This is a genomic window from Gemmatimonadaceae bacterium (genome assembly GCA_035633115.1).
Classification (GTDB): Bacteria; Gemmatimonadota; Gemmatimonadetes; order Gemmatimonadales; family Gemmatimonadaceae; genus UBA4720.
In genome coordinates this window covers 1-100558 of the sequence record DASQFN010000031.1, presented here as the reverse complement: position 1 = coordinate 100558, position 100558 = coordinate 1, and the positions used below count along the sequence as shown (strand labels likewise).

General features: G+C 61.8%; 96 protein-coding genes and 1 pseudogene. 64 read left to right on the top strand and 33 right to left on the bottom strand.

The genetic code is table 11. The features are described from left to right. A partial coding sequence (locus VES88_03425; GenBank protein ID HYN80527.1) for a hypothetical protein occupies positions 1 to 570 on the top strand: 570 nt, incomplete at its 5' end. Positions 571 to 668: 98 nt separating this feature from the next. Here the strand turns inward: VES88_03425 and VES88_03420 are convergent. After that, positions 669 to 2513 (bottom strand): DUF885 domain-containing protein, encoded by a 1845-nt coding sequence (locus VES88_03420; protein HYN80526.1) that lies wholly within the window; start codon positions 2511 to 2513, stop codon positions 669 to 671. A 144-nt stretch (positions 2514 to 2657) separates the two neighbouring features. On the opposite strand from VES88_03420, the gene VES88_03415 reads away from it, so the two are divergent. The 3 genes from VES88_03415 to VES88_03405 all read left to right on the top strand — a co-directional run bounded on the left by VES88_03415 (position 2658) and on the right by VES88_03405 (position 6316). Continuing rightward, entirely contained in the window at positions 2658 to 3950 is a 1293-nt protein-coding gene (locus VES88_03415; protein ID HYN80525.1) for a hypothetical protein, read from the top strand. A gap of 73 nt (positions 3951 to 4023) precedes the next feature. Continuing rightward, entirely contained in the window at positions 4024 to 5424 is a 1401-nt protein-coding gene (locus VES88_03410; protein HYN80524.1) for an FAD/NAD(P)-binding protein, read from the top strand. Positions 5425 to 5431: 7 nt separating this feature from the next. After that, positions 5432 to 6316, top strand: a complete 885-nt coding sequence (locus tag VES88_03405; protein HYN80523.1) for a metallophosphoesterase — start codon at positions 5432 to 5434, stop codon at positions 6314 to 6316. A gap of 11 nt (positions 6317 to 6327) precedes the next feature. Here the strand turns inward: VES88_03405 and VES88_03400 are convergent, their stop codons facing one another. Then, positions 6328 to 7125, bottom strand: coding sequence for a cyclase family protein (locus tag VES88_03400; protein ID HYN80522.1), 798 nt, complete (start codon positions 7123 to 7125; stop codon positions 6328 to 6330). 92 nt (positions 7126 to 7217) lie between these two features. Between VES88_03400 and VES88_03395 the strand changes: the two genes are divergently transcribed. The 3 genes from VES88_03395 (at position 7218) to VES88_03385 (ending at position 13095) form a co-directional block, all read left to right on the top strand. Then, positions 7218 to 8690, top strand: coding sequence for an amidohydrolase family protein (locus VES88_03395; GenBank protein ID HYN80521.1), 1473 nt, complete (start codon positions 7218 to 7220; stop codon positions 8688 to 8690). Between the two features lie 81 nt (positions 8691 to 8771). Then, the gene (locus VES88_03390; GenBank protein HYN80520.1) at positions 8772 to 9371 is read left to right on the top strand and encodes a hypothetical protein; all 600 of its coding nucleotides are present in this window, start codon (positions 8772 to 8774) and stop codon (positions 9369 to 9371) included. Between the two features lie 319 nt (positions 9372 to 9690). Then, complete coding sequence (locus VES88_03385; GenBank protein HYN80519.1) at positions 9691 to 13095, top strand: error-prone DNA polymerase; 3405 nt, start codon at positions 9691 to 9693, stop codon at positions 13093 to 13095. A gap of 158 nt (positions 13096 to 13253) precedes the next feature. Here the strand turns inward: VES88_03385 and VES88_03380 are convergent, their stop codons facing one another. Beyond that, the gene (locus VES88_03380) at positions 13254 to 13973 is read right to left on the bottom strand and encodes a lytic transglycosylase domain-containing protein (GenBank protein ID HYN80518.1); all 720 of its coding nucleotides are present in this window, start codon (positions 13971 to 13973) and stop codon (positions 13254 to 13256) included. Positions 13974 to 14375: 402 nt separating this feature from the next. Further along, complete coding sequence (locus VES88_03375) at positions 14376 to 14603, bottom strand: hypothetical protein (GenBank protein HYN80517.1); 228 nt, start codon at positions 14601 to 14603, stop codon at positions 14376 to 14378. A 101-nt stretch (positions 14604 to 14704) separates the two neighbouring features. Here VES88_03375 and VES88_03370 point away from each other — a divergent pair, with 101 nt between their 5' ends. The 5 genes from VES88_03370 (at position 14705) to VES88_03350 (ending at position 19121) form a co-directional block, all read left to right on the top strand. Next, a complete protein-coding gene (locus VES88_03370; GenBank protein HYN80516.1) occupies positions 14705 to 15493 on the top strand; it encodes a DUF2182 domain-containing protein in 789 nt (262 codons plus the stop codon). Between the two features lie 76 nt (positions 15494 to 15569). After that, the gene (locus VES88_03365; GenBank protein ID HYN80515.1) at positions 15570 to 16631 is read left to right on the top strand and encodes a hypothetical protein; all 1062 of its coding nucleotides are present in this window, start codon (positions 15570 to 15572) and stop codon (positions 16629 to 16631) included. Positions 16632 to 16633: 2 nt separating this feature from the next. Next, positions 16634 to 17569, top strand: a complete 936-nt coding sequence (locus tag VES88_03360; protein HYN80514.1) for a HAMP domain-containing sensor histidine kinase — start codon at positions 16634 to 16636, stop codon at positions 17567 to 17569. A gap of 61 nt (positions 17570 to 17630) precedes the next feature. Continuing rightward, positions 17631 to 18521, top strand: coding sequence for a hypothetical protein (locus tag VES88_03355; protein HYN80513.1), 891 nt, complete (start codon positions 17631 to 17633; stop codon positions 18519 to 18521). A 114-nt stretch (positions 18522 to 18635) separates the two neighbouring features. Beyond that, positions 18636 to 19121, top strand: a complete 486-nt coding sequence (locus VES88_03350) for a hypothetical protein (GenBank protein HYN80512.1) — start codon at positions 18636 to 18638, stop codon at positions 19119 to 19121. A gap of 21 nt (positions 19122 to 19142) precedes the next feature. On the opposite strand, the gene VES88_03345 is transcribed toward VES88_03350, so the two are convergent. Both VES88_03345 and sixA read right to left on the bottom strand, forming a co-directional pair. Further along, positions 19143 to 20405 (bottom strand): family 10 glycosylhydrolase, encoded by a 1263-nt coding sequence (locus VES88_03345; protein ID HYN80511.1) that lies wholly within the window; start codon positions 20403 to 20405, stop codon positions 19143 to 19145. A 35-nt stretch (positions 20406 to 20440) separates the two neighbouring features. Further along, positions 20441 to 20947, bottom strand: coding sequence for a phosphohistidine phosphatase SixA (gene sixA / locus VES88_03340; GenBank protein HYN80510.1), 507 nt, complete (start codon positions 20945 to 20947; stop codon positions 20441 to 20443). 78 nt (positions 20948 to 21025) lie between these two features. Between sixA and VES88_03335 the strand changes: the two genes are divergently transcribed. The 8 genes from VES88_03335 to VES88_03300 all read left to right on the top strand — a co-directional run bounded on the left by VES88_03335 (position 21026) and on the right by VES88_03300 (position 28487). Continuing rightward, on the top strand, positions 21026 to 21349 hold the full coding sequence (locus tag VES88_03335; protein HYN80509.1) for a hypothetical protein: 324 nt from the start codon (positions 21026 to 21028) through the stop codon (positions 21347 to 21349). A gap of 10 nt (positions 21350 to 21359) precedes the next feature. Next, positions 21360 to 21896 carry a type 1 glutamine amidotransferase domain-containing protein gene (locus tag VES88_03330; protein ID HYN80508.1) on the top strand — a complete coding sequence of 179 codons (537 nt, stop codon included), beginning with the start codon at positions 21360 to 21362 and terminating at the stop codon, positions 21894 to 21896. 78 nt (positions 21897 to 21974) lie between these two features. After that, a complete protein-coding gene (locus tag VES88_03325) occupies positions 21975 to 22472 on the top strand; it encodes a DinB family protein (GenBank protein ID HYN80507.1) in 498 nt (165 codons plus the stop codon). 3 nt (positions 22473 to 22475) lie between these two features. Then, positions 22476 to 23315 carry a tetratricopeptide repeat protein gene (locus VES88_03320; protein ID HYN80506.1) on the top strand — a complete coding sequence of 280 codons (840 nt, stop codon included), beginning with the start codon at positions 22476 to 22478 and terminating at the stop codon, positions 23313 to 23315. Then, the gene (locus tag VES88_03315) at positions 23312 to 23806 is read left to right on the top strand and encodes a DinB family protein (GenBank protein ID HYN80505.1); all 495 of its coding nucleotides are present in this window, start codon (positions 23312 to 23314) and stop codon (positions 23804 to 23806) included. Before VES88_03320 ends, VES88_03315 begins: the two co-directional genes overlap by 4 nt. A 186-nt stretch (positions 23807 to 23992) precedes the next feature. Further along, entirely contained in the window at positions 23993 to 26626 is a 2634-nt protein-coding gene (locus VES88_03310; GenBank protein HYN80504.1) for a BamA/TamA family outer membrane protein, read from the top strand. After that, positions 26626 to 27735: a metallophosphoesterase gene (locus VES88_03305; protein HYN80503.1), complete on the top strand. Its 1110-nt coding sequence runs from the start codon at positions 26626 to 26628 to the stop codon at positions 27733 to 27735. Before VES88_03310 ends, VES88_03305 begins: the two co-directional genes overlap by 1 nt. Continuing rightward, entirely contained in the window at positions 27732 to 28487 is a 756-nt protein-coding gene (locus tag VES88_03300) for a hypothetical protein (GenBank protein HYN80502.1), read from the top strand. The genes VES88_03305 and VES88_03300 overlap by 4 nt, the downstream gene beginning before the upstream one ends. Positions 28488 to 28600: 113 nt before the next feature. Here the strand turns inward: VES88_03300 and VES88_03295 are convergent, their stop codons facing one another. Beyond that, positions 28601 to 29638 (bottom strand): NAD(P)-dependent oxidoreductase, encoded by a 1038-nt coding sequence (locus VES88_03295; GenBank protein ID HYN80501.1) that lies wholly within the window; start codon positions 29636 to 29638, stop codon positions 28601 to 28603. Positions 29639 to 29720: 82 nt separating this feature from the next. On the opposite strand from VES88_03295, the gene VES88_03290 reads away from it, so the two are divergent. Beyond that, positions 29721 to 30278: a rhomboid family intramembrane serine protease gene (locus VES88_03290; protein HYN80500.1), complete on the top strand. Its 558-nt coding sequence runs from the start codon at positions 29721 to 29723 to the stop codon at positions 30276 to 30278. A 224-nt stretch (positions 30279 to 30502) separates the two neighbouring features. Here VES88_03290 and VES88_03285 read toward each other — a convergent pair whose 3' ends face one another. The 5 genes from VES88_03285 to VES88_03265 all read right to left on the bottom strand — a co-directional run bounded on the left by VES88_03285 (position 30503) and on the right by VES88_03265 (position 34099). After that, positions 30503 to 30826, bottom strand: a complete 324-nt coding sequence (locus VES88_03285) for a hypothetical protein (GenBank protein HYN80499.1) — start codon at positions 30824 to 30826, stop codon at positions 30503 to 30505. A gap of 67 nt (positions 30827 to 30893) precedes the next feature. Continuing rightward, entirely contained in the window at positions 30894 to 31253 is a 360-nt protein-coding gene (locus tag VES88_03280; protein ID HYN80498.1) for a type II toxin-antitoxin system VapC family toxin, read from the bottom strand. Further along, positions 31246 to 31464 (bottom strand): type II toxin-antitoxin system prevent-host-death family antitoxin, encoded by a 219-nt coding sequence (locus VES88_03275; protein ID HYN80497.1) that lies wholly within the window; start codon positions 31462 to 31464, stop codon positions 31246 to 31248. Before VES88_03275 ends, VES88_03280 begins: the two co-directional genes overlap by 8 nt. A 101-nt stretch (positions 31465 to 31565) precedes the next feature. Beyond that, positions 31566 to 33455, bottom strand: coding sequence for a hypothetical protein (locus tag VES88_03270; protein HYN80496.1), 1890 nt, complete (start codon positions 33453 to 33455; stop codon positions 31566 to 31568). Then, positions 33452 to 34099: a DUF305 domain-containing protein gene (locus tag VES88_03265; protein ID HYN80495.1), complete on the bottom strand. Its 648-nt coding sequence runs from the start codon at positions 34097 to 34099 to the stop codon at positions 33452 to 33454. The genes VES88_03270 and VES88_03265 overlap by 4 nt, the downstream gene beginning before the upstream one ends. Positions 34100 to 34308: 209 nt before the next feature. On the opposite strand from VES88_03265, the gene VES88_03260 reads away from it, so the two are divergent. Then, entirely contained in the window at positions 34309 to 34830 is a 522-nt protein-coding gene (locus VES88_03260; GenBank protein HYN80494.1) for a hypothetical protein, read from the top strand. Positions 34831 to 34847: 17 nt separating this feature from the next. On the opposite strand, the gene VES88_03255 is transcribed toward VES88_03260, so the two are convergent. Together VES88_03255 and VES88_03250 are read right to left on the bottom strand one after the other, a co-directional pair. Further along, positions 34848 to 35912 (bottom strand): beta-N-acetylglucosaminidase domain-containing protein, encoded by a 1065-nt coding sequence (locus tag VES88_03255; GenBank protein ID HYN80493.1) that lies wholly within the window; start codon positions 35910 to 35912, stop codon positions 34848 to 34850. Continuing rightward, positions 35909 to 36433 (bottom strand): endonuclease/exonuclease/phosphatase family protein, encoded by a 525-nt coding sequence (locus VES88_03250; protein HYN80492.1) that lies wholly within the window; start codon positions 36431 to 36433, stop codon positions 35909 to 35911. Before VES88_03250 ends, VES88_03255 begins: the two co-directional genes overlap by 4 nt. 107 nt (positions 36434 to 36540) lie before the next feature. Between VES88_03250 and VES88_03245 the strand changes: the two genes are divergently transcribed. The 7 genes from VES88_03245 to VES88_03215 all read left to right on the top strand — a co-directional run bounded on the left by VES88_03245 (position 36541) and on the right by VES88_03215 (position 40126). Continuing rightward, a complete protein-coding gene (locus VES88_03245) occupies positions 36541 to 36822 on the top strand; it encodes a hypothetical protein (GenBank protein HYN80491.1) in 282 nt (93 codons plus the stop codon). Between the two features lie 5 nt (positions 36823 to 36827). Beyond that, positions 36828 to 37526, top strand: coding sequence for a DNA alkylation repair protein (locus VES88_03240; protein HYN80490.1), 699 nt, complete (start codon positions 36828 to 36830; stop codon positions 37524 to 37526). Between the two features lie 4 nt (positions 37527 to 37530). Further along, the gene (locus VES88_03235) at positions 37531 to 37713 is read left to right on the top strand and encodes a hypothetical protein (GenBank protein ID HYN80489.1); all 183 of its coding nucleotides are present in this window, start codon (positions 37531 to 37533) and stop codon (positions 37711 to 37713) included. Further along, positions 37710 to 37919: a hypothetical protein gene (locus VES88_03230; protein HYN80488.1), complete on the top strand. Its 210-nt coding sequence runs from the start codon at positions 37710 to 37712 to the stop codon at positions 37917 to 37919. The genes VES88_03235 and VES88_03230 overlap by 4 nt, the downstream gene beginning before the upstream one ends. Positions 37920 to 38006: 87 nt before the next feature. Then, positions 38007 to 38195 carry a hypothetical protein gene (locus VES88_03225; protein HYN80487.1) on the top strand — a complete coding sequence of 63 codons (189 nt, stop codon included), beginning with the start codon at positions 38007 to 38009 and terminating at the stop codon, positions 38193 to 38195. Continuing rightward, the gene (locus VES88_03220) at positions 38192 to 39553 is read left to right on the top strand and encodes an MFS transporter (protein ID HYN80486.1); all 1362 of its coding nucleotides are present in this window, start codon (positions 38192 to 38194) and stop codon (positions 39551 to 39553) included. The genes VES88_03225 and VES88_03220 overlap by 4 nt, the downstream gene beginning before the upstream one ends. A gap of 30 nt (positions 39554 to 39583) precedes the next feature. Further along, a complete protein-coding gene (locus VES88_03215) occupies positions 39584 to 40126 on the top strand; it encodes a DinB family protein (protein HYN80485.1) in 543 nt (180 codons plus the stop codon). A gap of 203 nt (positions 40127 to 40329) precedes the next feature. On the opposite strand, the gene VES88_03210 is transcribed toward VES88_03215, so the two are convergent. Both VES88_03210 and VES88_03205 read right to left on the bottom strand, forming a co-directional pair. Further along, a complete protein-coding gene (locus VES88_03210) occupies positions 40330 to 43008 on the bottom strand; it encodes a protein kinase (GenBank protein HYN80484.1) in 2679 nt (892 codons plus the stop codon). Beyond that, complete coding sequence (locus tag VES88_03205; GenBank protein HYN80483.1) at positions 43005 to 44219, bottom strand: hypothetical protein; 1215 nt, start codon at positions 44217 to 44219, stop codon at positions 43005 to 43007. The genes VES88_03210 and VES88_03205 overlap by 4 nt, the downstream gene beginning before the upstream one ends. A 150-nt stretch (positions 44220 to 44369) precedes the next feature. Between VES88_03205 and VES88_03200 the strand changes: the two genes are divergently transcribed. From VES88_03200 to VES88_03175, 6 genes are all read left to right on the top strand, one after another. After that, the gene (locus VES88_03200) at positions 44370 to 45344 is read left to right on the top strand and encodes an acetamidase/formamidase family protein (protein HYN80482.1); all 975 of its coding nucleotides are present in this window, start codon (positions 44370 to 44372) and stop codon (positions 45342 to 45344) included. A 14-nt stretch (positions 45345 to 45358) separates the two neighbouring features. Further along, a complete protein-coding gene (locus VES88_03195; protein ID HYN80481.1) occupies positions 45359 to 46282 on the top strand; it encodes a metal-dependent hydrolase in 924 nt (307 codons plus the stop codon). A gap of 328 nt (positions 46283 to 46610) precedes the next feature. Beyond that, complete coding sequence (locus VES88_03190; GenBank protein ID HYN80480.1) at positions 46611 to 49907, top strand: amidohydrolase family protein; 3297 nt, start codon at positions 46611 to 46613, stop codon at positions 49905 to 49907. Between the two features lie 14 nt (positions 49908 to 49921). Next, positions 49922 to 50509 (top strand): GNAT family protein, encoded by a 588-nt coding sequence (locus VES88_03185; protein ID HYN80479.1) that lies wholly within the window; start codon positions 49922 to 49924, stop codon positions 50507 to 50509. Next, the gene (locus tag VES88_03180) at positions 50509 to 50724 is read left to right on the top strand and encodes a hypothetical protein (protein ID HYN80478.1); all 216 of its coding nucleotides are present in this window, start codon (positions 50509 to 50511) and stop codon (positions 50722 to 50724) included. The genes VES88_03185 and VES88_03180 overlap by 1 nt, the downstream gene beginning before the upstream one ends. Continuing rightward, positions 50724 to 52835 carry a S9 family peptidase gene (locus VES88_03175; protein HYN80477.1) on the top strand — a complete coding sequence of 704 codons (2112 nt, stop codon included), beginning with the start codon at positions 50724 to 50726 and terminating at the stop codon, positions 52833 to 52835. The genes VES88_03180 and VES88_03175 overlap by 1 nt, the downstream gene beginning before the upstream one ends. Before the next feature lie 60 nt (positions 52836 to 52895). Here VES88_03175 and VES88_03170 read toward each other — a convergent pair whose 3' ends face one another. After that, positions 52896 to 53516 carry a flavodoxin family protein gene (locus VES88_03170; protein HYN80476.1) on the bottom strand — a complete coding sequence of 207 codons (621 nt, stop codon included), beginning with the start codon at positions 53514 to 53516 and terminating at the stop codon, positions 52896 to 52898. A 114-nt stretch (positions 53517 to 53630) separates the two neighbouring features. On the opposite strand from VES88_03170, the gene VES88_03165 reads away from it, so the two are divergent. From VES88_03165 to VES88_03155, 3 genes are all read left to right on the top strand, one after another. Continuing rightward, complete coding sequence (locus tag VES88_03165; GenBank protein ID HYN80475.1) at positions 53631 to 54311, top strand: YdeI/OmpD-associated family protein; 681 nt, start codon at positions 53631 to 53633, stop codon at positions 54309 to 54311. A gap of 70 nt (positions 54312 to 54381) precedes the next feature. Then, on the top strand, positions 54382 to 54564 hold the full coding sequence (locus VES88_03160) for a hypothetical protein (protein HYN80474.1): 183 nt from the start codon (positions 54382 to 54384) through the stop codon (positions 54562 to 54564). A gap of 67 nt (positions 54565 to 54631) precedes the next feature. Continuing rightward, a complete protein-coding gene (locus VES88_03155) occupies positions 54632 to 57547 on the top strand; it encodes an AAA family ATPase (GenBank protein HYN80473.1) in 2916 nt (971 codons plus the stop codon). A gap of 194 nt (positions 57548 to 57741) precedes the next feature. On the opposite strand, the gene VES88_03150 is transcribed toward VES88_03155, so the two are convergent. Further along, entirely contained in the window at positions 57742 to 59235 is a 1494-nt protein-coding gene (locus VES88_03150) for a S8 family serine peptidase (GenBank protein ID HYN80472.1), read from the bottom strand. Positions 59236 to 59827: 592 nt separating this feature from the next. Here VES88_03150 and VES88_03145 point away from each other — a divergent pair. Then, positions 59828 to 60130: a BrnA antitoxin family protein gene (locus VES88_03145; protein ID HYN80471.1), complete on the top strand. Its 303-nt coding sequence runs from the start codon at positions 59828 to 59830 to the stop codon at positions 60128 to 60130. Positions 60131 to 60197: 67 nt separating this feature from the next. Here VES88_03145 and VES88_03140 read toward each other — a convergent pair whose 3' ends face one another. Further along, positions 60198 to 61151: an N-acetylmuramoyl-L-alanine amidase-like domain-containing protein gene (locus tag VES88_03140; GenBank protein ID HYN80470.1), complete on the bottom strand. Its 954-nt coding sequence runs from the start codon at positions 61149 to 61151 to the stop codon at positions 60198 to 60200. Positions 61152 to 61276: 125 nt separating this feature from the next. On the opposite strand from VES88_03140, the gene VES88_03135 reads away from it, so the two are divergent. The 7 genes from VES88_03135 (at position 61277) to VES88_03105 (ending at position 66543) form a co-directional block, all read left to right on the top strand. Continuing rightward, complete coding sequence (locus tag VES88_03135) at positions 61277 to 61918, top strand: hemolysin III family protein (GenBank protein HYN80469.1); 642 nt, start codon at positions 61277 to 61279, stop codon at positions 61916 to 61918. A 72-nt stretch (positions 61919 to 61990) separates the two neighbouring features. After that, positions 61991 to 62212 (top strand): ribbon-helix-helix protein, CopG family, encoded by a 222-nt coding sequence (locus VES88_03130; protein ID HYN80468.1) that lies wholly within the window; start codon positions 61991 to 61993, stop codon positions 62210 to 62212. Between the two features lie 2 nt (positions 62213 to 62214). Beyond that, positions 62215 to 62610, top strand: coding sequence for a putative toxin-antitoxin system toxin component, PIN family (locus VES88_03125; GenBank protein HYN80467.1), 396 nt, complete (start codon positions 62215 to 62217; stop codon positions 62608 to 62610). Further along, positions 62586 to 64274, top strand: coding sequence for a D-aminoacylase (locus VES88_03120; protein HYN80466.1), 1689 nt, complete (start codon positions 62586 to 62588; stop codon positions 64272 to 64274). Before VES88_03125 ends, VES88_03120 begins: the two co-directional genes overlap by 25 nt. After that, on the top strand, positions 64271 to 65608 hold the full coding sequence (locus VES88_03115; protein ID HYN80465.1) for a radical SAM protein: 1338 nt from the start codon (positions 64271 to 64273) through the stop codon (positions 65606 to 65608). Before VES88_03120 ends, VES88_03115 begins: the two co-directional genes overlap by 4 nt. Next, the gene (locus VES88_03110; GenBank protein HYN80464.1) at positions 65605 to 66018 is read left to right on the top strand and encodes a hypothetical protein; all 414 of its coding nucleotides are present in this window, start codon (positions 65605 to 65607) and stop codon (positions 66016 to 66018) included. The genes VES88_03115 and VES88_03110 overlap by 4 nt, the downstream gene beginning before the upstream one ends. Positions 66019 to 66024: 6 nt before the next feature. After that, the gene (locus tag VES88_03105) at positions 66025 to 66543 is read left to right on the top strand and encodes a hypothetical protein (GenBank protein ID HYN80463.1); all 519 of its coding nucleotides are present in this window, start codon (positions 66025 to 66027) and stop codon (positions 66541 to 66543) included. A 3-nt stretch (positions 66544 to 66546) separates the two neighbouring features. On the opposite strand, the gene VES88_03100 is transcribed toward VES88_03105, so the two are convergent. Beyond that, positions 66547 to 69939 carry a CPBP family intramembrane glutamic endopeptidase gene (locus VES88_03100; protein HYN80462.1) on the bottom strand — a complete coding sequence of 1131 codons (3393 nt, stop codon included), beginning with the start codon at positions 69937 to 69939 and terminating at the stop codon, positions 66547 to 66549. 89 nt (positions 69940 to 70028) lie between these two features. Here VES88_03100 and VES88_03095 point away from each other — a divergent pair, with 89 nt between their 5' ends. The 3 genes from VES88_03095 (at position 70029) to VES88_03085 (ending at position 73139) form a co-directional block, all read left to right on the top strand. After that, the gene (locus VES88_03095; protein HYN80461.1) at positions 70029 to 72278 is read left to right on the top strand and encodes a protein kinase; all 2250 of its coding nucleotides are present in this window, start codon (positions 70029 to 70031) and stop codon (positions 72276 to 72278) included. A 137-nt stretch (positions 72279 to 72415) separates the two neighbouring features. Beyond that, positions 72416 to 72799, top strand: a complete 384-nt coding sequence (locus VES88_03090) for a heme-binding domain-containing protein (protein ID HYN80460.1) — start codon at positions 72416 to 72418, stop codon at positions 72797 to 72799. A gap of 118 nt (positions 72800 to 72917) precedes the next feature. Further along, the gene (locus VES88_03085) at positions 72918 to 73139 is read left to right on the top strand and encodes a dodecin family protein (GenBank protein ID HYN80459.1); all 222 of its coding nucleotides are present in this window, start codon (positions 72918 to 72920) and stop codon (positions 73137 to 73139) included. A gap of 111 nt (positions 73140 to 73250) precedes the next feature. On the opposite strand, the pseudogene VES88_03080 reads toward VES88_03085, so the two are convergent. Next, positions 73251 to 73526 (bottom strand): annotated as a pseudogene (locus VES88_03080) (GxxExxY protein). A 349-nt stretch (positions 73527 to 73875) separates the two neighbouring features. Between VES88_03080 and VES88_03075 the strand changes: the two are divergent. Continuing rightward, positions 73876 to 74889 (top strand): ATP-binding protein, encoded by a 1014-nt coding sequence (locus VES88_03075; GenBank protein HYN80458.1) that lies wholly within the window; start codon positions 73876 to 73878, stop codon positions 74887 to 74889. 41 nt (positions 74890 to 74930) lie between these two features. Here the strand turns inward: VES88_03075 and VES88_03070 are convergent, their stop codons facing one another. Further along, positions 74931 to 77570 carry a protein kinase gene (locus VES88_03070; protein ID HYN80457.1) on the bottom strand — a complete coding sequence of 880 codons (2640 nt, stop codon included), beginning with the start codon at positions 77568 to 77570 and terminating at the stop codon, positions 74931 to 74933. Between the two features lie 268 nt (positions 77571 to 77838). Here VES88_03070 and VES88_03065 point away from each other — a divergent pair, with 268 nt between their 5' ends. Continuing rightward, positions 77839 to 79158, top strand: a complete 1320-nt coding sequence (locus VES88_03065; GenBank protein ID HYN80456.1) for a vanadium-dependent haloperoxidase — start codon at positions 77839 to 77841, stop codon at positions 79156 to 79158. 360 nt (positions 79159 to 79518) lie between these two features. On the opposite strand, the gene VES88_03060 is transcribed toward VES88_03065, so the two are convergent. Continuing rightward, positions 79519 to 79773 (bottom strand): type II toxin-antitoxin system Phd/YefM family antitoxin, encoded by a 255-nt coding sequence (locus VES88_03060; GenBank protein ID HYN80455.1) that lies wholly within the window; start codon positions 79771 to 79773, stop codon positions 79519 to 79521. Between the two features lie 101 nt (positions 79774 to 79874). Between VES88_03060 and VES88_03055 the strand changes: the two genes are divergently transcribed. Beyond that, on the top strand, positions 79875 to 80372 hold the full coding sequence (locus VES88_03055) for an immunoglobulin-like domain-containing protein (GenBank protein HYN80454.1): 498 nt from the start codon (positions 79875 to 79877) through the stop codon (positions 80370 to 80372). Between the two features lie 197 nt (positions 80373 to 80569). Here the strand turns inward: VES88_03055 and VES88_03050 are convergent, their stop codons facing one another. Further along, positions 80570 to 81913, bottom strand: a complete 1344-nt coding sequence (locus VES88_03050; protein ID HYN80453.1) for a S8 family serine peptidase — start codon at positions 81911 to 81913, stop codon at positions 80570 to 80572. 494 nt (positions 81914 to 82407) lie between these two features. Between VES88_03050 and VES88_03045 the strand changes: the two genes are divergently transcribed. The 3 genes from VES88_03045 (at position 82408) to VES88_03035 (ending at position 84808) form a co-directional block, all read left to right on the top strand. Then, positions 82408 to 83652, top strand: coding sequence for a hypothetical protein (locus VES88_03045; protein ID HYN80452.1), 1245 nt, complete (start codon positions 82408 to 82410; stop codon positions 83650 to 83652). A gap of 339 nt (positions 83653 to 83991) precedes the next feature. Further along, a complete protein-coding gene (locus tag VES88_03040) occupies positions 83992 to 84315 on the top strand; it encodes a helix-turn-helix transcriptional regulator (GenBank protein ID HYN80451.1) in 324 nt (107 codons plus the stop codon). Positions 84316 to 84421: 106 nt separating this feature from the next. Next, entirely contained in the window at positions 84422 to 84808 is a 387-nt protein-coding gene (locus VES88_03035; GenBank protein ID HYN80450.1) for a hypothetical protein, read from the top strand. An 89-nt stretch (positions 84809 to 84897) separates the two neighbouring features. Here VES88_03035 and VES88_03030 read toward each other — a convergent pair whose 3' ends face one another. From VES88_03030 to VES88_03020, 3 genes are all read right to left on the bottom strand, one after another. After that, the gene (locus VES88_03030) at positions 84898 to 85536 is read right to left on the bottom strand and encodes a hypothetical protein (protein ID HYN80449.1); all 639 of its coding nucleotides are present in this window, start codon (positions 85534 to 85536) and stop codon (positions 84898 to 84900) included. A gap of 262 nt (positions 85537 to 85798) precedes the next feature. Further along, a complete protein-coding gene (gene mazF / locus VES88_03025) occupies positions 85799 to 86152 on the bottom strand; it encodes an endoribonuclease MazF (protein HYN80448.1) in 354 nt (117 codons plus the stop codon). After that, complete coding sequence (locus VES88_03020) at positions 86149 to 86388, bottom strand: AbrB/MazE/SpoVT family DNA-binding domain-containing protein (protein ID HYN80447.1); 240 nt, start codon at positions 86386 to 86388, stop codon at positions 86149 to 86151. The genes mazF and VES88_03020 overlap by 4 nt, the downstream gene beginning before the upstream one ends. 173 nt (positions 86389 to 86561) lie before the next feature. On the opposite strand from VES88_03020, the gene VES88_03015 reads away from it, so the two are divergent. Continuing rightward, positions 86562 to 86738 carry a hypothetical protein gene (locus VES88_03015; protein HYN80446.1) on the top strand — a complete coding sequence of 59 codons (177 nt, stop codon included), beginning with the start codon at positions 86562 to 86564 and terminating at the stop codon, positions 86736 to 86738. After that, positions 86738 to 89110, top strand: coding sequence for a protein kinase (locus tag VES88_03010; GenBank protein ID HYN80445.1), 2373 nt, complete (start codon positions 86738 to 86740; stop codon positions 89108 to 89110). The genes VES88_03015 and VES88_03010 overlap by 1 nt, the downstream gene beginning before the upstream one ends. A 134-nt stretch (positions 89111 to 89244) precedes the next feature. On the opposite strand, the gene VES88_03005 is transcribed toward VES88_03010, so the two are convergent. Further along, positions 89245 to 91656 carry a protein kinase gene (locus tag VES88_03005; GenBank protein ID HYN80444.1) on the bottom strand — a complete coding sequence of 804 codons (2412 nt, stop codon included), beginning with the start codon at positions 91654 to 91656 and terminating at the stop codon, positions 89245 to 89247. Positions 91657 to 91834: 178 nt separating this feature from the next. On the opposite strand from VES88_03005, the gene VES88_03000 reads away from it, so the two are divergent. The 3 genes from VES88_03000 to VES88_02990 are packed head-to-tail and all read left to right on the top strand — an operon-like array spanning position 91835 to position 93600. After that, positions 91835 to 92182, top strand: coding sequence for a type II toxin-antitoxin system RelE/ParE family toxin (locus tag VES88_03000; GenBank protein ID HYN80443.1), 348 nt, complete (start codon positions 91835 to 91837; stop codon positions 92180 to 92182). A gap of 42 nt (positions 92183 to 92224) precedes the next feature. Continuing rightward, entirely contained in the window at positions 92225 to 92599 is a 375-nt protein-coding gene (locus tag VES88_02995; protein HYN80442.1) for a helix-turn-helix domain-containing protein, read from the top strand. Positions 92600 to 92616: 17 nt separating this feature from the next. Beyond that, a complete protein-coding gene (locus VES88_02990; GenBank protein HYN80441.1) occupies positions 92617 to 93600 on the top strand; it encodes a threonine/serine dehydratase in 984 nt (327 codons plus the stop codon). Positions 93601 to 93607: 7 nt separating this feature from the next. Here the strand turns inward: VES88_02990 and VES88_02985 are convergent, their stop codons facing one another. Continuing rightward, positions 93608 to 93829, bottom strand: a complete 222-nt coding sequence (locus VES88_02985; GenBank protein HYN80440.1) for a hypothetical protein — start codon at positions 93827 to 93829, stop codon at positions 93608 to 93610. 84 nt (positions 93830 to 93913) lie between these two features. On the opposite strand from VES88_02985, the gene VES88_02980 reads away from it, so the two are divergent. Next, on the top strand, positions 93914 to 94231 hold the full coding sequence (locus VES88_02980) for a type II toxin-antitoxin system PemK/MazF family toxin (protein ID HYN80439.1): 318 nt from the start codon (positions 93914 to 93916) through the stop codon (positions 94229 to 94231). 292 nt (positions 94232 to 94523) lie between these two features. Beyond that, entirely contained in the window at positions 94524 to 95621 is a 1098-nt protein-coding gene (locus VES88_02975) for a YCF48-related protein (protein ID HYN80438.1), read from the top strand. Positions 95622 to 95694: 73 nt separating this feature from the next. On the opposite strand, the gene VES88_02970 is transcribed toward VES88_02975, so the two are convergent. The 3 genes from VES88_02970 to VES88_02960 form a co-directional block, all read right to left on the bottom strand. Beyond that, a complete protein-coding gene (locus VES88_02970) occupies positions 95695 to 95916 on the bottom strand; it encodes a type II toxin-antitoxin system HicB family antitoxin (GenBank protein HYN80437.1) in 222 nt (73 codons plus the stop codon). A gap of 184 nt (positions 95917 to 96100) precedes the next feature. Beyond that, a complete protein-coding gene (locus tag VES88_02965) occupies positions 96101 to 96448 on the bottom strand; it encodes a type II toxin-antitoxin system PemK/MazF family toxin (GenBank protein ID HYN80436.1) in 348 nt (115 codons plus the stop codon). Continuing rightward, entirely contained in the window at positions 96442 to 96678 is a 237-nt protein-coding gene (locus VES88_02960) for a hypothetical protein (GenBank protein HYN80435.1), read from the bottom strand. The genes VES88_02965 and VES88_02960 overlap by 7 nt, the downstream gene beginning before the upstream one ends. A gap of 116 nt (positions 96679 to 96794) precedes the next feature. On the opposite strand from VES88_02960, the gene VES88_02955 reads away from it, so the two are divergent. Further along, positions 96795 to 97025, top strand: coding sequence for an AbrB/MazE/SpoVT family DNA-binding domain-containing protein (locus VES88_02955; GenBank protein HYN80434.1), 231 nt, complete (start codon positions 96795 to 96797; stop codon positions 97023 to 97025). 20 nt (positions 97026 to 97045) lie between these two features. After that, positions 97046 to 97411, top strand: coding sequence for a type II toxin-antitoxin system death-on-curing family toxin (locus VES88_02950; GenBank protein HYN80433.1), 366 nt, complete (start codon positions 97046 to 97048; stop codon positions 97409 to 97411). 44 nt (positions 97412 to 97455) lie between these two features. Here the strand turns inward: VES88_02950 and VES88_02945 are convergent, their stop codons facing one another. After that, positions 97456 to 100497, bottom strand: a complete 3042-nt coding sequence (locus tag VES88_02945) for a TM0106 family RecB-like putative nuclease (GenBank protein HYN80432.1) — start codon at positions 100495 to 100497, stop codon at positions 97456 to 97458. Positions 100498 to 100558 lie beyond the last annotated feature (61 nt).

The window sequence follows — 100558 nt, the reverse complement described above, 5'->3', positions numbered from 1 at the left end:
CCTGGCGGCGGACTGCCACGAGGCCGCCTCTCGGTGTGGCTTCCTCGAGGAGGAGCGACCGCGGTTCTGCGCGCGGCATGCCACACGACTGTCGCCAATGGCGAGCGCGCGGCGTGGATCGACGCACTCGGCACCATTTCCGGCGCGTTCTGGGCGGAAGGGCCGGTGCTCGTTCGTCCCGCGAGTCGCATCAATTCGCTTCGGTGTGCGGAGGAATTGGTGCACTGTGGAGGCTTCTCTCTGTTAGTGCTCGCCGGCGCTGAGCCCGTGGGGACGGAGATGGTGCGTCTGTCGCGGTCGGCACGTGAGGGGGGAAGTGCGTTCGTCGCGCTGACGTCTCACACTTCGATGGCGAGCCTCCGTCTCACGTCGCAGATCCTTCCACAGAGCTACCGCTGGCGCAAAACTCCTTTCGGAGATCCGGCTGAAGCACGCTCGGCGATGATTCGCGTGCGGGCGTACTCGCTGGGATGGAACCGTCAGACGGAGTTTCCGATTCCTATAGAGCCGCACGATCAGCGGGTGTCGCTCGAGGCGGGCCTCGTCGATCGGCGCGGGGTAAAGGGATAAACAGGTCCTTCACTTCCCCGCGGGAGCTGTTCCCCCTAAAGCAGCTCTTGTGCCCTTCGTGTTCTTCGTGGTCGCTTCCTCTTCAGTGACGCATCCGCCTAAGGGCCGCAGCGGGATGGCGGTGCCTTAGCCGTTGGCGCGACGCGCGCCATGTAGAGCTTCCTCACGGTTGGGACCGGGACCGGCCCGTAGAGCAGCACCCGATCATGGTACCGGCACTGATTAAACCGCGAGCCCTCCGTTCGTTCGACGTCGCGTCGGAGGTTCGTCCATTCCTGCACTCCGGCCATGTAGGTCATCAGCTGCACGTAGTCGAGCTGCGCGCGCTGCAGCTTCGCCTCGGCCTCGGGACGCTCCTGGAATCCGTCGCGCATCATCATCGCAACGGCTGAATCACCTGGCATCTGCATCGTGTGCAGCCTGACGTCGATGATAGTGTTCGTATAGATGCGAAGCATCCCCTTCAGAGCATTGAGACGCATCTTCACCGGGTCACCCGCGTTCGCTCCCGCGGCTTCCATCATGTGCTCGGCGTACACAGCCCAGCCTTCGATGTACGGAGTATTCCCGTAGATCACGCGCAGCAGCCGACGCCACTCGGGAGTGACGCGGTTCGCGTACTCTCCCTGCACCGCGTGCCCGGGAACCGCCTCGTGAATACTTAGCTGCAGGAACTTGTAGTTGTTGTACTCCCGCATCTTTGACTCCGAGCGCTCGGCTGTCCAATCGCTGGGAATCGGCGTCACCCAGTAGAAGGTCGACAAGGCCGGCTCGAGAGCTGGCGCGAAAACGGCACCCGCTACTCCATAGATGCCGCGCATGAAGAGCGGCGTGGGAATCACGCGGAGATTCGAGAAATCGGTGAGCGACAGAATGCGCTTATCGCGAACGAATCGCTGAAGCATCGCCACATCCTTCTCACCCTGCTGCACAAGCGAGTCGCGGTGCGCGTGTTCCGCGCCGATGCGAGCCATGACTTCGCCGACGACAGCATTGAGGTAGGCGTCACCCGACACATCTGTGTGCGAGTGCGACGGGAACCACTGCTTATGGAGAGGCTCGGCCAGTCTCAGCATCTCCTGCCGCGTGGTGCGCATGCTGTCCTCGGCGACGCGCCGCAGATCGTTCGGCGTGCCGCTCACCTGGAGGTAGTAGCGGAACTTGGAGTCGAATTTCTCCTTGCCCAGACGCCAGTCGCGTTGCGTCCGACGCGGGAGCTCCTGGCTTACGAACCGTGAGTACGCGTCGAGCGCAGCGAGTGCGGCCGGTTGTGCCTTCATGTACCTCGATGCGGACGGCGTGCCGCGCACGAAATCGGCTCCCATATTCTTTACGAGATCGCGTACTCCCTCGACCGACTCGATCGCGACGCGCCGAAAGATCTCATTGGACGCGTTGAGATTCCGCGTCGCCTGACTGAGAAAGGCGGGGACCTTTTCGAGACGAGCAGCGAGATCGCGTGCGCGCACGTTTTTCGGGGCGTACTCGAGTGAGATGTTGCTGAAGAGCGCTGAGCCGAGGTTCTCCGGATAGAGCTGGGGCTTCCAGCGGTAGAATTGCTCCTCGTCGAGACTATAGAAAGCGAATGCGATGGCGTTCTGCAGGAGCTCGTAGTCCGCTTCCGTCTGCGGATCGAGCCGCGCAACCGGGAGTCTTTGCAGTCGTTGCCGGAATCCCTGATAAAACGTGCGCTGCCTCGCGAGCTCGGCCGGTGAGAAATCGTCGAGCATCTGATCGAGAAGCAGCACTCGACCCGTGCGCGGATGGGTGTATCGGTGCAGGCCGTACTGAGTGGCGCCCGCGGGCGAAAACGTCAGCGTTGTGAAAACGAATTCCCGCGCGAGGGCGGGAATACCACTCGCCGGCCGGGCTTGTCCGCCAGCGGCCGACGATCCCATCGCCAGGGCAAGGGCGACGGTCATGAGAGAACGCAGTGAAGTCATTGTCGGATAATTAACAGCCGGCAACAGCTAAAGCCGAGGAAGCTTTGAGCCCTTCTTGCTTTCGGTATTTGTTCGGGCTATAATGGGCTACCCCTTCTTATGACTTTCGCCTGCCTGTGGAGCTCGAGCTTTACTCCTGAATCGATGACCGGCCTGATCCCGGCCCTGCTCAAGGTCGTTCCGCGACTTTCAGTGGATGTCGAGCGGCAGCTGATCTGGGCCGATGCTCGCAGTCTTCCCACCGAAGAGATACCGCGTCAAATAACAACAGTATCAGCACAGTATCAAATCAGTAACGCGCAACTAGGCCTGTCACGCATCCCAATCGTAGCCGAAGTCGCGGCGCGGATTACCCAGTTGCCTTCAGCTACCACTCTCATACCTCCGGGAAAAGAGCGGGAATTTCTCGACCCCCAGCCCGTCACAGTGCTCGGCCCTTCGCCACAGATCCAGTCCCTATTCGATGGAGTCGGCATCGAGAAATGCGCCGACCTCGCCCGCCTCGACAGCGAATCCGTAGAAGTGCGATTTGGGGCCGAGGGCGTCGAGCTGTGGCGGCTGTCGCGGGCGGATGATCGGCGGATGATCTTCAAGTCGTCGCCCAGGTCACTTCCGGAGGCGACTCTCGACTGGGTCGACTACACCCTCACCGATCCCGAGCGTCTGATCTTCGTGATCAACGCACTCGTGGACAATGTCTGCAACGCGCTCACCGCACGCGGCCAGTGCGCTCGCGAGATGACGCTCGTTTTTTCACTCGCCAACAGAACGAGCTATGAGCATCTCGTGCGCCCCGCTCGCTCGACAGCGAGCCGGAAGGCATGGATGCGTCTCATCCGCACCCATCTCGACACGATCGTGCTGGCCGATGCCGTCACCGGCATCACTCTTCGCGTCGAGGCGGTGACCGGTGAAGTCGAGCGACAGGGTGACATCTTCGACCGCGGATTCGCCACGGCGCGCGCGACTGAGGAAACGGTCGCCCAGCTGCTGGACGATCAGGGAGCGGTGATAGTCGTTCCGTCCAACACGCGTCATCCACTGCTCGAGAGACGCACGACGTGGCTGACCCAGGAGCCGGCACATGCCGCGCGGACGCATCTCATCCGGGAATCTCCCGCCGAGCCCAGGTTTACGCTCCAGCTTCTGCAGCAGCCACGGCCGATCTCTGTGAAGACCGCGAGGCGTCGCGACTATGATCTGCCCATCAAGTACCGCGACACCGACGGCTGGGTATTGATCGAATCGGTGGCGGGTCCCGATCGCGTCTCGGGAAGTCCCTGGGACGAGCCTTATGCGCGCGAATATTTCCGCTGCGTGACAGAGGATGGAACGCTCGTCTGGATTTTCCGGACAGAGGTCGGCGCGAACGGAGTCGTCGTCCGCGGCGGCAGCGGCGGCGGCGGCGAGTGGTTCATGCAGGGATGGTGGGACTGACAACGCATTAGCTTGAGCGCTGGCGCCGCGAAAAACAGGGAGCGCACATTCAAAGGCATCCGTCCACCAGGAGATGATGTCGGAGAAAACACAAATCGCCGTCATTGGGGCGGGGTTCAGCGGAGTCGTAACCGCGGTGCACCTGCTGCGCGCGGGCCGCTCGGTGATCCTCATCAATCGCTCCGGCCGAATGGCGCGAGGAGTCGCTTACGGAACGAACGCTGCGGCGCACGTTCTCAACGTCCCGGCCGGCCGGATGAGTGCCTTTCCGGATGACGAGGAAAGCTTTCTCCGGTTCGCGCGTGAGCGGGATGCGACCGTCGATGGCGGGTCATTCGTATCGCGGTCCGCATATGGTGAATACCTCGATCACACCCTCATGGAGGCCGAGCAAACTGCGCCTGGCGGAGCGAGGCTCGAGCGAATCGTCGGCCATGTCGCCGACATAGGGCTGCCAGCCGGTGGATCGCGTGCGTTTGTCACACTCGCCGATGGGCCCCGCATCGATGTGGACCGCGTAGTCCTGGCCCTTGGGAATTTCGCCCCGGCAGATCCAGCCGTTGACGACCGCCGGTTCTACTCGAGCGCGCGCTACATCCGCGACCCGTGGGCTCCGGGCGCGCTCGACTCGGTCGTCCCCGACGATTCCGTTTTTCTCATCGGGACAGGTCTGACGATGTACGACATGATCCTCGAGCTGGATGAGCGCGGCGTCCATCAACCGATGTACGCGATCTCGCGCCGGGGACTGACAGCTCAGCCCCACCGGCTGCAGGGCCAGCCCCCAACGTACGAGGATTTTCCGGGTGACCTTGACGGCGCCGCGGCGAGTGTGCTCACGTACCTGCAAGCCGTTCGCTCCAAGATTGCCGCTCATTCGGCGGCGGGCGGCGATTGGAGAGACGTGATCGCGTCGCTGCGTCCAGCGACACCCGCTCTCTGGAACGCGCTCAGCGAAGCGGAGCGCGCGCGGTTCGTGAGGCACGTCCTGCCATTCTGGGACGTGCATCGGCATCGTGCTGCGCCCTCTGCCGCGTCGGCTGCGGCTCAGCTCATGCGAGACGGGAGGCTTGTCGTTGCCGCGGGGCGAATTCTCGGATTCGAGGAAACTCCATCAGGCGTAAGCGTCAGCTGGAGGCCGCGAGGTAAGGAACGAACCACACGTCGCGAGTTTACGCGTGTGATAAACTGCACCGGCCCCGCGACCAACCTCGCCGCGGCGGGAGAGCCGCTCGTCGACAAGCTCATTGAGCGCGGAGTGCTCACAACCGATGCGCTCCGCCTCGGTGTCCGCGTGACACCGGACGGTGCGCTCATCGGCGCCGACGGGAATGCGTCGAACGCGATTTTCTACGTCGGGCCGCTGCTGAAGGCACAGTATTGGGAAGCCACCGCGGTTCCTGAGCTCCGCGTGCACGCGGCTCGGCTTGCGGCGCATTTGCGCGACTCTTTGGAGTCGACTGGAAATCACTGATCCCTGCATGGCGTTTGCATTTATTAAATCGGGCTTCCGAGTATCTCTCGTTGTGGTGTTTGCGGGCGTTGCCTGCACTAACGGCGGGCCAACGCCCCCGATCAGTACCACGCAGACGCTCACTGCGGTGGGAGACGTTGCCAGCTGCACCTCTCAGGGAGATGAAGCGACTGCCGCACTCGTCGACGGCATTCCCGGAACGATCATTCTCGCCGGCGACATCGCCTACGAGTCGGGGACGGCAAAGGAATTCGGCGACTGCTACGACCCCTCATGGGGACGCCACCGCGCTCGCACGCGTCCAGCACCGGGAAACCGCGAGTACGAAACACCCGGTGCCATTCCCTACTATGCGTACTTCGGCGCGAACGCCGGTCCTCCCGGGAGGGGATACTACTCGTTCGATCTCGGTGACTGGCACATCGTTTCGCTCAACAGCAACGTCAGCGCGGCTGCCGGGTCGGCTCAGGAGCAGTGGCTCCGTGCTGACCTCGCGGCGAGCGACGCGCATTGCACGCTCGCGTACTGGCACCATCCGATGTTCAGCTCGGGCCTGCACGGCAGCCAGGCTGTCATGCGGGACATTTTCCGCGTGCTATACGAGTTCAATGCCGACGTCGTCATTGCCGCCCACGATCACCATTACGAGCGGTTTGCTCCGCAGACGGTGGATGGCGCTGCCGACCCGGCCCGCGGAATTCGCGAGTTCGTCGTTGGAACGGGGGGACACTCGCTTTATCCGGCAATATTTGCGCGCGCCAACAGCGAACGACGGTACTCCAGCGGTTACGGTGTTTTGCGGCTCGAGCTCGAGTCAGAGGGTTACCGCTGGGAGTTCGTTCCTGTTACGGCGGGCGTCACAGTCGACTCCGGCACTGGCGTCTGTCACTGATCAGCTCCCTGTTACGGGTTCGGTAGCAACGCGATAATCCTCAGCGGACCGCCGGAGCCTCCGCCGATTTTCATCGGCAATGCCACTACCCACGCGCCGCGCACCGGCAGAGAATCCAGGTTCGCGACGTTTTCCAGACCCGGAACGCCCGCCGCAGCCGAGATCTGGTGCACAATGAAATCGCGCGACTGCCCGTAGTCGATGCTCGGCGTGTCGACACCCAACGCGCCTACGCGCCGCTCGTTCACGAGAACACGCACGGCATCCGCGCCGTACGAGGGGAAGTGCAGCTTGTCCGTCGCACCCGGAGTGTCGTCGCCGAAGTACGCCTTCCGGTCGCCGTAACGTTTCCCCCAGCCGGTGCGAAGCATCACGATCGTGCCCTGCTGAATTCGGCCGTTCGTCCCTTCCCATGCCCGCAGATCCTCGACCGACAGACGATAGTCGGGATCCGCGCTTGCGCGCCCCGTAACATCTATCACCACGGCCGGCGCAACGAGCTGACGCACGGGAATCTTGTCGACCGTCAGCCCGCGCTCGAAGAAGTGGATCGGCGCGTCGAGATGCGTACCTCCGTGCTCGGGCGCGCTGAGCAGGTTCGCCGAATAAAAATAGCCGCCTGGCGTCGGGCCCCGAGACAGCTCCTTCAGCTCGAATCCACTCGGCGAGCTGGGCCAATAGAGAGTTTTCGAGTCGAAGTCGTAGGTCAGATCGACAACCGTCGCAGTTGCGAGGTCGAGCGGTTTTTGCGTCGCCGTTTCGCACGCCGTCGCAAACAGTAGAAGAAAGACGAACCTGTTCGGGCGCATGGCTCTCACCTCTTTTTCAGTCAGGATTTGACAGGGTCGCAACCCGCTGTTAAATCGGCGACTGCTGACAGTTTTTCACAAGGTGAGGCTCAGTGAAGACACGTTTGCATTTGGAGTCGATAACCGGAATTGCGGGACTGTTCTTTGCGTCCGCGGCATGCGCACAGGGAAACAGCACTCCGTCGGCAGCAACGTCGGAGCGCGCAGCGGCGGCGGCATCTCAACCGCCGGCAACAGGGACTTTTGCCTTCACGGATGTGTCGGTGATTCCGATGGATCGCGAGCACGTCCTGAGTCGTCAAACCGTGGTCGTCCGTGACGGGAAGATCCTGAGCGTTGGGCCTGCGTCGAGCGCTTTGGTTCCGCCCGACGCGACCCGGATAGACGGAATCGGCAAGTATCTGATGCCTGGACTTGCCGAGATGCACGCTCACGTTGCCGGTGGACAGGCACCCGGAAGCGAGCAGACCAACAAAGACATTTTCTTTCTCTACATCGCGAACGGAATCACCACGATACGCGCGATGCTCGGCGCACCGAATCAGCTGGTCCTGCGGGAGCAGTTGAGGACCGGCGAGCTGCTGGGTCCGACGATGTATGTCGGAGCACCATCGATCAACGGTCAGTCGGCGCCCGATCCCGCCACGGGTGAGCGCGTCGTGCGCCAACACAAAGCTGCGGGCTACGATTTCCTCAAGATTCATCCGGGACCTTCGCGCGCCACGTACGATGCGGTTGTGCGCACCGCGCGAGAGGTTGGTATCACGTGGGCTGGGCATGTCCCGGATGCGGTGGGAGTCCGGCACGCGCTCGCGTCTCGCCAGTCGACGATAGACCACCTCGACGGATACCTCGCGGCTGCGGTTCCGGACAGTCTCCAGCCGCGCGTTCTGCGAAGTGAAGTGCCGATCGCGCAGCTCATCAGCGCCGTCGACGAATCCCGATTCCGCGCGCTTGCTGAGCAGACCAAGGCCGCTGGTGTCTGGAACACGACGACGATGTTCCTGTGGGAGAGCTTCTTCACGCCAATTGCCGCCGAGGAGATGGAACGCCGGCCGGAGATGCGATACGCGACGCGGGCGTGGCTAACGCAGTGGGGGAATCAGAAGCGGCAGCGACTCGCCGGCGACCAGAGGGATGGCGTCACGCCAGAGATCGCAAATCGCCACATCTCTCTCCGGCGGCGAATGCTCAAGGCGCTGTCTGATGCCGGGGCGAAGCTTCTAATGGGGACAGACTCGCCGCAGATGTTCAACGTCCCCGGTTTTTCGTTGCAGCGTGAGATGGAGGTAATGGTTGCATCGGGCCTCACGACATATCAGGTGCTGGAAAGCGGAACGCGGAACGTCGCCCGGTACGCGGCGGACGATCTGAAGCTCGACGGTGCGTTCGGAACAGTTGCTCCCGGCAATCGCGCGGATCTCGTGCTGCTTGATGCGAATCCGCTTACCGATCTACGCAATTTGACGCGCCGCAGCGGAGTGATGGTGCGTGGTCGCTGGGTTTCGAGGAACGCGATCGAGATAGGCCTCGCTGAGCTGGCGCGGAGAAACGCAGGGAGCTGACCGGTCGTTCGGAGATTTTCTTGCAGTACGCAATTTGCGCATTCCGTTGGAGTTTTTGACGTGTTCGCGAGGGGGGCTCCGATGATCGCGTTTCGGCCGCGGCAGCGCCTGCGATGGCTTGCCGCTCTGAGTTGGATTATCGGGGCGACTGCCTGCAGCCCCAGTGAATCGACGCCTGCCACCGACACGGCGGCGATGGCTGCGCAGAGTGGCTCTGTGCCGCCAACCGAGGCCGCCACTCCCGGTGGCGTACTCTCTGTCACTGCCGCCGATCTCGACGGTTTCGAGAAGGGTCTCGCTCGCGAGCTGGAGCTCGTCCGTGCGGCCAACGCACGGAACATGAACGCCACGACGCCGGAAGAAGGAGCTGCAGCTCGTGAGGCGATGATGCCGGAGAAGACAATCGCCGAAGCGGCATCGGTCACCGGCCTGTCGCCGGAGCGTTATCGCGAAGTCCGCGAGAAGCTTCACGGGATTCTCCGGACGCTTGATTTCCAGGGGAAGATCGACGGTCCCATGTCGATGGACACGACACGTGCGAGTCCGGAAATGCGGCAGATGCTGGCGAGTGACGCGTACGCAGCTTTGGATCCTGCAGGCGCTGCGGCTCTGAAGGCGCGAATCGACCGGATTGTTCCCGTGTGGGCCGAGTACGTCAACCTCACGGCTGTCGCGGGCTGATCAGTAGTCGATGCTCGGCGTGTCGGGAGGAATGGCGCCGACATGCCCCTCGCCGCTCCCGATTGAATTTTTGCGTGGACGAAGACACGAGATGTGGGGCACCTTGGTGGATCGTGCATGGCGCGGTCGAGAGAACCCTGACGCTGAGCCAACAGCGGAGGATGTCAGTGCGACTCTGGAGTTCGTGCGGTACGCGCTCGCTCGCGCGTGACCGCATCCAGTTTTCCTGGAAGCACTCTTCGATGAGGATACTTTGGCCCATTCGCTCGTCCACTCGGCGGTCCTTGCTTCGGTGTTTGTTCGGTCATACAATAAGGATATGCCCGTCGAGCTCCGAGCCCACACTGCGTTCTCTTTCGGCGACGGCGCCGTCACTCCCGAAGCGATGGTCAAACACGCCGCGGAGCTCGGATATGGCAGCATCGGCATAACCGACACAACCGACCTGGGCGGCATCGTTCGGTTCGCTCTGGAAGCAAAAAGACAGGGAGTCCGCCCGATTGCCGGCGCAGAGCTCAACGTCGAAGGATTTCCCGTTGGTTTGATTGCGCGCACAGCGGAAGGATTTCGCAATATCGCTTCGCTGGTCACCCGTGCCCGCGTGCACTCTGATCTGCGTCAGTGGACGAAGGGGCAGAACGCAAAGCTGCGCGGACGGCCACGTGTGAGCTGGAAGGATGTGGCGGAAAGAAGTGCCGGAGTGCATGTGCTGACCGGTCCGGCTGCCGGCCCGATCGCCGCGTGCATCCAGTCGTGCGACTACTCAGCTGCCGCTCGAACTCTGGACGAGTGGCGTGAAGTCTTCGGTGAGCGACTCGCGGTGGAAGTGAGTCTGCACCACGCCGGCGGATGCGAAGCGGCGCTGGCAGCAGCGTTGATCGAGCTCGCCGGCCGTCATCATGTGCCGTGGGTTGTCGCTCACGATCCGCGCTACATCGACACGAGCAGCCGTCTCGTTCACGACATCCTCACCGCACTTCGCTACGACACTACCATAGAGAGCGCGATGTCGCGCGGGCTCCTCCATCCGAACGGTGAGTGGCGCCTTCTCTCGCCCGAAGAATTGGCTGAGCGATGGAAGGGGAGGGAGGAGGGTCTCGTGGAGAGCGATCGCATCGCAAGCGAGTGCGATTTCAATCTTGCGTGGCTGCGGCCCCCCTTGCCGAAGTTCGCCGTTCCCGAGGGTCACAGCGACATCACTTTCCTCCGCGAGAAAGTGTATGAGGGCGCACACGAGCGATGGGGTGACCTCTCCGACGCACAGACAAAACAAATCGAGCACGAGCTCGGCATCATCGGCCGCCTGGGATTCTCCGGATTCTTTCTCGTGATGTGGGACGCGATCCACTTCGCGCGCAGCAGGAACATTCTCTGCCAGGGGCGCGGCAGCGCCGCCAACTCCGCGGTGGCGTACTGCCTCGCGGTCACCGCGGTCGATCCCGTCGCCAACGGACTTCTCTTCGAGAGATTTCTCTCCGAGATGCGCGTCGACGGGCTCACCGAAGCGCCGGACATCGACGTCGACATCGAGCACGACCGTCGCGAGGAAGTGCTCGACTACATGTACGACCACTACGCTCGCGCACACTCGGCAATTGCGTGCATCGTGCAGACATACCGTGCGCCGAATGCGCTGCGCGATTCGATGCGTGCATTCGGGTATCCCATCGAGCAGGCCAACGACATTTCCAAACGGTTGCACTACGACGATCCGATTGCAGGCGCGGAGAGTGTGCGGCAGACATTAGGTCCGCAATTCGGGCTGAACGTCGAAGATCCCCGCTGCCGGACGATGCTCGCGGCAATGGCTGCGTTCGAGGAATTGCCGCGGCTTCGCGCCACACATGTCGGTGGATTCGTCCTCTCGTCCGAGCCGCTTGGCGACTACATGCCCATCGAGCACACGACTATGGGACGGACGATCATCCAATTCGACAAGGATGATCTCGATGCGGTGGGAGTTCCCAAGTTCGATTTTCTCGGACTTGGCGCGTTGTCGCTCGTTCGTCGCGCGTTCGACATGATCGAGGTGCGCACGGGAAATCGACCGCAGATGTACAAGCTGCCCGTGAACGATCCGAAAACGTACGAACTGATCGCGAGCGGTGAGACGATCGGCACGTTCCAGATCGAGAGCCGCGCGCAGATTGCGTCGATACTGCACACGATGCCGGACAGGATGTACGACCTCGTGGTCCAGGTGGCGCTGATCAGACCCGGTCCTATCCAGGCGAAGTTCGTTCATCCGTACACGAAGCGTCGTCGCGGACTGGAGCCGGTGACGTACGCGCATCCTCTACTCGAGCCGATTCTGAAAAGGACGCAGGGGATTCCGATCTTCCAGGAGCAGGCGATGGCGATCGCGATGGTTCTCGGCGGATACACCGCGGCGGAAGCGGACGAGCTGCGCCGAACGATGGGCCATGTCAGGAAGATCTCGCGACTGCTCGATGTGCTTGGCCGACTGCGCGACCGGATGATCGTGCGCGGAGTCGAGGAGTCAGTTGCGACCGGAATCGTGGAGGATCTCAAGAGCTTCGCGAATTACGGCTTCCCGGAGTCGCATGCGTGGAGCTTTGCGTTGATTGCTTACGCGACCGGGTGGCTCAAGGCGCATTACCGCGAAGAATTCTTTGCGGCGTTATTGAATTCCTGGCCGATGGGGTTCTATCCACCGTCGACGTTGATCCACGATGCGCGCCGACACGGCGTCGTTGTGCGTCCCCCGTGTCTCAGCATTGGCGAATGGGAGTGCACAGTAGAACCCATTGATGAGGAAGCGACCACGAAGGACACGAAGAACACGGAGGTTTTTTTGGGTGTACCGCAACCCAAGCTTCGAGATGAGTTCCCCAGAGAAAACTTCGTGTCCTCTGTGGTTCCCTTCGTGCCCTCCGTGTCCCCTTCCAGAATGGCCCTGCGTATCGGCTGGAGACACGTACGAGGTCTAGGCGAAAAGACCCTCGACGCACTCCGACTCGCGCGCGGCGGCAAAGCAGCTATCGGAGTAGGGTCGAGCATCGGAAAGAGCAGAAGCAGGCGGGCGAGGAAAGCGGAAACCCTCGAGACTCTCACTGCGCTCTCAATTGACGGGAGTGCGAGTATCCCCGATCGTCCATTCACTTCGATAGAGGACGTCGTGCTCCGGGCGAAGCTCAGGCGCAACGACGTGTTGTACCTCGCGCGCGCGGGAGCGTTCGCGGCGTGGGAGCCCGACCGCCGCCGAGCCGGATGGGAAGCGTTACGCGCAGTGGGTGACTCGCTTCCCCTGGCGCCGACCCGGCATGACATGCACGAGCCGAGGAAGCTGAGCGAGACTGAGCTGATCTACGAGGATTATTTCGCGACGGGCATGAGCATCAGCGGACACCCGATGCAGCACATGCGCGAGCGACTGAGAAGATCAGGAGTGGTGGACAGCGAAGGACTGAAGAAGCTACGGGGCGGCGAGAAGATCCTCGTTGCGGGACTGGTAACGATCCGTCAGCGTCCGGCAAGCGCGAACGGCACGATCTTTCTATTGCTCGAGGATGAATGGGGATTCATCAACATCGTGGTGCCGAGCTTCCTGGTGGAGAAGAACAGTGAAGTCGTAAAGTTCGCGACCTTTATAGTCGTGAAGGGTCGATTCGAGAAAGACGGAAACGTGTTGAACGTGATCGGTGAGAAGTTCAAGGAGCTGAACGTCAGGCCGTTGGAGCATACTGCACGGAGCTTCAGATAAGCTCCGCTCGGCGTCCGGTCATCCGACTGGCAGAAAATCAAATGCGTCAAACGACAGGAGTTCGTTGTTGAGCGCGAGGCCGCAGTTCCGGAGACAGCGGATTCGAAATAAAAAAGGACGCCCGAAATGGACGTCCTCTTTTCATCGAGCTGGAGAGTTTACTCGCTCACCCCGACGCTGGTACCGCCGAAACCGTACTTCTGAGGATCCTTCGAGATGCGAGCGGCCGCGATCATCATCGGCACGTAGTCCCGCGTCTCCCTCGGCAGACGGCTCGAGATCAGATAGTAGTCCTGATCCGTTCCTCTTTCCTTCCCGGTTACCTCGCGCATAATGCGCCCAACGCGGTTCTCACCAGTGTTGTACGCCGCCGCGGCGAGATACCACGATCCAAAGCGATCGTGCAGATCCGACAGATACGCCAACGCCGCATCGGTCGCCTTGTCGGGATGATTCCGCTCGTCCACCCGCTTGTTGACCGTCAGCCCATAGCGCTGGCCCGTCTCGCTGATGAACTGCCACAGACCACCAGCTGCCTTCGGAGACTTTGCCTTCGGATTGAATCCCGACTCGATCATCGCGAGGTAGATCAAATCCTGCGGCATGGCGCGCTCTTCGAGCTTGGCCGAGATCATCGGCTGATAGGTCGTTTTCCGCTCGAGCCACACAGCGAAGCGGGGTTTCAGCTTCGGATGAGTGGTGAACAGCTCGACCCACGAGTCGACCCGGGCATTGTCGATATTGGGCAGATCCCACCCGGCGGATGCGGCATCCGACTGGGCGCCGGCCGAGACAACAGCCGGTAGAAGCGCCGCCTGAATCGACTTCGTGTCCGAGCCCACCTGCGGAATGATGTAAACGGCCGCGAGCAGGGTCATGCTAGCGAGACCGATTTTCCGCCTCAGGCTGGAATTGAGAATCCTTTTCAACCGGTTCACAAATCCTCCGTTTGCTGGAATCGGCACTTGGGCGGAATGCACTCGGACTGTCTCCAAGGGAGGCTGAAATCCCGGCATGCCAACAGCTTGGTCCGACAAATGTTTAACAAGCTCTAAATCTAGTCGATTTGGCCCCAAAATGGAAGCCCCACAAGCCGCCAAGCTATCTTGGTAAGTCATTGATTTTTAATGACTTATGGTGACATGTTGCCGACGGCTGGCGCAGGGTCAGTGGCAGCCGTCAAAGTCCGTCTCCAGCCCCTAAAAAAAGGGCTTGGAAACCACCCGAAAACCTCGCAAAAAGGCGGCTTGGAAAGGTCAGCCGAAACCCCTCGAAATGGGCTAGGAGATCACGCGAAAGCCTTCCTTGTCCGCCGCTCCTCCCTGGTTCTTGTCGAGCGTGACGAACTCCAGCGACCCGGGCTGAAATTCCGCGGCCACGATCGCAGCGGCGAGCTGAACGGCGTCCGCCGCCCGAAGCTGATGGACCCGCAGTAATCTGATCACCTGCTCGCGCACGTCATCCGAAGGCCCGACCTCGGTCCAGGATCCGACCGCGTGGCGTGTCACCAATTGCGCTCCCCAAGGTGGCCCGCCGGCCCCGAAGGCGCGTAAACTTCCGGCATCGCTGACTCGACCTGGTGCGATGTGAGCCCCCGCAGAGGAGGGCAGTGCGTAGCGAGTCCATAGTCCCGAGGCCCATCCGCCGCGACCGCGTCGTCATCACCGGCTGCATAGTCCTCATCACAGCACTGGCCTGGGCGTATCTCGTCCATCTCGACAATCAGATGTCGTCTTCCGCGGTCCCGGCGACGATGATGGCGAAGATGAGAATGGCGATAGAAAAACCCTGGGGCGCCTCGGATGTCTTCTTCACCTTCCTGATGTGGGCGGTGATGATGATCGGGATGATGAGCGCAACGGCGGCGCCAGTGCTGCTCCTCTTTTCCAGGATGCACACACGGCAGGGCCAACGAGGGATCCCACTCGCCGTTCCGTTGTTCGGGATGGGCTACCTCACCGTGTGGCTGGTCTTCAGCGCTTCCGCCGCGCTCGCGCAGTGGGCGTTGCATCAGGGCGCGCTATTGTCGCCAGGTATGGCAGCACTGAGTCCGCGTCTCGCCGGTGCAATTCTGATTGCTGCCGGCGTTTATCAGCTCACGCCGACGAAGGGTGCCTGTCTCCGGCAATGCCAGAGCCCTCTGGGTTTTTTGTTGAGCAACTGGCGTGACGGAGCGCGAGGTGCTTTTGAAATGGGGCTCCGGCACGGCGTGTACTGCCTCGGCTGCTGCTGGGCTCTCATGTGCGTCCTGTTCGCCGTCGGGGTGATGAACCTTGCCTGGGTCGCCGCCTTGACTGCCTTCATTCTGGTGGAAAAGTTTGGGCGAACAGGAGTTCAGGTTTCCCGGGTGGGAGGAGTAGCGATGATCGCTTTCGGCGCTCTCATTGTTGCGACCTGAACCGCAGGTCATGCCGGTATTTATATTGGCAGACCGGCAATGAGAAAGGCGACTCACTCCAAAGTGAATGGGAGCGATGATAATCCCGACGGAACCGATCGGCAGCATCCCGCGACCGCCAGAGCTCATCGAGGCAGTCGCAGCTGGAGAAATCGTAGACCCGAACGTCGATCCTCTCTACGAATCGGCCGTTCGCGATACCATCGAGCGATTCGAGGCAACCGGGTCTCCGGTGATTACCGACGGAGAGCAGCGGAAATACGATAATTTCTGGACGTATTCCGTCCATGGATTGGCCAACACGGCTCCGGACGGCTTCAAGATCCCGTTCGCAGCCGGCCATACACGCCGCATGCCGCGGCTGATGCATGGGCCCTTCCGCTACAAGAGGTATGCGGACAGCTACCTGGATGTTGCGGTGCGCTACGCGAATTGCAAGCTCAAGCAGGCGGTCATCTCTCCGTCGGCACTGAGTCTCATGTACCCCGCCGAAGAAATACCAGGCTATACGCGGGAAGAATTCATCGACGATCTGCTGGGCGAGCACGAAACCGAAATCCGTCGCTGTCTGCAAAAGGGCGCGTTCAAGGTCCAGATCGACTTCACCGAAGCACGCCTGGCGATGAAGATCGATCCATCAGGCCAGCTGCTGAACAGCTTTATCGATTTGAACAATCTCGCGCTGTCACGATTCTCCACCGAGGAGCGCAAAGCGATCGGCGTGCACACCTGCCCCGGTGGTGATCGCGATTCAACACACAGCGCGGATGTGGACTATGCCGAATTTCTCCCGAGGCTGTTCGAGCTCAACGTCGGCTATTTCTGCATCGCGCTGGCAGGCGAGCCCGACCGTGAGCGAGTGCTGAAGATCATCCACAACTCCCTCAAGCCGCACCAGCAGGTTTTCGTCGGCGTTGTCTCCACGATAGATCCGCACATCGATACCGCCGAGGAGGTGCGCGACCGCGTGCTCGAGGCTGCCGAATACATTTCAATCGAGCAGCTGGGGACTACTGACGACTGTGGCTTCGCGCCGTTTGCGGACGACACATCGACCAGCCGCGACACCGCTTTTGCCAAGATCGAGGCGCGTGTCCGCGGCACTGCTCTCGCTGCGGAAATCATCAGCGGCAGGTAAATGTGGACGAAGACGAAGAAAGACTGCTCCAATCCGTAGCGCTTCAGAACGCGAACAGCATTTTTCTCGCGCGCCAGAGGGCGGAGCACGAGCTCGTTCGCATCAAGGAGGCGCTGGAGGCAAAAAGTGAAGCGCTCGCTCAATCACTCGCGGCTACGGAAGCGTCGCTAAAGGAGCGTGACCGTGCCCGAGCCGAGGCGGAAGCGGCGCGGCGTGTTGCTCAGGAAGCCAATGAGGCAAAGGGTCGCTTCCTGAGCATGATCAGTCATGAGCTTCGGACTCCGCTCGGCGCCATCGGTGGCTACGCCGCCCTCCTCGTGGAAGAGATCCATGGCCCGCTCGGCGCCGAGCAGCGGAAGTACATCGCGCGCATACAGCACAACCAGCAGCACCTTCTACGATTGGTCAACGAGCTACTCGACCTCGCCAAGATCGAGGCGGGGCACTCGCCGCTGGACCTTGTTTCTGTGCCGGTGCAGGCGGTGCTCGATAGTGTCCATACGATGATCGAGCCGCAGGCCCGGGCGAGCCAGCTCCGACTCGAGGTCCAGAAACAAGATCCGGCGCTTCACTTTTGCGGGGACGCAAAGCGAGTCGAGCAGATCGTGCTGAATCTTCTGTCGAACGCGGTGAAATTCACGCCTGCCGGCGGCACCGTTACCGTCACGGCGACATCGATGCCGGCTGAGGTGCACCTGAACGTGCAGGACACGGGGGTCGGAATTCCTGCCGCGAAGCTGGAGCAGGTCTTCGAGCCGTTTTTTCAGGTGGAATTGCAGCCCATGCGCACCACTCGCGGAACCGGTCTGGGTCTGGCCATCAGTCGCGAGCTCGCGCGCGCCATGCGCGGCGATCTCACCGTCGAGAGCACCCCGGGCCAGGGAAGCACCTTCACGCTCTGTTTGCCGCGAGCCGCAGCCGTGACGCCTGACGCTTAGCAACCGTTCGCTGCGCGACCCGCCGCATTTTGGCACGTTGTAGCGTTGCCGGAGAATGCACATGATTAGACAGATGCATCCAGCTGCCCGATCGGTACGCTACGACTGTCTTGCGGTGATCGCCGCGTGCACGTCGGCCCCCGGTCCGGACCCGTCTACTGTCGCTACGCGGGCACCGGCTGACGCCGTCGTCACGCAGATCGATCACGTGATGATCGCAACCAACGAGCGTGACCGGCTCGAGGCCCTTCTCTCGGATACTCTTGGCCTCCCGCTGGCTTTTCCAGCTCCGGGGACCTCTCGCAACGCCAACACATTCGTCGGCCTCGCGCTGGGCGACGTGATTCTGGAGCTCGTCCCGCGGAGTCGAATGACCCGCACCGAGCTAAACGATTTCGCTTTCCAACCGATCGACCTTGAAACAGCACCAGCTCGTCTCAGCGAGAGGGCCCTGGTTCCGCGGGACTCGTATGTACAGAAAAATGACGCTGGAGAAAAGCGCTGGACGATAATCGGGTTCCGACATCCATTCGAGGGAATCGCGTTCTTCATCATCCAGTATCACGCGCTCGATATGGACGAGCGGCGAGCGCGCCTTGACCGGCTACTTCGAGCGAGCGGAGGCGGGCCTCTAGGGCTTCGACGGGTTCGGGAGTTTCGTCTCTCATATCCCGTCGAACAACTTTCGGCGGCGCGTCATAGTTGGCATCGCCTGCTCAGCTCGCCGGGGTCGAAACCTTCGAACTTTTATCGAGCGTCCGCGGGTCCGGGCATTCGGCTGGTGGAGGGAAGCGGCCCCGAGTCGAGCGCGCTGATTGTAGAGGTCGTTTCGTTATCGAAAGCCGCGGCCGCAGCGCGATCGCTGGGACTGCTCTTATCCGCGTCGCGCGAGAGCGTGGCCCTGGACCCGCAGCGATTCGGCGGACTTCGACTCGTGCTCGTCGCGCGATGAGCGGTTTTCGCTTAGCGGCGCCCTGAGTAATTGGCGGTGCGACCGCCGGAAATTCGGTTACGGACCAGGTAGGCGAATAGTCAGTCAGGCACCTACGAAACGAGGAGGCCTTTCATGGCTAAGATCAACGCGGTTCACGTCGTTGGCAGCGGCATCCTTGCAGGGATGGTCATCAATATCTTCGGCGCCTTCGCCTGGGGAGCCATCCTCGGCGGAGAGTACATGAGTCAGCTCGGAAGGCAATTGCCCGGCAAGACAATTCCTCTCTCGATGGGCTGGGGCCTCCTGATGGGAATTGTTGCAGTCTGGCTGTACGTCTCGCTTCGCGCGCAATACGGTGCCGGCCCCAGAACTGCCGCGCTCGCCGGTGGCGCGACCTGGATACTTGGCTATGCTCTCCCGAGCTATTCGATCTGGGCCTTCGGGTTACTCAGCGGATCGCTCGTCGTCGGAGCGTCGGGCCTCGCTGTGGTGCAGTTACTCCTTGCGACGCTGGCGGGATCGGCGTTCTACGATTTCGCGGGGGATACGGTGGCGGCCGGGCAGAGTGGCGAGAACAGCGGACTTGTCAGTCGTGAGGCGCCCCCTACCAGTTTGTAATGGCTGGTGTGCCGCCGGCGGTTATTGCATTCTGCCGATCAACGCGTCCTGGAATACCGCCTTCATCACGCGCTGCAGATAATCTGCATCGGGATTGAGCTCGCTCTTCCGCACGGCCGAGTTGTAGGAGAACAGCACGACACCTCGAGCTCCGACCTCTCGAGCGGCGCGAATTTTCTCGATCGCTGAATCGGCCGGCTGGCGATAAGCTCCGATGCCCGCCCATATGCGGTCGCGCCCGCCGGCTGCGACACCAACGGTAATCTGATCCCGAAAGATCTGCGTGTTCGGTGAGTATGCCATCAGCGCGGCAACGTCCAGGAAGCCGCGCTGCAGCCAGCTCCTCCAGTCCTGAAAACGATTCTCGTATGCGTCCTTCGCGTTCGCGAACACGTCCGCTGACACGATCACGTTCGGATTCCGCTTCTTGACGCCGTAGTAGATGCGCTCGACGAGCTCGGTGACCTGCGCTCGGCGAAAGTCACCGTACTTCGCGGGAAAGGAATCCACATAAATGAGCGGATCGGCCTCGAGCGCCGCGAAGCGGGTGCGCACGCTGTCATTGAGCTGCGGCAAGAGCCAGAGACGAAAGCGATCGAGGGAAATGCGCGAGTAATCGTAATCGGGCGCGGGATAGCGGACGTAGTCGAAGTTCAGACCATCAACGTCGTAGTGGTCGAGAACGTCCATCCATATCGAGTAGACGTGCTCTTTCGTTTCCGGCGCCGCTGCGGACATGTAGATACCTTCGACGTGATCGCGCGCGCCCTTGGTGTACTCGAGTATCTTCTCCCGGAACAGCGAATCGCCCGGGTCCATCGAGTACAGCTCGCGCGCCAGCTTGTAGGGCACCGCGATCAGATCGGGCCGAAGGTTGTAGATGTGCCGCGCGTCGGTCGGCGGAGTGTCCATGTTGGCGAGAAGATGGGTGTTCAACCACGCGTGGACTGCGATGCCACGGCGATGGGCTTCCCTGATCGTCAACGCGAGCGGATCGAACTTCCGGTCTGGTATTATCGAGGGCGCGCGTGGCTCCCACCGCGCGTTGTAGAACGCATCGCCGCGGCCGCGAACCTGTACGATGAGCGTGTTGAAGCCGTTCGCATGCGCGCGGGCAACCATCGCCTTCACGCTGTCGGGATGGTCGAGCGTATTCCGCACGACCCACAAAGCGCGAACTTCCGCCGGCGTCGCGAGCCGGGGAGTCGGTCCTCCCGGCGCGGGTGGCGCACAGGCGCCGAGAAACAGTGCGCAAACGACGGAGAAGCTTGACGCGGTCTTCATTGAAGTCTCGTTGTCGAGATGAAAGACCCTTTTCGCTATTTCGACATTCGGCGGAGCTGCCGAGGAGTCAGCAGCCAGTTCAAAGTCCCTTTCTCACGCTGTGGCACGGATTCGAACGTCAGCAGACAGGCTCCGCCTTTCTTGAGCCGAATGCGCGGATCACTTCGCCCGGTCAGCAGCCAGGTAACCAGCGAGCTCAGATGCGGGTCGTGCCCGACGATCGCGATCACCTTCTTTTCTCCCAGGCCCGAGCACCACTTTTCGAATTCGTCGAACGAAGTGCCTGGCATCAGTGATCTTTCAACCTCGGGAAGCTCGATCCCATAGGCCTCCGCGATGATGTCGGCGGTCTCCCGGGCGCGCACGAGCGGGCTCGTAGCCAGCAAGTCGAGCTCTTCGACGGCGGCGCGCAATCCCTTCGAGATCGACTTCATCTCGTCTTTGCCTTCGTCAGTCAGAGGCCGGAGGTCGTCCGATTCTCCCGTGCGGGCGAACTCGTCTTTGTCCATCGCAGCGCCGTGACGTACTACGAGCAGCTTCATGTGTTAGTCTCCTCCTGCATATTATATCGATTCCGCACACGCCCTGACTTCGAGCGGGTTGTCGTTAACTGAGGTTACATGCAGATCCTCGTTCAGGTGTTGTGCTCCAAAGGCCAGAGTCTTCGTGAGGCGATCGCGAACGACGCACGGCTTGGCTCATACAACCTTCAGGTCATTCGAGAGAAGCAGCCCGGCCGTGCGCCCGGATGGATGAAGCTGCACAGCTCCGACTCGGCTCGCGGCGCGCTCAACGTTGAGTGGGACGTTCAGTCAGCGGTGCTGAGAGCGCGGGTCATCACGCGCGGGTCGCGCAAGCCGAGTCCGATTGTCGGCGACTTCATCAACTATCTGCTGGCCCGGCATGGCAGCAGAGTGCAGTCGATCACCACTGCTTATCGCTGAGCAAGACTCGATGCGCCTCGCCGGGAAGAAGATCGCGATACTGGTTGCGGAAGGTGTGGAGGACCTGGAGTTCTACGTGCCGCTCATGCGCCTTCAGGAAGAAGGTGCGGAGGTCATCTCCGCAGCTGTCGATGTGAAGCCTGTTCGCGGCAAACACGGCCTCGAGATAGTTCCCGACAGACGCATTGATTCACTTGCAGGCAATGACCTGTTCGGTCTGATCATCCCGGGCGGATGGGCGCCTGACAAGCTGCGCCGCGACGCTGCAGTTACGAGCCTCGTGCGCGAGATGGACGCGGCCGGCAAGACGATAGGGATCATCTGTCATGGCGGCCTGGTCGCCATCTCGGCCGGAATCGTGCGCGGTCGCAGGGCCACGGGCTCGCTGGGAATCAAGGACGATCTCGTCAACGCCGGAGCTACGTGGGTTGATGAGGCGGCGTTTCGGGATGGGAACCAGGTGTGGGGGCGAATCGTCGCCGACATCCCCGACTTTTGTCGGGAATTGATTGGATCACTGATCGATGCTGAAGAGGCAACACCGTGATTCCGTGCAGCGTTGACCCGCGGCAGCGTGCGCGCTATGTTCGCGCCCCCGAATGTGGTAATTGATCAGGGAGAACGAATGACGATTGCTGAGACACTGCTCCCGGAGTTCGATGAGGAGATGGCGTCAACCCGCAGACTCCTGGACCGCGTGCCGACTGAAAAGGGTCAATGGAAGCCGCACCCGAAGTCGTTCTCGCTTGGGCATCTCACCCAGCTGGTATGCTGGATGCCCGGGTGGATCACGAACACCCTGACGGAGACAGAGCTCAACCTCACCGGGGCGTCGCCTTACAGCTACGAAAAAACGGAAGATCTGCTCGCGATGTTCGACCGGAACGTGCGGGAGGCGCGGGCTGCAATCGCGGCAAGCAAGGACACGGACTACGACATCGACTGGTCGCTCAAAGTCGGCGACCGCGTTGTGCTCACTCAGCCGCGGCGCGCAATCGTTCGCAATCACATCAATCATCTGATCCACCACCGTGGCCAGCTCACCGTATATCTGCGACTGATCGACATCCCGTTGCCGTCGATATACGGACCGACTGCCGACGAGCGCCCGGTCGGGTTCTAGACGATGGAACGCTGCACCATCACGCCGAGGCTGATTGCCCTGGTGATCACGGCAACGTCTCTCGCCGGGCCGACGGCAGCGCAGTCGGTGCAGTACCGGTCTCCTGCCGGCGTCGAATACCGCTCGCAGCCCGATACAGGCGCGATTGCTCGCGCGGAGAGCGCACTCGTCGCTCAGCCCCGCAACATCGATCGCATCGTTCAGCTCGGCGTCGCGCAATCGGGTGCGCGACAATTCCGGGAAGCGATCGCCACATTTACGCGCGGTCTCGCAATCACGCCGGACAATCCGCTGCTGCTCCGCTGGCGCGGTCACCGCTATCTCTCGGTACGCGAATTCGATCGGGCGATGAACGATCTCACACGCGGCGCCCGGCTCGACAGCACGATTTACGGCATCTGGTATCACCTGGGGATTGTCCGGTTTGCGTCTGGCGACTTTGCAGGTGCGGCCGATGCATTTACACGAGCTCAGCCTCGAGCCCCCGACGCAAGCGAGCTGGCCGGCGCAACCGATTGGCTGTGGATGACGCTGATGCGGAGCGGGCGCACAGCCGAGGCTCAGGCGATGCTTGCGCGTCGTCCGGACTCCCTTGTCGCGACGAATGCGTACGTCCGGCGGCTCAAGTTGTACCGCGGTGAGATTGGCCCCGAGGAAGTCATGACGGCAGCCGATACGGCTGACGTTCAGGTTGCAACTCTGAGCTACGGCGTCGGGAACTGGTACCTGCTGAGGGGCGACACGATATCGGCGCGGACGTGGTTCGAGCGTGCCGTGCGCTCGGGAGGCTGGCCGGCGTTCGGATTTATTCTGTCCGAGCTCGAGCTGGGGCGACTGAAATGACAACCGAGCTGATCGTCGGCCAATGCAGGCATCTCCTGTCCGTCGCAGACGGGATGGTCGATGACCTGCGCGACGAGCACTCGTATCTCGAGCCCGTGCCGGGAAACAAGACGGCGGGGTGGCTCCTCGGGCATCTGTGCATCAGCGGCGATTTCGCTCGAAGAATGTGTGGGCGCAAGCCGATTGCTCCGGTGGAATGGCGCGCGACGTTCAGGCCGGGGACGAGCCCGGCGACTGATGCTACGCCATATCCGCCGATGGCTGACTTACGCCGGACCTTTCGCGAGATCTACTCCGACCTTTGCGAGGCTGCCGTCGCAGCGGACGACGCTTCGATCTCGGCTCCAAATCCAGTCGAGGCGGCGCGGTCAGCATTCCCCACCGGGCGCGAGTTCGTCCCCTACATCATGACCGGCCATCTCGCCTATCACCTCGGTCAGCTGGGTGATTGGCGGCGCGCGGCGGGACTTGGCCACAAAAGTTACCTCTGACTCGTGACATGAATATTCGGGCCCTCGCCGGCGATGACGAAGCGGCGAACGCTCGGTGGTCGCGGAATTGCGTCGATTCGGCGACTGGCAAACGAATCGAGACGGTCACCGCTTCATCGACCAGGCGATGATCACTGGCGTTCATGCACTGTATCAGCCAAAGCACCCGACAGCAATCGAGGCACGATGAAGATCAGGATTGCTCCCCTAGCCGCCGTGCTTGCCATTCTGGCAATCGGCCAGAACACAGATGCGCAGGCCCCGGCAGCTGATCGAACCGTCACTGTCGTCCCCGGGCCCGAGTACGAAGCCGGCTCTCTGAAGCGAACGCTTCTGGGCGACGGATGGCGTGAGGTATGGGTCACCGCGGTGAGCGTGCCAGTGCTCGACCTGAGCAGCTACGCCGGTGGTCTCAAGTTCGTGCGCAGGGCGGGCGGCAACCAGACGCTCACGCTTCACTTTGCCGAGGAGAAGGGATGGCGCGAGCACCTGTTTCGATCGGTGAACAAGTTCCCCGTAGCGCAGGCAATGCCACCTGAGATTCGCGGGACGCTGCTCGGCGACATCATCCAGGATCACGTTAGCACGCTGTTTCCGGGAGGCGCGCTGATGGTGCCACCATTTCTCGAAGCGATAGGCGCGCTTCACGTTAAACCGGCGCTCTACGTCATGCCCGACGATCCGCGGCTGGGCGTATACAAGGACAGCGTCGCCGGTATGCTCGGAACACTGGAGCTGAGTCCCCAGGAAGCGCCGAACGACTCGGCGGGCTTCGCAGGATCGCGCAAAATCGTAAGCGGCGACATGTTCCTCGAGACCGTCGAGGCCGCTCGGATGCATCGTCTCGATGAGCGAGAGTTTCTCGCGGTGCGACTGATCGACTTTCTGGTGAACGACAACGACCGCACCGCCGACAACATTCGTTTCGCGCGATACGGTAAGGACAGCGCCTACAGCTGGCGGCCGCTTCCGCGGGATCGCGACCGCGCTTTCGTGAACGCGCGCGGTCTGCTGATCAATTTCCTCGTCCGGCCGGTCTACCCCAAGCTGACGGAGTTTGGCCCCAGGTACGACTTCGCTGCACTCACGTTCGAGAGCCACAATCTCGACCGGCGCCTTCTCCAGAGGCTGACGCGAAGCGACATGGAGGAAGTCGCGCGGCGAGTTCAACGGACGATCGACAATCGAGTGATCGACAATGCGATCGCCGCTCTCCCGCCGGCCTGGCGCAGTCGCACCGGCGCGGACGAGGAGTTGGGAGCGGCGCTTCGAACGCGGCGCGATCACCTTCTCGACATCACGCGCGAGTTCTACCGATGGCTTTCGGGCGAGGTGGACCTTCACGGCACCGATGAGAAGGAGCAGGCAGCGGTGACGCGCCATACAGACGGCCGCGTGACCGTGATACTGAAAGGCGTCGGAGATTCCGCTCACGTAGCACCGTTTTTCAGTCGGACTTTCCTGCCGAGCGAAACGAGAGAGGTGCGGCTGTTCCTCCACGGAGGAGCTGATTCGGCCGCCGTCAGAGGCGCGTCGAGCGATGACATCATTGTCCGCGTTATCGGCGGTGGGGGTGACGACATACTTGCGGATTCCGCCGGCGGCGATGGCACGCGCTTCTATGATTCGCAGGGGGAGAATGATTTCGTCACGAGGAGCGGAACTCGCGTCAACGTGCAGGACTGGATCCCTCCAAAGCAGGGGGCGGGCGTAAGATTCGACGCGCCGTGGCGGCCCGATTGGGGACGCAGCCTTGGGTGGGGACCGACGTTCGACTGGGTCGACGGCGCCGGACTCATCGTTGGAGTCGGTCCGCGCTACAAGTCATACGGCTTTCGCCGCCTGCCACATCACTGGAAGGTCGACGCGAACCTCTTGGTGGCGCCGAGTAACGGGCGGCTCGGCGTCAATCTCGATGTCGATCATCGCAAGGAGAATTCAGCGCTCGCGCTGACGCTGGCGGCGCGCGCGACCCGGTTCGAAGCCTTTCGCTTCTATGGATTCGGCAACGACACAGAACGTCCACCTCGAGACCTGGAGCTTTCGGAACAGGACCACATCGCGGTGGAGCCGGCGCTCGTCTGGCACATCGGCTGGCGTACGCGCGAAGGGCTCCCGGGGCCGTTCGCAAAAGCGGAAAACGTTCTGCCCGGCCTCCCGCCAGTCATCGGGAAATTGACGTTCGGCCCTGTGTTTTACTGGACCGATGCGGACCCGGAACCGGGTTCGCCGTTCGATGTCGAGGCAGGTCGAGGGCGAACAGCCGAGGGACGTATGGGCGTTCGCGTGGGACTCGAGATGGATCAGGCCGCTCGCGGCCCATCCACTGAGCGCGGGTGGTCGCTCGAGGCCAACCTCGCCGGATATCCGCCGCTCTGGGATGTCGAAGAGACATTCAATACGGCAAGCGCCGTCGGGACTCTGTACCTCCCTTTACCCGGTGACGCGGCTCATCTCGCATTCCGTGCGGGCAGCGCGTTTGCATCGGGGAACTTCCCGGTGCAGCACGCACCCGCAATCGGCGGACGCGAAACGCTCCGTGGCTACCATTTCCAGCGGTACGCGGGCGAGACTTCCGCTTTTGGCTCGGCCGAGGTGCGGATTCCGGTCGGGACGCTGCCGTTCCTCGTGCGCTGGCGACTTGGTGTCTTCGGTCTCGCCGACGCCGGTCGAGTCTGGTTCGAGCGGCGCAGCCCCGGCGGATGGCACACCGGCGTGGGCGGCGGCATCTGGCTTTCGTCACTCGGTCAGACCGTGAGCCTCGCCTATGCGTACGGGGAGCAAGGACGTTTTTACCTGCAGAGAGGAATGTCTTTCTGATGGATTCTTTACGCGGTAAGAATCGGATCGCGCAGCGTTCGCTGGCCGGCGCGTTGTGTGTGATGACCTCGGCAGCCGTCACGGCGTGCACACCACACCTTCGGATCGAGGAGGTGCCGCCGGCGCAAATCGAAACAACACTGTTTCTCATCGGCGATGCGGGCGAGCCGAATCCACGACAAGGCGAGGCTGCGCTGGACTCGCTCACAGTGCATGCGTCGGCTGCGCCAAATCGCTCGATCATCGTATTCCTCGGCGACAACGTTTATCCGGACGGCATTCCGGAGGAGGGAAGGGCTGAGTGGGCGGACGCCCGTCGTCGCCTCGAGGTGCAGGTGAACGCCGTACCGATGGGTGCGCGAGCGATCTTCGTTCCCGGCAACCACGATTGGGCCGGCACGGGACCGTTCGGACTCTATTCCGTCCGGCTTCAGGAGCAGATGCTCAAGTCTCTCGCCGGAGGACGTGACGTGAGGATGATGCCGGGCAACGGTTGCCCTGGGCCTGCGGTGCTGGACGCAGGACGCCTGCGCCTCATTGCAATGGACACCCAGTGGTGGCTGCACAACTACATCGTTCGCGACGCGCAGTCCACCAATTGTATTTCGGGCACGGGGAATGTTACTGCGGCTCTCCGTGAGCAAGTGAAAAGCACTCCGCCTGGCCGCGTGACGATCGTAGCTGGGCACCACCCGCTCATGACCGGCGGAGAGCACGGCGGCTACTGCGGTGTGACAGGGCCGTTCCGGCGTCTAGGAGGAAGCAGTCAGGACATCATGTCAGGGGCGAACCGTACGATGCGTGATTCTCTGGAGAGCGCATTCAAGGCTCAGCCACCTCTCGCATATGCCGCGGGACACGAGCACAACCTGCAGGTAATCAAAGGTGGAACGAACGTCGTCCGGTACATATTGGTGAGCGGCGCGGGCGCCGAGTCAAAAGCCTCGTGCGCCGTGCGACTGCGCGAGAGCTACTACGTCAGCCAGCATCGAAGCGGCTTCATGCGCATCGATATTCTCAAGGGGAAGGGCGTGCTGTTGCGCGCTTATCACTTCCCGAGCAGGCGCAAACACGGCCTCTCGTTCACGCGCTGGCTGGAGGACGCGTGAGCAAGCGCCTATTCACGGCGACGTGCGCGCTGATCGTGCTGATTGCGCCCACACGAGCTCACACGCAGGCGTCCGATGACGTTCTTCAGATTCTCCGACTCGAGTCGACACCGATCGGTGCCCTTCCGCCAATCGCCTTGCCCATGCCGGCGAGTCGCAACCACGATTACTGGGGAGTGAGGCTTCAGGCGGGCCAACGTGTGGGTCGTGGTGCGGCTGATCTTCGAACAGTCGCGGCGGGAATCGACTTCCAGTATCGCGGCGGGTCCATTGTGGGAGTCACAGGCGGCTATCAGAAGAGAGACTGTGACCTGGCCGGTCCGGATTGCGGCGCGCACGCTCTCTTTGGCTTACGCACCCGCATCAACCTCGTGACCGGCGGCCCCACCATCGGTGCGCTGTTCGGTGACAAGAACGCAACGAGCACGCTCGGCGGCGAGATGGGGTTCGGCTATGCGCCAAACATTCTTCCGGACATGAACGCCTGTACGATCGATCTGGGGATGCCGCTGTCTGTCTCGATGCTGCAGCGGGTTCGGGTCGTGTCGTACCTCACTCCGGGCTACGCATGGGATTTCAGCTGTGGATCGGACGGCCCGCCGGCGCATGGCAGCTGGCTTACGGGATTCGGCATCGGAATCCAGCAGTTCGGCAACCGTTCCACCGACATTTTCGTCGGAGTGCAGAAGATTTTCCGTGGAGATACCGGCTATCAGTTCGGAATCGCCGTCACCTACGTCCGGCTGCCTTAATGCCGAATTGTCGTGGTTCGTGGGTCAGCCTCGGCGGAGACAAAGGCGTCGCCATTGCGAAGACCGCGCTGCCGCGAATACCATGACGCGCCGGGCCGACGGAGTCGTGGATCTCAGGCGAGTTTTTTGATCCAGCCGAGAATCCCCTGCTTCCACGCAACGCGGTGCGTCACGCCCGTTTCGAGGGTATCCCCGTAATGGCGGCAGTACCATTCATAAGAGCGAATCAGCGCCGCCTGGTTGCTGTACTGAGGTGACCAGCCCAGCGTTTCTCTTATTTTTGCGGAGCTGACATAAGAGTCTTTATCCGCCGTGTCATAGATCCACTGGTACAGCGGCGAGATTCCGAGTTTTTCGAAGAGACGCAGCGCGGGCTTCGCAAGGGCCGCCGGCACGAGCATGACCCTGGCATTCGTTTTTGCATGAACGCAGAGGGCGGTAACGTCTTCGCGTACGGTGGAGAAGTCCTCTGCTCCGACGTTGAATGTATCGTTCGACTTTTCCGAGTCATCCCGCAGCAAGAGCAGTATCGCCTGCACCAGGTCTTCGACTTCGAGCAGCTGGTACCGGTTTTCCCCCGTGCCGATAATGGGGATACGCTTGCCGCTCCGGACCCAGTCGTACAGGATCTGGAAAACTCCCATACGCCCCGTTCCGATGAATGTCTTGGGTCGCAAGACGGGGACGCTGATCCTGCCGCCGTCCCGGTACTCGAGGCAGATTTTTTCCGCTTGAATCTTGCTGGCGCCGTAAGGCCCGACTCCTACGAGCCGCGCGCTTTCATCGATCGGATGCGTTTCAGGAATCCCGTAAACGGCCGTTGACGAGATAACGACACACTTGCGAGTCCCTGCTCCCACCGCTGCATCGAGCGTGTTTCTGAGACCGAGGACGTTGATGTCGAAAATTTCCTTCGCTTTCCAGAGCGGGAGGGCGGCCGCGGCATGCACCGCGAGGCTGCACCCCTCGAAAACGGAACTCATCGCCCTGGAGTCACGTACGTCTGCCTGGACGTATCGGACATTCGGGCGGGACGGGGGCTCCGGCAATGGGGCAATATCGATGAGGACGATCTCGTCAAAGGAGCCGCCCAAAAGCTCGGCCAGATGGTACCCCAGAAAGCCCGCGCCGCCCGTAATGCAAAGTTTCATCGATCTACCAGTCAAATTATCAGGCTGCTTGTTGGCGAGTCACGGAAGTGTGAAACGACGAGTACGACGGGAGCGCTGAAAAATGCAGGCAAAGATACTGGGCGGGACACTGGCAACGTTGTGGATGGTCTTTTTCGTGACCGCGTTGTCTGGAGGGGCGCTGTTCTCGCTGGGCGTGATACCGCGAACGACGATCGGTTTGCGCGGAATTCTGTTTGCGCCCTTTCTTCACGCGAGCCTCGCCCACATCATTGCCAACAGCATCCCGTTTGTCGTGCTCGGCTGGCTGGTGATGCTGCGTGACGCGAGACACTTTGTGCCGGTCACGATCCTCGCGATGATCAGCTCGGGACTGATGGCGTGGCTGATCGGCGCGCCCGGTTCGGTACACATCGGCGCCAGCGGAGTGATCTTCGGCTACCTCGGATTTCTGATTCTGAGCGGTTGGTTTGCGCGGAGCTTCGCCAGCATTCTGCTTAGCGTGCTCGTCATCGCCCTCTGGGGCGGCATGGTGCTCGGTGTGATGCCCGGCCAGGCCGGCATCAGCTGGCAGGCGCACCTCGGCGGATTTCTCGGTGGCGCCTTCGCCGCCGGAGTGTTCAAAACGCCGCGAACGGGCAATCGGCTGGCCTTCTCCTAGAGACGCCGGGGTCGTTCGCCGGCGCGCTGCGGTACAAAGTTCGCGGGCGGACAGGTAAGTAATTCCGGAGAACCAGGCATGGCAACGAATCAGTACGATGCGATCGTCGTGGGCGCCCGATGCGCGGGCTCGCCAACCGCAATGCTCCTCGCCCGGAAACGTTACAAAGTCCTCGTCGTGGACAAAGCGAAGTTTCCGAGCGATACGATCTCGACGCATCTCATTCACCCGCCTGGCGTGGCGGCGCTAAGAAGATGGGGACTCAAAGACGAGCTTGTCGCGACGGGATGCCCGCCGATCGACACGTACATGTTCGACCTGACGAGCGTCCGGGGCATCCGCATGAGCTGCTCCAAGTCGCCGCCGCTGGCGGGCAGTCGCGCGTCATCGGTACCGTTCGGGACACGAGCCGGCCGCGGGTCAGTCCGGACGGCCGCCGCGTTCTGGTGTCGAGTGGCGAGTCGCGCTCCGAGGTATGGATGGCGGAGAATCTCCTTCCGCGAGCGGGCAGGTAGTCCCGTAGTCCCCGCAAAAGGAAGAGTGGCCATGATCGATCGTATTTTCGATCCCGACGGGAGCCGTCAGGTCATCGACGTATGGATCAGGCGGCGACGTTCATGCGATAGGCACCATCCGCGACTTCCGGATCCGGCGGTCCCGCGTCAGCAACGGGACTTTGTGGACGACACTCGTGGCGGCAATCAGCTCGTCGGCAGGATCGCCGCTGAAATCGAGGCGCGTGGACTGGATGCTGACAGCGAGGTCGATCGGCCAGACGTGGAGCGCGGACAGCGTCCGCACAACTTCAGCGTGCTCGAGATCCAGGGCAACCCGGCCGAGCTGAACAAGCTTCGCCAGTTCCCAGAGCACGATGGCGGAGATGCTCCACGTATTTCCAGCGAGCAGGCGCCGCTCCTTTGCGGACACCTCCCCGGCAAGGGCAAAAACCAGGACGTGGGTGTCGAGATTAATCACCTGCGTCCCACTTCTGTCCCGTCGTCTGGATGTCGCCGCTCACATGGATTCGACCACGCAGAGCGCCAATAAGATCGGCGGAAGCCCGCTCGATGGGCAGCAGCTTCGCGACAGGCTTGCCGTGTTTCGTGATCACGATGCCGTCGCGCTCGAGGCGATCCAGGATCGACAGGCATTGCTCTTTGAACTTTGCGGCGGCCACTCGCTTCATGGACGCAATATATGACTAGTCGTAGATTATGTCCATAACACCAAATGAAGGATCGACAGCTTGCAACATTGCGTCCAGCAAGGTAGTCCCGTATCCCCTTTTTAAGGGGAGGACGCGATCCGAGTGTTAGCCAGTTTCATCACCACGGCTGTCATCAACCGGACGCGAGGCGCGTCGGTCGCCACTTCCGCGTCGCGCTCGAGCTGCGCTATGAGCTGCGTCAGCGCCGCGCGCCGCTGCGTGCTGGTCGCCTTTTCGGCTCGAGTCAGCTCGCGCGCGATGGCCGCTGACCGTTCGCTAGCGATGCCGTTGTTACGAATGAGCTGGTCGAGGTACGCGCGAGCGACCGCGAAGCTCGGCGGCCAGACGAGCTTCGGCTGCGTTTGAACATTCAGGTAAGCGAACCGCACCGACTGCGCGGCGTCGATCTCGTTCTGCGACAGCAACGCGCTGGGCCTCAAGCGGAACAGGTCGAGGCCGCGCGATATCTCGGAACCGACGATGTATCCGTTGTACCAGTAGGCGGACCAGTACCCGCCGTCCACGTGCTTCGTCGAATCCATCGGACCCCGGTCGAAGTACGCTATCTCCCTCGGGCGCTCCGCGTCGGTCCACTCGAAAACCGAGATGCCGCCCTGGTACCACGCCTGCACCATGATGTCACGCCCCGGAACCGGAATCAGCGAGCCATTGTGTGCAACGCAGTTCTCGAACGCCGTTTGTGCAGCAGGCAGCTTGTAGTAGCTCTTGAACGTCATCTGGTTGCCGGCGAGCGTGAAAATCGCGTTCGCGCCCCACTCCGGCTTGTCCGTCGCACGACACCGCGGTTGTCTGCCGCCCCCCCACTCGTCGGTGAAGAGAACCTTCGAGCCGTCGTTGTTGAACGTCGCCGAGTGCCAGAAGGAAAAATTCGAGTCGGCGGCGGCAGCAATGCGCTTCGGGTTTACAACATCGCGGATGTCGAGAAGGAGCCCGTACCCGCGGCACGCACCACCAGCCAGCCCTATCGCCGGATAGACCGTGATGTCGTGGCATTGCGTTGGCCCTCTCGAAGCCATAGCGGCGGAGTCTTCGTGCAGGAGGCTCGCCGGCGCGGTGGTATCGGCCGGAGCCCCCGCGGCTGCGGCCCGTGCGGCGGCACGAGCCGCTTTGTCGGCGGCAGTCTCGTCATGCCTTGCCACGGGAGGAAGATTATCGAAAATCCGCGGCGAGCTTACGATCGTTGCCTGCTCGGGGTGCGCCATCGGTACCCGAACCACCTCGATGCGGAAGAGACTGCTATTCGGATCCTGCTCGGGAAGCAGAGCGGAGCACCCCGCGAGCTCGCTGGGCGAGCGAATCCTCGACGCGCCGGAGACATAGACATAGATGTTCGCGCTGTCCTTGAGATCGGGGACGATTGTATGCGTGTGCGATCCGCGGCACGTTTGCACGGTCGCCATGTATCTGGGCTTGCCCATGTCGGTGATGTCGAAGATGCGAATTCCCCGAGCCCGATCCTTACTGACGGTGTCGGCTATCCCCTGCATGCCACAATCGACACGCGCGTTCGTAGCTTCAGACGACACGAACATCAGATTGCGATGGACGGAGACGTCGCTCTGCGAGCCAGGACATACGTAGGCGATGTGCAGGCGCGGCTTCCGCGGATTTGAGATGTCCCACACCTGGTAGCCGCTGTAGTTGCCCTGTATCGCGTAGTGGCCGGCGAACGCCAGATCCGAGTTGACGAGTCTGCGGTCTCCCGGCGTCGTGAGATTGATGAACTTCTCCGACGGCGGAGTCTTCGAGACCACCTCGAGATTCCAGATCGCTTCGCCGGCATTCATCCATCCGGCGCGGAGTCCGATGCGCGGGTCCGGGCTCGGCGGCGTCGCTGACATGTTGGGCGCCGGCGAGGGTGCCGAGCCTCCGGGCGCCGACGGAGTGCACGCCGCTGCGGACAGGCAGGCGAAACCGAGCGATAGAGAAACGACGATTCTGGGTTTCATGGATTCCGTCCGGAGAGGGAGAGCGCGCGAAGCATGCCGCGCATGCGCTCTATCTCTGTATTCTGGTCGATCTCCACGTCCGAAGCAAACTGGAACACGTTCGATTCCTGCGCAGCGCCCTGGCTCGAGAAAAGCCGGTCGACCATTGTGAGCGCTCCCTCGTGATGCTTGATCATGAATGTCAGGAACAATCGGTCGAATTCCGGGCCACGCGCCGCCGAAAGCTGCGTCAGCTGCGCCGCCGTCAGCATCCCGGGCATGAGCTCCGAGCCCGACGCTCCGGGTTTTGGCATCTGATGACCGCCCATGTCGTGCCGAGCGTCGATTTCCGGAACCGTCTCGTTTCTCTCGCGAAGCCACCGCTGCATGAACGCGATGTCGTCCTGTTGGGAAACGTCAATTCGCCCGGCGAGTATCTTGACGTCCTGGCGAGCGGCATGTGTGGATGCCAGCGACGTCATCACGATGGCCTGTGCGTGATGCCTGATCATGCCCTGCATGAACTGGACGTCGGCCGGCGTATATGGCGGGCGGCCACGGTCCGCCCTCGCTTGCTCGGCGGGGGTGGGGGCTGCGGCTTCCGCTGGCGCTTGGCGGGTCGTCGTGCATGCCGTAACGGCGAGACTGGCGACGATGCCGGCCAAAACTGTTGACCGAGACGATATGTTCATAGCCGTGTGTTCTCGGTACGATGGCCGTAGCTTCGCGAAACTAACGGATTGCCTGCGTTATCCATTGCAAGCGCAGGGCCGTCTGGCGACGTTGGTTTGATGCCCGATTGCGTCATTTGCCACGCGAACGACGTGGAAAGATTCTTTCAGATGGCCGCCGCAGGTGTGAATGGAGCGACCCGATGAGCTTCGATCTTCTCCTCGTGCGTATGCCTCCAGAGGCCTCCAAAAGGGAGATCCGCGCAGCTGCCGCTGCGGCGGTGAAAGCCAACCCTTCGGATAGGCCCCCGGATTCGCAGATCGAAGCGCGCAAGCGCGCGGTAGCCGACGCGATGCTCGTCATATTTCCCGAGCTGGAGGAAAGGCAGCTCGACTACGCTAAGATCGCTCGATCCCAGGGTATCACTGAGAATGAAGCTCGCGCGCGCACCCGCTGGATCTCACTTTACGGACCCGAGGACGGCTTCCGCGTCGAGATCGATCTGTACGACACGTGGGCGAGCATCTCCATGCCGCATGGCCGGGGCGAAAACACCGAAGCCGAGATGGACGAGCTGTGGAGCTATCTGGAGGCTCTCGTGACCGAAGGAGGTTTCGTGGTCTATGATGCGCAGCGCAGAAAGGTGGTCGATGTTGCCGCCGGCCCAAAGGGAGATCGTGCTTCGCCCTCTGCTGCGAAGAGGCCGTGGTGGCGGTTCTGGTGAAACTCCATCGTCGAACTCTACTGAGTCTGAACGATCTCGTCGGTGATGCGATAAGCACCGTCGAGCCACGCGATGATCTCGCGTGCTCCATTGTGGTCTACGCCGGCGTAACGCTGGCGGAGCAGGGCCGCTTTTTCGCCCAGCCGGTCGAGGCCGATGTCCTGGAGCGTCAGGAGATCCTCGCGTACGAGCCGTCCGAGATCTTCACCCAGCACATCGACCGCCGCTTTCCGGAAGGAATCTCCGTACTGGTACGCGTCGCCGAGGCGATAGCTGTCGGCAAGCGTAATCGCGGGAACGCGGGTAAGCGTCGGCTGGAGCGCCGGGTTGATTCCATGCGCCGCGATCGTCTCCTTCAGTGACGAAGGGCGCCCGGTAAATCCGCGCAGATGCATGTACTGCGACATGCGCTGCCCGTCGTTCACAGGATAGTTGTCCCAGAGAAACGGCTTTCGCTGCAGCTGCTGCGTCACGCGCTCGACGTGCCCCGGCGAGAATTGTCTGGAGATGACCTCCTCCCCCGTCCAGAAAATCTCGATCTCCGGATCGAGATCGGCGCCCATCTCCTCGACGTATCCCTTGGGGCGCGCACCGAAGACGCGGTCGAGGACCGGATCGTCCGAGTAATACGTCGGGCAGACGATCATCCGCGTTGCGGCCGTGCGCTCCCGCGCCCAGTGAATGATCTCGATCTGCCGCTTGGCGAGTTCGGGCGAGTCGCCGCGCATGTCATCGAAAAGAATCGCGAGATCGGGAACGGAAAGGTCGTCGAAGAAAGCGAGCTTGCGGGCGAGGGTGTCCCGCGCCGCATCGTTGAAGTCGTCGTAGAGCTCGTACGGGCTCAACCCGATGCCGAAGCGCACGCCTGCGTCGCGACACTTGCTCGACAGAGTTCGCAAGCGCTCCGCGAGATGATCGGGGTGAAGCTCCTGCCATCGCCGGCGCAGGTAAGGGTCCGCTTTGGGCGCGTACAGATAGAACCGGTAGCCGCGCGGGGCGAGCCACGACACGGTTTCCTCCCGCTCTTCCCATGTCCACGGCTTTCCGTAGAAGCCTTCGATGATGCCGAGCTCGGGAGTCACTTTTTGTCGTCCTGGGTTGAATGGGTCATGCTGCGACGCGGCGCGTCGCTCCCGAAAATCGCAATTGCCGCAATAGCGGTCCGGTGGGTACGAGCGTAGCGTGACACATGCGGCAGCACGATCTTCCTGTCTTCGACGATTGGCCATCGCGAGAGGACGGCATTCCCGAAATCGCGCTGAGTTCTCATCGAGAAAATCGCCGGGTAGTACACGTACCAGAAGCCGAGCGCATCGGCGACGCGACGGGTGCTTCGCGCGTCCATCTCCTGCAGGAGGATCACGTCGGCATCGCGAAGGGCGGGATTGGATTTCAGGAGCGCGATGGCGCTGTCTGCGCGCCGGCCGAATGCTATGTTGAACGACACTACGCGAACCGTATCGCCCTTCGCTGGCCGGCCCGGCCGATCGATGGCGGGTCTGCCCGCGTATCTCGGGCCTTCGGTGTCGGGGTAGTTGCGTCCAGTGCGGCATCCGGCGAGGAGACTCGCGGCTAACAGCAGGTACGCGAAGCGTGGCGGCATATTGAACCAAAGATACTGGGGTAACCTCCTACCGCGGACTGCGGCGAACTTCCGGCGCGTCGGCGGGCGGGTACTCCAAGACGCGTCTGCACGCGCACCAGACTGAAATGAGGACTTTGATCTTCTACGCCGCCCTCGTCCTCCTTGGCTACCTGATCGGACGATTCACCGCGCCCAAAGAGCGAACAACGGTGGTCTACAAGCCCGCCGCGCGAAGCAGAGAAGGCTCAGCAGGAACCGAAGTCGCTGAGGTCGACGCGGAAATCGAAGCCGCGATCCGATCCGGTCGGAAGATTGACGCGATCAGACTGTATCGTGAGACATACGGCACTGACCTCAAGTCGGCGAAAGAAGCAGTGGAGGCGCTGCAATCGCGGCTGGGTGAGTGACCTCCATGCGAAGTGAGTCAGGAAAAATCGTCGACAGGTTTCTTCGCGACCTCAGGGAAGTCCGCACGCGAACAGTGCCTGCGCTCCGGCCCATTCGTCGGAAATGGTCGAAGGAGCTCAGGTCCGCTTCGCCAGACGAGGTTCTGAGAGTCGCTCACGATATTCTTGCCAGCGGCGAAGCAGAATTCCGATTCATCGCTTACGAGCTCATCCACTTTCACAAACCGGCGAGGACATCCCTGCGCAAGGGGGATGTAGAGGCGCTCGCTCACGGAATGCAATCGTGGGACGCCGTTGACGCCTTTTCGTATTACATCAGCGGTCCCGCATGGCGTGACGGTCAAATACCGGACGAGACGATCTCGGAGTGGGCGAGCTCAAAGAACCGGTGGTGGCGCCGAGCTGCACTGGCGAGCACGATTCCGCTCGCGCGGAGGCACTCCCTTGATGCAGGGGACATCGAACGCGTGCTGGCCGTGTGTGCATCACTCGTCGCAGATCGCGACGATATGGTCGTGAAGGCAATGTCATGGGCGCTGCGCGAGGTCGCCCGGCAGGATCCGCCCGCAGCAACCAGATTTATCGGCGCCTACGGTGATTCGCTCGCGCCGCGGGTGTTGCGCGAGGTGCGGAACAAGTTGCAGACCGGACTCAAGAACCCCAGAAAACGCAGCACGGATGTGAAACTGGTGCGGAGGGTTTGATACGGTGCTCATGCTGCTTCGCCACCTGCTCGCGGTGGCCGTGTTCCCGTTCGTCATGGCGGTGGTGATCCCCGTGTGGCTCGCGCGGCGGGATCACGTGACACTTTCGCTCGCCGAAACGGTTCCGCTGCTCCTCGTGCAGGTGGTGGGAGGCCTCGTTCTCGTGATCGGGATCATTCCGGGGTGATACTCATTCTCCTTGGCGAGGCACTCGTTCTACTGTCGACTTCGCACTTGTGGTGGGTGCTGATCTTTTTCGGAATCAACGCGGTCTACATTCCTCTTCTCGAGGAGCCCCAGCTGGAGAGTCGTTTCGGTGATTCTTACACAGAGTATCGCCGCCATGTCCCGAGACTGATACCGCGGCTCAGTCCATGGCAGGCCGACGCGTGACGACCTTACGCGTGACGGAACGCGGTCCACTTGCCGCGACGCCCGTCCGTCGGCACCATCTTGTCCACACATTTCTCCGAGCATCCCATGAATCGACACTGTCTGGCGGCAATGACTGCGGCGATGCTGATGTCACTCGTCCCGTCATCAGGCGGAGCACAAGGTCGTCCGGACCCGGCAGCGATAATAGCGGCACAGCGAGAGGCAATGGTGCCGCTCGCGGCGATGGACGGTGTATGGCGCGGGCCCGCGTGGACGATTCTCGAGAAACGATGACGGCAAATCGGGCCTCGACGGACAACGGCTCTTCGCAAAGCCCGCTTCTGCGGAAGCTCGGCCTGCACCGTCGCGAGCTGCGCGCATGGGCGATGTACGATTGGGCGGCATCGTCCGCGCAGACCACGATAGCCGTCGCGGTATTTCCGATTTTTTTCCTCGAAGTCGCCGGTGCCGGCCGCCCGCAGGCCGAAGGGCTGTCGTACTGGTCGATAGCCAACGGCATCGGCCTCGCCATCAGCACCGTCCTCTCTCCAATACTCGGCACTATATCCGACTACGCCGCGGTGAAAAAGCGTATGCTCGGTTTCTTCATGGGTGTCGGAGTCTCTGCGTGCTCTCTCATGTACCTGATTCAGAGCGGGCAGCTCATGCTCGCTTCGATTCTCTTCATCTTCGCGAACGTCGGAATGCAGGGGAGCTACGTGTTCTACGAGTCGCTGCTTCCGCACGTAGCGAGAGAGGACGAGATGGACCGCGTCTCTACCGCCGCCTACGCCATTGGTTACATCGGCGGCGGAATTCTGCTGGCGCTCAACCTGGCGTGGATCACCAAGCCGGCGCTTTTCGGTCTGCCGGCGACGGGAACCGTTCCAGTCCGCCTCGCTTTTCTATCTGTCGCGATATGGTGGCTTCTCTTTTCGATTCCGATTCTCCGAGTCGTGAAGGAGCCGCCGGTGAAGCTGGAGGCGGATGAGCAGCGGGGGCTGAATCCCGTCAAGGTTGCATTCCAGAGGCTGGCCGAGACGTTCCAGGCGCTACGCGGATACAAGCAGGCTTTCCTGATGCTGATCGCGTATCTCATTTACAGCGACGGGATCGGAACGATCACCCGCATGGCCGCGACATACGGAACCGAGCTGGGGATTCCCCGGAGCTCGCTCATTACCGCAATCCTGCTCGTTCAGTTCATCGGGATTCCGTTCACATTTGCGTTCGGAATGCTTGCCGGCAGGCTGGGCACCAAGCCGGCAATCTTTGTCGGCCTGACCGTCTACGCTATCATCAGCATTTTCGGCTACTACATGAAGACGGCGACGCATTTCTACATCCTCGCGCTTCTCGTTGGAACGGTGCAGGGCGGCACGCAGGCGCTCAGCAGATCGCTTTTCGCGAGCATCATTCCGGCTTACAAGTCGGGCGAGTTCTTCGGGTTCTTCAGTGTCTTCAGCCGTTTCGCCGGAATACTAGGCTCGCTCCTTTTCGGTGTCATCGTCGCGCGCACTGGAACGATGCGCCCGGCGATTCTAGCGGTCATCTCGTTCTTCATAGTCGGCGGGTTCCTGCTCTACTTCGTGAACGTGGACGAAGGCCAGCGCAAAGCCCGGGAAGAGGAAGCGAAGGCGAGAGTCGCATAACCGCTTTAGCAAGCAGGGAGCAACTACGGTATGTCCGAGTTTTCAAATCCAGCGTCTGCCGGCGGGGCTGCCGCGGCGTCGTATACCGCCTCCCTTCTCGAGCTGCTGAACGGCCGGGATCCGCTGGAAGCAATGCGCGAAATGCCCTCGAAGCTCGCCGCTGCTGTACAGAATGTCTCGCCGAATCTGCTCGGCGAGCCCGAAGCGCCCGGCAAGTGGTCCATCCGGCAAGTGGTGCAGCACCTCGCGGATTCCGAGCTTGTCGGAAGCGGACGCTTCCGCATGGTATTGGCAGAGGAACGCCCGGCGTTAGCCGCCTACGATCAGGATGCATGGTCGGACCGGCTGCATTACTCGGAAGCGAATGTCGACGAGTCGCTCGCGGACTTCACGAGTCTTCGCCGCGCTAACTTGCGACTTTTCGAGCGAACCAGTGACGCGGATCGAGCGCGAGTCGGCGTGCATTCCGAGCGCGGCGAGGAATCACTGGCACTGATGATGAAGCTTTACGCGGCGCACGATCTCGTGCACTTGCGACAAATCGAGCGAATACGCGGCGCCCTCGAGCGCTAAAAGAGACAGGAAACCACGTTACGGAGAACGGGCGTTTGGCGTTTCCGCGTCCTTCTCCGGCCGTTCACCGCGTAAAAAACGTCTTCCGCCGCGCGGCGACTGGCACGCTCCCGTCCTCACCCTATGATGACACCAGGGCAATGCAGTACCACCGTGGCGGGGCGCGTGGTGGCGCGTCCCCGTCGCGGGCGGCCCTCCTCCCTTTACTTCTGTTGTTTGCTGAGCTTTGCCCGAACCTCGGCGAGCCAGTTGTGAACCACCATCACCTGCGCTTCCTGCGTGGGCTTGAGCAGCAACAGCTTCGAGCCGTCGAGCGAGACGTCGTAGTTCGCATGGAACGGAGCGCGCAGAAAACTGTCCTCGAACAACGACTCGCGCGACGTAACCGAGAACGATGGAGCGGTACTCACGTTCGCGGCCACGAAATGCTGGTCGTCTCTGTAAAAAAGACGGCGGCCGTCGCGTGACCATACCGGCTCTCTGCCGCCGCCGATCGATACCTGAGTCCGAGCGCCCGTAGGAAAAGGCTGCACGATGACCTGGTCGCGCCCTGATTCCTCCGAAACGTAGGCAACCCACCGGCCGTCCGGAGACACGCGCCCCATGCTCTCGATGCCGGGGCTGTTCGCGATCGGCCTGGGCAGCGTATCGCCGGCGAGTTGTCGATACATGACGTCGGCGCCGGCCGTATCGAGCTGATAAACGATTCCCCCGGCGTCAGGGGTCATGACAGCTTCGAAGTAATCTTCGCGGTCGCTCGAGAGAAGCGGCGCTTCGCGCTCACTCAGATCAGCCGGCCGCCACCAGATGGATGCCCTTTTTTCTTTCGATGTGCGATACAATACCCGCTTTCCGTCAGGCGTCCACTCGGGCCGCTCGTTGACGGACCCGTCATCTGCGGCAGTAAGTCTCGTCGATGTTCCGCTCGGAATATCATACACCCAGATATCCCGCTGGCCGGGCGACGCGATCGTCAGTGCGATCTTTCGTCCGTCTGGGGAAAACCGCGGGTATGCGTAGGCTCGGGCTTCCGCTACAAGAGGCTGAATCGTACCGCGATGATCAGCAAGGACGACCGAGACCGGAGCGAGTCCACTCGCATATACGAGTGAGCCGGTCGTCGAGAGAGCAGCTTGCGCAGAACCGGTCGTCTGATTGACCTCGACATCAGAGAGCACGGGTGTCGATGTTCCCGTGATACGCTTGCTCGACGCGTCATAGGGTACCGCCATCACCGTTCCTTCAGCCGTCGCGTAGATCAGCAGTCCGTCGGCGACGCCGAGCGCGTGGATTCCGGGCACGTCGAGAAGAGTACATTTTCCCGTTTTGAGCGATGCGGCCCCCAGTCTCGCAGTAGCGTTGTTCTGGCTTGTGAAGCTGGTAAAGAGCACGGTCTCCCCATCCGGCAACGCCAGTGGAAGAGCTTCTATCAGCGTTCCGGGGCGCGATGGAGCGCGGCAGATCTTACGTGACGCGCCGCCGTTCTCCGGGAAAGCCAGCAGGCCGCCACTCACCATCGAGTATATGAATTCCCCGTGACCGCTCCAGGCTGCACCACCGTAAAGGCCGGGCATCGCTGCCACGGAGAGCGCCGTCCCGCCATCGATGGCGACCTTTCGCAAACGGCCGCCGGCAACAAACCCGAGCCATTTGCCGTCGGGCGAAAAGAAGACCGTGAATGCACCCTCGGTGCCCGGCAACGGCCGAGCTACAGGGTCATTGAGCGATCTCGCATAGATCTGCTGCTCGCCGCGGGAGCCCCGCCCAATGAATGCGATGAGGCTCCCGTCAGGTGACATCGCCAGAGATTGTATCGTTGTCTGGAGATAGCTTGGGCCGCCCGGCAGCGTGAGTGGAAACTTTACGGTGGTCTGGTCCGCCGGAGCACGCCCCGTGGCCCACATACCAACGCCAAATGCGGTTCCAGCGAGAGCCAGTGTTGCGAGGCCGAGTATAAGTGGATCCCTCAGCCGCCATTTCCAGCCGACACGAGATGATGTGTCGGTCGTGGGCGATGTTCGGGCGCCGCTCCTCGTGGCGGAACTGACTGCTTTGCCTTCAATGGCGTCTGAGAATTCGCGCGCAGTCGCCCACCGATCGGCGGGGAGCTTCTCCAATGCGCGCTCGACAGCCCACGTCACGTGCTCGGGCACGTTTGGTCGGCCGACCCGAATGTTCCGTGGTCGCTCCGTCAACACGCGTGCAATGATCGCCTGCACTGTGTTCCCCGTGTGCGGTGGCTCACCGGTGAGCATCTCATAAGCCACTGCGCCCAGCGAATAAATGTCTGTCCGCGCATCGATCGTTCGCTCACCGGTTGCCTGCTCGGGACTCATGTACTGCGGTGTGCCGAGTGAGAGCCCGGTCTGGGTGAGGCGCCCGCCGCCTGCTTTCGTGACCGCCAGCGCAATCCCGAAATCCGCGACGATTGCCTGGCCGTCGTGAAGCAGGATGTTCTCCGGCTTGATGTCGCGGTGAATGACGCCGTGCCGGTGTGCGTAATCGAGCGCGCTCGCAACTTCCCGCGTCAGCCGCACCGCATCTTCCACTGGCAGCTGCCGCTCGCGATCGAGGCGGGCGCGAAGAGACTCGCCCTCGATGAACGGCATGACGTAAAACAGCTGCCCCTCTGCCTGGCCGGAATCGAACAGTGCCAGAATGTGCGGATGCTGGAGCGTCGCGGTGACGTGAATCTCGGAGAGGAACCGGTCGGCACCGAGCACCGCAGTGAGCTCGGGGTGCACGACTTTTACCGCGACCTTGCGAAGATGACGCACATCCTCGGCGAGGTAGACGGTCGCCATCCCGCCTTGACCAAGCTCGCGCTCGATTCGGTAGCGGTCGCTGAGCGCGTTGGCGAGCTGCTCGACAGGAGTTGTCACGGGTCTATAGTATACCCCCGGCGACTCGCGCGGGCCGCGCGCAGCACGGACCATGTCTCGAAATCGCCATCGACGATCTGGTGCGCTGCGATGAGGCGATTCAGTGAGTCCGCAGCCGTCCGTTCGCCGGCTGCCATGCGGGCGTCTGACTCGAGCTGCACGATCGTGATGAGCGAGCGCCAGAAGTACACACCGTGTCGAGCCTCCGCGGCGCGCTGCGCGGCGAGCGCGAAGTCGCCCCGCGTGTAAGCCAGAGCGGCATCCAGCGTGCGTTGAGCCAGCACATAGCTGCGCAGCGCTCGCCCGCGATCCCGCTGCCGAACGAGATCGATAACCGCGCGCACCGTTCTCTCGTCCCCGGAGCGGGCGGCCAGGTCTCCAATGCGCTCCGAAAGCCGCGCGACCGCCGGCGGAGAGAGATCGCGCCGTCGCAACCAGACAAGAGCCTCCCGCGCGTAGCGCCCGCTCGCGTCGCGATCGCCAGCCAGCGCGAGCTCCACCCACCCTTCGTTGACGAGCGCGCGGGGTAGAAACTGCGCCATGTCGTCAGCTCTCAGTGAGTCGAGATTAGCCCGGGCCCCGGCAATGTCGCCTCGCGCCAGATGGGCCAATTGCCGCCGCGACGCACGCAACGATATCAACGATAAGCTGTCTGCCAGCGTGAGCGCAGTTGCCAGGTCGCGACGCTGCAGAGCAGCGTAGAAGCGCGCCTCGACTGACGCTCCAGGATTGCGGCCGGCCACGCGCGCGGCCACGGCGAGAGCGTTCGCGGTGTCTCCCACGGCCAGCCACGAATACATGGCGTTGTTAGTGTTCGGCACCACCGCGGCCGGGTCGAGGTGCATTGCTGTATCAGCTGCCGCTGCGGCTTCTTCGTGACGCCCGAGTGCGCGCAGGGCCCAGGTCCGACCCTCGTAGGCGAGCGCGTCACGCGGCGAAGCGTCGCGGAACAGGTCCCAGTACGCGAGCGCGCTGTCGGGACGATCGCGGACGAGCTGCTCGTGGCGCGCCCGAATTGCGAGCTGCTCCCTGAGCGGAACGGTTCGACTCAGCTCGTAGGCCTTCGTCATGTGGGCCTCGGAATGCTCTTGCTTGTCCAGGAACCAGAGCAAGTCGCCGAGGAGATAGTGCGCGAGCACGAACGTGCTGTCATGGATGACAGCACGTTCCCCGTGCTCCAGTGCATCCAGCCGCAGGCCCCGCGACGCCATTTGGCGTGCGACCGCGTAACTCTTGAGCGACGGCCGAAAGTGGCGCCCGAGCGCACTGTTGCAATTCCTCCCGCGGCCTTTGATTTCTCTCGCCTGTTGAACTGCCCGCCTTAAGCGTGGGCTTCGGCCGCCACACAACCGGATATCCAAATGCGCACCTACGTCATAGTCGCAACAGTTGCACTCGCGGTCGCGCCGGGGACGCCTGTGGCGGCGCAGGATACAGTGACATTCAAGCCCACAGTTGCACAGCCGACGTTCGCCGTACGCGAGCCTGTGCTCCGCATCAAGCCGAACACGGTCCTCATATCCAACACGAACTTCGGGCCGTACTACACGGAGAAAGGAGGCGCCTTCCCCGGGGAAGTAGGCCCTATCTTCATCGAAGGCGCGACGACAAAGGACATCCTCGTCGTGAAGATTCGCCGTCTCCGCCCGAATCACGATCTGGCGGCCTCGCAGCTGTATTCGGATTTCGGTGGGCTTTCCACCGAAAGCCGAGTGCGATTTCTCAACGATCCCATTCCACCGCGGCGGTATGTCTGGCGGATCGACCGGCAACGGAACACGGCCACGACAACGCTTCCCGACAGCCGGCAAAAACAAATCGAGATCGATCTTCGACCCATGCTCGGCAGAGTTGCGGTAGCGCCTGCGGGGCAGGAAGCATTCGAGGGAATCTGGCCCGGTGATTTTGGCGGAAACATGGACGCGCCGGAGGTGCGCGAGGGAACGACAGTCTATCTCCCGATCTTTCACGACGGCGCGTACTTCTATTTCGGCGACGCCCACGCGCGGCAGGGCCACGGTGAGGTCGCAGGCACAGGTCTCGAGACGTCGATGGACGTCACGCTCGAGCTGAGCCTCATCAAGGGAAAGACGATCGACTGGCCGCGGCTCGAGGATGAGAACTACATCATGGTTGTCGGGTCCGCACGGCCGCTCATCGATGCGTTTCGTCTCGCACATGTCGAGCTCATCGAGTGGATGGTCGAGCAGTACGGGTTCGGCAAGTGGGATGCGTACACGCTCGTCGGGCAGGTGGGGGAGAGCACCGTCGCCAACATCGTCGATCCTCTGTACTCCGTGGTGGCGAAATTTCCGAAACGATTTCTGCCGAAGTAGGAGCGCCTCGGAAGTTGGACAACATCTGCCACACGCTCGTCGGGGCGGCGCTTGCTCAGACGGGTCTCAAGCGTCGAACGGGACTCGGCGCGGCGACGCTCATGATCGGCGCGAATTTCCCGGATATCGACATTCTGTCGCTTCCGTTCGGTCGCGCGACCGAGTTTCGGCGCGGCTGGACGCACGGCGTGCTTGCGCTCGTCATGCTTCCGTTCGTGCTCACCGCCATCATGGTGGCGTGGGACAGGTACGCTCGGCGGTCGAGAGGCGTTGAGCGTGCTCCGGTCGTGCCGCGAGAGCTACTCCTCCTCTCAGGGCTAGCAATTCTCACGCATCCGACGCTCGACTGGATGAACTCGTACGGCATGCGCTGGCTGATGCCTTTCAACGGCCGCTGGTTCTATGGTGATTCACTTTTCATCATCGATCCGTGGCTGCTTCTCGTGCTCGGGCTCGGGGTGTGGCTGTCGCGGCGCCGCGAGCGCAGGAGCCATCCAAATGCGTGGCGTCCGGCGCGTGTAGCAGTCGGCGTAACATCCGCTTATGTGATGACGATGCTCGGATTGCAAGCGATCGCCGAGGGGATCGCTCGGCGCGATCTTGCCGGGAGCGGGTGGTTGAGTCAGCCGCTGATGGTCTCAGCGTCTCCCGCCGATCCGGTGCGATGGCGAGTTTACGCGGACGATGGAGCGCGCTATTGGCGGGGAATGGTGTCACTCGCGCCCGGCGTTTCACGGCGGCTGACGTTCGACGAAGTAACGATCGAGAAGAATGCGAACGACCCCGCCGCGGTTGCAGCAGCGCTCAGTGACCCGGGTCGTCGCTTCCTCGACTGGGCGCGGCTGCCGTATTACCGCATCGAGCGGGGCCTGAGTGAAACGAGGGTTGAGATCATCGATGCGCGCTACGGGGCGTCGGTCGAGGTGAAGCTCGATTGACCTGTGGTATAGCTCGGCGCCTCGCTGATATCTCGCCAAGCCCGCAATCCTACCGAGAGAGAACCGCGGGTCCGAGGTCACAGGAATTCAAGGTCACAGCTTGCAGGTGAGGCGCGAGGCGATTCGCTGAAACCTCACCTGCCGCCTCGTCAGCCTTGGTCTGCTCATCCCTCGGACCCGTGTTTCTCTCGTTTGACCCTGTGTTGACACCTTATAGTGCCCCAGACTGTGCCGTTGATTGAGTTGCAGAAGTATGGGCCGACCGGCACAATTCGGACGACCCGCAATGCCGCCTGCCGGGGCTTAACCCGAAACCCACAGTCCATCCATGCGCCGCACACTTTTCCTGCTCGCCGCACTTCCTCTCGTCGCGCTATCAGTCGCGAGTCTCCACGCGCAGCAGACCACTGAGAGCAAAGACAAATGGGATGTAGCAAAGAACCTCGGCTTCGATCGCACGCTCGATTTCCAGACGAGCGAGGGAACATGGATGAGCGTGGACGTGAGTCCCGACGGCCGGTGGGTCGCATTCGACATGCTCGGGGACATCTATAAGGTTGCAATCACAGGTGGTGCGGCGGAGCGCCTCACGGGCGGTCCGGCGTGGGATCACATCCCGCGGTGGAGCCCGAGCGGCAACGCCATTGCGTTCGTGAGCGACCGTGACGGCGCAGACAACATCTGGGCGATTGGGCCCGCGGGACAGAATCCGCGCGCAATCACCAAGGAGAAGGAGACGCTTCCCACAAATCCGAACTGGAGCCCCGACGGCGACTACATCGTCGTCAAGCGCCACGTCACCGATCAACGCTCACTCGGCGGCGGCGAGATCTGGCTGTATCACACGATGGGCGGCAAGGGCGCGACGCTCGTCGCGCGCGAGGGATTTACCAGCGACAAGAACGAGCCTGCGTTCTCCCATGATGGCCGTTACGTTTACTTCGATCAGGCCGGCCCGTTCGCCTACAATCCGAACGTTCACGCCGGAATCTTCCAGATCGTCCGCTACGACCGTGAACAGGGGACGACGTCACCTGTGACAGCGGGTGAGGGTGGTGCAGTGCGCCCAACTCCATCACCCGACGGAAAATGGCTTGCCTTCGTCAGACGGATGGGGACGAAATCGGTTTTGATGCTGCGGAACCTCGACGCGGGCAGCGAGCGCGCTCTGTTCGATGGTCTTGACCGCGATCAGATGGAGACGTGGACTCTTCATGGCGCCTATCCCGGATTCGACTGGACGCCGGATTCGAAGCGTATTGTCGTCGCAACCGGTGGAAAGATCAGGGCGATTGACATCGTAACGGGAAATCCGACCGACATCCCGTTCACTGCGCGCGTTCAGCTCCCCATCACCAGAACCGTGCACTACCCGCAAAGTCTGGAAACGGGAGATACCTTCCGCGCGCGCGTCATCCGCTGGCCGACGATCTCGCCCGACGGGAAAACAATGTTGTTTCAGGCAGTGGGGCGCATCTGGAGCATGACGCTGCCGAATGGAAGGCCCGAGCGTGTGACCGACGGAGACCGGCTCGAATACGCGCCCGCAATTTCCCCCGACGGAAGGTGGGTCGCATTCACATCGTGGAGCGACAGCCTCGGAGGCGCAGTGTGGAAGGTGCCGCTGCGCGCGGGCCGGCGAGCGGCGCCGACTCGCCTGACGGCGCGCGCCGATCAATACGCGAATCCGGCGTGGAGTCCCGACGGACGGCGGATTGCATTCGTCGAGGGGAGCGATGAAGTAAATCGCGGCGCCGATCTCAGCGGCGAATTCTTCCTACGCCTTCGCTGGGTGAGCGCCGAGGGCGGACAGGTGCGCGATATCATGACCACCGCCAACCGCGGCGCCAACCGCCGCATGCCGCGCCTGTCATGGAGTCCCGACGGCGAGCGGATCCTTTTTCAGTCGACCAAGAGCGACACGACGTATCTCACGAGTGTGAAGCTCGACGGCACGGACGAACGTCAGCTCGCCCGGAATAACGTCGCCGACGAAATGATAGCGAGTCCCGACGGACGCTACGTGGCGTTCAAGGAATCGCACAACATGTACGTCGCTCCCCTGCCGAAGGTGGGCCGAGCTCCCTCGACCATCACCTCGGCGAGCTCGCCGACGCCGGTGAAGCAATTGAGCCGCTGGGGCGGAGACTGGATCGCGTGGACGAGCGGGAGCAAAGCCGTAACCTGGAGCCTCGGGCCAACGGTGTACCGCCAGCAGCTCGATTCAATTTTCGCCGAAGAGCTCAGACGCGAGACAGCGAAGCCGGATTCGGCGAAGCAGGCCGACAGCGTCGCGAGAGCGCGCGCTGATACGGCGGCCGCCGCCCGCGCCAAGCCGAACGCGGTCGTAAAAGGTGACGTGTTCGAGGTGATGCTGACGGTCCCGCGCAGTCGTCCGAGCGGAGTCGTGGCACTCACCGGAGCGCGCATCGTGACGATGAAGGGCGAAGAGGTGATAGAGAACGGAACGGTCATAATCGAGAACGACCGCATCCGGGCCGTCGGCCCTTCGGCGCAGATACAGGTTCCCGCGGGTGCACGCACCATCGACTCCCGTGGGAAAACAATCATCCCGGGACTGATCGACGTACACGCGCACATGGGATACCTGGCGCTCGACGTGAATCCAGAGCGCCCGTGGCAATACGCTGCAAACCTCGCATACGGCGTGACGACGACGCATGACCCAAGCGCATCAACGCATTTCGTCTTCAGCAACAAGGAGCTGGTGGACGCAGGAGAGGTACTCGGACCGCGAATTCTTTCCACCGGATTTGTTCTCTACGGGGCGCGGAACCCGGAGCGAGCGTTCATCAACACTCTCGAGGACGCACGTGGACATCTGCGGCGCATCAAGGCGCTCGGCGGCTTCAGTGTGAAGAGTTACAACCAGCTCCGGCGGGACGCCCGCCAGTGGGTGATCCAGGCCGCACGGGAAGAGCGGATGCACGTCTATCCCGAAGGCGGCTCGACGCTGGCGATGAACGGCTCGATGATCGTGGACGGTCACACGGGTATCGAGCATGCAATCCCGGTAGCCGAGCTGAACACCGATTGGATCACTCTCGCGGCGCGGAGCGGGACCGGGTACACGCCCACTCTTATTGTCGGCTACGGCGGCATCTGGGGTGAGAACTACTGGTATCAGAAGGACGACGTGTTCAGGAATGCGCGTCTCCTCCGGTTTACGCCGCGCGGACAACTCGATGCTCGTGCACGGCGCCGGATGCTGATACCGGACGATGAGTTTTATCACATCGAGCTGGCGAAGGCCGCAAAGAGGATTCTCGCCGCCGGTGGCCAGGTGCAGCTTGGTGCGCATGGTCAGCTACAGGGACTCGGGCCGCACTGGGAGCTGTGGATGCTGCAGCAGGGAGGGATGACGGCGATGGAAGCTCTGCGCGCGGCGACAATGTCTGGCGCGCGTTACCTCGGCCTCGACTCGCAGATCGGGTCGATCGAGCCAGGTAAGCTCGCCGATCTGGTGGTGCTGGATGCGAACCCTCTCGAGAGCATCCGCAATTCCGAGAGAGTCGGGATGGTGATGAAGAACGGGGTGCTGTACAATGAGAATCTGGACGAAGTCTGGCCGAAGGAGAGGAGGCGCGGAGCGCTACGGTTCTAGTGTCGAGTCGTGACGTGACTGAAGGTATTGAGCTCAAGCAGTCGGAGCTGCCAACGCTCGTCGCATCGAATCTTCACTTGCGTGCGCTCACACGCGCCGACATCCCGGCGCTCTTTTCGATATTCGGTGACCCCGAGGTGACGCGCTACTGGAGTCATCCCGCGTTGGCCACGGAAGAGGACGCGGCGAAGCTGCTCGACCATATAACGAGTAGCTTCAAAACGCGGTCATTGTTTCAATGGGGACTTGCGCGTCGTGAAGACAACCTCGTTATCGGCACGTGTACGCTCGCTGGTCTCGATCGTGGCCACCGCCGAGCCGAGCTCGGCTTTGCGCTCGCTCGAGCGGAGTGGGGGAAGGGTCTCATGGCCGAGATGCTCCCAATTCTGGTAGACTTTGCGTTCGGACCATTGTCGCTTCATAGATTGGAAGCCGACGTCGATCCCCGGAACGCCGCCTCGCTGTGCACACTCGAGCGCCTGGGGTTTCGCAAAGAGGGTTATCTTCGCGAGCGCTATCACGTCGGCGGCGAAACTCAGGACTCGGTACTGCTCGGTCTGCTCGCCGCCGAATGGCTGAACTTTCGAAGTGGAGATGATTGATGCGACGCTTCGGAACCATTCTGATGGTCATTGGCGCATTCGTGATGATCTCTTCGGTACTCGCCCTTATCGGACCAACACTCGTGGCTGGTGGTATCAATGTTACCGGCTTCGTGACTTCGGTACCCGGCGCGCTCCTCACCGGCGCCGCGCTGCTTTTCATCGGCGCGCTGTTAAGGCGGCGGGCGCTCTCAACAAACCAGGAGAACCGTTGATGCTCGTGAAACGTAGATGGTCGATTTTCATCGCGCTCTTCGCGACGACATCCGTCAGTGCACAAACCGCGGGCAAAGAGACACTGACGCACGAGTCGATGTGGATGATGAAGCGCGTCAGCTCTCCAGCTCTCAGTCCCGATGGGAAATGGGTGGTGTTTTCGGTCACCGACCCGTCGTACGATTCCAAGGAGCAGTCTTCCGATCTGTGGATCGCGAGCAGCGATGGAAAGTCAAAGCCGCGCCGCGTCACCGAGACAAAGGACGGGGAGAGCGAAGTCACGTGGTCCCCCGACGGCCGTATGATCGCTTTCTCCGCAAAGCGCGAGGGGGACGAAGCGAACCAGATCTACCTGCAGGATGCTGCCGGCGGTGCAGCACGGCGGATAACTACACTGTCGACGGGCGCGCGCTCTCCGCGGTTCAGTCCGGATGGAAAGGCTCTGCTCTACACGAGTGTCGTGTATCCCGGGGCAATGGACGACGAAGCAAACAAGATAGCCGCGAAAGAGGAGACGGAGCGGAAGGAAAAGGTCCGGGTTTACGACGCGTTCCCCGTCCGCATCTGGGACCGTTGGCTCGATGACAAGCAGGTCCACCTGATACTACAGAACCTCGATCCAGCCGGACCCGCCAAGGATCTCCTTGCTGGAACACAGCTGGTTCGTCAACCCGGCTTCGGCGTGCCGACGGCGGAGGGCTCGCGGCAGGACATCGACGCAGAGTGGGCGCCGGACGGGAAGTCGATCGTTTTCGCCGTTACAACGGCGCGCAACACTGCCGCCCACGCGGAAGTTCCGGTGAATCTCTATCGTGTTGCCGTCACGGGCGGCGAGCCCGAGCGCATTGCGAGCGCAGGCGGCGAGTATGCCAGTCCCTCGTTCAGCCCTGACGGCAAGACTCTCTTCGTGAAGTTCTCACCGAACAACAAGAAGGTCTACAACCTCACGCGCCTCATGGCATTCGACTGGCCGTCGATGAAAAACGAGCGCGTTGTCGCGCAGACAGATCGTTCCGTCGACGACTACGTGGTCACACCCGATGGCAGGACTATTTACTTCACGGCGGAAGATGCCGGACTGGAAAAGCTGTTCACGGTCCCTGCCCAGGGCGGGCAGGCCAGGCTCTTCATCGATCCGAAACGGGGTGTGTACAGCGCATTGAGGATGGCCGACAAATCGCCGGTGATGCTTGCGCTTTGGGCCTCTTCAGTCGACCCAGCCGAAGTCGTTCGTATCGAGGTTAACGGTAAGAGCCACAGCAATCTGACCGAGTTCGCCGTCGCTGATGCGCGGAAGATCGACTGGCAGCCGCCGCAACATTTCTGGTTCACGTCTAAGCGCGGCCGGAAGATTCACAACATGATCGTGCTACCGCCAAACTTCGATGCGAAGAAGAAGTATCCGCTGTTCGTGCTGATCCACGGTGGTGCGCACAACATGTGGCGCGATCAGATCTCGCTGCGCTGGAATTATCACCTCCTGGCAAAGCCGGGATACGTGATGCTGATGACGAACTACACCGGATCGACAGGATTCGGCGAGCAGTTCGCGCAGAACATTCAGGGTGATCCGCTGCGCGGGCCGGCCGAAGAGCTGATCGAGGGCGCGGATGAAGCAATCCGTCGCTTTCCGTTCATCGATGCCACTCGGCAGGTTGCCGGCGGGGCGAGTTACGGAGGCCATCTCGCGAACGCTCTCGAGGCGTGGTCGGGAACGCGGTTCAAGGCGCTCATCTCTCACGCGGGTCTGGTGAACCTCGAGTCTCAGTGGGCCACTTCGGACGGGATTTATCATCGCGAGATCCAGTCGCTCGGCCCGGTATGGGAGCAGAACGAAGTCTGGCGAACACAGAGCCCGGCGCGGTTCGCGGCGCAGTTCAAGACGCCGATGCTTCTGTCCGTTGGCGAGAAGGACTATCGCGTGCCGATGAACAACACGCTCGAGATGTGGTCACTGCTGCAGCGGCGTCAGATTCCCAGTCGGCTTCTGGTGTGGCCCGAGGAGAATCACTGGATACTCAACGCGTACAATTCACGACTGTTCTATAAGGAAGTGGCTGACTGGCTGGGGCGGTGGGTTAACGGGGCGGCGAAGACAACCGCAAACTGAGGACAACACGCTGCCCGCTGATCGCTCTGCGCTCACCGCGGCGCGCTCGAGCGGGATGATTCAATCGTCTGCTTGAGGGAATGGGTTGTCCCTCAGCAGGCGTGCGAGGTATGCCTCGTTGCGGGCAAAGGTCCGCGCGGCTTTGTAAACCCCGCGCCGCTGGAATTTCTTCTTCAGCGATTCCTTCGTATCGCCGGAGGCGTCGCCGAGGAAGGTGACGGACGGCGCAGGGGGAATCGTGAATCCGTTCCAGCTCATGAAGTTCAGAATATTGCCGATGATGTGCTCTGCGCCGTCTTCGTCGCCCGTGATGACGATGCCGCCAACCTTGTTGGCGAACTCTGACTTGCCTGTTTCCAGCAGCTCGTCATTCAGCTCGTCGAGGCGCTCGATGATTCTCTGTATGAGTGAGGACTGAATTCCCCACCAGATCGGTGTTGCGAAGATGACGATGTCCGAGGCGATCATCTTCTCGACAATCTTCGGCCAGTCGTCGTCGTCGATTTCGGTTCTGGTGCCGGGCTGGATATTGTAGTCGCGCAGGCGGATTATCTCGCTGTCCACATCCTCTTGCAATTTGAGGATGTCCGCCACCACTTCGCACAGCGTCAGCGTATGCGAAAGGACCTGCTTCTTTTTGAGCGTGCCTACGAGAAAGATTGCTTTGAGCGGCTGGGGCATGGCGGCACCGTCCCTCTGGTTAGTGCTTCAGAATCGAGCTGCGGGTTGGTCGGCTAATGTCCGGCAAATAGGAGACCCGTAATGGAGACCGGCGAGACCAGTGAGTAATCATCTGTGACGGACTGGCCGTTGGTCCTGAGTCCGCAAAGCCCTCAATCAGCAGTCGGCACCAGGAGCCGTCACGAGGACACAAGATTAATTTTTGAAACGATGCAGCCGAAATTCTTTGAAAAACCTGCCGACTTTCGCCGCTGGCTCAAGGAAAACCATGCGTCCGAGACCGAGCTTTGGGTGGGGTTCTACAAGAAGAGCACCGGGAAGCCCAGCATCACGTGGCCCGAGGCGGTGGATCAGGCGCTCTGCTTCGGGTGGATCGACGGCGTTCGAAAATCACTCGACGCCGAGAGTTACACGAACCGTTTCACTCCTCGACGGCGCGGCAGCAACTGGAGCTTGGTCAACATCAAGAAGGCAGGAGAGCTCATTGAGAGCGGACTCATGCAATCCGCCGGGAAACGAGCATTCGAGGCGCGCGACCCGGCCAAATCGGGCGTCTACCTGTTCGAGCAGCAAAAAACTGCGACGCTGCCGCCGGCCGAAAAAAAGCGTTTCAAGGCCAACAAGCGCGCCTGGCAATTCTTTGAGTCCCAGCCGCCCGGTTATCGCAAGCTTGCCATCCGTTGGGTTCTGAACGCCAAATTGGAAGCGACACGCGACCGCCGCCTTGCTACACTGATCAAGGATTCAGCGGCGGGCAGAAGACTTGCACCCCTCGCAACGCCGAGGAAACGTTGAGAACATGAGAATACTGATCCGTCGCTGCGTCTACTGAGTCACCAATTTCCACGCTGCCCGGGCGGCAGCGATGCTTCGCCGCGACCTCGGCGTCGAGGTTGAGCTCGAAACGGGGCCATACGGCTCTTTTCAGGTCCGTTGCGATGACGGGACAGTCCTCGTCGACGGTGGATCATTGGCGTTCATGGGCGTTTTGCCGCCCTTGACCGAAATTCGCGCGCGCGTTGCCGAAAAAATGGGAGCCGCCCCGTAGCCATTTCCCGCGAAAGCCGGAGTGGTATACATTGCGCGTTGGTCACAAGTAAACATTCGCACCATACATGATCCGATCCGTCGTCTGTCCCACGTCGGTAGGTCGCGAAGCGCCGTTGCGCTCGCTTCTCGAGCGCCTCGACCGCGCCGTCGAGGGGCATGGCACCGTGCTGCTCCTGGGCGGCGACGGCGGCGTCGGTAAGAGCCGTCTTGTTCGCGATCTCAAACAGGAAGCAACGGCGAGACACGTCCGCGTCATTGAAGGGCGTTGCTCCAGCACCGAGTCCTCCGTTCCGTATGCGCCGTTCATGGACGCCCTGCGATTCCGGATTGCGCGAGGTGAAGGCGACGAAGTCGCGAAGATTCTCGGTCCGCTTCGCGCCATTCTCGCCCCGATTTTTCCGCAGCTCGAGGGCGCAGCGGCAGCACCCGATCAAACCGCCGAGCGCGACCGCGAGCGTCCTTATGCGCTGATCTTCGGCGTTCTCGAGCGATTGGCGACGGACGATCCGATGCTACTCGTCCTCGAAGACGTTCACTGGGCGGACCAGACTTCGCTCGAGCTCCTCCATCACCTGGCGCACCGCGCGACATCACTTCGTCTGATGATGGTCGTCACCTATCGCTCCGACGAGCTGCACGCCGCACATCCTCTGCGGCGATTGCTCGGCTCGTTGGCGCGCGACCGCGTCGGCGAAGATATGCGGCTCTCGCCGCTCGGGCGCGATGAGACCACCGAAATGCTCCGGTGCATGCTCGGGACCGAGCCCGATTCAGCGTTTGCGGCGGAGATCTGGAGAAGGGCAGAAGGGAATCCGCTTTTCGTCGAAGAGCTGGTCTCGGTGCTCGCCGAAGGCGGAGTACTCGAGCCCACCGCCGATGCTGCTGCGGCACTCGCGCGTACGCGGCTGCCGTCGACCGTCAGCGAGGCGATTCTCGCCCGCGTGAACGCTCTCGGACCGCGAGCGATGGAGACGCTTTCGGCTGCCGCCGTGATCGGACGCATCGTCGAGTTCGAGGACATGCGCGAAGTACTCGGCATTTCCGAGGAGGAGCTGGTCGAAGTTCTCGAGCAGCTCGTCGCCCATCAGCTGCTGCGTGAAGAGAGAAACGAGAGCGGCGAGTGCTACGTGTTTCCGCACGCGCTGATGCAGGAGACGCTGTATGAGAGCATCATCTCGCGCCGACGCCGAATGCTGCATCGTCGCGTGGCCGCCGCTCTCGAGAAGCGCGCGGCGAACACTCCGCGGCGCCTGGATGAGCTCGCGTATCATTTCCGACTCGGCGGCGACCACGAGCACGCCTATGAATACGCGCGACTTGCCGGCGACGAAGCAGTGCGACTGCGCGCATGGGATGATGCCTCGGAGCACTACGAGAACGCGCTGGCCTCGCTCGAGGAGCTCGGCGATGAGGGAGTGCGCGCAGCCGAAGTACTCGAGCGACTGGCGGCGGTAGCCTGGCGACAGAGCCGCGCCGCAGCAGGACGCCAGTACGCCGAAGACGCGCTGCGATTGTGGCGCAGCCTCGGCCAGAGTGAGCAAACGGCGCGTGTTCTTCGCGGCCTCGCAACATTGCGCGTGGAGGAGGGCGACACCGAAGGTGCGGCGGAAGCGCTCGACGAAGCGCTGCGTCTCCTCGGTGACGAGTCGCCCAGCCGCGAGCTCGGTCCCATCTACGACGACCTCGGCCGATTGTGGCTTGGACGCGGCGATCTCGACCGCGCGGAGAGTCTCTTGCTGCACGGGTTGTCGCTCTCGTCACGCGACGCACAAGGGGCCGAAGAAGTACTCGCGCTTGTCGGCCTCGCCGAGCTCAGCATACTGGGGGGCGAAGTCAACGCTGGAGTTGCACGACTCGATGTTGCACTCGCGCTCTTGCGCGAAGGACGGCTACCGTTCGACCGGCTTGCCCGTGTTTATGCGGAAGGCGTGAAGGCTCTGTTGCTGGCGCAGGAATACGAGCGCGCGTTGAGCTGGGCCGATGCGGCGCGCGCGCTGTGCAGAGATCAGGGAGTCGTTGGCCTGGACGCGCTGTTCCGCGCAATGCGTGCGGCAGTGCTGACAATTACGAGCGGGGAAGAGGATACTCTCGCGGAAGCTTCGGCTGCGGTCGACGAGCTGCGCCGAGCTCAACGAGCGGAGCTGCGCGATGCGCTCCGTGTGCTGGGCTTTGTGTGCCGGGCGCGTGGCGACTTGGCTGGTGCGCGCCGCGCGTATGAGGAAGCGATCGAGCTCGGCGATCGCGGCTGGTCTGTCGGCCTCGCGCTTGTCGCTCTCGCCGAGGGACGCAACGCCGAAGCGGCGAAGGTTCTCGAAGCCGCGCTGCGGTCTGTGCCTCCGAGTCAGCCGCTGCTCGCGCGGCAGCTGCTGCCGTACGCCGCCGAGGCGCTCATTGCCGTTGGGCGCGTAGAGGATGCAGCGGAGCTGGTCGATAACGCTCCGACGCTGTCGGATGCGGAGGCGGGAGCCGCGCAGCTCGCGCACGCGGTGGGACTCGTGCGCCTGGCGCAGGGCCGAACGGAGGAAGCGCGCGAAGCTCTTTCTGCGGCGGCCGAAGCCTGGGACAAACTCGGAAATCGTCTGGAATGCCGGAGAGCGCGAGTAACCCTGCTCGAGGCAATGCTGTCAGCCGGCGACTCGTTGGAGGGGCTCGCGCTCGGCAGGCGTCTGCTCGAGGAGCTCGGACGTCCACTGTTGCCGAGAGAGCGCGAGGTCGTGCGGCGGGTGCTGCGGCGGGCGGGCGTGCGCACGAGGCCGAGCGTCGCGGGCTCGGGAGAGGCGCGCGTCGCGGGCTCAGGTCTCACGAGTCGGGAGCAGGCAGTGCTGAACGAAGTCGCGAAGGGACGAACGAATCGCGAGATCGCGGTCGCCCTGGGAATAGCCGAGAAGACCGTGAGCGTGCATGTGAGTCACATCCTCGCCAAGCTCGGATGCAAGACGAGGACGCAAGCCGCGAGGTTCGTCCCGCAGTCGGCGGTCTAATCCGCAGTCCGCGGTTTAATCCGCACTCCGCAGTTTAGTCCGCAGCCCGCAGTGTAGTGCCGCAGTTCGCAGTGCCGTTCCGCAGTCCGCAGTATCGGAAAATCGCAAAGGCCCCATCGCCTCTCAGGATGAGACCTTTGCGGGTCCGTCGCGCCGAGGGACACCATGTCACCCCTCGGGAATTGCAACGCCCGTTATTTCAGACCAAGCGCCCTCGCGACGTTGATGCGTCCGTAGTTCGAGTAGATATCCCGGCCTTTCACCCCGATGTCGTCTGCGGTGCCGAGGATCTTCGCGCGGATCCCGGCGACAGAGAGGCTCGGGTTGTCCGACTTGATCATCGCGGCCTGGCCGGCCACATGCGGGCTCGCCATGCTCGTCCCCGCTGCGTACGCGTAGAAATAAACGACTCCGTCAGTGCTGACTCGGCAGGGGGCGAGACCCGCCTCACCAGCTCGTCGCGAGCAGGCACCGATAATCAGATCCTGATTGACGTACTCCGCCGTATCCGACGCATTTCCACCCGGTGCTGCGACCTCGATCGCCGACATGCCGTAGTTCGTGTACTCGGCGGGCTGATCGAAATTCTGCTGCATGAGCGGCCCCGTCGCCGAAACGCAGATCGTGCTCTGCTCGCACGGTGTGTAGACGATGGTTCCAACGTCGAGGTTGATCGCAGCGTTCCCCGCGGCGGAAATGACGACCGCCCCCTGCTTTTCGGCATCCTTGATGACGCGCCTCATCAACTCCAGCAGAGCGGGAGCTCCCTCTTCACCCGGCTCCACCCCTGCGCCAAGGCTCATGTTGATGACGTCGGCGTTAGCTGGACCTGCGGCGTGACGAATTCCGCTGGCCACGCTCTCAAACGATCCGCTGCCTGTCATGCTGAGCACTTTCACCGCGATGAGAGTGATGTCAGGAGCGATGCTCGCGACGCTGATGTTGTTGGAAGCAACGGTAGAAGCGACGTGCGTGCCGTGGAAGTGATTGTCCATGAACGCAGAGTCACCGGGAAGCTGCGGCTCGATTGGAGCACTGACCGAAGGAACACCATCGGCAACCCCAACGATCAGGTTCGCAAAGGACTCTGATGCGTTGAGGTCGACAAGAGTGCGAATCTCGCGGTGACCATAGTCGATTCCTGTATCCAGAATCGCGACGCGGGTCGACGGAAGGCCCTGCTTTCCCGCTACCCACGCTTTGTCGGCCTGAATGACGCGCATGTTCCACTGCGTTCCATTGGCATAGTACGACGCGTTCGCGGGATTGTTTTGCGGCACCGCCGCTGCATCGCCTTGTATCGCGCCCGCCGTCCTGACGTTGGGCAGCCAGTTGAGGATGCGGTCGCTGCCTACGGATTCGACGAGCGTGTTGGCGCTCAGTGTTGCCAGTGCGCTCGTAGACAGTCCGGAGACGAATGCGACTCCGATATTGTCCCAGCGCGTGGTGACTGTCCCGCCGACGGAGTTGAGGAGCGCGAGACCTGCGAGCGGAATGGAGGAGGTGTCCTTGAAGATTACGACAGTTTTTCCGGTGGGGATTCCGCTCGCGGGACTGAGCGATGTTCGGACTGCCGCAGAGGACGTCGGCGCGGCGATTCTGGTCGGAGCATCGGTGCACGCGGCGAGAAGCGCTGCAGTGGGTGCGAGAATCACGGACCACTGGCGAAGGTTGGCTCGGAGAGGCATTGATTTCGTTCCCTTTTGTACGGACCGCCGTAAATCGATCCTTTGATTGCGATCCGGAGTTCGTATCGTGTGTAGCGCGGAAGAATTCCGGCTACGATCACCTGCGAGGCCGCAGTGTGCCGCGACTTCGAGGGAAGTGTCGTGGGAGAGGGGTTGCGGCGAAAATTGGGCGGATGCCTTACGCGTTAACGCCGTTTCAGGCGGGATCACAAGCCCGACTAAGTAGATCGCCTTACTCCGCGAAGGTAGGCCTGCTCTCGAGGTCATGACGAGCCTCGATCGCCTGGGTATGGAAGTGACACTCCCCGCGTCGATTTGATGAAGGCGAATTCAGAACTCGCTGTAGAGTCCCGTGCCAAGTCTTGTCATTTCGTATATACATAACTAATGTTCCCGTGGGACCCCGCCAAAGCGGAGTCAAACCGTCGAAAGCACGGACTCTCGTTCGAAGAGGCTGTCAATGCGTTCGCGGACGGCGACGCGCTCGATAGCCCGGATTTGCGCCATTCAGCGAGCGAAACTCGCAGGCTGCTAATTGGAAAGCTGCCGGGCGGTCGGATTATCACGGTCGCTTACACTCGGAGGGAAGCGGATGACGGCGAAACGACGACCAGGGTCATCAGCGCGCGGCAGGCGAGCTCGGAAGAACGTGCTGCACGTGCCCGACAGCGCAATCGACTTCTCTGATATTCCACCCCTGAGCCGCGAGCAGTTAGCCGCAATGCGCCGTGTCGGCCGTCCCCCGATTGGTGGCGCGACGAAACGACCGATAGCGTTTCGAATCAACCCGAATCTCCTACAGCACTTGCGGCGCCTCGCGGCCGACCGAGGCAAGTCTTATCAAACGCTGATGCACGATCTCCTGGAGAAGGCCGTCGCCGAGTCTCAGGGATAGGAGCGGACGTCGCTGGCGTTCGGCCACATCGGTCAGACGCCGATCCAATCCTTGGTGTCTACGTCGGTCAACCCAATGGGCGCGCCACTAGAATGCCGGTGGCGCGACGAATGGCGGAGACGTACTCGGGAAGAGTCGACCGCGTGACCTCCACGACTCCACCCGAAAGCGGAGCGTGCAGCACGCGGAGCACTCCGCCCGAGTCGCGATAAGCGAACGCGGCGTGGCTCACGTCGAGGCCGGGGATCGACGTCGCAAATGCCACCACATCTCCCGTCTGGATGCGGTCAACGACTTCAGGAATCCGTGCCGTCGGTACGACGTGACGAGGATGCTTGTCGAGACTGCGCTCCATTTCTCCGATCGCGCGGAATACGGCATCATTGGCGAGCGCCGGATAGCTGCTACGATGCCCGGTCATGAAGCGCAGCGGACGAGTGTCTTCGATTCCACCGAGCTCGGCACCCAGGTCGCGCACAAGGCCACGCTTCTCTCCGTCTGAAATCCACTCGCTGAAGTAGTGCAATCGCGACGTGTAGCCGCCGCGTTTTCCACCACGATACCGCATTCGCTCCACTTCGCGGGCGAATCGATCCCACGACGGATCACGAGTCTGCGCGGCGACGCGGGCGACTGCGAGGCAGGATTCCACGAGCGTGACGCAGTCGAACCGGCTGAGCGACACCGTGAGCGGCTCGGTGCGCGAAGGATTGCCGCCGGCGCGTAAATACGCCTCGAGCGTGAAGGCCTCATAAGGAGTGCCGACTGCAAGCTCACCAACGCGAATCGCTCTGCGTCCGAGGGAAAGTCTGCGTGGAGCCGGCGCCTCACGGCGTAGCGTCGTGGTCCATGCAGCGAGTCGCGCCTGATCGCTGTCGGACAGGGCAAGCGACTCAGTATCTTCCAGCCATTCCGATATGCGCGCGAGGTCGTCGTCGAAGAGAGAGAATGGAATCATCAGCCCGGCCGCCGAGACGGCGACGTTTCTGAGCAGCTCTCTGCGGGAAAGTGGCGTGTTCATACGCGATTACCGGAATGAAAAGTCCCAGTATTATTCTACACCACAGGACCTTGGCACGACATCAGATTTTCGTCGATGAATGTACGGTGCGTGGGGCTGCCGCAATGGGTGCAATCAATAGATCAATGTCAGATCGCGACCGTTCAATCGGCGAAGAAATAGCAAACAGCATCACCCACGGCCTGGGTCTGATTGCAAGCTTAGTCGGACTTCCGATTCTGCGGCTGAAAGCCCGCGCGAGCGGCGACCCTTCCGCGGTTTCCGGCGCGACGATTTTTGGGGTGACGCTCATTCTGCTGTACGGAACGTCGACGATTTATCACGCTCTGCCGTTGTCGAAGTGGAAGGGCTTCTTTCGAGTTCTGGATCATTCGGCGATTTACCTCCTCATCGCCGGAACGTATACGCCCTTCGCGCTCGGGCCATTGCGCGGTGCGTGGGGTTGGACGCTGCTGGCCATCATCTGGACGCTTGCCCTGGTCGGGATCGGTGCGAAAATCCTGGGGTGGTTCCGGATTCGTTATTTGTCTACAGGACTGTATCTGGCGATGGGCTGGCTGATCGTCGTCGCGATCAAGCCGCTCATTGACAACGTTCCGCCTGCGGGCCTCCTGTGGATCGCGGCCGGCGGACTCGCGTACACCGGCGGAGTTGCGTTCTACGCGATGAAGCGCGTGAGATACAACCATATGATATGGCATCTGTTCGTTGCTGCTGGGAGCGTGTGCCATTTCATCGCCGTCCTTGGCTACGCGCTCCCCGCCTGATAACACGCGAGGTTTTTCGTCGTATGCCGTGCACGGATTGACGCCAAAGGGTTGTGTCTTACATTGTATTACATGAAGAACGCCAGCGTGACGATTCGCCTCGATGTCAAGCTCCAACGAGAGCTGGACCGGCTCAGTCGGCGTCTGGGCCGAAGCCGCAGCGACCTTGTCCGCGATGCGGTGCGCCGGCAGATCGCGTTGCTGCGCTTCGAGCAGGCCAGACGCGGGCTCCTGCCGCTGGCCGAAGCGCGCGGAATCCTGACGGATGAGGACGTGTTCGATGCGGTCTCGTGAGGGTGTTCCTCGACACTAACGTCCTCGTCAGCGCCTTCACCGCGCGCGGCCTCAGTGCCGACCTCATGCGACTCGTCCTGGCGGAGCACGAGGTTCTCACTGGAGAGGTGAACCTGCAGGAATTGCGGCGAGTGCTGGGAGGTCGTTCTGGTGCGTCCGAAGAGCAGCTGAGGGACATTGAAAGTCAGCTGCGGGATCATACAATTGTTGCACGCCCTTCCTCACCAGCCGACAAGAGTATTCGCGACTCCGATGATCTTTGGGTAGTCGCGTCAGCTACGGCTGGGCAGGCCGACATGCTAGTCACGGGCGACAGAGATCTGTTGGAAGTCAAAGGAAAACCTCCGCTGTCGATTCTGAGTCCCCGGTCTGCATGGGAAATGTTGAGGACGCAGTGATAGCCAATGATCGTGTGACCCTCAGCCGACGATCGTTCGTTGCCACGAGCGGGAACGCGCTGCTTGCCGTCGCCTGTGCTCCCGCTGTGCTGGCGCGTCGCAGCGATTACGACCTGGTGATTCGTGGCGGGACGCTCTTCGACGGTTCTCGCGTCGGTGGACGCGAACTGGATCTCGCGATTGAGAATGGGCGAATCCAGGCGATAGCCGGCCGCATCTCTGCGCGTGGACGAGAGGAGATCGATGCGCGCGGGCTCGCGGTTGCACCGGGATTCGTCGACATCCACTCACACGGCGACGGCACGCTCGCCGACGATCCGCGCGCGGAATCCGTCATCAGGCAGGGGATCACTACAATAGTAGTGGGCGCGGACGGTAGCTCCCGAGCGAACGGCTCGCCCGAAAAAACGTTCGCTGCACACTTCGACTCGGTCGATGCTCTACGCCCGGGTCCCAATATCGCGTCGATGGTTGGACTTGGCACCATCCGCGGCGCGGTGATCGGCGACACGGATCTCCCCGCGACTCCGGATGAGCTCACCCGAATGACCTCGATGGTCGAGCGCGCCCTAGCTGACGGAGCATGCGGAGCGTCATCAGGCCTGGAGTACACTCCCGGCGCGTTTGCGTCGCGCGACGAGCTCATTGCGCTGTGCCGTCCGCTCGCGAGTCGTCGCCTGCCCTACGCGACTCACATGCGCAACGAGGACGACCGTCTGCTCGAAGCAATCGACGAGTCGATTGCCGTTGCGCGCGGTGCAAGGTGCGCTCTCCAGATCTCTCACCTGAAAACGCAGGGCCCACGCAACTGGCCGAAGCTCGATCAGGTTTTTCGCCTCGTGGAAGAATCGCGGCGAGACGGTTTGGATGTCGCGTTCGATCGCTATCCATATGTCGCGTACGCAACCGGACTGACGAATCTCTTTCCGATCTGGAGCCGCGACGGCGGGACCGATGCTTTTCTCGCGCGACTCGCCGACCCCGCGGTATCGCCGAAAATCCGCCAGGAAACGCTGGCGAAGGTCGAGCTCATAGGCGGCTGGGACAATGCGCAGATCACGTCTGTTCGTGCCGCCGAGGATCGCGCGGCCGAAGGGAAACGGCTCGGCGCATACGCGAAGGCGATGATCAGTGACCCATACGAGCTGACTGTGAATCTCCTGCGACGAAATCGCGGCGACGTCGGGATGGTGGGATTCGCGATGAGCGAGACCAATCTCGAGCGGATCCTCGCGCACCCACTCGGCATGGTTTGCACCGACGGCGGGGCGTTCGCTGTCGACGGTCCCACTCGCCGCGGAAGTCCGCACCCACGCGGCGCGGGAAGTTTTCCGCGGGTGCTCGCGCGTTACGTACGCGAGCGGAAGGTACTCACTCTCGGCGATGCGATCAGGAAGATGACGTCGCTGCCGGCGTCGCGAGTGCGTCTCGCCGATCGCGGGCGACTCGCTGTTGGACTTGCCGGAGATGTCGTGGTATTCGATCCGGCGCGAGTCGCGGACACGGCGACATTTGAGGCGCCGTTTCAGTATCCGGTGGGAATCTCAGTCGTGGTGGTGAACGGGGCGGTCACACTTGGCGACGGCCAGCGGAGTGCGATAGGAACTGGCAAAGCGCTTCGCCTCGTCGGCGGCAATCGTCTGAGCAGGGGCGGGTCGGGATGAGAATTGCCCTCATTGCGATGAGCGGCGTTCGAGCGTTCAACGAGGAGCTCACGCGCATCGGCATGACGCTGCCCGGCTTTGCCGAGCGCGGCCGGACGATAGCCTCGCTGCCGAGTCTGTCACTCCTTACGCTGGCCGGCATGACGCCCGACAGGTTCGAGATATCCTACCACGAGATTGCCGATCTGCGTGAGCTCGGCGAGCTGCCACCATGTGATCTTGCCGCTGTCTCGACGATGACCGCACAGGTGAAGGACGCGTACGAAGTGGCACGACGCTACCGCGAAACTGGAACGAGGACAGTGATCGGGGGCCTGCACGCGACCGCCCTGCCGGACGAGGCGCTCCGCCATTTCGATATTGTTGTGGTTGGTGAGGGCGAGCTGAGCTGGCCGTCACTGCTGTGTGATCTCGAAGCTGGACGACCGCAATGCCTCTACCATGCCCGCGGTCAGGAGTTCAACCTCGACGAGGCACCGATGCCACGCTTCGAGCTGCTCGACCCTGCGAAATACAACCGGCTGACTGTCCAGACACAGCGCGGCTGTCCGTGGCGGTGCGAGTTCTGCGCGAGCTCCATCACGCTCACCAGCAGGTACAAGCTCAAGTCCATCTCGAGGGTGGTCGCCGAGATCCGCGCGATAAAGGCCCTCTGGCCACGTCCGTTCATCGAGTTCGCCGATGACAACAGCTTCGTCAACAAACGGCGCTCGAAGGACTTGATGCGGGCGCTCGGCGACGAGGGAATTCGCTGGTTCACTGAGACGGATATCTCCGTGGCCGACGATGTCGAGCTCCTCACCCTTATGCGCGAGTCGGGCTGCGTCCAGATTCTCGTGGGACTCGAAAGCCCCACTCCAGCCGGCTTGAATGGAATCGAGCTCAACCGTAACTGGAAGAGTGAGAGATTCGACCGATACAGGGAAGCCATTGAGCGTATCCAGTCAAACGGCATCCTTGTCACGGGCTGCTTCGTTCTCGGACTGGACGGTCACACACCGGCAGTTTTCCAGGACGTGCACCGTTTCGTCGAGGAGAGCGGCCTCGGCGAGGTGCAGATAACGGTGATGACTGCGTTCCCGGGCACGCCGCTGTACGAGCGGTTGCGGGCGGACGACCGTCTGCTGGATGAGACGGCGTGGGAGAAATGCACTTTGTTCGATGTCAACTTTCGTCCGGATGGAATGTCAGTCGCCGAGCTCGAGCGCGGGCTCCTCGAGCTCGGCCAGCAGCTGTATTCCGCTGCGGAGAAGAAGGCCCGCATGCGCGCGTTCAGGCGGCAGTACAAGAAACGTTGGCAGCCAACCCCAATCGCGGAGGGAATCGACCGATGACCGACAAACAAGGCTTTTACAAAACGGTTTTTCTTGTGGGCGCGGCATATGACATGATTATCGGAGCAGTGTTTTTTCTTGCGTGGAGGCCGATTTTCGAATCACTCGCCATCGAGCCGCCCGGGCACGTCTCGTATCTCCACATCACGACGGCCTATGTTTTCGTGCAGGGACTGGGTTACTGGTATGTCTCGCGGAACATCATCCGAAACCTCGACCTGGTACGGCTTGGCATCGTTTACAAGGCCATCTATGTAGGGTTGGCCGCATACTATCTCATGATTAATCAGCTGCTCCACGCGGTGTTCGCCTGGTTCGCTGTGTTCGATCTGATTTTCCTGGTGCTCTTTGTCGCGTGTCTGCGGTGGGCGGCTTCATTACCTGACGCCCGGGAAGGTGCGAGCGCGTAGCAGCCGATGGGAGCGCGCGGCCCGCAAGCGACGACGTCGCAACCGGTCGAGCTGACAAGCGATGCAGCATTCGCCAGGCGCGTCATTCGCCTGGCTCTTGTCAGCTCGATCGCGCTCGGGCTCGTGTGGCTGCTTGCAACCGTCACGCTCGATGCGCACCCGGGGTTCAGCGCGAGTCTGGCGCTGGGGTGGTTGCTGATGCCTTCCATTTTGATGTTCAGCCTCCGGCGGCCGAGGCTCAGATACCTGCTGGCGCTTCCGTCCGGACTGGTTGGAGTGCCGCTGCTGATCATCTGCGCAAGCGAACTACCCGATGAGCAGATTGCGCGAACGGGTTGGCTCCTTTTAACAGCGGGCATCCTGAGCGGCGGCGTACTTGGCGTCTGGTTCTGGTTCAGATGGTTGCCCGTCCCCGCCTGGCTTCACGCACCGTTCTCGCCTGGCCGGTGGGCGCTCGTCGGGCTTCACGTGTCACTCGTTGTGCTCGGTCTCGCTCTTGTCGGGGTGTCCGCCCTGCGGCATTAGATGTCAGGCGGGCGCACGTCTCGCTTCGGCTCGGGTGTGTCGCACGATGATCGCAATGAGCACGGACGCCACAAGAAGCGTAAGGGCACCAGCGACTTGCTCCTGTCCCGTTGGCGCGTAAACCGCCGAGCGAAGTCCGCCGAGCGCGCTGAACACCAGGGCGGCGACGAGCCACGACCACGCCGAGAGCGTGCCCCAGAAATAGAGTGCGAGTGCAATCACGCCCATTCGCACGACGGCCAGGATTATTCGCACGGGATCAGCTTCGCCCGGCGGCGCAAATGCAATCGCGGTGGCGGCGACGAGGGCGAGTGCCACCGCGGCGATGAGCGCTCGCAGCGCCCATCGCCGAGTGATGCCGGCCAGGACGAGTATAGGAATGCCGACGACGGCGACCGTCATGATTGCGGAAACCGGGACGCTCGGCGCCTCACCGAGCCAGGGCAGCGCAAGATCGAGCAGCGTCGACGGAACGGGCGGGATGCGCGCCACGGTGCCCAGGGGCACCAGCGATTCGAGTCGCACGATCGCGAAGACCATGGCACCGAGTCCAAGCCCGGCGACGAGCATGCCGCGAGATGCCGTTCCAGATTCCGCATCGCGCAACATCGGGATTCCGACGCGTCGTCTCAACGCATCGAGCGCAACCCATACGCCAAGCACGAGTAGCGCAGTGGCTGGGGCACCGACGAAACCGACCGCCGTGGATCCGATGAACCGGCTCCACGGCTCCGAGGTGTCGTACGAAGAAAGGGTCGGCGGCAGTCCGTTGAGTCCGTCGATGAGAGAGAGGGCAGTGACCGCGCCAACCAGCATGAGTGTCTTTCGTCGATCGAGAACTCCATCGTCGATCACGGGGCGCCGTCGTGCGACGATTATCGCGCCCGTCATAACCCCGCCCACGAGCAACAGCCCGAGCAGTCCGCCGATAATCGTTCGATTGGCCTGCCGCTGTCGATCGGCACGAAGGAATGCCTCGGGCAGCTCCATCCTGCGTTGCGCTACGAGCGGCTCGTCGCCGGCGATTTGAACCGAAGCCTTCGCCGCCGCGCCAGCGGCAAGCTTGACGGCAGTGTCCGTGTACGTGACGGTCACATCCTTTCGCGACGGACGCGCGGTTTCCTTGAACTCCGTCTCGCGAAGCGGGGCCGTGTTCACACCTTCGCGCGCAAGCGCAGCGAGAGCGATGCGCCGAACGTCGGCTGGAGCGGCAACATTGCGACGGGCTGAATCCGGAATGATGTGTCGCACGTCGAGTGGCCGTCCATCGGGCCACACGCGTACTCGCCACTCCTCGGTGCGCTGCTCAACCGTTGCACCGTCGGTATGCACGTAGCGCACGACCCATGTTGCCGGCGGCTCGTAGGTGGCGGCGAGCTCCTGCGCTCGTGGGATGAGTTTGTACTCGCGCAGGAATCTCGGCCAGGCGGCGAGCGTGTCGGTGCCGGTGTGCGTGAGTCTTCGCCAACCAGCCGGATCGACGCCGCGGGCGCGCAGCACCGAGTCCGCCTCTCTCACGACGCGGGCACGGTCCGCCGTGAACTGAGGCCCAAGCGTCGGCTGCGGCGGCCGCGCAATGGCGACAATCACGCCGATGATCACGGCTACCATCGCAAGCCGAGTCGCGCGCCTCGTGAGCGTGTGCTCTTTCAGCGGTGCGGGCGCGACCGCTGTCTCTTCCTCGACCGTTGGCGTCCACGCACCGAATCGTGCGTCTTCGGGCAACGCCACGAACCCACGCTGCCGCACCCACTGCCACGCGACGGCAATGGCGGGTGAGAGCAAAGCGAGGCCGATGATCGCCGCCGAGATGCGGTATTCGATGGCGGTGCCGGACGCCGCAAACAATCCGAACAGTACGACGTCGTAGACGAAGTGCGCGATGACCGTGACGAGCAGCCCGAAGCTCAAAAAGAGCACGGCCCACAGGCAGGCGTCGAGGAAGATCTCGACTCCGCGCGAGTACGGCGGCCATGATGGGTAGTTCGAGTGCGCGAAACCGAAGACTATCGCGGTCAGGACAACAGCCCCGGTCATCCACCACCGGCGTCCCGCTCGCTGGCCCACCCACAGCGAGAACAGCGAAAGCGGCAGGGCGCGGAAGAGCGCTTCCTCCCACACGCCGGCGCTCAGCGACGCTGCAATGCCGGAGATCCACGGCATCGGCGATGCGATCTGGTTTGGATCGTCGAGCAGCGCACTCGGCACCCACCAGCCGAGCAGCGTTCGCGTCGCCAGGTAGAAGAGCGTGACGTACGCGAACGCGAAGCAGGCGGTTGCATAACCGCCGGCGACGCGAGTGGCGACCTCTCTCGTGCCGCGAAAGCGCCAAAGCTTCCACCAGTCGAGATGCTGCGGAAATGCCTGTCGCGTGGCCGCTTCCGCCGCGGTGAGAGTGAAGCCGACCATCAACGTTGTAAACGCACCGATGGCTATCGCGCCGATGACGATCATCGCCTGGAATGCCACCGGCGATGTTGCGGTGTCGTATCCGTACCAGCTTCCCGGCAGCTCATTCAGTCCGGCGGCGAAGATCAACGCGCCAACGACGCCTCCAGCGACCAGCGCCGGATGCCAGCGCACCTGCCTGGCGCGAGCTGTCCTGTTGAGAAAGACGATCCCGACGATCACGATCGCGAGAATTCCGACACCCGCGAGCAGTGCGAGAAAGTCGTTCGCCGATCGCATCTCGCCGTACCGCCGTCGGAACGATTCGGGAATCTCGACGAATGGCCGGACCCTCGACGGCGTGTCACCCGCGATCGCGACTTCGACGCGAATCGGCGCGCCGGTCAGCTTGCGATCAATGCGCTCGAACGTGTAGCTGCGATCGATGCGGCCGCTCGTCTTCTTCGTCTCGTACGACGACGCGACGAACTTCCACCGATCCATCCGCTCGTTGATCCATGTCGCGAGCACATGCTCCGCGAGTACGCGCCCGGAATCCGCGCTGATCTCCGGGCGCCTGTCGGCCTCGGCGAACGTACGTGAGAAGCCCAGAATGCGTCCATCCGGTGCGAACCTGACGCGCGCCTCTCGCGGATTGCCGGGCACGAACGCTCGAACCGACCAGGTGAATGGAGCGACATCCTGTCCACGGACAAGCGCATTCAGTGAGTCGTGACCACCACCTGCCAGGCCGATGAAAGTCGTGAGCGAGTCGTTCCCCTGAAAGCGAACCGCGGTTCGCGCACGCGCCGGCGCGAGATCGTGAGCGCGGAAGAAGGAATCAGCGCGCGCGAGCGCAACGTCGCGCGTGACCTTCTGCTCCAGTTCGATGACTGGGAGAGCGCGGGGGAAAAGCCACAGTGCTGTTGCCACCGCTGCGATCGCAAGAACGGCGATGGCGACGGCGAAAATCCTGGAGCGATTCGATCCGACCTGGGGCTCGTGCACAGGGTCTCAGTCGGTGAGGACCATCACGGAGTGCCCAATATGCGGTTCCGAGGCTGGCGACAACCAGCGTTTGCGCCATCTTTGGTCGAATGACCACGCTCCAGGAACGTCTCGAGGCCGGGCTCGGCGGCCGCTACGCAATTGAGCGTGAGCTGGGCCAAGGTGGGATGGCGGTGGTGTTTCTCGCGAACGACCGACGCCACGAGCGGAAAGTCGCCGTCAAGGTTCTCCGGCCCGAGATCTCCGCGGAGATCGGTGCCGACCGGTTTCTTCGAGAGATCAAGATGGCTGCAGGTCTTACGCATCCCCACATTCTTCCGGTCTATGACTCGGGCGACGCTGAGGGCTTGCTCTTCTACGTAATGCCGAGCATGGAAGGGCGCTCGCTACGGGAGCGTCTCGATCACGAGCGACAGCTGCCGCTTGAAGAGAGTCTTCGCATCACCCGCGAAGTTGCCTCGGCTCTTGATTACGCGCACCGTCACGGCGTCGTGCACCGCGACATCAAGCCGGAGAACATTCTTCTCCACGAAGGGAACGCCATGGTCGCCGATTTCGGCATCGGCAAGGCGTTGAGCGGCCGCGGATCCATCACGCAGACGGGAATGGTCGTCGGCACTCCGGCCTATATGAGCCCGGAGCAGGCGAGTGGCGGAACAGAGGTGGATGGCCGCAGCGATCTATACAGTCTGGGCTGCGTGCTCTACGAGATGCTGAGCGGAGAGCCGCCGTTTACGGGTCCGACGGCTCAGGCGATCATCGCAAAGCGGTTCGTTTCCGAGATTCCGAAAGTGCGAACGGCGCGGGACGTGCCCGAGGAAGTCGATCGGGCCGTGACGCGTGCGCTGTCGCGGACTCCGGTGGACCGGTTCCCCACCGCTGCCGAGTTCGCTGAGGCGCTGCGGTTGATCTCGCAGGATGGCCAGACGTCGGGACGGCGCGGGCAGGAGCCGCAGAAAGGCGCGGACACGAAGAAAGCGATCGCGGTTCTCCCCTTCGCCAACATGAGCGCGGACCCGGAGAACGAGTACTTCAGCGACGGAATGACGGAAGAGATAATAAATGCGATCTCGAAGGTTCCGGGACTTCACGTAGCATCGCGCAACTCGAGTTTTGTATTCAAGGGAAAGCATGTAGACAGTCGCGAGGTTGGGGAGAAGCTCGGCGTGGGGTCGGTTCTGGAAGGCAGCGTGCGGAAGATCGGCAACAAGATCCGAATCAGCGCTCAGCTGGTGAACGTCGAGAATGGCTACCACCTCTGGTCGGATACCTACAATCGCGAGCTCGCGGATGTGTTCGAGATTCAGGAGGAGATTTCGCGCGCGATTGTCGAGTCACTGAAGCTCACCCTCGGCAGTGACAGCGAGCAGCTTGTCGTCCCAACCAAGAATCTCGACGCCTACAACCTCTACCTGAAGGCGCGCTTCTTCTACCACCGCTTCAACGAGGCGAGCCTTCGCAAGGGCATTGATTTCTTCCAGCGAGTGCTGCTGCTCGAGCCCGGTTACGCGCGGGCTTACGCTGGAATGGCGGACTGCTGGTGCCGTCTCGCCGACGACTGGGTTGCGCCCGACGAGGCATATCCACAGGCAAAGGCGACAGCGATGCGCGCGCTGCAGGGCGACCCGGATCTTGCGGAAGCACACTCTGCGCTCGGAAAGGTCTTCGGGTGGTACGAGTGGGACTTCGCTGCGTCGGAGAAGGAGCTGCGGCGGTCAGTTTCTCTCGCGCCGAACGATGCGGAAGCACACTTTGCCTTCGGCAGTGTGCTGCCCGCGGTCGGGCTGCTCGGCGAAGGAATTGCCGAGATTCGAAAAGCGCTGACCCTCAACCCGCTGGATCCCCTCTACAGCCGCTGGCTCGCGCGCTTTCTGTTTTACACGGGCGACTACTCCGGCGCCATCTCGCAGGCCGAGAAAACAATCGAGATCGACGATAGGAATCTGGCCGTTTATCTCGATCTTGGGTCCGCACACCTCGCGCTGGGACACGCGGAGACGGCGCTCGAATGGTACCGGAAGGGCCAGGGACTGGAATCGAGTGTGCGTTCATATGATGCGTTCATTGTCCGCGCCCTCGCCAACCTCGACCGGCGCGACGAGGGAGAGGAAATCATGGCGCGTCTCGAGGAAGAAGGCAGGCAGCACTATGTCCGCTCGGAAATTCTGGCGATGGGTTACGCCGCATTGGGAAATCTCGAGCAGGCTTTTGCGTCGCTCGAACGCGCGTACCAGACGCGATCCGCCGGGCTGATTTATTTGCACCTCGATCCCGGGTTCAAGCCTCTGCGGGGCGATCCGCGGTACGCCGCGCTGGTGCAGCGGATTGGCCTGAAGTAGGAAATCACAGGGCGATCACCCCTCACACGATCGCAAGTCCCGCAGAAACCCTGGGTCGCAGATTTCGCCCCGGTTATCCCGCCATGACTCACGCACCATGAAACGGTACTTACTCTACTCGGCGACGCTGCTGCTCCCTGATACTCGTCGGCATTCAGTTCATCCCCGTCCAGCGAACGAATCGACTCGGCACGGGAGATCCTCACGCGCCGCGCAACGTACAGTGGATTCTCCGGCGTGCGTGCTACGACTGTCACTCCACTGAAACGCGGTGGCCGATCTGGGCGTACGTGGCGCCGCTGTCGTGGCAGGTTGTCGCGGACGTAGAAAAGGCCCGCAGGTTCCTGAACTTCTCGGATTGGGCAAGCTACGACAGCGTGCATCAGCGAGCGCTGCGAATGAACATCGATCGTGTAACAGCGACTCACCGGATGCCGCTGTGGTACTACCTGACGCTCCATCCCGACGCGCGGTTGAGTCCGATGGATTTAGCCGCCCTCTCGGCGTGGACGAAGGAGTGACCGACGGCCTGAGTTCAGTGCGTGCCGTGACAGCGTCGTTCTGGTGCGGTTATTGATGCGGGACGCAACGTGGTGGCAGTTCTAGCCGAAGTCGTGAAACTACAAACACGGAGATGACATGGCAGAAAGCGTTTACAAAGTGATCGAGCTGATTGGCACGAGCACTGAATCGTGGGAAAAAGCAGCAGCTGCCGCGCTCAGACGGGCGGGGAAGACAGTGAGAGAGCTGAGAGTCGCCGAAGTTTCTCAGCTCGACGTGCAGATGCGGGACGGCAAGATCGAGACTTACCGCGCGAAGGTGAAGGTCTCATTCAAGTACGAGCCGGGTAACAAGGACTAGCGGCAACTGCGCAATAAGAGTCGCCGGCTCATTCAGCGGACACCCTGGAATGCTCCGAGAAGGCGGTGAGGCAACTTGCGTGGCGCCTCTCACGCATCTATGTCCGAGGGTTTAAAGGGATTCGGCTGATTTAACGGATTCGGCTGATTTCTTTTTTGGGGTACTACGGATTTCGCGGTAGAAGCTGGCGGTGGGGCCAAAATGAAGGAGCAATCCCACTTCCAGATCAGTCGCTCTCAGGTAGTTGTAGACCTGGCGCCGGGCACTCTTATGAAGCTCCAGCGTGGATTTGGCTTCCACGATCACCTTGCCGTCAACGATCATGTCCAGTCGTTGGTAGGACAGCTCCTCGCCCTTGTACATGATTCGCACCGAGGCTTCCCGGGCAACGTTGGTGTCCGCGGGCCCTGAGCTCGCGCTCCAGCGCCATTACGTACGTGTGCTCGAGAAACCCGAATCCAAGGGCGTTGTAGACCTCGTAGAACGCACCAATGATGGATTTTGTGAGCTCTTGCTCGACGAGTTGACGCATAGCAGAACGGTACGCAGTTCCGTAGTTCCCCAATAATCAATTTCTGCCAGTACGCATGCTTTTCTGACGCGCGGAGTCAATCCGGTTAATCCGCCGAATCCTGAAGAACCCTCCGTCATAGATGCCTGACCGGATCAAACCGGCGAGAAACGGTGTCTCTAGTCCTTGTTCCCGACGCGTTTTCTTCGTTAAATCCATTGTCAGATGCCTACCCCCATCCGCGATTTCATCGCTGGCCGAATTGGCGGCCGCCGAGCGGTCGAGACAATCGACACGCGCCGCACGTTTGCCGATGTAATCCTCCCGCCTCGCACGCGCGCGCAGCTTGACGAGGCGTTGAGTCTGGTGCGAAGCCACGCGCTGATCTTCACCCAGTGGGGCCTGGGCGAGCGGCACTCGAGCGGCCTCGGCCTGGCGTTCAACTTTGCCGGCCCGCCCGGCACCGGAAAAACCATCTGTGCCGAGGCGATCGCGACCGCGCTCGGCAAGAAGCTGCTGTCGGTGCGGTACGCCGAGATGGAGTCGATGTGGGCGGGTGAGACGCCGAAGAACGTCGCCGCGGTGTTCAGGATGGCTGCCGAGGAGGATGCGGTTCTCTTCTTCGATGAAGCCGACGCGATTGCTTCACGTCGCACGACCGGTGCGGTGCAGGGGTATGCGCGCGAATCGAATACCGTCGTGAATGTTCTGCTCAAGGAGCTCGAGGCGTTCAACGGTGTCGTGATCTTTGCGACAAACCTCGCCGTGAACTTCGACCCCGCGTTCGAGCGCCGCATTAGAACTCACGTGTTGTTCGAGATGCCGGGCGTCGACGAGCGTGAGCAGATCTGGAAAGTACAGATCCATCCATCCAAGACTCCGCTGGCGGACGATGTGAATTTTCGCGATCTGGCGGAGAGATACCTGGTGAGCGGCGGCGACATCAAGAATGCCGTTCTCAAGGCAGCGACGATGGCTGCGGCGGAGCCGGGGATTGACGAGGCCAAGCGAATTCATCACTGGCAGATGGAGCGGGCCATGGCCGAGGTAATGGGCGGGAAGAGCGTGATGCAACAGTCGCTCTTCGGGGACGAGGCTCCGTCGAGCGAAGATCGGCTGATGCGCGCCATCGAAGCCGCCGAGCTGCGATGGAGAAAGACCGGGCAGGCGGCTGTGCTGATTGCAGGCTTTGGTGCAGTGCTCGGGCTGATCGCCCTCGTCGTTGCCGTCGTGCGCTGAGCGCCTCAGGCGTAAAAGCGACGGGGGCGCGCCGTCGACGGCTAACGAGCGAGCTTCTGTCTGAGCTCTGTCACCCAGTTGAGGACAACAACGGGAACGACATCACCACCCGCGAACACCAACGCGAGCACTTGATTGCCATCGGGCGTGGCATCGAAGGAGCGGTGGCTGGGCGAACGAAAGTACGAGCCGGTGGCGAGCGTGTCCCGCGAAACGACGGCAAAGCGGCCGCCGTCGGTCGAAACACGCGCGAATGCGATGGTTCGCCCGCTGAAATAGAAAAGCTTCCTGCCGTCTCGCGACCACACCGGACTGGCTCCGCCATCGTTAGTGACCTGCCAGCGCGCCCCGGCGCCCTGAAGCGACCGAACGAAAACTTCAGCCCTTCCCGATTCGTTGGACTGATACGCCAGAAATCTCCCATCGGAAGAAACGGCGATGTGCGACTCACTGGCTTCGGTCCCGACGATCAGCCGGCTGGTCGTATCGCCTGATAGTCGCCGCGCGAGAATGTCGCGACCCGTGACCGGCCTGATCGTGCGATAGATCAGCGTCGTTCCGTCCGGCGTAATCACCCCCTCCTGAACGCCGCCGGGCCGCTCGAGAAGAAGCTCGGCCGGACCGCTTCCATCAACCGGCTGCCACCACAGTGCCTCTTTGCCCTGACGCGTCGACCGATAGATGATTCGCGTGCCGTCCGGAGTCCATTCGGGACGATCGTTACCTGAGCCGTCAGTTGTAAGACGAGTGAGAGATCGCGCCGCGATGTCGTACACTGCAATGTCAATCTTGTCGCCGTCCAGTAACGACAGGGCGATGCGCCGCCCATCGGGAGAATACGCGGCGTGCGTATAGCGTCCCACAGGCAATAATGGCTGTACCGAGTCGCGGGAAACGAGCGACGGCTGGTCCGCTCCCGATCCCATGCGATACACGAGCGTTCCGGCTTGCGAGAGAGCAATCTGTCCGACTCCATTTACACGGTCGAGGACCGGCACAGGGGTTCCCGTCGTCTCGAGCTTCTTCAGGTCGAAGGGAACGGCCATGACGACTTCGTTCGCGAGGTACAGGAGGTGCCCCGCTACAACACCGAGCGCGTTGAATCCGAGAATCCCGAGATCCTTGGTCTTTCCGGTCGGAACGATCGTAACCCCGATCCGGGGCGGGCTAGGCGCTGCCCTGCCCGACGCGAAGAGCACCGCGTGCGTGCCGGGAATCGGCTGGGGACCGGCGCGAAAGGTTTCGCCGCGCGCTGAATCGATCGGCGCGAACAGACGCGGCTCTCCTCCGCTCGGAGGAACGAGAAACAATCCGCGCTCCGATCCGACGAGGATCCCGTCGTCGCTCCATCGAATGGCATAGAGGCCGATTCTCGGGCGCGTCCATTCCGTGAGCGTGATGACTGGACCGCCATCGACAGAGATTTTTTTCAAGGCTGACCCTGACAGAAATGCGACCCACCGGCCGTCAGGAGAAAAAGTCGGACTTTCGGGAGCTGTAACACCCTCGAGCAGTCGCGGGGCCAGCGAGTCGAGCGACCGCAGTGCAAGCGCGTTCATTCCCCCGACGCTCGCCAGGTAGACGATGTTGCGCCCATCCGGCGAGATGTCCAGGGTTCCGATCACCGACGCGACCTCCTCGGGAGCAGCGAAAGCAAAGCGGACGGGTCCTGACAACGCCTGCGGCTCGCTTTTCATCGAGCTCCACGCGGCGAATCCGGAAGCAGCCACTGCCAGAGCAACGGCCGCCACCACTATAGGATCACGCAGCCGCGACCCGAGTGTTCGCGCGGAGGCCGAAGCCTCTGCTGCACTGTAGCTGCGACTCGTCGATGGAAGGGTCCGCGCGCGCCCGCGCAGTGCATCGGCGAAATCTCCGGCGCTCTGCCATCTGTCCGCCGGCACTTTCTCCAGCGCGGAGTCGATCGCCTGCTCCACATGCTCCGGCACGCTCGGCCGCATGAGCCTCACACGCCTCGGCCTCTCGGTGAGAACTTTCGCGACAATAGCCTGAACGGTTCCGCCCGTGTGAGGCGGCTCACCAGTGAGCATCTCGTACACGACTGCGCCAAGCGAGTAGATGTCGGTGCGTCTATCTATCTGACGGTCGCCCGTCGCCTGCTCGGGCGACATGTACTGTGGCGTGCCGAGCGAGAGGCCGGTTTGGGTTACGCGTTGGCCACCGGCGACGGTAACGGCAAGCGCAATCCCGAAGTCGGCAATGAGCGGCTGGCCGGACTGAAGAAGAATGTTCTCGGGCTTGAGGTCGCGGTGGATGACGGAGTGGTCGTGGGCGTAGTCGAGCCCGTTTGCCACCGCGGCGGCGATGTGAATCGTTTCATCGAGCGGGAGCTGTCGTTCACGCTCGAGACGTGCCCGCAGCGACTCGCCCTCGACGAACGGCATCACGTAAAACAGGATTCCTTCGGCGTCGCCGCTGTCGAAAAGCGGGAGGAGATTCGGATGCTGAAGCCGGGCCGTGACACGGATTTCAGCGAGGAAGCGGTCCGTCCCGAGTACCGCGCCGAGCTCGGGGTTCAGGATCTTGAGGGCGACGTCGCGGTCGTGTTTGAGATCGCGCGCGAGATACACCGTCGCCATCCCGCCTTCGCCGATAAGGCGTTCGACGTGGTAGCGGTCGGCGAGTGTGCGCGTGACGCGCTCGAGTGCGTCGGTCTGCATGGGGGATCGGCTAGCAAAGGTGAAGGCGATCCCCTTGTTGCGCTACCCAGCCAGGGCTGAGCTCCGTTTCCTCATCCGTGACGGGCATTCAAGCACACGCCGTGGAAGTGCGTATCGCGATCACGTCATCATGGACGTGAAGGATTTATCCCACGCAGCACTTTCTTCCGCGAGAGGAGATGATTCGCGAGACGCTCGACTGGCTCGATCGATACCTGGGAAAGGTGAGCGCGGTTCGTTGATCGTCTGTTGCGGAAGAGCTTTACGCATGTACAATTCGATCCGGATAATCCGCCGAATCCGTTTGAGCTTTCTCTCATTGACGGCAGATAAGAGCATTGCCGGTAGTCAGGAGATAGTCATGCACTCCGATCGTGCCCGCCGATTCCTACCGTTCATACTTCTCACAGTTTTGCTCCTCCCGGCAATCACGTCCGCCGGAGTGGTGAACAACGTGCTCCTCCATTGGCGCGATCAGGCTGACAAGTGCGAAGACGCATCGCAGACCGACGAATACGCGATGATGCATGTCGCGATGTTCGAGGCAATCAACGCGATAGCCGGCAAGTACACGCCGTACACCGCAAAGATAGTCGCCGCTCCCGGCAGCTCGATGGACGCTGCGGCGGCGACCGCCGCCCACGGTATTCTCGTCAAACTTTGCGCGGACCAGAAATCGGCGTTCGATTCCGCATTAAAGTCTTCACTTGCCCTGATCAAGGACAGCGTTTCGCGAGAGAACGGAGCTGCGGTGGGACGACAGGCAGCTGCGGCAGTTCTCGCCGCCCGGGCAAATTCGAAGGCCGACAGAAAGGATCCGTTCATGTCGCCTGCAACCGCAGGGGTCTATGTGCCGACACTTCGTCAGATCGGAATGGTCTGGGCACATCAGAGCCCCTGGGTGATGAAGAAGCCGGATGAGCTCAGGCCCCCGCCTCCACCGGCGCTCAAGAGTGCGGCATGGGTGCGCGACTACAACGAGATCAAGGCGATTGGCTCCAAGGGGAGCAAGGCCCGAAGCGCCGAGCAGAGCGACGTCGGAATGTTCTGGGCGGGACGTGACGTGCGACTCATTCTGCGGCAGCTCATTGGATTACCAGGGCGGAGCCTGGTGGACGATGCACGTTTCCTGGCCCTGGCGGAGATGGCGTGGGCTGATTCATACGTCGCTATGATGGACGGCAAGTACGCGTACAACCTGTGGCGTCCGGTTACGGCCATCCGAAGTGCCGCGATGGATGGTAACGATTCGACCGCCGCCGATTCGACGTGGGTAACGATGATCGCAACGACTCCGGCACATCCGGAGTATCCGTGTGGCCACTGCCTTTCAGCGGCAGCGGTGGGGACGGTGATCGATCAGGAATTCGGGAAGAAAATGCCGCCGATCGTCGTCGACCAGGAGAAGACGATGCTCCGCAGATATCACTCGGCGCAGGAATACATCGATGAAGTTTCCGAGTCCCGCATCATGGCCGGAGTGCATTATCGCTTTTCGGCGGATGCGGGGAAGGCGATGGGAGTGTCGATCGGGAAACTTGCGGTGCAGAGGTATTTCAGGCCGGTGAAGGTTGCTGGCAGGCAGTGATTGGTCGATGGCACTGACACGATAATCATCGCTCTCTGCTCTTGATCAACGCTTGTAGATGTCGCGACGGTTGCCGACTGAGAGCACCAGAATCAGCAGCTTCCTGTCCTCGATGCTGTAGACGATCCTGAAATCTCCATCCCGAACACGATAGACGCCTTCCTTACCCGATAGCTTTTTGACGCCCGGCGGGCGTGGGTCCAGCGACAGCGAATCGATCTTACGACTCAGCCGCCGATGAGCCGCCGGCTCGAGCTTTCGAAATTCCCACGCCGCTCGCGCCGAGATCTCGATTCGATACGGAGGTCGGTCCGGACCTGTGATTTGGGACCCGGCGGAGAATTACCCGTCCGCGCGACGTTAGCGCTTGAGACCCAGCTCGCGCTTCAAGGCGCCCCAGGCAATGGCGGGCTCCTTGTCGCGAAGCGCTTTACGAGCCGCGTCGAGATCGATGCGGTCCTCGAGCTCCTCGAGGAGAGCGAGATCCTCTATTGGCACAACGGCGGCGATGTCTTTGCCATGCCGCTGCAATACAACACGCTCGCCGCCAAACGCGACATCATTAACCAGTTCGGCGAATCGAATCCGTGCTTCGGTGGCAGGAAGACGAGTCATGACAGTCAAGTTATCGACAACGTACAAAATGCACAATATGTACGTACGCGGCGACCTTCGGGTGTCGGCGCCGAGCACGCGGGAAGTGGTTGGTACGATAAGTGAATCGTTTCGCAGTCGTCGCCCAGCAGATCTCAAAGTGGAGGATCAAGATGCGGTTTCAAATGCGAACGGCGCTCGTTGCACTTCTCGCAGGTGCGGTTACACTCGGCGGCTGCGGCGGTCTGCTCGGTCGCGGCGGCTCGTCGGGTGCTTATCAGATCACGACGAACAGAGATCAATACAACCGTGGCAGCACGGGCGAAGCGACGATTCGGAATACGTCCGATAAGACGATCGAGTACAACCTCTGTCAGCGTCGCCTCGAGAGAAGGGTGGACAACAGCTGGGTCGTGGTTTTCGAGTGGCCGACGGCCGGCGGTGCCTGCACCGCGGAGGCGAGGTCGCTCGCCAAAGGGGCGTCGATCAACGCGCTTTTCGATATCCCCACCGGAATGTCGGCAGGTACCTATCGAGTCGTGTTTACCGGTTTGCTCGGTGAGGACGGAAGGCCAGTGCCGCCGGATCGCGCAGCGTCTCGGCCATTCGAGGTTCGCTAGCGGCTACGCTGGAGCGGTCGCGTCACGAAACACCGCTTCCCTCACCCGTGGCACCAGCGCTTAAAGTTTCGACCCTCGCCAGGCGAGGGGGCGATGGTGCCACCCCCCCGCGAGCATCGCGCTTCGTCCATGTGAGCCCGAATGCCCTGGCGATGTCCGTGCGCTGCGGCGTCGACTGACCACCGCAGCGATTTAGATCAGCACTCTCCGTTGTGCTGCCGCTTCGGAGTGCACGGCTTGGGGTTCTTCGGCGGCTTACCAACGAGTGCGGCCGGCGCCACCGCTCTGCTGTAGAGCAGATGGCTGTTCATCGTGTGACCGTTGTTCGTCGTGGTCGGCAGGATGATGTTCTGCGTCGCCTGGCTCACGATGATGTCGCGCACCTGCTGCGGTGTGGCGCCGGGTGCCTGTTGAAGAATCAGGGACGCCACGCCGGCGACGTGCGGGGCCGCCATGGATGTGCCGCTCTTCGTGCCAAACGATGTGTCGTTGTCGAACGTCGACGACATTACGCTCGAGCCCGGCGCAAAGACGTCGATGCATGCGCCGTAGTTCGTCCACGTCGTACGCGTGTCAGTCTTCGTGCTGGCCGCGACCGTGATCGCTTCGGGGACGTTCGAGATCGGGAACATGCACGCGTCGGCGCCAACGGTCCCATTGCCCCAGCCGTTGCCGGCAGCGACAGCGAGCGTCACGCCCGAAGCGATGAGTGCCTTGACCGCGTCGTCAACCGGGCCGTTGGTTCCGAGCGTCTTGGTCGGGACGACGTCGCCGAGTGACATGTTGGCCGAGGCGGGAAGGGTTGCGTTCTTCGCGACCCAGTCCATTCCGGCGATGACGTCTGCATCCGATCCATAACCGGCGCAGTTCAGCACTCGGACGCCGACCAGCTTCACCTTCTTGGCGACGCCCCACGTTTTTCCACCTACCGTACCTGAGACGTGGGTGCCGTGCCCGTCGCAATCACCCGACCCGTCGTAGCCGAGTAGGGGATCGGCTGGGTCGGCGGCGAAGGCGTCGAACCCGCGCACGGCTCGCCCCTCGAACTCGCTGTGCGAGTAACGGATCCCGGTGTCGATGATGTACGAGGTGACGCCGGCTCCCGTGAAGTCGTAGGAGTAGCTCGAGTCCATCGGCAGCGCGCGCTGGTCGATGCGGTCGATGCCCCACGTAGCATGCGCCTGGGTGACAGTTTCGACCTTCGAGTACTGGCGCTGTACCGAGATTTTGAGGACGCGCGGATCGGCAGCGAGTGCGTTCGCGACTTCCGTGGGGAAGGCAGCCGCGAATCCGTTGATGAGATGCTCGTACACGTACTTCGGCTCGATGCCGTATTGCGCGGTGAGCGCGAGAACGTCGGCGCTCCAGTTGGCAACAACTATATAGTTGCCTGGAATGGAGCCGTCGGTGGCCACGAGGGTAGCTGTCGGGTCCGGCGCGGCGCGCGGACTTGTGGGTGAAACGGCGTCGCTGCAGGCGGTGAGCACTGCGATGGCGGGGACGATGACGGACCACCGGGCAAGGTAGGTTCGCGTTCGCATGGTTTTCCTCGATTCGGGGGAGACGGATTGTCTGTTGGCCGAAGTCTTCGTGTTTTGGCGCGGTGGCAGGAATTGGGCGATCACCGTATTCGGCGAGGGTCCGATCGGTTCTTGGTGTGCCCGACTAGGTCGTTTGCCTTACCCCGCGCCCACGGTTTCAGCCATCATCTGTGCTCACCCGGCTTCTGCGCCCTTGGCCGGCATCTATGTCGGAAGTTTCGAAGGGATTCGGCGGATTATCCGGATTGTTTCCGAACTGGCGCCAAGGCAGGCGAACCGCCACTCAGCCTGGCGACTGTTTTTGTTGTTAACAACAAAACAGAGAGACGTCCGATTGCGGGCACTAGCCTGTACGCCAGTACGACTCGATCCGGAAAATCCGCCGAATCTCTTCGAAACTTCCGTCATAGATGCTTGATGGGCGCGACAGCCGTTTGCATAAGAGGGGCGTTGGCTGCAAACTCCCCGTTCACAATTTCAAACGGGAGCTCGGGGTGACGGATTTCAAAGGCCGGATTTCGCTCGTATTCGCTGTTGTGACGGTCGTGGCCGGCTGTGCTCGCCCGGACGGCGAATCGACCGCCGAATCGAGCGCGAGCGGACCATCACGCTACTTGTATGTGTGGGCGGGCACTGGCCACGATTCGACTGCCGGACTCAACATGATCACCGTGCTCGACGCCGATCCGACCAGCAAAACGTACGGATCAGTCATCGCTGCTCAGACAGTCGACTCCAGCGGGCTGATGCCGCATCACACGGAGTTCGAGCTTCCCGCAAAGGGACCGTTGTTCGCAAACGATTTCACCGGCGACAAGTCGTTCCTGATCGACTTCAGCGATCCGAGGAACCCGAAATCGAGCGGCCGCGTTGCGCAGGTTCCCGGTGGACGAAGGGTTCATTCGTTCCTTCGACTGCCGAATGGGAATGTTCTCGCGAGCTATCAGTTCGGCGACGGCAAAGTCACCGGAGATCCTGGCGGTCTCGCCGAGTTCGACCCGCAGGGCAAGCTCGTTCGCAGCGGATCGTCGCGTGATCCGGCGTTCCCGGGCGCGAGAATTCGAACGTATGCCCTCGCTGCTCTTCCGAAGATCGATCGCGTCGTGACCACGAGCTCGCCGATGGACAGCGAGCGAGCGGCTGACGTCGTCCAGGTGTGGCGTCTATCCGATTTGAAGCTGCTCAAGACATTGCCAGTCCCCGAGGTGGCGGGAGATTCCTCGCACAGGTATCCGTTCGAGCTGCGCGCGCTCGAAGACGGATCGGTGCTCGTGAACAGCTACTACTGTGGCTTTTATCGATTGACCGGTCTCGACGGCGAACCGCAGATCACGCGCGTGCTCGCCCTGCCTCAGCCGGCGAACATCGGGTGTTCCGTGCCGTTGATCGCGAGAAAATTCTGGATAATGCCGATTGCCTACGCGCACCGGTTTGCGACAATCGACATCTCCGACCCTGCGAATCCGAAGGAAATCGCATCGTTTCAAACAGATTCGACTTTCTTCCCACACTGGATTGCGTCGGATCCGCGGAGCGATCGCGTCGTGGTCACCGATCAGGCCGACGGTCCCCCGATGGTGTTGATCGCGAATCTCGACAAGTCAACCGGCCGTTTGTCGTGGGACGAGGCATTTCGCGATCCCGGCGCGGCGAAGCCCGGGGTCAGCTACAAACGTGACACCTGGCCGAACGCAGTGAAGGGCATGGCGATGCCGCACGGAGCGCTATTCGTCCCTTGATCTGCGCGGCCATCAGGCATCTATGAAGGAGGTTTCGAAAGGATTCGGCGGATTATCCGGATTGTCTCCGAGCTGGCTCCCGCGCAGGCGAACCGCCACTCAGCATGTGGATTTTTTTGTTGTTAAAAACTAGAAAGATGAGAGGTTCGGTTGTGCGCTCTGGCATTTACGCCAGTACGACTCAATCCGGATAAACCGCCGAATCTCTTTGAAACCTCCGTCATAGATGCCCTGATGGGTGGCGCTCATCCTCAATATGACCGGCCATCAGCACGCCTGCGGAAAGACCTATGGAGCCGGCGCGCTCGACAATTGATAGCTAATTAGCTATCATTCGCTATGGCCCGCAACGATGTCGCTCAGCTGTTGAAGACCGCCAGGCTCCAGGCGGGCATGACCCAGCGCGACCTTGCGCGGAAGGCGCACACGGCGCAGTCCGTTGTGGCGCGCGTCGAGCTAGGCGAAACCAGTCCGACATGGCATACGCTCGCGCGGCTGCTCCGCGCAGCGGGGTTCAACGTGGTGCCCGAGCTGAAAAGAATTCGCAGGCTCGACCGGTCGGAGCTCGACGATGTCGCGCGGATTCTCCGCCTGACTCCGGAGGAACGCCTCCTCGAGGCGGCGCACGTGAGTCGCTTCCTCGCCGCGGCGCGTCGTGTCTGATGTTGCCGCGTTTGATCCCGAGCGGTTACTCCGCGCCCTTCACACTCATCGCGTTCGATTCATCCTGATAGGTGCTCTGGCGGCGCGACTCCACGGTTTCCCCAGATTGACAGCCGATGCCGACATCACGCCGGCGAGCGACAAGCGGAACCTCGACCGACTGGCAGCGGCGCTTCGCGAGCTCGATGCCCGGGTGTACACTGAGTCGGTGCCTCAGGGGCTCGCGTTCGACTGCTCCGCGGCGACGCTCAGTCGGGCAGCGATGTGGAATCTCGTGACAAAGGCCGGAAGGGTTGACCTTGCATTCATGCCGGCCGGGACGAAGGGTTACGACGATCTCATCAGAGGTGCCGAACGGTTCGAGGCCTTCGGAGTTGAATTTCAGGCAGCCTCGCTCGACGACATCATTCGGTCGAAAGAAGCTGCGGGCCGGCCGAGAGATCTGGATGATGTCGTTTTGCTTCGAGCGCTCAAGCGGCGGCTCGAGAGATGATCGGTGTGCTCAGCGCCAATCAGCGTGATCGCGTACCGGTTGGGAGCTCGATGCCGTGCTGACGAGCATCCCAACCGTGTCGCGTACTCTTACACTCTGACGTAGGTCACGCCCTTTTCCTGCGCGCGGTTGATGGCGACGACCAATGCGGGAACGAGAATGGTGCCGGGTAGCCGCGACGCCTCGAGGTCTTTGTAAACCACCTCGTACGTCTCACCCCGCTCTTTCGCGAGGGCGCGCGACCGAAGGCGAAGCGCGGTGTTGCAGATGAGGAACAGGATGCCGCGCTTCTGCGCTGTGTCGACGGCCAGCTCTCCGCCCGTCGCGAAAATATTCCGGACTGACGGCTCTTTGGTTGCGGGATCGATGAGATTCGCAGCCTTGCCGAAGGCATACTTTGTCCACGCCGCATCTTTGAACCCGAGATAGAGGGCCGGGCCGTGAACCCCGATCACGGCGCTCGCCTCGCCGGGCTTTTCGGCGAACTCATTCTGGTAGGCGTCGAGATAATTGTTCGCCATCAGCATCGCCCTGTCGTTCAGGTCGATGGCGTGGAAGAGCTGGCGATGTTTTCCCTTGAGCTGGCCCATCCAGGCGTCGTGTTTTGAATCATCGGCGCTGGTGTTGGCGCGAAGGAGTCCGGGGAAGCCCGTGAGCGCGGCAACTGCCGCCGCGGCTCGGCCGATGAATCGTCGGCGCGGATGGATCGAATCAGTGATGTCTGTCATGCTGTGACCATTGGTGAGATGTGAGGCGTTGGGAGAGCCCTGAACCTTCAATTTAGAGTCAGTTCGATGATTACGAGATAGCGGCTCATTTATCTCCCCTCAGCCGGGGTTTTTCGAGGCCGGCTTGTTTCAGGATACTCTTCAATGTACGTGGGCTGACATCGTCATTGCCATGCCCGGCCACTGTTACGGGAGTCGTCGAGGGACGACAAGAGATTCAATCAGCTCATCGAGGACTTGCGAGAGCGGTGGGTTGAGGGCGCTACCGCTGTAGCAGCGGCTCCAGTTTTCCCAGGACCTCGTCCATCGTGTCTGCGGGGAGCGAGCATATTCGGGTTGAGCGTCGCGCCTGCCAGTCGAGACTTCGAACCTGATCCGCGAGAACGGCACCGGCCACGGGTAGTCCTTCGGGGAGTATTACCTCGAAGGGATAGCCTTTGATCTGATTTGTTACGGGGCAGAGAAGTGCGAGCCCACTGCGACCATTGTATGCGCGCGGCGACAGGACGACTGCGGGCCGCCGTCCCGCCTGCTCATGACCCGCAGGATCGAACGTCAGCCAGACCGCATCTCCGCGCTCGGGCACGTACGGGCGCGATTTCGCAGGGGGCTTCACCAACTCTCTTTGCCGGTGCGCTCGCCCCAGTGGATCTCGCGATGTGTGTTTGCCGGAGTAATATCGCCTACGAGCTCGCGGAGGCTCCACGTGCGGCGTGCGGGAGTGACGACGATTTTGTCTCCTTCCAGCGAAATGTCGACGTCAGTGTTTTCGCTGAGCTGCGCCTGTGCGGCGAATGCCTTGGGAATTCGAATCGCGAGGCTGTTGCCCCAGCGTTGAACCGAAGTAACCATTTCATCTCCCTCAACAGACCGCCGGCCGTATCTACAATAGATATACAGCCGCCCGGGCCCGGGACGCAACATCGTTCGCGCTCATCAGCAATCAAAACTCGGCGCCTTGAACGTGGCCAAGGCTATGGCGATACTTGCGGTTTTCACCGGGTTTCTCCGACGCAGGATGGATAATGGTTGAGCCGGTCCCGGACCGCCGCCGCCTCACTGCCGCCCTCGGCGATTGTTACGCCGTTGAAGCCGAGATTGGCAGCGGCGGCATGGCGATCGTGTACCGGGCGATCGATCGAAAGCATGATCGGCCCGTGGCGCTGATCGAAGAATTGAAAGCACGGTGGCCGGTTCAGTAATGAACCTGCGTGATCAGCTGCAAGCCGCGCTTGGAACAACGTACACGCTGGAGCGCGAGCTCGGCGGCGGTGGCATGTCACGCGTCTTCGTGGCTATCGAAACTGCGCTCGGCCGGAAGGTGGTCATCAAGGTTCTCGCACCCGAGCTCGCGGCAGGCGTCAGCGGGGAGCGTTTTGCGCGCGAGATTCGTCTTGCCGCCAATCTTCAACATCCGAACATCGTACCCCTCCACGCAGCAGGCGATGCCGGAGGTTTGCCGTACTACACGATGCCGTTTGTGGAGGGCTTGTCGCTCCGCTTGCGCATGACGAGCGGAGACCCGCTCTCAGTTCCCGAATGCGTTCGGATCCTGCGCGACGTGGCCCGCGCCCTATGGTACGCCCACGATCAGGGCGTCGTCCACCGCGATATCAAGCCGGAGAATGTCCTGCTTTCGGGAGACGCCGCAGTCGTGACGGACTTCGGCATTGCCAAAGCGGTGAGCGCGGCACAAACCGCCGGCTCCGGCGAAACGCTTACGAGAGCCGGCGTGGGCATCGGCACACCGGCGTACATGGCTCCCGAGCAGGCCTTCGGCGATCCCGCGACTGACCGGCGCGCAGACATCTACTCGTTCGGCTGTCTCGCGTACGAGCTGCTCGCGGGAAAAACTCCCTTCGCCGGCAGGCAGTCGCATCAGCTTGCAATCGCGCATGCGATGGAGACTCCAGCACCCGTGGAATCGGGGAAGCCGAGTGTGCCTCACGCGCTTGCAGCACTGGTCACGCAATGCCTCGCCAAGAATCCGGACGAGAGGCCACAGTCAGCGCGCGAGATTGTCGAGCGACTGGAATCGGTGGCTGGCTCCTCAGGACAGCACCCGCTGCCGAGTCCTGTGCTCACTCGGAATCGCCTGCTGGTTGGCGGCACCATCGCAGTCGTTGCCCTCGTGATTGCGTCGGCCGTCGCGCTTCGCAATCGCGGTGGAACGACGGCGCCGAATGTATCGGGCCGAGTAGAGTCTCTGGCGGTGCTTCCGTTCGAGAACGTCGGTGGTGATACCGCGAATGCGTACTTTGCCGAAGGGATGGCTGATGAGCTGACGAATGCGCTCGCGAAAATCCCCGCGATTCGAGTGGCAGCCCGCAGCTCGGCGTTCACCTTCCAGGGTAAGCGGGTCGACGCGCGCGAAGTGGGACGCGCGCTCAACGTCGGCTCGGTTCTCGAAGGAACGGTTCGCAGAGCAGGCAACCGTCTGCGCGTGAGCGCTCAGCTCACCAGCGCCAGCGACGGTCTTGTGAGATGGAGCGACAGCTATGAGCGCGAGGTGCGCGATGTCTTCAGTGTTCAGGACGACATAACGCGTGCAATCGTCGGAGCGCTTCGCGTCAAGCTCGACACGGGGTCCGCCCGCGCTGCGGGGGCGCGTCACGGAACCTCCGATCTCGAAGCGTACGATCGGTACCTGCGAGGCCGTTATGCGTGGAACAAGCGAACCCCCGATGGCCTCAAGGAATCGATCCGGTATTTCGAGGAGGCAATCCGCCGCGACCCTGCGTTCGCCGACGCGTATTCAGGAATGGCGGACGCGTATATCAGTCTCTTCGATTACGAAATTCTGCCACCGGAGGAGGCGAACCCGCGCGCGAGAGCGGCAGCAATGCGCGCCCTTGCGCTCGATTCGACGCTGGCCGAGGCGCACACGTCGCTGGCGCATGTGCTGCTTCATGAGTGGAAATGGGATCAAGCCGAGGCGGAGTTCAGGCGCGCGCTGGAGCTCGACCCTGAGCAGGCGGCGACATATCACTGGTACGCGCTGGCGCTCACATCCGTCGGGAAGGTCGATCAGGCCGTAGCGGCGATGAAGCGTGCGGAGCAGCTCGACCCGTTGTCGGCCAGGATGAGCGCGGATATGGGGATGGCTTATTACGGGGCGCGCCAGTACGATCGCGCGATTCAACAGGAGCAGAAGACGCTTCGCCTCGAGCCCCAGTTCGCGACTTCGTACTGGATAATGGGAATGGCGTACGAGCAAAAGGGGTCGCTGGCCGAAGCGACGGCTGCCTACCAGCAGGCGCTCAAGCTGCGGCCGGGAAATCCGAACTACCTCGCGTCGCTTGCGCGGAGTCAGGCGTTGGCCGGAAGGACTGACGAAGCTCGACGCGTGCTGAAGGGGCTGTTGGACTCAAAGGAGCCCATCAGCCCGTTCTTCATCGCGCTTGTTTACACGGCGATGGGAGAAAAGGACGACGCATTTCTGTGGCTCGACAGGGCGGTTTCTGAGCGCTCGGGCTCAGTACGCTATCTCAAGATCGAGCCGCGGCTTGATCCATTGCGGTCTGATCCCCGGTTCGATGGGCTGTTGCAGCGTGTCGGACTGAAAAGCGGATGAGCGCCGCACCTCGGGAGTCGTAGGGGAGATTTTGCCGTCAAGTGCGACATCGCATGCAATGGGTGGAGATCTGTCGGTGGCAAGCGAACCGGGTAAGGGAAGCACGTTCGCCCTCTGCCTGCCACGAGTTTAATTCAGCGCGCCGGTCTTCCTTTAACCGGTCCGGTGAACGTGCGCGGGTCGAGTCCGACTCGCCGCACGATTGCCGCGAAACGGGCGCTATGCCTGACACCATCGAGCACCGGCTCCACGAACAGAATGTGTTGCGGCACCAGCTCACCCTGGTCGAGACCGGCCTCGAGCTCCGACAACGCCCGCGAGGTATCCCCGATTGAGAGATACCCGTAAGCCCTTCCTGTGTGAATCGCATACGTCGTATCTGGTGTGGCCGCGAGTTTCCGTCGAACTATTGCAGCGCGGGCGGTATCACCAACGAGCTGGAGAGCATACGCACTCATGCCGACGAATGAAGAGACCGTAATCGGTTCACCGAGGATCGTCCGCGCCTCGTCCAGGTGTCCCGTCCGGGCTCGATCCCAGGCGAGCAGAGTGCGGGCCGTGAACAGATTGGGATCGAGCTCTCTTGCGCGCTTGCTTTCTTCCCAGGCAGCTGCGTGATCGCCCATCAGTGACAGGGTATGGGCCAGCCAGACCGATGCGGTTGGTGCAAGCGGGTCGAGCGCGCGAGCAGTACGGAATTCTCTCAGCGCGCCGGGAAGGTCCGCGAGGTTGGCGAGAAACCGGCCGTATTGCGTGTGCGCGACCGGCGACGTTGAGTCGGCCGCAATTGCTTTTCGAAATTCGGCGTCGGCTTCGTCCCATCGGAACGCATGCCAATGCAACATGGCCAGCGCCACCCTCGGCTCCGCGAGCGTGGGGTCGAGCTCCAGACTTTTTTCGGCTGCTGCGCGCACGCGTGCCTCGACTCGGTGCGGCGCGACACCGGCAAAATACGGAAAGAACACAAGCGCCTGAGCGAGCGCGGCGTAGCCTCGGGCAAACGTGGTGTCGTGCTGGATTGCCTGCGTGAAATACTCCGCGGCACGCGGAACGCCTGCGCCGCGGTGCTCGATGAGATAGAGCCCGCGCAGGTAGAGGTCGTATGCGGTCGGATTCGATGTGCCAGGTCCTGCTCTAAGTGACGCACCAGCGCCGGCGCCGGCGAATTCGGGCCGAAGTGCGGCCACGATCGCCTTGGTGATGTCGTCCTGAACGGCGAAGACGTCCCTGGAGTCGCGATCGTAGACTTCGCTCCACAAGGTGAGCCCATCGGTCGCGTTCGTGAGCTGCGCAGTAACGCGAAGGCGCCCGCCTTCTCGTCTGACGGTTCCTTCGACAACCGTGGAGACTCCAAGGCGGCTTGCGATCTCGCGTAGGTCCAGGTCGCGTCTTCGGCCGAGTGCAAATGCCGAAGTGCGCGAGGTGACGCGCAGGCCAGGGACCTTCCCGAGGGCGGTCGTCAGCTCGTCCGCTATTCCTTCACCGAAATAGGCGTTCGCAGAATCGCCGGCGGCGAATGGGAGGACCGCGACGGAGCTTCTTTGAGCTGGTGCTGCTGGCTTTCGCGCCCGGGTGGCGAAGAAGTATCCTCCGATCGCGACGAGTATCACGAGGAAGAGCGCGCCGGCAGCGGTGACGGAGCGACGCCGGAGTGCGGCAGGGAGCGACCGTTGCTCGCCAGACCCCTGTGCCGTATCCAGGTCTTCGAGCAGGTTGGCGGCGGATGATGGCCTCGCGTCGGGGATCTTCTCCAGACAGCGCATCACGAGCTGCGCGAGCTGCTGCGGAACGCGAGGAGCGCGCTCGATCAACGGAACCGGCGGCTGGCTCACATGCGCAGCCATGAGCTGGGCGGCTGAGGTCTTGTCTGCGAACGGATGCGCTCCGGCGAGAATCTCGTACGCGAGAATTCCCCAGGCGTAGATGTCGACTCGATGATCGAGCGTGTCGCCCGCCACCTGTTCCGGCGCCATGTACGCCGGCGTGCCGATGGAGGAGCCGGCCTGGGTGAGTGTCAGTCCGCTTTGCGGTTCGCCATCGCCTGACGACGACGTCCGCGCTACCGAGATTGCCTTTGCAATTCCGAAGTCGGTGACAACGGCGACGTCACCCGAGAGCAGAACATTTTCGGGTTTGATGTCGCGGTGGATGACCCCTTCGCTGTGCGCGTACTGGAGTGCGCGTGCGACGTCGCGGAGAAGAGAGTATGCCTCGCGTGGTGGAATCGGCCCCTGTTTGATTCGCGCCCGTAGGGATTCTCCGCGCACATATGGCATCGTGTAGTAGGGGATGCCGTCGGCGACGCCGGTGGTGAGGACTGGTACGATGTTGGGATGCTGGAGGGATGCAGCCAGCCGGACTTCTCTTGCAAAGCGCTCGGCGCTGAGCCCCGCGGCGAGGTCGCCGCTCAGGACTTTTACGACGACATTGCGGCCGAGGGAGAGCTCGCGGGCGAGGAAGACTCGCGACATGCCGCCGCCGCCGAGCTCGCGTTCGACGGAATAGGCGGAGCCGAGGGTCGATTGGAGGCGGTCGCGTAGCTCCATGCGTCGAACATCCGATGGGCTTGAACGGTCACCAAGCTACCCCTGAGAATCAGTTCAAGCGAGCGGAGCGTTCTGACACAGTGGCCTCGGACGTTTGTCGAGCTCAAGGATACGATCATGGGTCGCCACGCAAGTCCAGTAGTATACTATTGCATAGTATACTATTCGATACTATAGTATGACCATGCCAGGCTCGCTAACCGATGTCCATTTTGTCAGGCTCAAAACATTTGATCGAACCGTGAGAGGCTTGCTTTCGGACGACGATGAGCGGGATTTGGAGGAAGACATAGCAGGGAATCCAAAAGGCGCACCGGTTATTGCTGAGACGGGCGGCGTCAGGAAGATTCGGGCGCGCATTGGACAGCGGGGTAAACGCGGAGGTGCGCGAGTCCTCTACCTGTATGTGGAGGACATTGAAACGGTGTATTTGCTGTGGGTTTTCCCTAAGAACGTTCGTGAGAACATCACGAAGCCGGAGAAGAAGATAATCCGGGGGATGGTTGCGAGACTTAAGGAGGAGTAGCAAATAACACGACTGGGCAGTTCCACGACTGAGGCGACGAACATGAAGAAGACGACGAAGACCAGGAAGAAGACGAAACGATCGGCGGGCATCTCGATGGGAGCTGCCATCATTGAAGCACTCGATGAGGCAATAGCTTTTCAGGCGGGACAGAAGACGGGTGCAACCGTCCGAACTGTGACTGCTCGCCGCGCGAAAGCAACGCCGGCACCGAAATATCGGGCGATCCAGATAGCTCGGCTTAGAAAGTTGATGAAGCTCTCGCAGCCAGTCTTTGCAGATGCACTAAATGTTAGCTCAGCCTCGGTAAAGTCCTGGGAACAGGGCGTAAACGAGCCGAGCGGGGCAGCGCTGCGACTTTTGCAAATCGCTGAACGCCACCCTGAAGTGATCCTTGAGGAGGTAACAACGCGCTAACACTGGATCGAGATCTTATGCCGCGGAGCAGCTCTACTTATCCGGTGACTTTCGATGATGTGCGCGCCGCGGAGAAGCGGATTCGGCCATTCATCGATCGAACGCCGCTCCGTTCCTACCCGGCGCTCGATGCCGCTGTCGGCCACGGAATCCGCGTGCTCGTGAAGCACGAGAATCATCAGCCGACGAACGCGTTCAAGATTCGAAACGGCTTGTCTGCAATGACGGCATTGCCGCCGCGTTTGCGCGAGCGTGGCGTTGTGTGCGGTTCGACCGGCAACCATGGGCAGGGCGTGGCTTACGCCGGAAGGGAGCTGGGGATTCCCGTGACTGTTGTCGTGCCTGCCGGAAACAACCCCGACAAGAACGCCGCAATGACAGCCCTCGGCGCTCGGCTAATCGAACACGGCACGATGTACGACGAGGCGGCTGCCGAGTCGGAGCGAATTGCGCGGGACGAAGGCCTGACGCTGGTGCACTCGACGAACAACCGCGACGTCGTCGCCGGTGCGGGCACGATAACGCTCGAGATTCTGGAGCAGGCGGACGATCTCGACGCGATGGTCTTCGCTGTCGGCGGCGGGTCACAGACGGTCGGTGCGCTTGCTGTTCTGTCTGAGCTTCGGCCGAACGTCAGGGTGTTCGGCGTTCAAGCATCGGGTGCTCCCGCAGTATACGAGTCGTGGAAGGCCGGCGCTCCGTCACCGCCGATTCCGCCGCGAACGCTCGCCGACGGGATCGCGACGGCGAAGACGTACGAGATGACGTTCCGCGCTCTCTGCGATGGGCTGGCGGGATTCGTCACCGTGAGCGAGGCAGAGATCATCGATGCAACGCGATTGATCTTGAGCGGCACGCACAATCTCGTGGAGCCGGCGGGCGCCGTGGGCCTCGCTGGAGTATTCAAGCTCAGGGAGGAGCTCGAGGGTCAAACGGTGTGTGTGATTCTCACCGGGAGCAATCTGGACGCCGACACTCTGCGCAAAGTGGTGAGCGCGTAACCGCGGTCTATGCTGCGACAGGCGCCGGTGCTGGCCCCGCATCGACCAGCTGCATGGTTACTGGATCGACGCGCGGGTTGAGTCCTTCGAGAGATCGGGCGCCGAGAAGTATCAGGTCGTCTGGCTCCCCAAACACAACTTCGTCATTTGTGGTCGTGCCCCCGGCGTAGACGAGTGCCGCGCCGGTCCACCGGGACAATATCGTCCCATCCGCTTGGCGAAAACGCACCTCTTTCAACCGGGTAATCCCGAGCGACTGAAGAACTGTCCCCGGGAACCATGAGAGCGCAGTCAGCAACCTTCAAGAGGCGAGGTGTGGCAAGTTCAGTTCAGTCCGACGAGAGGGCGTGAGCAGGAAGGCTCGCGCCCGGCGATGATCAACTCCGTCGACAAGTTCAACCAGGGCCCGGCGGAGCTCGTCATCGCTATCCCGCTCACACGTACCAATCGGCGGATTGCGTCGCACGTCCTTGTTCCGAAGGGGGAGGCGGGTCTGGAGTCGGACAGCTACATCATGGTGGAAGCGGTCCGCTCTGTCTCGAAGGAACGACTGCTGCGCTATCGTGGGGATCTGACGTACCCTCGCATCGAGGAAGTCGAGCGGATCCTGAACGTTCTCTTGAAGCTCTAGCGCGCCGGACTCGGGTTCCGACGATGAAAGTCACTTACTATCCTGATACGGACTCGCTTTACATCGACCTGTCGGGGCAGACCAGCGTTGAGAGCCGCGAAGTCTCCGACGGTGTGGTTCTCGATCATGACGAAGCGGGAAGCTCGTCGGCATCGACATCGCCAATGCCAGGGGCTTTCATCCTTTCGAGATCTGCGCAGACCAGATCTTCCGGCCCCCGATAGTCCGTGCTATAAACAGTTGGACATAGCGGGATCAGCGGCAAAAACGAGCATCCGTTGGAGGCCAAACCATGACTCGTCCACCACACACTCTCCTCTCTCTCTTCGTTGGGTTTTTCCTTATCTCTGCTTCCGGGGCGGCCCAACAAAAAAGTCGCACAGCAGCGACACAACCGAAATTCAAAGCGATCTTCGAGGCGGTGAACTACCCGCAGGATCTCGAGCTCCACGACGTGGTGTTCGTGAACGACTCGGTCGGATGGGCGGCGGGCGCGGCGGGAACGATCCTCTTCACGCGCGATCACGGAAAGACTTGGACAGCCCAGCTCGGCGGAGACCCGAAAGGAGCGGACCGGCCGATCGTGGACCTTCGGTTCGTGAAGGACAGAGTCGTATTCGCCGTTCAGGGCAAAGCCAGCGGTGACCACCGACTCTATCGCACCATGGACGGCGAGACGTGGACCGAATCAGGGACAGTCGGCCAGCATCGCGGTGATTACCAGTTCACGTCCGCCGAAAATGGCGTGTACCTCTACGGCGAGGACATCTATCACACGAAGGACGGCGGCAAGACCTGGACAAATGCCTACAAGTGCCAGGTCAGCGTGACTGTGCAGGGACTCAGCCGAAACTCGAGCTGTCACTTCGAGAGCGTATCATTCGCGACTCCGCAGATCGGCTACGCTGTGAGTCGCGGTGTCGGCACGACTGCGTTCGTGGTCGCGAAGACAACCAACGGCGGGGCTGAGTGGACCACGTCGACGATCCCCGAGCCGAACGTAAGCGCCGAGTACGTCGTGTTCCTCGATGAGAACAACGGCTTCATCAGAATGTGGGGCGGGAAGATCTACGCGACCCGCGACGGCGGAAAGACGTGGACTGGTGTCGCGGGCGCCGTTCTCGAAGGCGGAAAGGCAGCCAAGCTCCGCTTCGTAGACGGGCGACTCGGCTGGGGCGTCTCGCCATACGGGACATTCATCCATACGTCCGACGGTGGCAAGCGATGGATGACACGCCAGCTCAAGTTTCCAGCGACAATCAATGCGTTCACGCTGCCGTCGAAAACCGCGGGATACGTCGTCGGCGAGCACGGAATGGTCTATCGATACCGGATCGTGCCGATCGCGTACAAAGGTGCGAATGTGATAGAAGCGCCGGCGATGCAGTAGCCCGGCCATGGCGAGCCTGCGTGGAGCAGCCCGACGGAGGATGATTCCTACTTCGAATCCGCGTCATGCAGCGCTAGGTCTGTGCAGCAACCTCGACGTAGGCCGCCGTAGAACGCGGGGGAGGAAGCGGCTCCCCGGCTTCGCGTAAGCCTTCGAGATGAAAATCGACACCTTCCCGCATCGCATTCTCGACTTCTTCGCGAGTCGCTCCGGTTGCGATGCAACCAGGCAAGTCCGGCAGAAAAGCGGAATAGCCAGTCGCTGATTCTTCGATGATTACCAGATATCGGCTCATTGGTCACCTTCCGACGAACGGTATACGCGCTTGCTTCAGAATCCTCTTCAATATACGCGGCGCTTCAGATGCGATTCTGAGCATGCGCGATTCGCGTCGCTCGGCGAGAGTGATTGCGGTGCCTTCGCGTTCGGCACGACCTGTCCGCCCGATTCGATGGACGGCATCGGCCGCGGGATCTGGCCTACCGTCCCAGCACTACGTCGATGCTCGTCAATATCTGCTCGAGCCGCTTTGGGGTCAGCTTTCCAATGCGTTTGCCGAGGTAGGTGCGATCGACTGCGAACAGTTGAGTGGCGTTGGCTACCGAGTCCTTCGGGAGGCCCGCCAGTCTGGACGGGAGGAATGTGTTCCCGGGTGCGGCTTCCCACGTCAGGTTGCTTGTGAGCGGGACGCACACTACTGTCGCGAGCCGGCTGCGGTTCAGCGGATTACCCTGAACTACCACTACCGGTCGCCGAAATCCCGCCGCTGAGCCTGTCGGGCCGGGCAGGTCCGCCCACCAGATCTCGCCTTGCGCAACCTCTACCATTCGGCGCGTTCGAGCACCGAGCGCGCCGCGGCGAGCACGAATGGATCGCGCGGCTCATCGAGGTGGTCGACGACACGGTTCATCGCATCGGTAACCTCGTCGGGGGCATGACGGCTCAGGTACTCGGCCAGCGCTTCTGCATACAACTGGCTTCGGGATTTTTGCGATCGCTTCGCCTGGCGGTCGGCGGCGCGAAACACGGCGTCGGGGAGGGAGACGGCGGTTTTCATACCATTAGTATAACCGCATTCCTCGTGGCCGCAGGGCGGTTGACCACGTAGGGTTTACCTCAAGGTGTGGATGTGTTACTTTTATGTAACAAAATCATCCAACTTGAGAAGGAGCCATGATCCTGACCAGCAATACCCGCGTGCAGGGCGGTTCGATCGTTACATCGATACCGAACGAGGTCGCTCGACGTCTCGGTGCAAATCCTGGCGACCCTCTTTACTGGATCGAGGACGGAGCCGGTCGCTTCGTGGTGACGACCGTAGATCCCGCGACCCTCGAGGCTTTGAAGCATCACGAGGAGCTCGTTGCTCAGTATCGTGAGGTGTTTCAGACTCTGGCTGAGTGAAGGATCTTCGCTGGATAACCATGGAAGTGCTCCAGCTGATGCATGTGCGTCAGGTGGAGCTTTTTGGTGGATCCCATGGAATCCTCGACGAAAACATGGTCGGCTCCGCTCTCCACAAGCCGCAACAGCTCAACAGAGACGAGCCGGATTCCGACGTTGCGGCACTCGCCGCCGCATATCTCTGCGGGTTCGCCCAAGCCCAGGGCTTCGTGGATGGCAACAAGCGGATTGCACTCGCGGCGCCGCTCACGTTCCTTCGACTGAATGGGCACGAGCTGAACGTTCCCAAGGCCGAGCTGCTGGCGTTCGTCCTTGCGATCGCGCGAAATGAGCTGAGCCAACCTGCGGTCACGACGTGGCTGCGGGAGCGGATTACCCAAACGTGAATACTTGGCCGGGCAACGCTCTAAGAGTTGGTACTCTTAGCGACTCAGCCTCCTGCGAATTCCTTCGCCCAGCACACCGTATTCACAAGTCTCATCCGCTCCAGATCCGCGCAGACGAGATCGAGCAGGGTAGGCGAGCAGAAGATCACCGAGAGACATCGCGCCCGCGAGAGCGCCACGTTCAGCCGATTTCTGGAAAACAGGAAATCAATTCCGCGGGGGGCCTCGTCCGCGCTCGATGAGGCCATCGATATCAGAACTGCCGCCGCCTCCTGCCCCTGAAACTTGTCCACCGTTCCCACGCGGGCACCTGCCGGCAATGTCCGCTTCAGCAGGTTCACCTGCATGTTGTAAGGGCTCACGACGAGAATGTCTTCCGTCGTAATCAGGTGCCGCTCGCCCTTCTCATTGATCCATGGCTGACCAAGAAGTGCTCGATACGCACAGTCCACCGCCGTCGCCTCCTCGACACTTCTCTGCGCGTTGTCATGGTGCTCAACCGGCACAAACCGAAGGCCTGACGGAGCGAGCACGCCGTCACAGTCGTCATTCAGCTCCAGCATCTGGCCAAAGGTGCACTCGGCGGACTCGAGTCTTCCATCGTAGAACGCGTCCGACACGAAGCGGCAGAGCCGAGGGTGCATCCGCCACGTGCGCTCGAGGAAAACGCCGCGATCGGACGGCACCGTCGCCCAGGCACCCATGAGATAATCCAGCCCCGAGACGCCGCTGCCTCCCGGATGCTGGCCTTGCGACACCTGCGGCAGCTGCATCTGGTCGCCGACGAGGACGATGTTGTCGGCGCAAAGTCCCGTCGCTACGACATCGGCGAGACTCACCTGGCCTGCTTCGTCAACGAAGAGATAGTCGAGTTTCTTGTCGAGCTCGGGGCGCGAGAAAAGCCAGGCGGTGCCGCCGATCAGCGCGTGATCGCCGTCGAAGACTACGTTGTTGTCGCTCGCCTCCTCTATGACAGCGCTGTTGAGGAACTGCTCATCGTCGGTCGAGCGCTTTACTCCGGTGAATTGTACTCCGCGCTCCAGGGCGACCTTCTCCACAGTCTCCAGCAGAAGATTGATTGCCTTGTGCGACATCGACATGACACCCACCCGCTTGTTGTCGGCGAGCAGGGATACGATTGCGTGAGCGGAGGTGAACGTTTTTCCGCAACCCGGCGGACCCTGGATGACGAGATGCGTGTGGTTCATCCTCGCAACGGCATCCACGGTCTGGCTCAGTAGATCGCCATCTCCGTTGAGGATCACCGTGCCTTCGAGTCGCGGCCGCTCCATCCGCAGGATGCTCGTCACAGCCGAATACTCGTCCGCGCGTCCGGCGATTACAGCGTCGGCGTAACGCCGGAGCGCTTCACGCATTGGCGCGTCCTTGATGGGACCGCTGGGGACCAAAGCCGTCGTCTCGTTGAACCGAGGCTTGCTGGGGCCGACCTTCAGCTCGAGCCACCGCTCCGTCTCGTTCAGCGCAGTGATCTCACCAGCTCCCTTGCGCGTGTCAACGCGAACCGGCGTCTTCCCGACGCGAAGCTTGAAATCCTGTTCGGGAAATTTGAGTCGCCAGATCATTGACCTCTTCTCCGGCCTCGGCGGATGTGCGTTGTCGACCGTGAGGCCGCCGATGCATTCAACATCTTCGATGTGATCGTGGGCGGGTTCGAGCCGATCGAAGAAATCCCACCACTCCTTTCGCGCGTCACGCCGGTGATATTCGAGGAGGTAGCCGAGCAGCTCACGCCATTCGAGCTCATCTCCCTCAACGCCGGCGACAAGCGCGTGACGAAGCGCAAGCACACGCACGTCATCATCTCGGCGTTTCTTCTCATTTTCCTCGTCGCGTTTGGCCTCGTCGGCGGCTCTTTCTGCTTCCGGGTTGAACCATGTCGTCTCGGGGGGACGAAGCGAGATCAGCCAGTCGCGGCACAGACGGGTCGAGAGGCAATCGACCGCGTTGTAGTCTTCGATCTGCTGGAGCAATGAGTCATCGCCGGTTTTCAGCCAGTTCTCGAAGGCGACGATGCTGTCGCCACCGCTCGTGATCTCCTGCGTTCGCTTGAGCGTGAAGAAAACTTCGAGATTCTTGAGGGAGTATCGCGGCTCCGAAGTCTGTACCGCCTCGCGCACTACCTTATACAGGTCAACCAGCTTGCGATCGCGGAGCAGGTCGTCCACCTCGTTCTCGCGCGTTCCGTAGGACTGTGCGAGACGTTTGATCGCGCTCTCGTGCCTGCTCGAGCCGCCGTATTCGCTCGCCAGGCGCTTGAGCGCCGTCTGCTCATACGAGGCGTAGTGATACACGAACGCGTCCGGATACTTCTCGATCCGCATGGTGATGAAGTCGAGCGCGTCCTCGAACGCCATTCTTTCGGAGTCGCGGTCGCGGGCCCAGAATGCTTTATAGCGATCCTCACCCGCCTCTTTGTAGTGAAAGCCGAACAGGTACTCGAGCGAACCCTTTGCGGAGAAAACCGGATCGCCCTCCATGTCGAAGAAGAGATCGCCTTCGTTCGGCTCCGGCAGGCGCGCGAATCCGCGTCGTTCCAGGGGAGGCAAGACCTCGACGCGATTCTCGCCGGTGGTTCGCTTCACCATCTGAAGACGCGCCTGCGAACGGAGTCGCTCGAGGGTCGACTCCTGCATTCTTGTTATGGTGGCACTCGCATCGAGGTCACCCAGCGCATTGATCGTCGTGATGCCCGCGGCGCGAAGCTTCTTCGCCTGTGCACCACTGAGTGCCGCAACGAGTCGCAGGTTTCCTGTTTTGTCCCATTCGTCGTCGCATCGCTCCGACCAGTGGCAGAACTGGCACTGAGGACAGCGCTCGGCGGTCGTGACGCGCTCGTTGGCTGAGACGAAGCGATCGAATCGCTCGCGGGCGCGGTTGCAGTAGTGGAGGTAGTCGTGCAGCCTGAGCGTGATTTCAGATCCGTCGCCGAGCATCACGTGCGCGTGCGTGGGACGGACGCCCTGCTCGCGCGAGATCATCTCCGAGTAAACGCAGAGCTGGACGACGTGCTTGGGTTTGGCGGTGCGCGCGAGCTTCGTGTCGGCGGCGGCTTTAGCGCGCCGCAAATTCCTTCGCCCTGGTTGTCCTGTTTCAATTTTGGAGTCGGGTCACGGTTCTAGTTCGACC

Bases quoted from the DNA above. Each gene is read 5' to 3' on its own strand.
- VES88_02975 (HYN80438.1), top strand. From the start codon at position 94,524: ATGACTCGTCCACCACACACTCTCCTCTCTCTCTTCGTTGGGTTTTTC.
- VES88_03015 (HYN80446.1), top strand. From the start codon at position 86,562: ATGGTTGAGCCGGTCCCGGACCGCCGCCGCCTCACTGCCGCCCTCGGC.
- VES88_03285 (HYN80499.1), bottom strand. From the start codon at position 30,826: ATGGCCACTCTTCCTTTTGCGGGGACTACGGGACTACCTGCCCGCTCG.
- VES88_03000 (HYN80443.1), top strand. From the start codon at position 91,835: ATGACCATGCCAGGCTCGCTAACCGATGTCCATTTTGTCAGGCTCAAA.
- VES88_03355 (HYN80513.1), top strand. From the start codon at position 17,631: ATGATTAGACAGATGCATCCAGCTGCCCGATCGGTACGCTACGACTGT.
- VES88_02965 (HYN80436.1), bottom strand. From the start codon at position 96,448: ATGGTAGAGGTTGCGCAAGGCGAGATCTGGTGGGCGGACCTGCCCGGC.
- VES88_03345 (HYN80511.1), bottom strand. From the start codon at position 20,405: ATGAAGACCGCGTCAAGCTTCTCCGTCGTTTGCGCACTGTTTCTCGGC.
- VES88_03160 (HYN80474.1), top strand. From the start codon at position 54,382: ATGCTTCGCCGCGACCTCGGCGTCGAGGTTGAGCTCGAAACGGGGCCA.
- VES88_02960 (HYN80435.1), bottom strand. From the start codon at position 96,678: ATGAAAACCGCCGTCTCCCTCCCCGACGCCGTGTTTCGCGCCGCCGAC.
- VES88_03305 (HYN80503.1), top strand. From the start codon at position 26,626: ATGGATTCTTTACGCGGTAAGAATCGGATCGCGCAGCGTTCGCTGGCC.
- VES88_03365 (HYN80515.1), top strand. From the start codon at position 15,570: ATGATAATCCCGACGGAACCGATCGGCAGCATCCCGCGACCGCCAGAG.
- VES88_03225 (HYN80487.1), top strand. From the start codon at position 38,007: ATGAATCGACACTGTCTGGCGGCAATGACTGCGGCGATGCTGATGTCA.
- VES88_03060 (HYN80455.1), bottom strand. From the start codon at position 79,773: ATGACTCGTCTTCCTGCCACCGAAGCACGGATTCGATTCGCCGAACTG.
- VES88_02950 (HYN80433.1), top strand. From the start codon at position 97,046: ATGGAAGTGCTCCAGCTGATGCATGTGCGTCAGGTGGAGCTTTTTGGT.
- VES88_03135 (HYN80469.1), top strand. From the start codon at position 61,277: ATGTCAGATCGCGACCGTTCAATCGGCGAAGAAATAGCAAACAGCATC.
- VES88_03030 (HYN80449.1), bottom strand. From the start codon at position 85,536: ATGACAGACATCACTGATTCGATCCATCCGCGCCGACGATTCATCGGC.
- VES88_03155 (HYN80473.1), top strand. From the start codon at position 54,632: ATGATCCGATCCGTCGTCTGTCCCACGTCGGTAGGTCGCGAAGCGCCG.
- VES88_03005 (HYN80444.1), bottom strand. From the start codon at position 91,656: ATGGAGCTACGCGACCGCCTCCAATCGACCCTCGGCTCCGCCTATTCC.
- VES88_03150 (HYN80472.1), bottom strand. From the start codon at position 59,235: ATGCCTCTCCGAGCCAACCTTCGCCAGTGGTCCGTGATTCTCGCACCC.
- VES88_03410 (HYN80524.1), top strand. From the start codon at position 4,024: ATGATGTCGGAGAAAACACAAATCGCCGTCATTGGGGCGGGGTTCAGC.
- VES88_03190 (HYN80480.1), top strand. From the start codon at position 46,611: ATGCGCCGCACACTTTTCCTGCTCGCCGCACTTCCTCTCGTCGCGCTA.
- VES88_03390 (HYN80520.1), top strand. From the start codon at position 8,772: ATGATCGCGTTTCGGCCGCGGCAGCGCCTGCGATGGCTTGCCGCTCTG.
- VES88_03140 (HYN80470.1), bottom strand. From the start codon at position 61,151: ATGAACACGCCACTTTCCCGCAGAGAGCTGCTCAGAAACGTCGCCGTC.
- VES88_03200 (HYN80482.1), top strand. From the start codon at position 44,370: ATGCGCACCTACGTCATAGTCGCAACAGTTGCACTCGCGGTCGCGCCG.
- VES88_03120 (HYN80466.1), top strand. From the start codon at position 62,586: ATGGGAAATGTTGAGGACGCAGTGATAGCCAATGATCGTGTGACCCTC.
- VES88_03010 (HYN80445.1), top strand. From the start codon at position 86,738: ATGAACCTGCGTGATCAGCTGCAAGCCGCGCTTGGAACAACGTACACG.
- VES88_03420 (HYN80526.1), bottom strand. From the start codon at position 2,513: ATGACTTCACTGCGTTCTCTCATGACCGTCGCCCTTGCCCTGGCGATG.
- VES88_03115 (HYN80465.1), top strand. From the start codon at position 64,271: ATGAGAATTGCCCTCATTGCGATGAGCGGCGTTCGAGCGTTCAACGAG.
- VES88_03105 (HYN80463.1), top strand. From the start codon at position 66,025: ATGGGAGCGCGCGGCCCGCAAGCGACGACGTCGCAACCGGTCGAGCTG.
- VES88_03290 (HYN80500.1), top strand. From the start codon at position 29,721: ATGCAGGCAAAGATACTGGGCGGGACACTGGCAACGTTGTGGATGGTC.
- VES88_03335 (HYN80509.1), top strand. From the start codon at position 21,026: ATGCAGATCCTCGTTCAGGTGTTGTGCTCCAAAGGCCAGAGTCTTCGT.
- VES88_03075 (HYN80458.1), top strand. From the start codon at position 73,876: ATGCCTACCCCCATCCGCGATTTCATCGCTGGCCGAATTGGCGGCCGC.
- VES88_03325 (HYN80507.1), top strand. From the start codon at position 21,975: ATGACGATTGCTGAGACACTGCTCCCGGAGTTCGATGAGGAGATGGCG.
- VES88_03405 (HYN80523.1), top strand. From the start codon at position 5,432: ATGGCGTTTGCATTTATTAAATCGGGCTTCCGAGTATCTCTCGTTGTG.
- sixA (HYN80510.1), bottom strand. From the start codon at position 20,947: ATGAAGCTGCTCGTAGTACGTCACGGCGCTGCGATGGACAAAGACGAG.
- VES88_03385 (HYN80519.1), top strand. From the start codon at position 9,691: ATGCCCGTCGAGCTCCGAGCCCACACTGCGTTCTCTTTCGGCGACGGC.
- VES88_03315 (HYN80505.1), top strand. From the start codon at position 23,312: ATGACAACCGAGCTGATCGTCGGCCAATGCAGGCATCTCCTGTCCGTC.
- VES88_03275 (HYN80497.1), bottom strand. From the start codon at position 31,464: ATGAAGCGAGTGGCCGCCGCAAAGTTCAAAGAGCAATGCCTGTCGATC.
- VES88_03215 (HYN80485.1), top strand. From the start codon at position 39,584: ATGTCCGAGTTTTCAAATCCAGCGTCTGCCGGCGGGGCTGCCGCGGCG.
- VES88_03040 (HYN80451.1), top strand. From the start codon at position 83,992: ATGGCCCGCAACGATGTCGCTCAGCTGTTGAAGACCGCCAGGCTCCAG.
- VES88_02995 (HYN80442.1), top strand. From the start codon at position 92,225: ATGAAGAAGACGACGAAGACCAGGAAGAAGACGAAACGATCGGCGGGC.
- VES88_03020 (HYN80447.1), bottom strand. From the start codon at position 86,388: ATGGTTACTTCGGTTCAACGCTGGGGCAACAGCCTCGCGATTCGAATT.
- VES88_03170 (HYN80476.1), bottom strand. From the start codon at position 53,516: ATGCCCCAGCCGCTCAAAGCAATCTTTCTCGTAGGCACGCTCAAAAAG.
- VES88_03180 (HYN80478.1), top strand. From the start codon at position 50,509: ATGCGACGCTTCGGAACCATTCTGATGGTCATTGGCGCATTCGTGATG.
- VES88_03095 (HYN80461.1), top strand. From the start codon at position 70,029: ATGACCACGCTCCAGGAACGTCTCGAGGCCGGGCTCGGCGGCCGCTAC.
- VES88_02955 (HYN80434.1), top strand. From the start codon at position 96,795: ATGATCCTGACCAGCAATACCCGCGTGCAGGGCGGTTCGATCGTTACA.
- VES88_03130 (HYN80468.1), top strand. From the start codon at position 61,991: ATGAAGAACGCCAGCGTGACGATTCGCCTCGATGTCAAGCTCCAACGA.
- VES88_03145 (HYN80471.1), top strand. From the start codon at position 59,828: ATGACGGCGAAACGACGACCAGGGTCATCAGCGCGCGGCAGGCGAGCT.
- VES88_03295 (HYN80501.1), bottom strand. From the start codon at position 29,638: ATGAAACTTTGCATTACGGGCGGCGCGGGCTTTCTGGGGTACCATCTG.
- VES88_03415 (HYN80525.1), top strand. From the start codon at position 2,658: ATGACCGGCCTGATCCCGGCCCTGCTCAAGGTCGTTCCGCGACTTTCA.
- VES88_03065 (HYN80456.1), top strand. From the start codon at position 77,839: ATGTACAATTCGATCCGGATAATCCGCCGAATCCGTTTGAGCTTTCTC.
- VES88_02990 (HYN80441.1), top strand. From the start codon at position 92,617: ATGCCGCGGAGCAGCTCTACTTATCCGGTGACTTTCGATGATGTGCGC.
- VES88_03330 (HYN80508.1), top strand. From the start codon at position 21,360: ATGCGCCTCGCCGGGAAGAAGATCGCGATACTGGTTGCGGAAGGTGTG.
- VES88_03250 (HYN80492.1), bottom strand. From the start codon at position 36,433: ATGCCGCCACGCTTCGCGTACCTGCTGTTAGCCGCGAGTCTCCTCGCC.
- VES88_03205 (HYN80483.1), bottom strand. From the start codon at position 44,219: ATGGCGTCGCGGGGCCTGCGGCTGGATGCACTGGAGCACGGGGAACGT.
- VES88_03050 (HYN80453.1), bottom strand. From the start codon at position 81,913: ATGCGAACGCGAACCTACCTTGCCCGGTGGTCCGTCATCGTCCCCGCC.
- VES88_03380 (HYN80518.1), bottom strand. From the start codon at position 13,973: ATGACCCTGCTCGCGGCCGTTTACATCATTCCGCAGGTGGGCTCGGAC.
- VES88_03085 (HYN80459.1), top strand. From the start codon at position 72,918: ATGGCAGAAAGCGTTTACAAAGTGATCGAGCTGATTGGCACGAGCACT.
- VES88_03350 (HYN80512.1), top strand. From the start codon at position 18,636: ATGGCTAAGATCAACGCGGTTCACGTCGTTGGCAGCGGCATCCTTGCA.
- VES88_02970 (HYN80437.1), bottom strand. From the start codon at position 95,916: ATGAGCCGATATCTGGTAATCATCGAAGAATCAGCGACTGGCTATTCC.
- VES88_03175 (HYN80477.1), top strand. From the start codon at position 50,724: ATGCTCGTGAAACGTAGATGGTCGATTTTCATCGCGCTCTTCGCGACG.
- VES88_03220 (HYN80486.1), top strand. From the start codon at position 38,192: ATGACGGCAAATCGGGCCTCGACGGACAACGGCTCTTCGCAAAGCCCG.
- VES88_03310 (HYN80504.1), top strand. From the start codon at position 23,993: ATGAAGATCAGGATTGCTCCCCTAGCCGCCGTGCTTGCCATTCTGGCA.
- VES88_03245 (HYN80491.1), top strand. From the start codon at position 36,541: ATGAGGACTTTGATCTTCTACGCCGCCCTCGTCCTCCTTGGCTACCTG.
- VES88_03110 (HYN80464.1), top strand. From the start codon at position 65,605: ATGACCGACAAACAAGGCTTTTACAAAACGGTTTTTCTTGTGGGCGCG.
- VES88_03070 (HYN80457.1), bottom strand. From the start codon at position 77,570: ATGCAGACCGACGCACTCGAGCGCGTCACGCGCACACTCGCCGACCGC.
- VES88_03270 (HYN80496.1), bottom strand. From the start codon at position 33,455: ATGAAACCCAGAATCGTCGTTTCTCTATCGCTCGGTTTCGCCTGCCTG.
- VES88_03240 (HYN80490.1), top strand. From the start codon at position 36,828: ATGCGAAGTGAGTCAGGAAAAATCGTCGACAGGTTTCTTCGCGACCTC.
- VES88_03400 (HYN80522.1), bottom strand. From the start codon at position 7,125: ATGCGCCCGAACAGGTTCGTCTTTCTTCTACTGTTTGCGACGGCGTGC.
- VES88_03260 (HYN80494.1), top strand. From the start codon at position 34,309: ATGAGCTTCGATCTTCTCCTCGTGCGTATGCCTCCAGAGGCCTCCAAA.
- VES88_03320 (HYN80506.1), top strand. From the start codon at position 22,476: ATGGAACGCTGCACCATCACGCCGAGGCTGATTGCCCTGGTGATCACG.